102 protein-coding genes, 5 tRNA genes, 1 pseudogene and 1 riboswitch (1 of these 109 cut by a window edge) are annotated in these 111,088 nt (G+C 71.1%); of the genes and pseudogenes, 53 read left to right on the top strand and 55 right to left on the bottom strand.

The window, feature by feature from the left end:
* Positions 1–1,080 carry the 3' portion of an FAD-linked oxidase C-terminal domain-containing protein gene (locus AB0G17_RS15380; RefSeq protein WP_361381465.1) on the top strand. The gene continues 402 nt to the left of window position 1, outside the view, so 1,080 of the gene's 1,482 nt are visible here — the last part of the coding sequence; its start codon lies off the left edge, out of view; it ends in the stop codon at positions 1,078–1,080.
* Positions 1,081–1,123: 43 nt separating this feature from the next.
* Here AB0G17_RS15380 and AB0G17_RS15375 read toward each other — a convergent pair whose 3' ends face one another.
* Positions 1,124–1,627: an SsgA family sporulation/cell division regulator gene (locus tag AB0G17_RS15375; RefSeq protein WP_361381462.1), complete on the bottom strand. Its 504-nt coding sequence runs from the start codon at positions 1,625–1,627 to the stop codon at positions 1,124–1,126.
* Positions 1,628–1,981: 354 nt separating this feature from the next.
* Here AB0G17_RS15375 and AB0G17_RS15370 point away from each other — a divergent pair, with 354 nt between their 5' ends.
* Together AB0G17_RS15370 and AB0G17_RS15365 are read left to right on the top strand one after the other, a co-directional pair.
* Positions 1,982–3,526: an RDD family protein gene (locus AB0G17_RS15370; protein WP_361381458.1), complete on the top strand. Its 1,545-nt coding sequence runs from the start codon at positions 1,982–1,984 to the stop codon at positions 3,524–3,526.
* Between the two features lie 79 nt (positions 3,527–3,605).
* Positions 3,606–4,367 (top strand): RDD family protein, encoded by a 762-nt coding sequence (locus tag AB0G17_RS15365; protein WP_361381456.1) that lies wholly within the window; start codon positions 3,606–3,608, stop codon positions 4,365–4,367.
* Between the two features lie 33 nt (positions 4,368–4,400).
* Here the strand turns inward: AB0G17_RS15365 and AB0G17_RS15360 are convergent, their stop codons facing one another.
* A complete protein-coding gene (locus AB0G17_RS15360; RefSeq protein ID WP_361381453.1) occupies positions 4,401–4,664 on the bottom strand; it encodes a hypothetical protein in 264 nt (87 codons plus the stop codon).
* A gap of 401 nt (positions 4,665–5,065) precedes the next feature.
* On the opposite strand from AB0G17_RS15360, the gene AB0G17_RS15355 reads away from it, so the two are divergent.
* Together AB0G17_RS15355 and AB0G17_RS15350 are read left to right on the top strand one after the other, a co-directional pair.
* Positions 5,066–7,474: an immune inhibitor A domain-containing protein gene (locus tag AB0G17_RS15355; protein ID WP_361381450.1), complete on the top strand. Its 2,409-nt coding sequence runs from the start codon at positions 5,066–5,068 to the stop codon at positions 7,472–7,474.
* A gap of 122 nt (positions 7,475–7,596) precedes the next feature.
* Positions 7,597–7,902 carry a hypothetical protein gene (locus AB0G17_RS15350; RefSeq protein WP_361381739.1) on the top strand — a complete coding sequence of 102 codons (306 nt, stop codon included), beginning with the start codon at positions 7,597–7,599 and terminating at the stop codon, positions 7,900–7,902.
* Positions 7,903–7,914: 12 nt separating this feature from the next.
* Here AB0G17_RS15350 and AB0G17_RS15345 read toward each other — a convergent pair whose 3' ends face one another.
* Entirely contained in the window at positions 7,915–8,502 is a 588-nt protein-coding gene (locus AB0G17_RS15345; RefSeq protein ID WP_361381447.1) for an isochorismatase family protein, read from the bottom strand.
* A 100-nt stretch (positions 8,503–8,602) separates the two neighbouring features.
* Positions 8,603–9,931 (bottom strand): nicotinate phosphoribosyltransferase, encoded by a 1,329-nt coding sequence (locus AB0G17_RS15340; protein ID WP_361381444.1) that lies wholly within the window; start codon positions 9,929–9,931, stop codon positions 8,603–8,605.
* Between the two features lie 90 nt (positions 9,932–10,021).
* Here AB0G17_RS15340 and clpS point away from each other — a divergent pair, with 90 nt between their 5' ends.
* The 7 genes from clpS to AB0G17_RS15305 all read left to right on the top strand — a co-directional run bounded on the left by clpS (position 10,022) and on the right by AB0G17_RS15305 (position 14,775).
* A complete protein-coding gene (clpS, locus tag AB0G17_RS15335; RefSeq protein WP_067159503.1) occupies positions 10,022–10,327 on the top strand; it encodes an ATP-dependent Clp protease adapter ClpS in 306 nt (101 codons plus the stop codon).
* Positions 10,327–10,908: a DUF2017 domain-containing protein gene (locus tag AB0G17_RS15330; RefSeq protein ID WP_361381441.1), complete on the top strand. Its 582-nt coding sequence runs from the start codon at positions 10,327–10,329 to the stop codon at positions 10,906–10,908. Before clpS ends, AB0G17_RS15330 begins: the two co-directional genes overlap by 1 nt.
* A gap of 317 nt (positions 10,909–11,225) precedes the next feature.
* Entirely contained in the window at positions 11,226–12,680 is a 1,455-nt protein-coding gene (locus AB0G17_RS15325; RefSeq protein ID WP_361381438.1) for an amino acid permease, read from the top strand.
* A gap of 77 nt (positions 12,681–12,757) precedes the next feature.
* Positions 12,758–13,180, top strand: a complete 423-nt coding sequence (locus AB0G17_RS15320; protein ID WP_361381435.1) for a M67 family metallopeptidase — start codon at positions 12,758–12,760, stop codon at positions 13,178–13,180.
* Between the two features lie 112 nt (positions 13,181–13,292).
* Entirely contained in the window at positions 13,293–13,409 is a 117-nt protein-coding gene (locus tag AB0G17_RS15315; RefSeq protein WP_324616203.1) for a putative leader peptide, read from the top strand.
* A gap of 113 nt (positions 13,410–13,522) precedes the next feature.
* Positions 13,523–13,810, top strand: a complete 288-nt coding sequence (locus AB0G17_RS15310; RefSeq protein ID WP_361381432.1) for a MoaD/ThiS family protein — start codon at positions 13,523–13,525, stop codon at positions 13,808–13,810.
* Positions 13,811–13,824: 14 nt separating this feature from the next.
* Complete coding sequence (locus tag AB0G17_RS15305) at positions 13,825–14,775, top strand: cysteine synthase (protein ID WP_361381429.1); 951 nt, start codon at positions 13,825–13,827, stop codon at positions 14,773–14,775.
* Positions 14,776–15,156: 381 nt separating this feature from the next.
* Here the strand turns inward: AB0G17_RS15305 and AB0G17_RS15300 are convergent, their stop codons facing one another.
* Entirely contained in the window at positions 15,157–15,624 is a 468-nt protein-coding gene (locus AB0G17_RS15300) for a type II toxin-antitoxin system PemK/MazF family toxin (RefSeq protein ID WP_361381426.1), read from the bottom strand.
* Between the two features lie 200 nt (positions 15,625–15,824).
* Here AB0G17_RS15300 and AB0G17_RS15295 point away from each other — a divergent pair, with 200 nt between their 5' ends.
* Entirely contained in the window at positions 15,825–16,577 is a 753-nt protein-coding gene (locus AB0G17_RS15295; protein WP_361381423.1) for an MBL fold metallo-hydrolase, read from the top strand.
* Between the two features lie 97 nt (positions 16,578–16,674).
* On the opposite strand, the gene AB0G17_RS15290 is transcribed toward AB0G17_RS15295, so the two are convergent.
* Positions 16,675–17,937 carry a PTS transporter subunit EIIC gene (locus tag AB0G17_RS15290; protein WP_361381420.1) on the bottom strand — a complete coding sequence of 421 codons (1,263 nt, stop codon included), beginning with the start codon at positions 17,935–17,937 and terminating at the stop codon, positions 16,675–16,677.
* Between the two features lie 261 nt (positions 17,938–18,198).
* A complete protein-coding gene (locus tag AB0G17_RS15285) occupies positions 18,199–19,494 on the bottom strand; it encodes a PTS transporter subunit EIIC (protein WP_361381417.1) in 1,296 nt (431 codons plus the stop codon).
* A gap of 249 nt (positions 19,495–19,743) precedes the next feature.
* On the opposite strand from AB0G17_RS15285, the gene AB0G17_RS15280 reads away from it, so the two are divergent.
* From AB0G17_RS15280 to rdgB, 4 genes are all read left to right on the top strand, one after another.
* On the top strand, positions 19,744–19,977 hold the full coding sequence (locus tag AB0G17_RS15280; RefSeq protein ID WP_018517946.1) for a PTS glucose/sucrose transporter subunit IIB: 234 nt from the start codon (positions 19,744–19,746) through the stop codon (positions 19,975–19,977).
* A 389-nt stretch (positions 19,978–20,366) separates the two neighbouring features.
* Complete coding sequence (gene rph / locus AB0G17_RS15275) at positions 20,367–21,104, top strand: ribonuclease PH (RefSeq protein WP_361381413.1); 738 nt, start codon at positions 20,367–20,369, stop codon at positions 21,102–21,104.
* A 114-nt stretch (positions 21,105–21,218) separates the two neighbouring features.
* The gene (locus tag AB0G17_RS15270) at positions 21,219–21,608 is read left to right on the top strand and encodes a hypothetical protein (RefSeq protein ID WP_361381410.1); all 390 of its coding nucleotides are present in this window, start codon (positions 21,219–21,221) and stop codon (positions 21,606–21,608) included.
* A gap of 29 nt (positions 21,609–21,637) precedes the next feature.
* Positions 21,638–22,240, top strand: coding sequence for an RdgB/HAM1 family non-canonical purine NTP pyrophosphatase (gene rdgB, locus AB0G17_RS15265; protein ID WP_361381407.1), 603 nt, complete (start codon positions 21,638–21,640; stop codon positions 22,238–22,240).
* A gap of 56 nt (positions 22,241–22,296) precedes the next feature.
* Here rdgB and AB0G17_RS15260 read toward each other — a convergent pair.
* The 4 genes from AB0G17_RS15260 to bcp form a co-directional block, all read right to left on the bottom strand.
* A tRNA-Leu gene (locus AB0G17_RS15260) sits at positions 22,297–22,372 on the bottom strand.
* A 15-nt stretch (positions 22,373–22,387) separates the two neighbouring features.
* Positions 22,388–23,062, bottom strand: coding sequence for an HNH endonuclease signature motif containing protein (locus tag AB0G17_RS15255; protein ID WP_361381404.1), 675 nt, complete (start codon positions 23,060–23,062; stop codon positions 22,388–22,390).
* On the bottom strand, positions 23,059–23,706 hold the full coding sequence (locus AB0G17_RS15250; protein ID WP_361381401.1) for an HNH endonuclease: 648 nt from the start codon (positions 23,704–23,706) through the stop codon (positions 23,059–23,061). Before AB0G17_RS15250 ends, AB0G17_RS15255 begins: the two co-directional genes overlap by 4 nt.
* Positions 23,707–23,846: 140 nt before the next feature.
* A complete protein-coding gene (gene bcp, locus AB0G17_RS15245; RefSeq protein WP_266980039.1) occupies positions 23,847–24,314 on the bottom strand; it encodes a thioredoxin-dependent thiol peroxidase in 468 nt (155 codons plus the stop codon).
* Between the two features lie 149 nt (positions 24,315–24,463).
* On the opposite strand from bcp, the gene AB0G17_RS15240 reads away from it, so the two are divergent.
* From AB0G17_RS15240 to AB0G17_RS15230, 3 genes are all read left to right on the top strand, one after another.
* Complete coding sequence (locus AB0G17_RS15240; RefSeq protein WP_361381398.1) at positions 24,464–24,787, top strand: DUF3618 domain-containing protein; 324 nt, start codon at positions 24,464–24,466, stop codon at positions 24,785–24,787.
* 72 nt (positions 24,788–24,859) lie between these two features.
* Complete coding sequence (locus AB0G17_RS15235; protein WP_067159470.1) at positions 24,860–25,192, top strand: co-chaperone GroES; 333 nt, start codon at positions 24,860–24,862, stop codon at positions 25,190–25,192.
* 168 nt (positions 25,193–25,360) lie between these two features.
* Positions 25,361–25,425, top strand: a riboswitch (guanidine-III (ykkC-III) riboswitch).
* A 49-nt stretch (positions 25,426–25,474) separates the two neighbouring features.
* Positions 25,475–25,795, top strand: coding sequence for a multidrug efflux SMR transporter (locus AB0G17_RS15230; RefSeq protein WP_361381395.1), 321 nt, complete (start codon positions 25,475–25,477; stop codon positions 25,793–25,795).
* An 11-nt stretch (positions 25,796–25,806) separates the two neighbouring features.
* Here the strand turns inward: AB0G17_RS15230 and AB0G17_RS15225 are convergent, their stop codons facing one another.
* Positions 25,807–28,356, bottom strand: a complete 2,550-nt coding sequence (locus tag AB0G17_RS15225) for a transglycosylase domain-containing protein (RefSeq protein WP_361381392.1) — start codon at positions 28,354–28,356, stop codon at positions 25,807–25,809.
* 156 nt (positions 28,357–28,512) lie between these two features.
* Between AB0G17_RS15225 and AB0G17_RS15220 the strand changes: the two genes are divergently transcribed.
* From AB0G17_RS15220 to AB0G17_RS15200, 5 genes are all read left to right on the top strand, one after another.
* On the top strand, positions 28,513–29,313 hold the full coding sequence (locus tag AB0G17_RS15220; RefSeq protein ID WP_361381389.1) for an ABC-2 family transporter protein: 801 nt from the start codon (positions 28,513–28,515) through the stop codon (positions 29,311–29,313).
* An 88-nt stretch (positions 29,314–29,401) separates the two neighbouring features.
* A complete protein-coding gene (locus AB0G17_RS15215) occupies positions 29,402–30,214 on the top strand; it encodes an ABC transporter permease (protein ID WP_361381736.1) in 813 nt (270 codons plus the stop codon).
* Between the two features lie 17 nt (positions 30,215–30,231).
* The gene (locus AB0G17_RS15210) at positions 30,232–31,260 is read left to right on the top strand and encodes an ATP-binding cassette domain-containing protein (RefSeq protein WP_361381386.1); all 1,029 of its coding nucleotides are present in this window, start codon (positions 30,232–30,234) and stop codon (positions 31,258–31,260) included.
* A gap of 54 nt (positions 31,261–31,314) precedes the next feature.
* Positions 31,315–31,944 carry a DUF1707 domain-containing protein gene (locus AB0G17_RS15205; protein WP_361381733.1) on the top strand — a complete coding sequence of 210 codons (630 nt, stop codon included), beginning with the start codon at positions 31,315–31,317 and terminating at the stop codon, positions 31,942–31,944.
* Between the two features lie 285 nt (positions 31,945–32,229).
* On the top strand, positions 32,230–33,576 hold the full coding sequence (locus AB0G17_RS15200; RefSeq protein WP_361381383.1) for a DUF445 domain-containing protein: 1,347 nt from the start codon (positions 32,230–32,232) through the stop codon (positions 33,574–33,576).
* A gap of 448 nt (positions 33,577–34,024) precedes the next feature.
* On the opposite strand, the gene AB0G17_RS15195 is transcribed toward AB0G17_RS15200, so the two are convergent.
* Genes AB0G17_RS15195 through AB0G17_RS15185 form a run of 3 tightly spaced genes read right to left on the bottom strand, consistent with a single transcriptional unit; the run spans position 34,025 to position 35,429 of the window.
* Positions 34,025–34,327: a hypothetical protein gene (locus AB0G17_RS15195; protein WP_361381381.1), complete on the bottom strand. Its 303-nt coding sequence runs from the start codon at positions 34,325–34,327 to the stop codon at positions 34,025–34,027.
* 53 nt (positions 34,328–34,380) lie between these two features.
* Entirely contained in the window at positions 34,381–34,584 is a 204-nt protein-coding gene (locus AB0G17_RS15190) for a DUF397 domain-containing protein (protein WP_361381378.1), read from the bottom strand.
* On the bottom strand, positions 34,581–35,429 hold the full coding sequence (locus AB0G17_RS15185) for a helix-turn-helix transcriptional regulator (RefSeq protein ID WP_361381375.1): 849 nt from the start codon (positions 35,427–35,429) through the stop codon (positions 34,581–34,583). The genes AB0G17_RS15190 and AB0G17_RS15185 overlap by 4 nt, the downstream gene beginning before the upstream one ends.
* A 158-nt stretch (positions 35,430–35,587) precedes the next feature.
* Here AB0G17_RS15185 and AB0G17_RS15180 point away from each other — a divergent pair, with 158 nt between their 5' ends.
* The gene (locus AB0G17_RS15180; RefSeq protein WP_361381372.1) at positions 35,588–36,235 is read left to right on the top strand and encodes an ATP-binding protein; all 648 of its coding nucleotides are present in this window, start codon (positions 35,588–35,590) and stop codon (positions 36,233–36,235) included.
* Positions 36,236–36,245: 10 nt separating this feature from the next.
* Here AB0G17_RS15180 and AB0G17_RS15175 read toward each other — a convergent pair whose 3' ends face one another.
* The 4 genes from AB0G17_RS15175 to AB0G17_RS15160 form a co-directional block, all read right to left on the bottom strand.
* The gene (locus AB0G17_RS15175; RefSeq protein WP_361381369.1) at positions 36,246–36,866 is read right to left on the bottom strand and encodes a HEPN domain-containing protein; all 621 of its coding nucleotides are present in this window, start codon (positions 36,864–36,866) and stop codon (positions 36,246–36,248) included.
* A gap of 12 nt (positions 36,867–36,878) precedes the next feature.
* Positions 36,879–38,096 carry a DUF262 domain-containing protein gene (locus AB0G17_RS15170; protein WP_361381366.1) on the bottom strand — a complete coding sequence of 406 codons (1,218 nt, stop codon included), beginning with the start codon at positions 38,094–38,096 and terminating at the stop codon, positions 36,879–36,881.
* Positions 38,097–38,165: 69 nt separating this feature from the next.
* A complete protein-coding gene (locus AB0G17_RS15165; protein ID WP_361381363.1) occupies positions 38,166–41,312 on the bottom strand; it encodes a DUF3427 domain-containing protein in 3,147 nt (1,048 codons plus the stop codon).
* Positions 41,313–41,396: 84 nt separating this feature from the next.
* A complete protein-coding gene (locus AB0G17_RS15160; RefSeq protein WP_361381360.1) occupies positions 41,397–42,413 on the bottom strand; it encodes a tetratricopeptide repeat protein in 1,017 nt (338 codons plus the stop codon).
* A 260-nt stretch (positions 42,414–42,673) separates the two neighbouring features.
* On the opposite strand from AB0G17_RS15160, the gene AB0G17_RS15155 reads away from it, so the two are divergent.
* From AB0G17_RS15155 to AB0G17_RS15135, 5 genes are all read left to right on the top strand, one after another.
* Complete coding sequence (locus AB0G17_RS15155) at positions 42,674–43,501, top strand: class E sortase (RefSeq protein ID WP_361381357.1); 828 nt, start codon at positions 42,674–42,676, stop codon at positions 43,499–43,501.
* Between the two features lie 114 nt (positions 43,502–43,615).
* Positions 43,616–43,930, top strand: coding sequence for a DUF6412 domain-containing protein (locus tag AB0G17_RS15150; RefSeq protein WP_361381354.1), 315 nt, complete (start codon positions 43,616–43,618; stop codon positions 43,928–43,930).
* Positions 43,931–44,222: 292 nt separating this feature from the next.
* Entirely contained in the window at positions 44,223–44,996 is a 774-nt protein-coding gene (locus tag AB0G17_RS15145; RefSeq protein WP_361381351.1) for a YidC/Oxa1 family membrane protein insertase, read from the top strand.
* A 116-nt stretch (positions 44,997–45,112) separates the two neighbouring features.
* Positions 45,113–45,970, top strand: coding sequence for a fumarylacetoacetate hydrolase family protein (locus tag AB0G17_RS15140; protein ID WP_361381348.1), 858 nt, complete (start codon positions 45,113–45,115; stop codon positions 45,968–45,970).
* Positions 45,971–45,993: 23 nt separating this feature from the next.
* Positions 45,994–46,551 (top strand): Uma2 family endonuclease, encoded by a 558-nt coding sequence (locus AB0G17_RS15135; RefSeq protein WP_361381345.1) that lies wholly within the window; start codon positions 45,994–45,996, stop codon positions 46,549–46,551.
* A 15-nt stretch (positions 46,552–46,566) separates the two neighbouring features.
* On the opposite strand, the gene AB0G17_RS15130 is transcribed toward AB0G17_RS15135, so the two are convergent.
* Entirely contained in the window at positions 46,567–47,694 is a 1,128-nt protein-coding gene (locus tag AB0G17_RS15130; protein ID WP_361381342.1) for a Gfo/Idh/MocA family oxidoreductase, read from the bottom strand.
* Positions 47,695–47,749: 55 nt separating this feature from the next.
* Here AB0G17_RS15130 and AB0G17_RS15125 point away from each other — a divergent pair, with 55 nt between their 5' ends.
* From AB0G17_RS15125 to AB0G17_RS15100, 6 genes are all read left to right on the top strand, one after another.
* Positions 47,750–48,880, top strand: a complete 1,131-nt coding sequence (locus AB0G17_RS15125; RefSeq protein ID WP_361381339.1) for an ROK family transcriptional regulator — start codon at positions 47,750–47,752, stop codon at positions 48,878–48,880.
* Between the two features lie 177 nt (positions 48,881–49,057).
* Positions 49,058–49,849, top strand: coding sequence for a hypothetical protein (locus tag AB0G17_RS15120; protein WP_361381336.1), 792 nt, complete (start codon positions 49,058–49,060; stop codon positions 49,847–49,849).
* A gap of 270 nt (positions 49,850–50,119) precedes the next feature.
* The gene (locus AB0G17_RS15115) at positions 50,120–50,899 is read left to right on the top strand and encodes an HAD-IIA family hydrolase (protein ID WP_361381334.1); all 780 of its coding nucleotides are present in this window, start codon (positions 50,120–50,122) and stop codon (positions 50,897–50,899) included.
* 79 nt (positions 50,900–50,978) lie between these two features.
* The gene (locus AB0G17_RS15110) at positions 50,979–51,632 is read left to right on the top strand and encodes a hypothetical protein (RefSeq protein WP_361381331.1); all 654 of its coding nucleotides are present in this window, start codon (positions 50,979–50,981) and stop codon (positions 51,630–51,632) included.
* Between the two features lie 13 nt (positions 51,633–51,645).
* Positions 51,646–52,347: a class F sortase gene (locus AB0G17_RS15105; RefSeq protein WP_361381328.1), complete on the top strand. Its 702-nt coding sequence runs from the start codon at positions 51,646–51,648 to the stop codon at positions 52,345–52,347.
* 389 nt (positions 52,348–52,736) lie between these two features.
* Positions 52,737–53,744, top strand: a complete 1,008-nt coding sequence (locus AB0G17_RS15100) for a glycoside hydrolase family 6 protein (protein ID WP_361381325.1) — start codon at positions 52,737–52,739, stop codon at positions 53,742–53,744.
* Positions 53,745–53,828: 84 nt separating this feature from the next.
* On the opposite strand, the gene AB0G17_RS15095 is transcribed toward AB0G17_RS15100, so the two are convergent.
* The 3 genes from AB0G17_RS15095 to AB0G17_RS15085 all read right to left on the bottom strand — a co-directional run bounded on the left by AB0G17_RS15095 (position 53,829) and on the right by AB0G17_RS15085 (position 58,381).
* A complete protein-coding gene (locus AB0G17_RS15095; protein WP_361381322.1) occupies positions 53,829–55,769 on the bottom strand; it encodes a kelch motif-containing protein in 1,941 nt (646 codons plus the stop codon).
* Positions 55,766–57,805, bottom strand: a complete 2,040-nt coding sequence (locus AB0G17_RS15090; protein ID WP_361381319.1) for a cellulose synthase catalytic subunit — start codon at positions 57,803–57,805, stop codon at positions 55,766–55,768. Before AB0G17_RS15090 ends, AB0G17_RS15095 begins: the two co-directional genes overlap by 4 nt.
* 502 nt (positions 57,806–58,307) lie before the next feature.
* Positions 58,308–58,381 (bottom strand) — tRNA-Lys (locus tag AB0G17_RS15085).
* A gap of 208 nt (positions 58,382–58,589) precedes the next feature.
* On the opposite strand from AB0G17_RS15085, the gene AB0G17_RS15080 reads away from it, so the two are divergent.
* From AB0G17_RS15080 to AB0G17_RS15070, 3 genes and pseudogenes are all read left to right on the top strand, one after another.
* Positions 58,590–60,443, top strand: a complete 1,854-nt coding sequence (locus AB0G17_RS15080; protein WP_361381316.1) for a peptidoglycan-binding protein — start codon at positions 58,590–58,592, stop codon at positions 60,441–60,443.
* A 71-nt stretch (positions 60,444–60,514) separates the two neighbouring features.
* A pseudogene (locus tag AB0G17_RS15075) lies at positions 60,515–61,642 on the top strand (SPFH domain-containing protein); the annotation flags it as partial.
* A 211-nt stretch (positions 61,643–61,853) separates the two neighbouring features.
* Positions 61,854–62,450, top strand: a complete 597-nt coding sequence (locus AB0G17_RS15070; RefSeq protein ID WP_361381313.1) for a lytic polysaccharide monooxygenase auxiliary activity family 9 protein — start codon at positions 61,854–61,856, stop codon at positions 62,448–62,450.
* Between the two features lie 127 nt (positions 62,451–62,577).
* Here AB0G17_RS15070 and AB0G17_RS15065 read toward each other — a convergent pair whose 3' ends face one another.
* The 12 genes from AB0G17_RS15065 to AB0G17_RS15010 form a co-directional block, all read right to left on the bottom strand.
* The gene (locus AB0G17_RS15065; RefSeq protein ID WP_361381310.1) at positions 62,578–64,095 is read right to left on the bottom strand and encodes an MFS transporter; all 1,518 of its coding nucleotides are present in this window, start codon (positions 64,093–64,095) and stop codon (positions 62,578–62,580) included.
* Positions 64,096–64,288: 193 nt separating this feature from the next.
* On the bottom strand, positions 64,289–64,771 hold the full coding sequence (locus AB0G17_RS15060; protein ID WP_361381307.1) for a group II truncated hemoglobin: 483 nt from the start codon (positions 64,769–64,771) through the stop codon (positions 64,289–64,291).
* Entirely contained in the window at positions 64,768–65,319 is a 552-nt protein-coding gene (locus tag AB0G17_RS15055; RefSeq protein ID WP_361381304.1) for a hypothetical protein, read from the bottom strand. The genes AB0G17_RS15060 and AB0G17_RS15055 overlap by 4 nt, the downstream gene beginning before the upstream one ends.
* A gap of 214 nt (positions 65,320–65,533) precedes the next feature.
* Positions 65,534–67,957, bottom strand: a complete 2,424-nt coding sequence (locus tag AB0G17_RS15050; protein ID WP_361381301.1) for a non-reducing end alpha-L-arabinofuranosidase family hydrolase — start codon at positions 67,955–67,957, stop codon at positions 65,534–65,536.
* 478 nt (positions 67,958–68,435) lie between these two features.
* Positions 68,436–70,007, bottom strand: coding sequence for a sigma-70 family RNA polymerase sigma factor (locus AB0G17_RS15045; RefSeq protein ID WP_361381298.1), 1,572 nt, complete (start codon positions 70,005–70,007; stop codon positions 68,436–68,438).
* Positions 70,008–70,188: 181 nt separating this feature from the next.
* Positions 70,189–70,265 (bottom strand) — tRNA-Lys (locus tag AB0G17_RS15040).
* 72 nt (positions 70,266–70,337) lie between these two features.
* On the bottom strand, positions 70,338–71,096 hold the full coding sequence (locus AB0G17_RS15035) for an IclR family transcriptional regulator C-terminal domain-containing protein (protein WP_361381295.1): 759 nt from the start codon (positions 71,094–71,096) through the stop codon (positions 70,338–70,340).
* A gap of 177 nt (positions 71,097–71,273) precedes the next feature.
* Entirely contained in the window at positions 71,274–71,999 is a 726-nt protein-coding gene (ehuA, locus tag AB0G17_RS15030) for an ectoine/hydroxyectoine ABC transporter ATP-binding protein EhuA (RefSeq protein ID WP_361381730.1), read from the bottom strand.
* A gap of 58 nt (positions 72,000–72,057) precedes the next feature.
* A complete protein-coding gene (gene ehuD / locus AB0G17_RS15025) occupies positions 72,058–72,675 on the bottom strand; it encodes an ectoine/hydroxyectoine ABC transporter permease subunit EhuD (RefSeq protein WP_361381727.1) in 618 nt (205 codons plus the stop codon).
* A 56-nt stretch (positions 72,676–72,731) separates the two neighbouring features.
* Positions 72,732–73,391 (bottom strand): ectoine/hydroxyectoine ABC transporter permease subunit EhuC, encoded by a 660-nt coding sequence (ehuC, locus tag AB0G17_RS15020; RefSeq protein WP_361381292.1) that lies wholly within the window; start codon positions 73,389–73,391, stop codon positions 72,732–72,734.
* A complete protein-coding gene (ehuB, locus tag AB0G17_RS15015; RefSeq protein WP_361381289.1) occupies positions 73,388–74,242 on the bottom strand; it encodes an ectoine/hydroxyectoine ABC transporter substrate-binding protein EhuB in 855 nt (284 codons plus the stop codon). The genes ehuC and ehuB overlap by 4 nt, the downstream gene beginning before the upstream one ends.
* Positions 74,243–74,284: 42 nt before the next feature.
* The gene (locus AB0G17_RS15010) at positions 74,285–75,670 is read right to left on the bottom strand and encodes an amidase (RefSeq protein WP_361381286.1); all 1,386 of its coding nucleotides are present in this window, start codon (positions 75,668–75,670) and stop codon (positions 74,285–74,287) included.
* 166 nt (positions 75,671–75,836) lie between these two features.
* On the opposite strand from AB0G17_RS15010, the gene AB0G17_RS15005 reads away from it, so the two are divergent.
* Complete coding sequence (locus AB0G17_RS15005; RefSeq protein ID WP_361381282.1) at positions 75,837–76,937, top strand: LLM class flavin-dependent oxidoreductase; 1,101 nt, start codon at positions 75,837–75,839, stop codon at positions 76,935–76,937.
* Between the two features lie 395 nt (positions 76,938–77,332).
* A complete protein-coding gene (locus tag AB0G17_RS15000) occupies positions 77,333–79,036 on the top strand; it encodes a glycosyl hydrolase family 18 protein (protein ID WP_361381279.1) in 1,704 nt (567 codons plus the stop codon).
* Between the two features lie 858 nt (positions 79,037–79,894).
* Here the strand turns inward: AB0G17_RS15000 and AB0G17_RS14995 are convergent.
* The gene (locus tag AB0G17_RS14995) at positions 79,895–81,706 is read right to left on the bottom strand and encodes an EAL domain-containing protein (RefSeq protein WP_361381724.1); all 1,812 of its coding nucleotides are present in this window, start codon (positions 81,704–81,706) and stop codon (positions 79,895–79,897) included.
* Positions 81,707–82,078: 372 nt separating this feature from the next.
* Between AB0G17_RS14995 and AB0G17_RS14990 the strand changes: the two genes are divergently transcribed.
* Positions 82,079–83,347 (top strand): M6 family metalloprotease domain-containing protein, encoded by a 1,269-nt coding sequence (locus AB0G17_RS14990; protein ID WP_361381277.1) that lies wholly within the window; start codon positions 82,079–82,081, stop codon positions 83,345–83,347.
* 109 nt (positions 83,348–83,456) lie between these two features.
* On the opposite strand, the gene AB0G17_RS14985 is transcribed toward AB0G17_RS14990, so the two are convergent.
* The 7 genes from AB0G17_RS14985 to AB0G17_RS14955 form a co-directional block, all read right to left on the bottom strand.
* Positions 83,457–83,530, bottom strand: a tRNA-Lys gene (locus AB0G17_RS14985).
* On the bottom strand, positions 83,521–84,114 hold the full coding sequence (locus AB0G17_RS14980; RefSeq protein ID WP_361381274.1) for a bifunctional DNA primase/polymerase: 594 nt from the start codon (positions 84,112–84,114) through the stop codon (positions 83,521–83,523). The genes AB0G17_RS14985 and AB0G17_RS14980 overlap by 10 nt, the downstream gene beginning before the upstream one ends.
* Before the next feature lie 351 nt (positions 84,115–84,465).
* Positions 84,466–84,807 (bottom strand): hypothetical protein, encoded by a 342-nt coding sequence (locus tag AB0G17_RS14975; RefSeq protein WP_361381271.1) that lies wholly within the window; start codon positions 84,805–84,807, stop codon positions 84,466–84,468.
* Between the two features lie 126 nt (positions 84,808–84,933).
* Positions 84,934–86,274 (bottom strand): AAA domain-containing protein, encoded by a 1,341-nt coding sequence (locus AB0G17_RS14970; protein WP_361381721.1) that lies wholly within the window; start codon positions 86,272–86,274, stop codon positions 84,934–84,936.
* On the bottom strand, positions 86,274–87,860 hold the full coding sequence (locus AB0G17_RS14965; protein ID WP_361381268.1) for a hypothetical protein: 1,587 nt from the start codon (positions 87,858–87,860) through the stop codon (positions 86,274–86,276). Before AB0G17_RS14965 ends, AB0G17_RS14970 begins: the two co-directional genes overlap by 1 nt.
* Complete coding sequence (locus AB0G17_RS14960) at positions 87,851–89,101, bottom strand: hypothetical protein (protein ID WP_361381265.1); 1,251 nt, start codon at positions 89,099–89,101, stop codon at positions 87,851–87,853. Before AB0G17_RS14960 ends, AB0G17_RS14965 begins: the two co-directional genes overlap by 10 nt.
* Entirely contained in the window at positions 89,022–89,903 is an 882-nt protein-coding gene (locus AB0G17_RS14955) for a phosphatase PAP2 family protein (RefSeq protein ID WP_361381262.1), read from the bottom strand. Before AB0G17_RS14955 ends, AB0G17_RS14960 begins: the two co-directional genes overlap by 80 nt.
* A gap of 193 nt (positions 89,904–90,096) precedes the next feature.
* Between AB0G17_RS14955 and AB0G17_RS14950 the strand changes: the two genes are divergently transcribed.
* Positions 90,097–90,705, top strand: a complete 609-nt coding sequence (locus AB0G17_RS14950; protein ID WP_361381259.1) for a histidine phosphatase family protein — start codon at positions 90,097–90,099, stop codon at positions 90,703–90,705.
* A 257-nt stretch (positions 90,706–90,962) separates the two neighbouring features.
* Here the strand turns inward: AB0G17_RS14950 and AB0G17_RS14945 are convergent, their stop codons facing one another.
* Positions 90,963–92,396: a tetratricopeptide repeat protein gene (locus tag AB0G17_RS14945; RefSeq protein WP_361381256.1), complete on the bottom strand. Its 1,434-nt coding sequence runs from the start codon at positions 92,394–92,396 to the stop codon at positions 90,963–90,965.
* 230 nt (positions 92,397–92,626) lie between these two features.
* Here AB0G17_RS14945 and AB0G17_RS14940 point away from each other — a divergent pair, with 230 nt between their 5' ends.
* Both AB0G17_RS14940 and AB0G17_RS14935 read left to right on the top strand, forming a co-directional pair.
* The gene (locus tag AB0G17_RS14940; protein ID WP_361381253.1) at positions 92,627–93,079 is read left to right on the top strand and encodes a hypothetical protein; all 453 of its coding nucleotides are present in this window, start codon (positions 92,627–92,629) and stop codon (positions 93,077–93,079) included.
* Between the two features lie 7 nt (positions 93,080–93,086).
* On the top strand, positions 93,087–94,001 hold the full coding sequence (locus AB0G17_RS14935; protein ID WP_361381250.1) for a fused MFS/spermidine synthase: 915 nt from the start codon (positions 93,087–93,089) through the stop codon (positions 93,999–94,001).
* Positions 94,002–94,038: 37 nt separating this feature from the next.
* On the opposite strand, the gene AB0G17_RS14930 is transcribed toward AB0G17_RS14935, so the two are convergent.
* The gene (locus AB0G17_RS14930; protein WP_361381247.1) at positions 94,039–94,257 is read right to left on the bottom strand and encodes a hypothetical protein; all 219 of its coding nucleotides are present in this window, start codon (positions 94,255–94,257) and stop codon (positions 94,039–94,041) included.
* A 31-nt stretch (positions 94,258–94,288) separates the two neighbouring features.
* Between AB0G17_RS14930 and AB0G17_RS14925 the strand changes: the two genes are divergently transcribed.
* From AB0G17_RS14925 to AB0G17_RS14910, 4 genes are all read left to right on the top strand, one after another.
* A complete protein-coding gene (locus tag AB0G17_RS14925; RefSeq protein ID WP_361381244.1) occupies positions 94,289–94,567 on the top strand; it encodes a hypothetical protein in 279 nt (92 codons plus the stop codon).
* Between the two features lie 137 nt (positions 94,568–94,704).
* Positions 94,705–95,406, top strand: coding sequence for a response regulator transcription factor (locus tag AB0G17_RS14920; RefSeq protein ID WP_361381241.1), 702 nt, complete (start codon positions 94,705–94,707; stop codon positions 95,404–95,406).
* Positions 95,403–96,770 (top strand): HAMP domain-containing sensor histidine kinase, encoded by a 1,368-nt coding sequence (locus AB0G17_RS14915; protein ID WP_361381238.1) that lies wholly within the window; start codon positions 95,403–95,405, stop codon positions 96,768–96,770. The genes AB0G17_RS14920 and AB0G17_RS14915 overlap by 4 nt, the downstream gene beginning before the upstream one ends.
* A 732-nt stretch (positions 96,771–97,502) precedes the next feature.
* Positions 97,503–98,975 carry a cellulose binding domain-containing protein gene (locus AB0G17_RS14910; RefSeq protein WP_361381235.1) on the top strand — a complete coding sequence of 491 codons (1,473 nt, stop codon included), beginning with the start codon at positions 97,503–97,505 and terminating at the stop codon, positions 98,973–98,975.
* Between the two features lie 42 nt (positions 98,976–99,017).
* On the opposite strand, the gene AB0G17_RS14905 is transcribed toward AB0G17_RS14910, so the two are convergent.
* From AB0G17_RS14905 to AB0G17_RS14880, 6 genes are all read right to left on the bottom strand, one after another.
* The gene (locus AB0G17_RS14905; protein ID WP_361381232.1) at positions 99,018–99,209 is read right to left on the bottom strand and encodes a hypothetical protein; all 192 of its coding nucleotides are present in this window, start codon (positions 99,207–99,209) and stop codon (positions 99,018–99,020) included.
* Positions 99,206–99,976 (bottom strand): MerR family transcriptional regulator, encoded by a 771-nt coding sequence (locus AB0G17_RS14900; RefSeq protein ID WP_361381229.1) that lies wholly within the window; start codon positions 99,974–99,976, stop codon positions 99,206–99,208. The genes AB0G17_RS14905 and AB0G17_RS14900 overlap by 4 nt, the downstream gene beginning before the upstream one ends.
* A gap of 91 nt (positions 99,977–100,067) precedes the next feature.
* On the bottom strand, positions 100,068–101,588 hold the full coding sequence (locus AB0G17_RS14895; protein ID WP_361381226.1) for a beta-glucosidase: 1,521 nt from the start codon (positions 101,586–101,588) through the stop codon (positions 100,068–100,070).
* 52 nt (positions 101,589–101,640) lie between these two features.
* Entirely contained in the window at positions 101,641–102,429 is a 789-nt protein-coding gene (locus AB0G17_RS14890) for a carbohydrate ABC transporter permease (protein ID WP_361381718.1), read from the bottom strand.
* 71 nt (positions 102,430–102,500) lie between these two features.
* On the bottom strand, positions 102,501–103,463 hold the full coding sequence (locus tag AB0G17_RS14885) for a sugar ABC transporter permease (RefSeq protein WP_361381223.1): 963 nt from the start codon (positions 103,461–103,463) through the stop codon (positions 102,501–102,503).
* Positions 103,464–103,696: 233 nt separating this feature from the next.
* Positions 103,697–105,058: an extracellular solute-binding protein gene (locus AB0G17_RS14880; RefSeq protein WP_361381221.1), complete on the bottom strand. Its 1,362-nt coding sequence runs from the start codon at positions 105,056–105,058 to the stop codon at positions 103,697–103,699.
* A 236-nt stretch (positions 105,059–105,294) separates the two neighbouring features.
* Between AB0G17_RS14880 and AB0G17_RS14875 the strand changes: the two genes are divergently transcribed.
* On the top strand, positions 105,295–106,335 hold the full coding sequence (locus AB0G17_RS14875) for a LacI family DNA-binding transcriptional regulator (RefSeq protein ID WP_361381218.1): 1,041 nt from the start codon (positions 105,295–105,297) through the stop codon (positions 106,333–106,335).
* A 133-nt stretch (positions 106,336–106,468) separates the two neighbouring features.
* Here the strand turns inward: AB0G17_RS14875 and AB0G17_RS14870 are convergent.
* The 4 genes from AB0G17_RS14870 to AB0G17_RS14855 form a co-directional block, all read right to left on the bottom strand.
* Positions 106,469–106,541 (bottom strand) — tRNA-His (locus AB0G17_RS14870).
* 156 nt (positions 106,542–106,697) lie between these two features.
* Positions 106,698–107,300: an oligoribonuclease gene (gene orn / locus AB0G17_RS14865; RefSeq protein WP_361381215.1), complete on the bottom strand. Its 603-nt coding sequence runs from the start codon at positions 107,298–107,300 to the stop codon at positions 106,698–106,700.
* 5 nt (positions 107,301–107,305) lie between these two features.
* Positions 107,306–108,541, bottom strand: a complete 1,236-nt coding sequence (locus AB0G17_RS14860) for a helix-turn-helix domain-containing protein (protein ID WP_361381212.1) — start codon at positions 108,539–108,541, stop codon at positions 107,306–107,308.
* Between the two features lie 387 nt (positions 108,542–108,928).
* Positions 108,929–109,171, bottom strand: a complete 243-nt coding sequence (locus AB0G17_RS14855) for a hypothetical protein (protein ID WP_361381715.1) — start codon at positions 109,169–109,171, stop codon at positions 108,929–108,931.
* Between the two features lie 562 nt (positions 109,172–109,733).
* Here AB0G17_RS14855 and AB0G17_RS14850 point away from each other — a divergent pair.
* Positions 109,734–110,255, top strand: coding sequence for a universal stress protein (locus AB0G17_RS14850; RefSeq protein WP_358835471.1), 522 nt, complete (start codon positions 109,734–109,736; stop codon positions 110,253–110,255).
* Between the two features lie 173 nt (positions 110,256–110,428).
* Entirely contained in the window at positions 110,429–110,998 is a 570-nt protein-coding gene (locus AB0G17_RS14845; RefSeq protein ID WP_361381208.1) for an acetate uptake transporter, read from the top strand.
* The last annotated feature ends 90 nt before the right edge of the window (positions 110,999–111,088 follow it).

Raw genomic sequence — 111,088 nt, 5'->3', positions numbered from 1 at the left:
CTGGAGATCAGCCCGGTCGACCGGGTCGCGGTCGTCGAGCCCGGTGTCGTCAACGCCGTGCTCTCCCGCGAAGTCATGGAACACGGGCTCTACTACCCACCGGATCCGTCCAGTTGGGAGCAGTGCACCATCGGCGGGAACATCGGCACCGCGTCCGGCGGGCTGTGCTGTGTGAAGTACGGGGTGACCGCCGAGTACGTGCTGGGTCTCGACGTCGTGCTCGCCGACGGCCGCCTCCTGGAGACCGGCCGCCGCACCGCCAAGGGCGTCGCCGGATACGACCTGACCCGGCTCTTCGTCGGCTCCGAGGGCAGCCTCGGCATCGTGGTGAAGGCCGTGCTCGCGCTGCGGCCCGCGCCCCCCGAGCAGCTGGTGCTCGCCGCCGAGTTCCCCTCCGCGGCCGCCGCCTGCGACGCGGTCTGCGCGATCATGGAGCGCGGCCACACGCCGTCGCTGCTCGAACTCATGGACCGTACGACCGTACGGGCCGTCAACCGCATGGCGCACATGGGGCTGCCGGACAGCACCGAGGCGCTGCTGCTCTGCGCCTTCGACACCCCCGACCCCGCCGCCGACCTGGCCGCCGTGGGCGAGCTGTGCACCGCGGCGGGAGCCGTCCAGGTGGTCCCGGCGGAGTCGGCCGCCGAGTCCGAACTGCTGCTCCAGGCACGGCGGTTGTCGCTGACGGCTCTGGAGACCATCAAGTCGGCCACGATGATCGACGACGTCTGCGTGCCGCGCTCCCGGCTCGCCGCGATGCTGGAGGGGACCTCCGCGATCGCCGCCAAGTACGACCTGACCATCGGCGTCTGCGCGCACGCCGGGGACGGCAACACCCACCCGGTCGTCTGCTTCGACGCCGCCGACGAGGACGAGTCGCGGAGGGCCCGCGAGTCCTTCGACGAGATCATGGCGCTCGGCCTGGAGCTGGGCGGCACGATCACCGGTGAGCACGGCGTGGGCGTACTGAAGAAGGAGTGGCTCGCCCGCGAACTCGGCCCGGTGGGCGTGGAGATGCAGCGCGCGCTCAAGCACACCTTCGACCCGCTGGGCCTGCTGAACCCCGGCAAGCTGTTCTGAACAACCGTTACGCCTGTGACCTCCGTGCCTGTGATCCCTCCCGTCACGCACCGTCCTCCGGCCGCGACTCGTCCGAGGGCCACGGGTCGTTGAGGTACAGCTCCTCGGCGCGGCTGCGGCCGGTCGCGCGGCCGGTCGTCGGCGCGAGCAGCTCGGCGAGTCCGTCGTCGACGCCGAGCTGCTCGGTCTCAGAACCCGGAGGGACCACCCGCAGCGTCCGCTCCAGCCACGCCGACACCTGGGCGGACGGCGCCTCCAGGAGCGCGTCGCCGTCCGGCGAGCTGAGCGCCATCAGGATCACACTGCTCCCGTCCACCTTGGTGGGCCAGATCCGGACGTCGCCGTGGCCGCACGGCCGGAACACCCCCTCGACGAGCAGCTCACGGGCGAACGTCCAGTTCACGGGGTGGTCGGTGCCGATGTGGAAGGTGATGTGCACGGCGTACGGGTCGTCCGTGCGATAGGTCAGCCTGGCCGGGACCGGGATGCTGCGCTCGGGCGACAGCACGAGTTTGAGCTCCAGCTCGCGTTCCACCACGGTGTGCATGACAGTGCCTTTCCTCTCCGCGTACGAGCCCTGGATCGGGCTTCACCAGGTGAGAGCGGGGTGCGGCGCTGCTATGACGCGACTTCCGGAAGATTTTTCCGACGGCCGGGGGAGGGGCCGGGCAGGGGCGGGGAAGCGGCAGGGGAGCGGGCCGGAGAGGGCCGGGAAGAGGCCGGGAAGGGGCTGGGGGAGGGCTCGGACGGGGCTTTCGGACCGTGTTCCCGGGCGGGTGGGGCGCCCCTCCACGTTGACCGGATAGTGGTCGGTAGCGACGGACCCGCCCGGTGGCGGCCGCCCGTCTGGTAGATGTGGACCCTTGTATTGACGAGGCACACGAGCAGATACGGGACCGTGATGAGCGCCCCCACCCCGGCAACCGGTGACGGCACGCCCGCCCCTGGGTTCTATCCAGATCCGTCCATCCCCGGATATGTCCGGTACTGGAACGGCGCCGCCTGGGTGCCCGGTACGAGCCGGCCCGCCCCGGCGGAGGGCGAGGCCATGCCCGTGCCGCCGGCCGGTGCGGCCCCGGCCGCGCCCGCCCTCGCCTCGGCCCCGCCGGCGCCGATGCCCGCGCCCGCGCCCGCCGTGGAGGAGACGGGCCCCGTCTTCCTCGACGAGCCCGAGCCCGCCCCCCTCCACGGCAGCCGCCCCGACCCGGCCCCCGCGTGGCACGCGGACGCCTCGCACCAGTCGGGCTTCGGCGACGACGCGGCGCGGCGGGTCTCGTGGGGGCAGCCGGGGGATCCGGCGCCAGGGCGGACCGGGCAGACCGGGCAGACCGGGCAGACCGGGCAGACCGGCCGGCCGGGACAGGCGCCCCAGCCCTTCCCCGGGCAGCCGCTTCCCGTACAACCCCTTCCCGTGCAGCCCGAGGCCGGGCGGCCGCAGCCGCTTCCGCTGCCCGCCGGGTCGGCGTCCGAGCGCGGTGGGGCGGCTGTGCCGTTGCCCGCCGACCCGGCTCCCGTCCCGCCGAACCAGGGGAGCGGCCAGGGCCCGTCGGCCGCGCCTGTCCCGGTGCAGTCGTTGCCCGCGCAGCCGTTGCCGGGCAGGCAGCGGCCCGGTGACCCGCGCGTCGGGGACGACCCGCGCGTGGCCGACCCGCGCCGGGGCGAGCCGCAGGGGCCCCCGGCCGCCGTGCGCCCCGCGCCCGCCCGGGCCGCGCTGCCCTCGGCGCCGGTCGCCCCGCAGCAGCCCGCGCCCGTACAGCCCCAGCAGCCCGCCCCCGTACAGCAGCAGGCCCCCGTGGTCTCCTCGCCCGTCACCACCGGGTCTGGCGGGGGTTCCGCGTCCTGGGCGCAGCAGGTGCACCAACTGGCGCGACCCGAGGAGCGGTCGGGGCCCGGGGAGCCCGTGGTGCCGTGGAAGCCGCCCGTGGAGGACCCGTTCCTGCGGGCCGCGCGGGCGCAGGCCGCCGCCCGGCCCGCCGGTCTCGGGCGGCGCCTGGCCGCCCGGCTCGTGGACACCGTGGTGCTCGGCGTAGCCGTCGCCGGGCTCGCCATACCGCTCTGGATCAAGGGCGCGGACCACATCCAGGAGAAGATCGACGCCGCGAAGCTGTCCGGCGAGACGGTGACGGTCTACCTCCTGGACGCCACCACCGCCGGCTATCTCGCGATCGTGCTCGGCGCCTTCCTGCTCCTGGGCCTGCTCTACGAGGCGCTGCCCACCGCCAAGTGGGGCCGCACGCTGGGCAAGCGGCTGCTGCGGGTCCAGGTGCGCGACATCGAGTCGCACGAGCCGCCCGCCTTCGGCGCTGCGCTGCGCCGCTGGCTGGTCTACGGCGTCCTGGGCGTGCTGGCCGTCGGCGTGCTCAACGTCGTGTGGTGCCTGTTCGACCGCCCGTGGCGCCAATGCTGGCACGACAAGGCGGCCCGTACGTTCGTCGCGGGCACCTGACGCCGGGTCGCGCGTCGGCCGTACCCCGAACGGGCCCCGTGTCATTGCGGGGCCCCACCCCGCGCGATGCACTGCGGACATGACCACCGAACCGCCGCCCGGCCAGCCACCCGAGGACGACCCGTTCCTCAAGAGGCCCCAGGAGCCCGCCCCGCCCCCCGACGGGAGCCAGGGCCCGCCCCCCGGAGGCGGCTCACCTCCGGGCAGCGGCGCCCCTCCCCCCGGCGGCGGTCCGTACGGGAGCCCTCCCCCCGGAAGCCCCTACGGCTCGCCGCCCCCCGGCTCGCCCTATGGCGCCGCCCCGCCGCCGTACGACGCGTACGGCGGGGGAAACCAGTACGGCGGTCCCGACCCGCTCAGCGGGATGCCGCCGCTCGCCGACTTCGGCCGGCGGCTGCTCGCCCGCATCATCGACGCCCTGCTGATCGCGATCCCGCTCGGCCTGCTGGAGTGGGCGAGCTCGGACCGCTGGGTGTACCAGACGAGGAGCGGCGAGGACACCTCCGACGTCATCAGCCGGGCGTACAGCGGCAGCGGTCTCGCCTGGAACCTCATCGGCATCGTGGCGTACCTCGCGTACGACACGATCATGCTGAGGCGGGACGGTCAGACGGTCGGCAAGAAGCTGCTGAACCTGCGGGTCGCGATGCTCAACGACGGCAGTGTGCCCACCACCAGCGCCGCGCTGGCCCGCACGGCCGTGCTCTGGCTGCCCGCCCTGCTGTGCTGTCCGTGTCTGTGGCAGATCATCCTCATCATCACGATCCTCACGGACAAGCCCTACAAACAGGGCCTGCACGACAAGGCCGGGAAGACGGTGGTCGTTTCGACCGCTCCCTGACCCCTGCCCGACTCCGGTGAACCGGGCGGAGCGTCAGCTCCGTACCGAATCGGCCGGTACGCGCACTCCGGGCTCGGCGCTCTCGCCGACGGCGGCGGCGCGGTTCGTACGAACCGTGCGCGCCGCTTTCGGCATGGGGACCGTCACGGCGACCAGCAGTCCGAGCAGGAGCGCGGCGAGCACTATCACTCCCACCCCGACACCCGAGTCGGTCTGGGAGAGCAGAATCATGGCTACGGTCGAGAAGACGACGGTGGCCGAACCGTAGGCGAGCTGTGCTGCAGTCGGACGCGGCATGGCGGTATCCGTCCTCGGGGGCAGGCATCGGATGGGGCGGGTCTCTCGACCGGGCAACCGGATCGCACTGTCAAGCGACTCTACGACGGTGCTTGCCCTGGCGGAACCGTTGGTAAGCGTGACCTAACCCACGGTGCCGGAGCACGGGGGGCGCACGGAGTCATTCGGCGTTCCGACAGGCGAGACAGGCGCACCCGATGTCCGGGTTGGGTAGCACATCGGAGGCGTTCGGATACCGGAACTATCGCTCTGCATAGTGTAATTGGCCGACCCAAGTCAAGATCTGTCTTTTCTTTGGCAACTCCGGTCCAATGTCGTCACTTGAGACGCGTGCCGCGCACCGGAGACCAGACCCCTCACCCCCGGTCCGTGCCTGCGGCCGCGGGGGAGGACATCATCAAGTGACCAGCAACAGACGAGCGGTCAGAGCTGCCGCCATACTCGTGGCCCTGGCCACGACCGGCGCGATAGGCTCCGCGTTCGCCACCGCCCAGGCCGACGGCAGGGCCCCGGCCCCCGTCGAGCGGCGGGACCCGGGCGCGGGCTCGGCCAAGCACATCGACGACCTTCCGGGCCCGTTCACCAAGCAGCGGGAGCAGCAGCGCCAGGCGGCGCTGCAGCAGGTCATCTCGGGCGACAAGAAGGTGCAGCAGCGCGGCGCCTCCAAGGTCGTCCAGCTCGACGACAAGAAGTACGTCGAGCTCGGCCGGGAGAAGACCGACAAGATCTTCACGGTCCTGGTGGACTTCGGCGACCAGGTCGACAGCACGACCATGTTCGACCCGGACGGCCCGAACGGCCCCAAGCCGCCGGTCGTCAAGTACGGCGGTACGCCCGGCCCGGCGCACAACACGATCAAGCAGCCGGACCGCACCAAGGACAACTCCACCGCCTGGCAGCAGGACTACAGCCAGCAGCACTTCCAGGACCTGTACTTCGGGACCGGCAAGAACGCCGACGGCACCCAGAAGCACTCCCTGAAGACGTACTACGAGAAGACCTCCTCGGGCCGCTACTCGGTCGACGGCACGGTCACGGACTGGGTCCGCGTCCCCGCCAACGAGGCCCGCTACGGCTCGAACTACTGCGGCGCCACCAACTGCTCCAACGTGATGGACCTGGTCCGCGACGGCGTCAACGCCTGGGCCGCGGACCAGAAGGCCAAGGGCCAGACCACCGAGCAGATCAAGGCGACCCTGGCGCAGTACGACCAGTGGGACCGCAACGACTTCGACAACGACGGCAACTTCAACGAGCCCGACGGCTACATCGACCACTTCCAGATCGTCCACGCGGGCGAGGACGAGTCGGCCGGCGGCGGCGCGCAGAAGACCGACGCCCTGTGGGCCCACCGCTCGTACGCCTACGGCACGGACGCGGGCAAGACCGGCCCGTCCAACAACAAGGCCGGCGGCACGCAGATCGGTGACACCGGCCTGTGGGTCGGCGACTACACGATGCAGCCGGAGAACGGCGGCCTCGGCGTCTTCGCCCACGAGTACGGCCACGACCTCGGTCTGCCGGACCTCTACGACACCACCAACACCGCCGAGAACTCGGTCGGCTTCTGGTCCCTGATGTCGGCCGGCTCCTGGCTGGGCACCGGCAAGGACTCGATCGGTGACATGCCGGGCGACATGACCGCCTGGGACAAGCTCCAGCTGGGCTGGCTCAACTACGCCACGGCCAAGGCCGCGACGCACTCGACCGCCAAGCTCGGTGTCTCGGAGTACAACACCAACGACAAGCAGGCGCTCGTCGTCGAGCTGCCGAAGAAGCCCGTCACCACCACGGTCGTGAAGCCCGCCGAGGGCTCCAAGCAGTGGTGGAGCGGCATGGGTGACAACCTCAACAACACCCTGACCCGTTCGGTCGACCTGACCGGCAAGTCCAAGGCCTCCCTGGACCTGCAGGGCTGGTGGGACATCGAGCTGGACTACGACTTCCTGTACGCCGAGGCCTCCACGGACGGCGGCGCCACCTGGACCGCGCTCGGCGGCACCGCCGACGGCACGGCCATCCCGAACGACCCCAGCGGCAAGCCGGCGCTGACCGACGTGTCGGGCGCGTACAAGAAGCTCTCGTACAACCTGGACGCCTTCGCGGGCAAGAAGATCGACCTCCGCTTCCGCTACGCCACGGACGGCGGCGCGGGCGGCAAGGGCTTCACCGCCGACGCGATCACCGTGAACGCCGACGGCGCCGCGCTCTTCACCGACGGTGCCGAGGGCGACGACAACGGCTGGACCTCGAAGAACTTCTCCCGGATCGGCGAGTCGTTCACCAAGGACTACCCGCAGTACTACATCGCGGAGAACCGCCAGTACGTGTCGTACGACGAGACCCTCAAGGTCGGCCCGTACAACTTCGGCTTCGCCAAGACCCGCCCGTCCTGGGTGGAGCACTACGCGTACCAGCCCGGTCTGATGATCTGGCTCTGGGACCTGTCCCAGAAGGACAACAACGTCTCGGTCCACCCGGGCCACGGCCAGATCCTGCCGGTCGACGCCCACGCCAAGCCGCTGAAGTGGGCGGACGGCACGCTGATGCGCAACAAGATCACGCCGTTCGACGCCGCCTTCAGCTGGTACCCGACGGGCGCGCTCACCCTGCACAAGGCCGACGTGGCGACCACGGTCCGCTCGCAGCCGGGCGTGCCGATGTTCGACGACCACCGGGGCACCTACTGGTACCAGGAGAACCCCACGGGAAGCGTGCAGGTTCCTGACACCAACACCCGGATCACCATCGTCCAGCAGCCCAAGGACGGCTCGACGATCACCGTAAAGGTTGGTCCGTCGACCAAGTAGTTCTAAAAACCGCAGGTCAAACCATGATCGGCCGTCGCCCTCTAGCGGGCGGCGGCCGATCGTGTTTAGGTGCGTCCTACGAGTCCTTATTGACACGACGTCTCACGGGGGAGCGGTACGCCATGCCTGGCGGAGGATTTAGCAAGCTGCCGAACGGCAGCGTCGTCGTCGCGCTCACCTTGCCGAGCCCGGCCGCCGAGGGCCGCAAGGTGCGCGTCCTGGTGCACGCGGCCAACCGGGCCCGCGCCCTGACCAGGCTGCGGAACCTGGGGCTGCGCGCGGTCTATCTGCGCGGCAACACGGAGCCGCCCACGCCCGACGAGATCACGGCGGTCCTGCACCACCCGGACGGCCTCCTGTGGCGCACCGCGCCCCAGCCGGCGGCCGAGGAGCTCTGGCACCCGATACGGGCGCTGCTGCGGCCCTAGGGCCTGTCCGGCTCAGACCACCGGCTTGCCGGACAGCTCGGCGCCGGCACCGCGCAGCTCCTCGATCGCCCGAGCGGTCGTCTCCTCGGAGACGCCGGCCGTCAGATCGAGCAGTACGTGCGTGGCGAAGCCCGCCCGCAGCGCGTCCAGCGCCGTCGCCCGAACGCAGTGGTCCGTGGCGATGCCGACCACGTCGACCTCGGTGACGTCCCGGGCGCGCAGCCACTCCGCCAGCCCCACGCCGTTCTCGTCCCGCCCCTCGAAGCCGCTGTACGCGGCCGCGTGGGCGCCCTTGTCGAAGACCGCGTCTATGGCGCCGCAGGCGACCGCCGGCGCGAAGTTCGGGTGGAAGCCCACGCCCTCCGTCCCGGCCACGCAGTGCACCGGCCAGGAGTGCTCGAAGTCGGGGTGCGCCGAGAAGTGGTCGCCCGGGTCGACGTGGTGGTCGCGGGTGGCCACCACATGGCGGTACACGGACCCGGCGGCCTGGCCGATCAGGTCGGTGATGGCAGCGGCGACGTCGGAGCCACCCGTGACCGCGAGGCTGCCGCCCTCGCAGAAGTCGTTCTGAACGTCTACGACGATCAACGCGCGGTGCATGTCGGGTGTCCTTCGGTCAGGGGGCTGTTCAACGAGCGTAGAGACTCCAACCCCGGTGCGGCAGGGGGCAATTGGGGTGCAAAGACCCGGACGTACGGCATCAGGCGTACTCCGTGGGCAGTACCGGTTCCCCCCGCGACAGCTGGATCGCGGACATGGGCAGCGCGCCGCGCGCCGCGATGTGCCGCTCGCGGGCGGCGTCCAGCGGCTCGCGGGCCACCACCACGCCCCCCTTGACCAGCTCGGCGAGCAGCTCCCGGCCGGCCAGCTCGGCCGGGACCGGCCCGGTGCCGACGACCTCGGCCTCCGCGATCCCCTCCGCGTCGGTGCGCCGGGCCGCCCACTTGCGGCCGCCGATCGACGTCTTGCCGCCCATCGACTTCTTCGCCACCGGCACCAGCGGCGCCTTCGGGTCCGCGCTCTGCGCCCGGGCGACCAGCTTGTAGACCATGGAGCAGGTGGGGTGCCCGCTGCCGGTGACCAGCTGGGTGCCGACGCCGTACGCGTCCACGGGCGCGGCCGCCAGCGAGGCGATGGCGTACTCGTCCAGGTCGGACGTCACCACGATCCTCGTCTTCGTCGCGCCCAGCTCGTCGAGCTGCTGGCGCACCCGGTGGGCGACCAGGAGCAGGTCCCCGGAGTCGATCCGGACCGCGCCGAGCTCGGGACCGGCGATCTCCACGGCGGTACGGACCGCCTCGGCCACGTCGTAGGTGTCCACCAGAAGGGTGGTGCCCCGGCCCAGCGAGTCGACCTGGGCACGGAAGGCGTCCCGCTCGCTGTCGTGCAGCAGGGTGAAGGCGTGCGCACTGGTGCCGACGGTGGGGATGCCGTAGCGGAATCCGGCCGCCAGGTCCGAGGTGGTGGTGAAGCCGCCCACGTACGCGGCCCGGGCCGCGGCCACAGCGGCCAGCTCGTGGGTGCGCCGGGCGCCCATCTCGATCAGCGCCCGGCCGCCCGCGGCCGCGGACATCCGGGACGCGGCGGCGGCGATCGCCGAGTCGTGGTTGAGGATCGACAGGATCACGGTCTCCAGGAGCACGCACTCCGCGAAGGAGCCCTCGACCCGCAGGACGGGGGAGCCCGGGAAGTAGACCTCGCCCTCGGGGTAGCCCCAGATGTCGCCCGAGAAGCGGTACGAGGCCAGCCACTCCAGCGTCGGCTCGTCCACGATCCTGCGCTCGCGCAGGAACCCGAGGACGCCCGGGTCGAAGCGGAAGTTCTCCACGGCGTCCAGGACCCGGCCGGTACCGGCCACCACGCCGTAGCGGCGTCCCTCCGGCAGCCGCCGGGTGAAGACCTCGAAGACCGACCGCCGGTCGGCCGTCCCGGCGCGCAGCGCCGCCTGGAGCATGGTCAGCTCGTACTGGTCCGTGAAGAGCGCGGTCGACGGCACGTCCACCGGCAGCCCAAGGTCCGCAGGGTTCATGACACCGGATGCTACTCCTCTTCGCGTCAGACTGACGATTTCGGGGCCCCGTTTGTGCGACCGGGGTTCCGAGGTGGCAGCATGGACTAAGTGAGTGTGGCTCCTGTAGAGATCGAACGGCCCGAGTCGGCGGAGGAGACCTTCGCCGTCCCCGAACCCGATGTGCCGTGGGTGACGCTCGTCCACAACGACCCCGTCAACCTCATGAGCTACGTCCAGTACGTCTTCCAGAGCTACTTCGGCTACCCCAAGGACAAGGCCCGCAAGCTGATGCTCGACGTGCACCACAAGGGCCGGGCGGTGGTCTCCAGCGGCAGCCGCGAGGAGATGGAGCGCGACGTGCAGGCGATGCACGGGTACGGGCTGTGGGCCACGCTCACCCAGGACCGCGGCTGATGGCCGGCTACTTCGAGGCGCTGCCCGGCGGCGGCGCCGCCGTCGCGCTCGACGAGGTCGAGATCGCCATCCTGCGCTCCCTGTCCGTCCAGCTCCTGGAGCTGATCGGCCCGGGCGACGAGCCGATGGAGGGCGAGGACCCGCTGGCCGCGCTCTTCGCCGAGGGCCCCAGCGAGCCGCCCGCCGACCCGGCGCTCGCCCGGCTCTTCCCCGACGCGTACGACAGCGGCGAGAGCGACGAACTGGCCGCCTCGGCCGCCGAGTTCCGGCGCTTCACCGAGAAGGACCTGCGCGCCCGCAAGCGCGAGGACGCGCTCGCCGTGGTGCGTACCCTCGACTCGCTCACCCCGCAGGGCGACGGCGGCGCGGTCCTCAAGCTCTCCGCCGACGACTCCCGGCGCTGGCTGGGTGCGCTCAACGACCTCCGGCTGACCATCGGCACCCGCCTGGAGGTCACCGACGAGGACGAGAGCGGCGAGCTGTACCGGCTGCCGGACGAGGACCCGCGCAAGCCGATGGTGATGGCCTACCTCTGGCTCGGCGGGCTCCAGGAGACGCTCGTCGAGACCTTGATGGCCTGAGACCGCTGTTTTCCTTCTGTTCGCTCAGCGGACGCTCAAATCCGCATAACGATCCGATTACCGCATCGGTATGGTTTGCGGTTTCATGCGTGCTTTGTCCGGTTCTCTTTGTGGTGCGCGCCACAGTCACCCCAGTGGATCACCCGTAAAGACGTGATAAATCTTCACGACCACCCGGGGACGCCACCCATGTCCCCGGGGGCGCTTCGGCCGGCTGACCGCCGGTGGCACTCCATCCACATCCGGGGGGATCAGGACCTGATCCGCGGCTTCGACCATCGAAGCGGGCGGGTCAGCATGGAGAAAGGCGCACCACCATGACCTCAGCGCAGGTCGACACGCAGGACGACCGCTCCGGCAATGAGGCCGTGGGGACCGCCCACGGAGCAGCCGAGGGCGAGGGATACCAGCGGGGCCTCGGCGCCCGCCAGATCCAGATGATCGCGATCGGCGGAGCCATCGGTACCGGGCTCTTCCTCGGCGCGGGCAAGGCCATCTCGAAGGCCGGCCCCAGCCTCATCCTGGCCTATGCCATCGCGGGCCTGGTCATCTTCTTCATCATGCGGGCGCTGGGCGAGCTGCTCATGTACCGCCCGGTCTCGGGCTCCTTCTCGGAGTACGCCCGCGAGTTCGTCGGCCCGTTCTGGGGCTTCGTCACCGGCTGGACGTACTGGCTCTTCTGGGTCGTCACCGGCATCACCGAGGTGACGGCCGCCGCCCAGTACATGGCCTTCTGGACGCACAGCGACGTCCCGCAATGGCTGTACGCGCTGGTCTTCACGCTCATCCTGTACGCGGTGAACCTGATCTCGGTGAAGCTCTTCGGTGAGCTGGAGTTCTGGTTCTCCATGGTCAAGGTGACGGCCATCGTCGGCATGATCCTGATCTGCGCCGGCATCCTCACCGTCGGCTTCTCGGACGCGGCCGACACCGCCACCGTCGCCAACCTCTGGAACGACCGCGGCTTCTTCCCCAAGGGCATCGGCGGCACGCTGATGACCCTGCAGATCGTGATGTTCGCCTTCCTCGCCGTCGAGCTGGTCGGCGTCACCGCGGGCGAGTCCAAGGACCCCGAGAAGACGCTCCCCAAGGCCATCAACACCGTGCCGTGGCGCATCGCCGTCTTCTACATCGGCGCCCTGATCATGATCCTCTCGGTCGTGCCGTGGCACGAGTTCCAGCCGGGCGTGAGCCCCTTCGTCGCGGCCTTCGAGAAGATGGGCCTCGGCGTCGGCGCCGCGATCGTCAACTTCGTGGTCCTGACGGCCGCGCTGTCCTCCTGCAACTCGGGCATGTACTCCACCGGCCGCATGCTGCGCGACCTCGCGCTCAACGGCCAGGGCCCGAAGCTCTTCACCAAGCTGACCAAGAGCGGCACCCCGCTGATCGGCACCACGGTCTCGGCCGCGCTGATGCTGGTGGGCGTCTGGATCAACTACAAGGCGCCGGGCAAGGCGTTCGATTACGTCGTCTCCTTCGCCACCATCTCCGGCATGTGGGCCTGGATCATGATCCTGGTCTGCCAGATCCGCTACCGCGCCAAGGCCGACCGCGGCCAGCTGCCCCAGTCCACCTTCCGGGCCCCGGGCGCCCCGTACACCAGCTGGTTCGCGCTGCTGTTCATCATCATGGTGATCGTGATGATGGGCATCGACAAGGACTCGCGGGTCTCCCTGTACTGCGCCCCGCTGTGGGGCCTGATCCTGGGCGTCTCGTACCTGGTGCTCAAGGCGCGCAACCCGGAGAACAAGGCGTTCGCCAAGCGCTCGTAGCCGGTTGTTTCTCACCATTCGGGCCGTCCCGTACCACTCCTCGGTACGGGACGGCCCGTCTGTTTATCCTTGCGGTCATGCTGACCCTGACCCAGGCCCTGTACGACCAGATCGTCGCGCACGCCCGCGCCGACCACCCCGACGAGGCGTGCGGCGTGGTCGCCGGCCCGGCCGGCTCCGGCCGCCCCGAGCGGTACATCCCGATGCTGAACGCGGCCCGCTCGCCCACGTTCTACGAGTTCGACTCGCAGGACCTGCTGAAGCTGTACCGCGAGATGGACGACCGGGACGAGGAGCCGGTGATCGTCTACCACTCGCACACGGCGACCGAGGCCTACCCCTCGCGCACCGACGTGACCTACGCGAACGAGCCCGGCGCCCACTACGTCCTGGTCTCGACGGCCGACACGGACGGGCTCGGAGACTTCCAGTTCCGCTCGTACCGGATCGTCGGCGGCGAGATCGAGGAGGAAGAGGTCAAGGTCGTGGAGGCGTACTGAGCCGTACGCGAGCCCGGCGGGCGGGGCGCCTTCGCCCGCATCCTGAGCGGAATGCGTCCGCCATCCGAGATCACATTCCGGGAAGCGGACCGGGAATCGATACGATGACCGCATGGTTCCCCACGACGTGAGCGAAGAGAAGCCGAGCAGCCCGCTGCTCGTGGCGCGCCTGCACGTCGACCTGTGCCGCCTGGCGAGCGCGATGTGTCCGCGCCCCACCGCCGTCTGAGCCGCGGCCGCACGCGCACCACCTTGTACGTCCGTCCTTCCGCAGCACCCGCGCTCGCGCCGAGGCCGCGCGCCCTTGCCTTCCCCTCCCGACTCCCGACAGGAGCCCACGCCATGGCCATCGAGGTCCGCATCCCGACCATCCTCCGCACCTACACCGACGGCGCCAAGGCCGTCCAGGGCAGCGGTGCGACCATCGACGAGCTCTTCAAGGACCTGGAGACCCGCCACCCCGGCATCCGCGAGCGCCTGGTCGACGAGGCCGCCGGCGGCGAGCTGCGCCGCTTCGTGAACGTCTACCTCAACGACGAGGACGTCCGCTTCCTCGCGGGCATCACCACCGAGCTGTCCGACGACGACAGCGTGACGATCCTGCCGGCCGTGGCCGGCGGCATGGTCTGAGGCTGATCGCCGTCATGCGCTACGACTCCGCGCTGGCCGCCGTCGGCAACACCCCGCTGGTCCGCCTCCCCCGGCTGTCGCCGTCGGACGACGTCCGCATCTGGGCGAAGCTGGAGGACCGCAATCCGACCGGCTCGGTCAAGGACCGCCCCGCGCTCCACATGATCGAACAGGCCGAGAAGGCGGGCCGGTTGACGCCCGGCTGCACCATCCTGGAGCCGACCAGCGGCAACACCGGCATCTCGCTGGCGATGGCGGCGAAGCTCAAGGGCTACCGCATCGTCTGCGTGATGCCCGAGAACACCTCCCAGGAGCGCCGCGACCTGCTGAAGATGTGGGGTGCGGAGATCGTTCCGTCCCCGGCGGCGGGCGGCTCCAACACGGCGGTACGGGTGGCGAAGGAACTGGCCGCCCAGAACCCGTCCTGGGTGATGCTGTACCAGTACGGCAACCCCGACAACCCGGGCGCGCACTACGCGACGACGGGCCCGGAGATCCTCGCCGACCTCCCCTCCATCACCCACTTCGTGGCGGGCCTGGGCACCACGGGCACGCTGATGGGCGTCGGCCGCTACCTGCGCGAGCGGGTGCCGGGGGTCCAGATCGTGGCGGCGGAACCGCGCTACGACGACCTGGTCTACGGCCTGCGCAACCTGGACGAGGGCTTCGTCCCCGAGCTCTACGACGCGTCGGTCCTGACCAGCCGCTTCTCGGTCGGCTCGGCGGACGCGGTGACCCGTACCCGCGAACTCCTGCGCGAGGAGGGCATCTTCGCGGGCGTCTCCACGGGCGCGGCCCTGCACGCGGCGATCGGCGTGGGCAAGAAGGCCGTGAAGGCGGGCACCCCCGCCGACATCGCCTTCGTGGTCGCGGACGGCGGCTGGAAGTACCTGTCGACGGGCGTGTACACGGCGGAGACGACGGAGGAAGCGATCAAAACACTCCAGGGCCAACTCTGGGCGTAGCCCGTCTGCGGCTACACCTGCGCCTGTGGCCCGGCCCCTGGGGGCCGTGTTTCGCCTGCGGCCCGGTGGGGGTTGGTCGCGCAGTTCCCCGCGCCCCTTTTCGGCCGGGTTTTCGTCTGCGGACCGTGCTGGGCTGAGCGCGCAGTTCCCCGCGCCCCTTAAATGCCGCTGCGCGGCCTCCCCTGGGCGCCCCGGAGGGGCGTATTCAGGGGCGCGGGGAACTGCGCGACCAGCCCCCACCGGTCCGCAGACAAACGGAGCGGGGTGCAGGGGCCGCAGGCCCCGCAAGCGGGGTCCGGGGGCGCAGCCCCCGGGAGAGCCACCTCAGCCACCCACCCCCGGAGGGTTTAGGGAAGGGGCGGGGTGGGGCCAAATCCCCGGTCAACCCGCCAGGTACCGCACCTGATCCCAAACCGTAGGATCCACCACCCCCACCCGCCGCCGGAACTCCCACACCCCCACATCCCGCAGCTCATCCGTCTCCAGAAAGCTCGGCCGCCCCTGCGCGTCCCCGACCGTCCCCGGCGGCAACGGGATCACCCCCGCCTGCTCCTCGTGGAACTTGCTGGTGATCTTCGCGACCAGCACGCTGTCCCCCCGTACCGACAGCACCAGACAGGGCCGGTCCTTCGACCCCGGCCCGTCCTCGTACGGCACCTCGGCCCACCAGATCTCACCCGGCTGAGGCCGCCGCTTGGGCGCCCGGCGCGGACCGGCAGGTCGCCCGGGCGGCCGTACGCGCCCCCCGGGGCGAGCCGGGCGCGGCCCGCGCCCCCGGCCGTCGACCACCGCGGCCCCCAGCGCGACCACCACCACGGCGATCACCGCGAGCCACCAGGACGTGTCCATACCGCAGACGTTACCCGGCGGCCCGCCCCCCGCGCGCGCTCCGCCCGCACTCCGCCCGAACCGGTGACAGCGCAGGTGAGTTCCCCCACAACGGCCCGCCACTGAGGAGCGACCGGCAGTGTGGCGCCTTACGCTCGACGGACCGCACGACCTCCCGCCGCCCTCCCCGTTCCCTTGCCGCTCCCGGAGGTTCACGCTCCATGAAGCTCACCGTCGTCGGCTGCTCCGGGTCGTTCCCGTCCGCGGAATCGGCCTGTTCGAGCTACCTCGTCGAGGCCGACGGCTTCCGGCTGCTCCTCGACATGGGCAACGGCGCCCTGGGCGAGCTGCAGCGCCACATCGGTCTCTACGACCTCGACGCGATCTTCCTCAGCCATCTGCACGCCGACCACTGCATCGACATGTGCGGCTACTTCGTGGCCCGGTACTACCGGCACGAGGGCGGACGCTGCGCCCCCCTGCCGGTGTACGCGCCGGAGGGCGCCGAGCAGCGCCTCACCACGGCGTACGCGGACACGCCCTCCAGCTCCTCGATGAGCGAGGTGTTCGACTTCCACACCCTGAAGTCCGGCTCGTTCGACATCGGCCCCTTCGCGGTCCGCACCGAGCGGGTCTGCCACCCCGTCGAGGCGTACGGCATCCGCATCGAGCACGGCGGCGCGTCCCTCACGTACTCGGGCGACACCGGCGTCTGCGAGGCCCTGCACAAGCTGGCCGAGGGCACGGACCTGTTCCTGTGCGAGGCGTCCTTCACGCATGGCAAGGAGGACATCCCGGCTCTCCACCTCAACGGCCGCGAGGCCGGCGAACACGCCGCCCGCGCCGGCGCCGGCCGCCTGGTCCTGACCCACATCCCGCCGTGGACGGACGGCGAAGTCAACCTGAGGGACGCCCGTGGGGCGTACACGGGCCCGGTGGAACTGGCGGTGCCGGGGGCGGTCTACGAGATCTGAGCCCCGTACCCGTTCACGCGAAAGGGCCCCCGGCACCGAGTGGTGCGGGGGCCCTTCGTACAACCCGTGAGGCTTACGCCTCGTACAACCGTGAGGCTTACGCCTTCGTCAGGTCCTCGATCTCCTCCTCGGGCTCACGGCCCGGGGTGGTGAGGTTGAACTTCGTGATCGCGAAGCGGAAGACGAAGTAGTAGATCGCGGCGAAGACGAGGCCGATCGGGATGATCATCCACGGCTTGGTCGCGAGGTTCCAGTTCAGTATGTAGTCGATCGCACCGGCGGAGAAGCTGAAGCCGTGGTGCACGCCCAGCGCCCAGGTGACGGCCATCGAGACGGCGGTCAGGACGGCGTGGATCACGTACAGGACCGGCGCGATGAACATGAACGCGAACTCGATCGGCTCGGTGATGCCGGTGACGAACGAGGTCAGCGCGAGCGAGATCATCATGCCGCCGACGGCCTTGCGGCGCTCGGGGCGGGCGCAGTGCGTGATCGCCAGGGCGGCGGCCGGCAGCGCGAACATCATGATCGGGAAGAAGCCGGACATGAACTGGCCGGCGGTCGGGTCACCGTGGAAGAAGCGCGGCAGGTCGCCGTGCCACATGGTGCCGGTGGAGTCCTTGAAGTCGCCGATCTCCTGCCAGGCGACCGTGTTCACGAACTGGTGCATGCCGATGGGCAGCAGCGCGCGGTTGACGACACCGAAGATGCCCGCGCCGACGGCGCCGAGGCCGGTCATCCACTCACCGAAGTTGGTGATGACGTCACCGATCGGCTCCCAGACCAGACCGAAGAAGACACCCATGAGCAGGCCGACGAAGGCCATGATGATCGGGACCAGACGGCGGCCGTTGAAGAAGCCGAGCCAGTCCACCAGCTTGGTGCGGTGGAACCGCTGCCAGATCACGGCGGACAGCAGACCCATGATGATGCCGCCGAAGACCTTGGGGTCGTTGTACGTCGCGGCGACGTCGACCCCCTTGTTGGCGGTGGTGTTGACCACGGCGTCGGTCACCGGGAACGCGGTGAGCACGTTCTTGTAGACCAGGAAACCGACGAGCGCGGCGAGCGCGGTGGAGCCGTCGGCCTTCTTGGCGAAACCGATCGCGATGCCGACGCAGAACAGCAGCGGCAGGTTACCGAACACGGCGTCACCGGCGGTCGAGAAGACCGTGGCGACCTTGCCCCAGCCGAGACCTTCCTTGCCGAAGACATCGGGTGCGCCGAGGCGGAGCAGAATGCCCGCGGCCGGCAGTACGGCGATCGGCAGCTGCAAGCTGCGACCGACCTTCTGCAGACCCTGGAACAGGCCGGCACCCCGCTTCTTCGCGGGCGCCGCCGTAGCGGTGGCCGTACTCATCAACTTCCTCCAGTTGGCAAGGCGCCGCCCGGGGACATGGAAAAGTACGGGGGGACGGCGGCGTCTCTAAGGGGGGAACGCGGTTGAGCCCGCGTGGTCTACACCATTGAGTGGTGTAGACCAGTTGTAGCACGGTGAGGGTTAGATAAGGAACCTGCAATTTCTGTGTGCTGAGCCATACATTCCGGCATGACGGACAAAGGCCCCGGACCCTGGGGTCCGAGGCCTCTGCCGTACCACCGCTTGGTTATCCCGCCGTTATTACTTCGTGTTCTCCCGCTCGATCTCCTCTTCCAGCTCCTCCGGTTCGCGCCCGGGAGTCGGCAGGTCGAACTTGGTGATCGCGAACCGGAAGATCACGTAGTAGACGACCGCGAAGCAGAGGCCGATCGGAATGATCAGCCACGGCTTCGCCGCCAGGTTCCAGTTGATGACGTAGTCGATCAGTCCGGCCGAGAAGCTGAAGCCGTCCTTGACGCCGAGCCCCCAGCTCACCGCCATCGACACACCGGTCAGCACCGCGTGGATCGCGTACAGCAGCGGCGCGATGAAGAGGAACGAGTACTCGATCGGCTCGGTGATGCCGGTGACGAGCGACGTCAGGCCGACCGACAGCATCAGGCCGCCCACCTGCTTGCGGCGGTGCGGCTTGGCGCAGTGGGTGATCGCGAGCGCGGCCGCGGGCAGCGCGAACATCATGATGGGGAAGAAGCCGGTGGTGAACTGGCCCGCGTCCTTGTCGCCCGCCAGGAACATGCTGATGTCGCCGTGTACGACGGTCCCGTCCGGCTTGGTGAAGCTGCCGAACTGGAACCAGATGGGCACGTTGAGGAACTGGTGCAGACCGATGACGAGCAGCGCGCGGTTGGCGACGCCGAAGATGCCCGCGCCCCAGGCGCCGAGCCCCACCAGCCAGTCGCTGAAGTTCTCCAGACCGTCGCCGATCGGTGGCCAGACCCACAGACAGATCGCGGCGAAGGCGATGGCGACGAACGACATGACGATGGGGACGAGCCGGCGGCCGTTGAAGAAGCCGAGCCAGTCGACGAGCTTGACCCGGTGGTAGCGCTGCCAGAACCAGGCGGCGAGCAGGCCCATGACGATGCCGCCGAAGACGCCCGGGTTCTGGTACGTGAACGGGGCGACCGTGCCGTCGTTGGCCTGGCAGCCCGCCGCGATCACCTTCGCCCCGGCGAGGCAGTCCTTGGGGAACTGGTGCAACACGTTGTAGTAGACGAGGAATCCGGCCACGGCCGCGAGGGCCGTCGAGCCGTCCGCCTTCTTGGCCATGCCGATGGCGACGCCGATGCAGAACAGCAGCGGAAGGCCGATGTTGGCGTCGAGCAGTGCGCCGCCCGCACCGGCCATGACCTTGGCGACGTCGGTCCAGCCGAGGCCGCCCTTGCCGAAGACGTCAGGCTGGCCGAGGCGGTTGAGGATGCCGGCGGCGGGCAGGACGGCGATGGGCAGCTGAAGGCTGCGGCCCATCTTCTGAAGGTTCTGGAACGCACCGTTCCACCACTTCGGCTGGTCCACTGCCGCGCTGTCAGCGCTCATCCGCACCTCTCCGTCCCACCGGAACAAGCCAGTTCCGGGATGCGTTGCACACTGGTGTAGACCAGTTGCGGTATCGTCCGGAGCCTGGCCGTACGGGCGCGGTACCGGTGATCGTCATCCTTGGCCAGCGCGCGGAGGCCCGCTCGCGTAACTGCGCCAAACGTGCGTTACGGTGACAAAGCGGAACTGCGGTCGGCAGGACCTGCGGTGAGCCGCCACAGCGTTCTTTGAAAGAACAGGGAGACAGACATGGCCAGCAAGGCTGAGAAGATCGTCGCCGGGCTCGGCGGTATCGAGAACATCGAAGAGGTCGAGGGCTGCATCACCCGCCTCCGCACCGAGGTCATTGACCCGAGCAAGGTCGACGAGGCCGCGCTGAAGGCCGCCGGCGCCCACGGCGTCGTCAAGATGGGCACCGCGATCCAGGTAGTCATCGGCACGGACGCGGACCCGATCGCGGCGGACATCGAAGACATGATGTGAGCGACGCGAGTCGCTGAGAGGGGCCCTTCCCGGGACGGGAGGGGCCCTTTTCGTCTGCGGCCCGGCGGATGGCTGGTCGCGCAGTTCCCCGCGCCCCTCAGGCAGTAGGCCGCAGCCGGAGAACCCAGCTCATCCACAGTCCTTCAGGGGCGCGGGGCTGTGACATTGTGCGGCTCCGCCGCGTGCGCGCGAGCAACCCACCACAACCCGCAGACGAACACCGGCCCGATAAGGGCCGCGGCGAACTGCGCGGCCAGCCCCCCACGGTCCGCAGACGAAAGAGGGTTTCCAGGGCGAAGCCCGGAACGGGGGCCGGGGGCGAAGCCCCGAAAAGGGGGGCCGGGGGGCACGCCCCCAGGAGCGAGACGCCCACGAGCTACGCTCGGAGCATGTCTCGTATCGACGGCCGCACCCCCGACCAGCTCCGCCCCGTCACCATCGAACGCGGATGGAGCAAGCACGCCGAGGGCTCCGTCCTCATCTCCTTCGGTGACACCAAAGTCTTCTGCACCGCCTCCGTCACCGAAGGCGTCCCCCGCTGGCGCAAGGGCAGCGGCGAGGGCTGGGTGACCGCGGAGTACTCGATGCTGCCCCGCTCCACCAACACCCGCGGCGACCGCGAATCCGTCCGCGGCAAGATCGGCGGACGCACACACGAGATCAGCCGCCTGATCGGCCGCAGCCTCCGCGCCGTCATCGACTACAAGGCGCTCGGCGAGAACACGATCGTCCTCGACTGCGACGTCCTCCAGGCCGACGGCGGCACCCGCACCGCCGCCATCACCGGCGCGTACGTCGCGCTCGCCGACGCCGTCAGCTGGGCCCAGACCAAGAAGCTGGTCAAGGCCAACCGCCAGCCGCTCACCGGCACCGTCGCCGCCGTCTCCGTCGGCATCGTCGACGGCACCCCGCTCCTCGACCTCTGCTACGAGGAAGACGTCCGCGCCGAGACCGACATGAACGTCGTCTGCACCGGCGACGGCCGCTTCGTCGAGGTCCAGGGCACGGCCGAGGCCGAGCCGTTCGACCGCAAGGAGCTCAACGCCCTGCTCGACCTCGCCACCGGCGGCTGCGCCGACCTCGCGGCGCTCCAGGTCGAGGCGCTGGGCCGCACGCTCAGCGCGTAACGCCGAGGCCAACGAGTAAAGAGGCAACCAAGAGGGCCGCTCCCCGCGTCCCTACCAACACGGGCGTACGGGCCGAACCGTACGCCCGTCCGTACATCCGGGGAGGACCCGCCCATGCGCCGCAGCCGCCGCCGCGCCCTCGCACTCACCGCCGTCACCGCGACCCTCGCCCTGCCCGCCGCCGTCGGGTGCAGCGCGGTCAGCAAGGCGCTCGACTGCGTCCAGACGGCCGACGCGATCGCCTCCAACGTCGACGACCTCGGCCGCGCGGTGTCCAACGCCACCGACAACCCCGCCCAGGCGGACCAGGCGCTGAACGACATCGACAACAACCTGTCGTCCCTGAAGAACAAGACGGACAACGCCGACCTCTCCAAGGCGGTCGACAACCTCAACAAGGCGGTCGGCAACGTCCGTTCGGCGATCAAGAACGGCGACAACACACCGGACATCAGCCCCGTCAAGGACGCGGCGAAGGAAGTCGGCAAGGTCTGCACACCGTGACGCCGGGCGCTCCCGGCGATACTGGGGGCATGACCCGCCTGATCCTCGCCACCCGTAACGCCGGCAAAATCACCGAACTCCGCGCGATCCTCGCGGACGCCGGACTGCCCCACGAACTGGTCGGCGCCGACGCGTACCCCGAGATCCCCGACGTCAAGGAAACCGGCGTCACCTTCGCCGAAAACGCACTCCTGAAGGCCCACGCCCTGGCGCAGGCCACCGGCCTGCCCGCCGTCGCCGACGACTCGGGCCTGTGCGTGGACGTACTGAACGGCGCCCCCGGCATCTTCTCCGCCCGCTGGTCCGGCACCCACGGCGACGACAAGGCCAACCTGAACCTGCTCCTGGCCCAGCTCGGCGACATCGCCGAGCCCCACCGCGGCGCCCACTTCGCCTGCGCGGCGGCCCTGGCGCTCCCCGACGGCACCGAGCGCGTGGTCGAGGGCCGCCTCCTGGGCACCCTGCGCCACGAGCCCGCGGGCACGAACGGCTTCGGCTACGACCCGATCCTCCAGCCCGAGGGTGAAACCCGCACGTGCGCGGAGCTGACGGCCGAGGAGAAGAACGCGATCAGCCACCGGGGGAAGGCGTTCCGGGCGCTGGTGCCGGTGGTGCGGGAGTTGTTGGGCTAAGCCAACAGAGAGGCCCCATCACCTTTGAATCCAAGGCGCGGGGCCTGTCTCTCCTGTGGGCCCGGTGGGACTCGAACCCACGACACACCGGACCTAAACCGGCGCCCTCTTGGCCAGCTGGGGTACGGGCCCTCAGCCGTGCCTACTCTACTGGGCGCCGTGTGCTGTTCGCCGCCGCCCTCCTCGACACCAGGTACTGGTGATCGCGTGGCAATTCGGGCACAACAGCCGTAGGTTCTCTCGCCGGTTGTCCCGCCAGTCCCCGTTGATGTGGTCGACCTCCAGTGTCATCGGTCTGCCTTGCCACACGGGCCCGGTCCCACACTCCTGACACAGTTCGGGAACGCCGATCTCGTGCAGGGCCCGGCGCAGGTGCGTCGTCTTGGTGCGGTGCTCGCGCTTGTGTCGTGTCAGTACGTCCTCGGCCGTCTTCCGAGGCGTTGTCCCTGCCTTGCCGCGTTGGTGTGCCTGTCCCAGAAAGTGGGCTGTGGAGAGCTGGTCGTCGGCTATCCACTTCTTCAGGGCAGTCCGCTGACTTGTGTTGTCGGGCCTGCCGAGCTGGCGGAACACCTCGGCGAGTGAGAGGGAGGAGTCCACCGCCTCGCGCAGGTCGGCCTGCGACGGCCGGGGATCGCCTCTTCTGTATCCGCGTCGCCAGAAGTGTGAAATGTCGATGCCGTAGTGCGCGAAGCGCTTGAGCAGATACCGAGGCAGATTCCCGTACGGACGGGTGCCGAAGAAGGCGATGACCTCCTCGACGTCTGCGCAGCTCTGGGCTGCTTCCTCCAGTCGCTCACGTGTGTAGCGCGCGGTTGAGCTCATCGCACGCCCGTCTTCCTGCCCTTGCTCCGGCCGCGGTAGGTGTCCGTGGTGGAGTGGCAGTTGGGACAGAGGAGTCGGAGGTTCTCGATTCTGTTGTTCCGCCAGTCGCCGTCGATGTGATCGACCTCAAGGGGGAGCGGGTGCCTTCGCCAGGTGGGCTCGGTGCCGCACAGAGCGCAACGCTCGCCGACGCCCAGGGCCGTCATCGCTTGCTTGAGGCGCTCGCTGGGAATGCGTCGCGCCCGGTCTGGTTCCTGTTCGACGAGCAGCGCCTCGGGAGTGCGCGGCTTAGGCACTCCCTTACGGGATGGTGCTCTGAAGTGCGACGTGTCGATCCCGTACGCCTCGATCCGGCGGCTGATGTGCGTGTGGTGGCCCCCGACCACCTCGATCCCCAGCCGTCGCAGCACTTCATTCACGCTCGTGGACTCCGCCACCACCGGCGCCAGCACTTCCCGCGTCCAGCGCACGCCTTCGCGCGCGAAGTGGTCAGTGGCTACCCCTAACTTCTTCATCCGTCGATGGATGTATCCACGTGTCGAACTCTTCGGATCGACCCCCAGCCTCGTCAACGCCTCCGACAGCGTCCCCGAAGCCCCGGCCGCCGCCGCGAGCCGCTCGCGCGTATACGGGCTCGTGCCCATGAAGATCCCCTCCGCCCCGGCCACGCGTTCGCAGCCTCGTACGGACTAACGACCCGCTCATCGGACAGTCACGTCCGAAATGCGGAACGGCCCGCACCGCTTACCGCGCGGTGCGGGCCGTTACGGGCTCGGGTGTCGGATCAGATCCCCAGATCCTTGATGATCTTCGCGACATGCCCCGTCGCCTTCACGTTGTACAGCGCCCGCTCGACCTTGCCCTCCTCGTCCACGATCACCGTGGAGCGGATGACGCCGGTCACCGTCTTGCCGTAGAGCTTCTTCTCGCCGTACGCCCCGTACGCCTCCAGGACCTCCTTCGACGGGTCGCCGACGAGGGTGACCTTGAGGGACTCCTTCTCGCGGAACTTCGCGAGCTTCTCCGGCTTGTCGGGGGAGACGCCGATCACGTCGTAGCCGGCGGAGGCCAGGACGGAGAGGTTGTCCGTGAAGTCGCAGGCCTGCTTGGTGCAGCCGGGGGTGAGGGCGGCCGGGTAGAAGTACACGATGACCTTGCGGCCCTTGTGGTCCGCGAGCGAGACCTCGTTGCCGTCCGCGTCGGGCAGGGTGAAGGCGGGGGCGGTGTCGCCGGGGACGAGTCGCTCGCTCATGGGATCTTCCTCCGGAAGATGACGGGGGGTGTGGCGTACTCCGGCAGAGCCTAATGGGGGCCTGTGACAGTGCATCGGCGGCGGAGCTGACAGACTGTCGATGACGGATCACATCTCCATACCCCAAGCACACAGACGGAGGCGGCGCAGTGTCGGAAGCCAGGACCCCTGCGCAGATCGAGGCGGACATCAGGCACCGCCGGGATCAGCTCGCGGTGACGCTCGACGAGATCGGTGTGCGGCTGCATCCGTCGACGATCGTCGGCGACGCGAAGGCGAAGGTCGCCTCCGCCGTGGACCGGACCGCGGGCCGGGCCTTCGTCGCGGTGAACCGGACCGTTTCGAACGTGAAGGCCCAGTTCGTGAGCGAGGACGGCGCGCCCCGCGTCGAGCGCATCGTGCCGGTCGCGGTCCTCGCCGTCGGCGTCGTCGGGCTGCTCGCCATGTCGTCGGCGAGGAAGCGGCGCGGCTGACCGCTCACCTCTTCCTGTTTCTGCCCGGCCCTTCGGCATACGCCGGGGGCCGGGGCAGGTAGGTTCGGGTCCGTGAGCGAGAACACCCACGACAAGCTGCCCATCCGGATGCTCCACGACCGCGTGCTGGTCCGGTCCGACACACCCGAGGGCGAACGGCGCTCCGGCGGCGGCATCCTCATCCCGGCGACCGCCGCCGTCGGCAAGCGGCTGGCCTGGGCCGAGGTGGTCGCGGTCGGGCAGAACGTCCGTACCGTCGAGCCGGGCGACCGGGTGCTGTACGACCCCGAGGACCGTGCCGAGGTCGAGGTGCGCGGCATCGCCTACGTACTGATGCGGGAGCGCGATCTGCACGCCGTCGCCTCGGAGCGGGTCTCCGAGGATTCGACGGGGCTGTATCTCTGAGCCGCTGAACGAGCCGCTGAACGAGCCGCTGAACGAGCCGCTGAACGAGCGGCCGAAGAGCCGCCGAACGAGCGGCCGAAGAGCCGCCGGAACGAGCCGCAACGCCGGAATGTCGCAACAAGGGCTGGTGGCCCTCGTCACCAGCCCTTTTCGCTGCCCTCCCGGGCCCCTTTGCTACCGTGGAGGCACCCCGACGAGACGCGTCGTACCGGGTTACGACAAGACGACGCACCCCGCGCGCGCGGACGTACGCGCGCGTCACGTCTCTCGGAGGTGCCTGTCATGGCCTGGGTCCTGCTGCTCGTCGCCGGTCTGCTCGAAGTCGGCTGGTCGATCGGGATGAAGTACACCGACGGATTCACCCGGCTGTGGCCCAGTCTGCTCACCGGCGCCGGGATCGTCGCCTCGATGACGCTGCTCTCGCAGGCCGCCAAGACCCTGCCCATCGGGACGGCGTACGGCGTGTGGGTGGGCATCGGCGCGGCCGGTGCGGCGGTGCTCGGCATGGTGGCGCTGGGTGAGCCCGCCACCGCCGCCCGGATCTTCTTCGTCTGTCTGCTCCTGGTGGCTGTGGTCGGCCTCAAGGCCACCTCCGGCCACTGACCGGATCGCTCCTAGGTACGCGGCGGGCGGCGCGGGCGGTTCGCGCCCCCGGCCGTCGTCCCCGTCGTCGTGCCGCCCATGGTCGGGTTGCCGCCGTCCGTGGCCGCCGTCGTGCCGCCCGTGGTGGGCCCGCCGTCCGTGGTTCCTCCGGTGGTGCCGCCGTCGGTGGTGCCGCCCATGGTGGTGCCTCCGTTGGTCGGGCCGCCGGTGGTGCCGCCGGTCGTGGTGCCCGCGTCGGTCGTGGCTGCGGTGGTGCCCCCGGTCGTTCCGCCGTTCGTCGGTCCGCCCGTGGCCGTGCCGCCGTCCGTGGTCCCGCCCTCCGTCTGGCCCTCGGTCCGTCCTTCGGTCTGGCCCTGGTCCTGGCCTTCGGTCTGGCCCGGCTGGTTCGGGTTGGTCGGGTTGGGTGCCTGCGTCTCGACCGGCGGCGGTACGGACGCGCCCTCCTGGAGCTGGAGGTCGAAGTCCTGCGGCTCGGCGCTCTTGAGCGCGGCCGCCGTGTACTGTGCCCACGCCTGCGCGGGCGGCCCGCCGCCGTTCATCCGGGGCAGGCCCAGAGCGCCGTACAGCGGCTTCTGCGCTGCCGTGTCGGGGTCCTGGCCCATCACGGCGACCACGGTGGCCAGATCGGGCGTGTAGCCCGCGAACCAGGCCGCCTTGTCGTCCTCGGCCGTGCCGGTCTTGCCCGCCGCCGTGCGCCCCGAGGCCTGCGCGGCCGTACCGGTGCCGCCCTCCACCACGCTCTGCAGGATCGAGGTGGTGGTGTCGGCGGCCTCGCGCGGGACGGCCTGCTTGTCGTCCTGGGCCGGCAGGTCCACCTTCTCGCCGTCCTTGGTGACGGACTCGACCATCGTGTACGTGCCGTGCTTGCCGTGGTTGGCGAGCGTCGCGTACGCCTGGGTCATGTCCAGGACGGAGGCGGTCGCGGTGCCGAGTGCGATGGAGGGCCCGTTGGGCATGTCGGGCGTGCTGGAGGGGATGCCCAGGTCGATGGCGGTCTGGCGGACGCTTTTGGGGCCGACGTCCACGGCCATCTGCGCGTACACCGCGTTCACCGAGAGGTCGGTGGCGGACCGGACGGTGATCGGCCCGTACGACTTGTCGTCCTCGTTGGCGGGGTTGTACGGGGTGCCCGACCAGCCCTGGACGAAGCGCTTGTTGGTGCCGTCGTAGATGGTGTTGGGGGTGATCACGCGCGCGTCCTGCGTCTTGGAGTCGTTCTCGACGGCCGAGGTGAAGACGAAGGGCTTGAAGGTCGAGCCGACCTGGTAGTCGCGCCGGGTCGCGTTGTTGACGTACTGCTTGGTGTAGTCGATCCCGCCATACATCGCGAGCACCTTGCCGCTGTCCGGGTCGATGGAGGCGCCGCCGACGCGGACGTTGCGGTCGACCTTGCGGTCGGCACTGACCCGGGACATCACCTTGTCCTGGACGGCGGCGGCGAACGCGTCCTGCTTGGCCTTCTGGAGCGTGGTGGTGATCCGGTAGCCGCCCATGGCGAGGGTGTTCTCGTCGATGATCTTGTTGTTGGTCAGATAGTCCTTGACGGCCTCGACGACATAGCCGCGCTGCCCGGCCATCCCGGCCGCGGGCCGCGCCTTGGCCGGCGCCGGGAACGTGGCGGCGGCCCGTTCGGCGGGGGTCATCCACTTCTTCTTGACCATGCCGTCGAGCACGTAGTTCCAGCGCGCCACGGCCTTCGCCTTGTTCTCCGGGTGCGCCACCACGTCGTACGCGCTGGGGGCGTTGAGCAGCGAGGCCAGATAGGCGCCCTCGGCGGTGGTGGCCTTCTCGATGTCCTTGCCGTAGTAGGCCTGGGAGGCGGCCTGGATGCCGTAGGCGTTGCGGCCGAAGTAGCTGGTGTTGAGGTAGCCCTCCAGGATGTCCGCCTTGCTGACCTCGCGGTTCAGCTTGATCGCGATGAAGAACTCCTTCACCTTGCGGCTGATCGTCTGCTCCTGGCCCAGGTAGTAGTTCTTCACGTACTGCTGGGTGATCGTGGAGCCGGACTGCTTGCCCTTGCCGGTGAGGGTGTTCCAGGCGGCGCGGACCATCGCCTTGGGGTCGACCGCCCGTTCGGAGTAGAAGTCGCGGTCCTCGGCGGCGAGGACGGTGTGCTGGACGTTGAGGGGGATCTGCGCGAGCCGGACGTTCTCGCGGTTGATCTCGCCGTCCCGGGCGAGCTGGCTGCCGTCCGCGTACAGGAAGACGTTGGACTGGGCGGTCGCGGTGGCGTTGGCGGGCGGGATGTGGACGAGCGTGTAGCCGGCGATGAAGCCGCCGATGAGCAGCAGGGCGACGACGAGGGCGGCGCCGAGGACCATCCGCCAGGTGGGGACGGCGCGCCGCCAGCCGGTCCGCTTGGGTCGCTTCTTCTTGCCGTCGCCGTTGCCCTTGCCCTGGCCCTGGCCGTTGCCCTCATCCGTGCCGGGCTCCTCGCCCCGGCCTCCGCCCGGTCCTCGTGCCCCGCCTCCTGGCGCGGCGGAGAGGGTCGGGCCGGTGGCGCTGAGGTCCCGAGGGGCCCACCCCTGAGGGCGGCGGGGTGGCTGCTCGTCGTCGCTCATGTCTCTCTCGCGCCTGCGCTGTATCGGGTGATTCGCGTTGTACGCCCATATTGCACGCCCGGCCGGGAAAAGCCGTCGCGGTGGACCGCCGGACCGCACTAGGGTCGGACGCTTTGCACACGGATTCATACACAGCCCGGGCGCGGAGGTGGTGTAGTGCGGCTCTACGTGGTCGTTGCCGCAGGTGGGTTCCGGCGCCATACGACGTACCGGATCGCCACCGCCGCAGGCCTGTTCACCAACACCGTCTTCGGCGCGATCATGGCCTACACCTATATGGCCTTGTGGGACGCCCGCCCGCGTCTGGGCGGCTACGACCAGCCCGAAGCACTGACCTATGTGTGGCTGGGCCAGGCCCTGATCATGACGGTCGCCATGATGGGCGGCGGCTTCGAGGACGAGCTCATCGAACGTATCCGTACGGGTGACATCGCGATCGACCTTTACCGCCCCGCCGACCTCCAACTGTGGTGGCTGACGGGCGACGTGGGCCGGGCGGCCTTCCACTTCCTGGGGCGCGGTCTGGTGCCGCTGGCGTTCGGCGCGCTCGCCTTCGACCTGGCGCTGCCGGCCGAGCCGTGGACCTGGCTGGCGTTCCTGCTCGCCGTCTTCCTCGGCGTCCTGGTCAGCTTCTCGATCCGCTACCTGGTGGCGCTCTCCGCGTTCTGGCTGCTCGACGGGGCGGGCATGGCGCAGATGGCCTGGCTCGGCGGCGTCTTCTTCTCCGGGATGCTGCTGCCGCTCAACGTCTTCCCCGGCGCCCTCGGCGAGGTGGCGCGGGCGCTGCCCTGGTCGGCGCTGCTCCAGATCCCGGCCGACGTCCTGCTCGGCCGCCACACGGGCTGGGGCCTGGCGCGGGCGTACGGGTTCCAGCTCGGCTGGGCGGCGCTGCTGCTCGGCACCGGGCGCCTGCTCCAGGCCGCGGCGACACGGAGGGTGGTGGTGCAGGGTGGCTGAGACGGCGGCCGTCGTCCGGGAGGACGGGCAGGACGGGGAGGGCGGGCAGGACGCCGGGGAGGCCTGGGCCGAGCCGCGGGCCGGGCGGCTGCGCACGGCCGCCGAGGGCGTCCGCGCGTACCGCCTGATCGCGGGAATGTGGATCCGCTCCACCCTCGCCTACCGGGCGTCCTTCCTGATGACGGCGCTGGGCAACCTCGCGGCGACCGGGCTCGACTTCGTGGCGATCCTGCTGATGTTCGCGCACATCGACGCGCTGGGCGGCTACACGCTGCCCGAAGTGGCGTTCCTGTACGGGGCTTCGGGCGCCGCGTTCGGGCTCGCGGACCTGGCGATGGGGTCCATGGACCGGCTCGGCCGCCGGGTGCGCGACGGCACGCTCGACACGCTGCTGGTGCGCCCGGTGCCGGTGCTCGCGCAGGTCGCGGCGGACCGGTTCGCGCTGCGGCGCCTGGGCCGGATCACCCAGGGGCTCCTCGTCCTCGGCTACGCGCTGCTGACGCTCGACGTCCACTGGACGCCGCTGCGGGCCCTGTTGATCCCGCTGATGCTGCTGAGCGGCGCCGCGATCTTCGCCTCGGTGTTCGTGGCGGGCGGCGCGTTCCAGTTCGTCGCCCAGGACGCCTCCGAGGTGCAGAACTCCTTCACGTACGGCGGGAACCAGATGCTTCAGTACCCGCCGACGGTCTTCGCCAAGGACATGGTGCGCGGCGTCACCTTCGTGGTCCCGCTGGCTTTCGTGAACTGGCTGCCCGCGCTGTACGTCCTCGGCCGGCCGTACCCGCTGGACCTGCCGGGATGGCTGGCGTTCACACCGCCGCTGGTGGCGGCGGGCTGCTGCCTGCTGGCGGGGGCCGCGTGGCGGGCGGGCCTGCGGGCGTACCGGAGCACGGGAAGCTGACGAGAGGCGTTGCGACGATGAGCGATGTGATCCGGCTCGACGGCGTCGAGAAGGTCTTCGAGGTCCGCCGGAAGAACGGGAAGCGGCTGCGGCGCGAGCGCACGCGGGTCAGGGCGGTCGACGGGATCACCTTCTCGGTGCCGCGCGGCGAGATGGTCGGCTACATCGGCCCCAACGGCGCCGGGAAGTCCACCACCATCAAGATGCTCACCGGCATCCTGACCCCGAGCGGCGGCCGGGTCAGGGTGGCGGGCCTGGACCCCGCGCGCGAGCGCACCCGCCTGGCCCGCCGCATCGGCGTGGTCTTCGGCCAGCGCACCACGCTCTGGTGGGACCTGCCGCTGTATGACTCGTACCGCCTGGCCCACCGCATGTACCGGATTCCCGACGACCGCTTCCGCGAGAACCTGGCCCGCTGCGTCGAACTGCTCGACCTGGGCGAGCTGTTGGACGTGCCCGTACGCCAGCTCTCGCTGGGCCAGCGGATGCGCGGCGACATCGCGGCGGCCCTGCTGCACGACCCCGAGGTGCTCTACCTGGACGAGCCGACCATCGGCCTGGACGTGGTGAGCAAGGCGAAAGTACGCACCTTCCTACGGGAGTTGAACGCCGAACGCGGCACGACCGTCCTCCTGACCACCCACGACCTCACCGACATCGAGCAGCTCTGCGAGCGCGTGATGGTGATCGACCACGGCCGGCTGGTGTACGACGGGGCGCTGGCCGGGCTGCACGAGGTCGGGGGCAGCGAGCGCACCCTGGTGGTCGATCTGGAGCGCGAACTGGCGCCGATCGACGTCGGGGACGTCATGGATGCCGGGGACGGCACGGATGTCGGGGACGGCACGGATGCCGGGGGCGCCGTCCACGCGCGCGTGGTGAAGGTCGAGGGCCCGCGGCAGTGGATCGCGTTCCCGGCCACGGCGTCGGCCGCCCCGCTGGTGGCGAGGATCGCCGAGCGGTATCCGCTGGTGGACCTGTCGGTGCGGGAGCCGGACATCGAGTCGGTGATCGCCCGGATGTACGCCGACCGGGGCCTTCATTAGGCTGGCCGTATGACGAGTGAACCTTCGGGGGCTTCGGGGGCGGGTCTCCCCGAGATGCGGGCATCGGACGCGGAGCGCGAGCGGGTGGCCGAGGCGCTGCGGGACGCGGTGGCCGAGGGGCGGCTCGACATGGAGGAGTTCGAGGAGCGCCTGGAGGCGGCGTACAAGGCGCGTACGCACGGGGAGTTGGCGCCGCTGGTACGGGATCTGCCCACGCCGGCCGTGCGCCCCCCGTCACCTCCGGCATCTGCTTCGTCCGGGGAGGTCGACTGGCCGTCGAGGATCGGCGGCGCGGCCACCTCGCGCGGCGCCTTCGCCTTCTGGGGCGGATTCGGCCGCAAGGGTACGTGGACGGTCGGCCGGACGTTCACCGCGTTCGCGATGTGGGGCGGCGGCGAGATCGACCTGCGCGAGGCGCGTTTCGAGTCCGCCGAGACGGTGATCCGCTGCTTCACGATCATGGGCGGCATGGGTGTGACGGTCCCGCCCGAGCTGACGGTGAGGGTCCGCGGCTTCGGCCTGATGGGCGGCTTCGGCGACAGGGCGACGGGCGAGGGCACACCGGGCTCGCCGCGGGTGACGGTGACGGGATTCGCCCTGATGGGCGGCATCGGGGTGGAGCGCAAGCTGCGGAAGGCGGCGAAGCGGGGGCTGGGCGGGTCGCCCCGCAAGGAACTGGGCTGAGGGCAGGCGCTGCGGGCAAGCGCCGAGGGCTGGCGTTGAGAGCAGACGGCTGCGGGCAGGCGTTGAGGGCAGGCGTGGAGAGCAGACGGCTGCGGGCAGACGCTGAGAGGGCAAGGCGTTTGAGAGCAGACGGCTGACTGCGGGCAGACGCTGAGGGCAGGCGTTGAGAGCGGGCCGAGACGGGTTCACTCTTCCCGCGGGAACTCCACGTGCGCCCCGGGAGTCCCTCATGTAGGGACAATTGCGTACGGGGCGGTGCGTGCGGCGCGTGGACGGGCGGAGCGAATGGAACGTACTGATGCGGGCGGGCCGGGGGAGCCGGGCCCCGGCGGGCGGGGGGGCTCTCGCGGCCCCGGCGGCCTGACGTCCGCGTTCTCGTACACGGCGGCGGACGAGGAGAAGCGCCGGGGCGTGCGCCGGATGAAGGCCACGGCGACGGGCCTGCTGCTCCTGGTGGCGCTGGTCTTCGCCCTGGCGACCTGGGCGGACCGCTCCGGCGCGGGCTCCTGGGCGGCGTACGTCGCGGCGGCGGCGGAGGCGGGGATGGTGGGCGCGCTGGCGGACTGGTTCGCGGTGACGGCCCTGTTCCGCCACCCGCTGGGCGTCCCGATCCCGCACACGGCGATCATCCCGAACAAGAAGGACCAGCTCGGCGAGTCACTGGGCTCGTTCGTGGGGGAGAACTTCCTCTCCCCGGAGGTGGTACGTACGCGACTGGGCGCCCTGGGAATCGGCGCCCGGGTGGGCACCTGGCTGGCGGACCCGTCGCACGCGGACCGGGTGACGTCAGAACTGGCGACGGCGCTGAGAGGCGCGCTCACGGTCCTGCGGGACTCGGACGTCCAGGCGGTGGTGGGCGAGGCGATCACGCGCCGGGCGGACGCGGCGGAGATCGCCCCCGGCATCGGCAAGACCCTGGAGAAGGTCGTCGCGGACGGCGGCCACCGCCGGGTGGTGGACCTGGTGTGCGCGCGGGCGCACGACTGGCTGGTGCTGCACGGGGACTCGGTGATGGAGGCGGTGCAGGGAGGCGCCCCCGGCTGGACCCCCCGCTTCGTGGACAAGAAGGTCGGGGAGAGGGTCTACAAAGAACTGCTCCGCTTCGTGACGGAGATGCGGGACATGCCGGCGCACCCGGCCCGGGGCGCGCTGGACCGCTTCCTGACGGACTTCGCGGCGGACCTCCAGTCGGACACGGAGACGCGCGCGAAGGTGGAGCGCCTGAAGTCGGATGTCCTGTCCCGCCCCGAGGTCCAGGACGTCATCGCGTCGGCGTGGTCGTCCGTCCGCGCGATGATCATCGCGGCGGCGGAGGACGAGCGCAGCGAGCTGCGCCTGCGGGCGAGGGCGTCCCTCCTCTCCCTGGGCGCCCGCCTGTCGACGGACACCCGCCTCCAGTCGAAGGTGGACGGCTGGGTCCAGGACGCGGCGGCGTACGTGGTCTCCACGTACCGCGCGGAGATCACGTCCCTGATCACGGACACGGTCCGCTCCTGGGACGCGGCCGACACATCAAAGAAGATCGAGGCCCACATCGGCCGCGACCTCCAGTTCATCCGCATCAACGGGACGGTGGTGGGGGCGCTGGCGGGCGTGGTGATCTTTGCGGTGGCGCGGGGGGTTGGGGGGTAGGGGGCGTCTTGTGGGGCGGGGCCGGGGGGCGTGGTGCGGGGGTCTGACGACGCGGTGCTGGGCGCGTGCGGCGGTGCGGCGCGAGCCACCCGGCCGGCAACCCTGGGCTCTCCCTGCTGGGCGCGTGCGGTGGTGCGAGCGCGGGCCACCCGGCCGGCATCCCTGGGCTCTCCCTGCTGGGCGCGTGCGGTGGTGCGAGCGCGAGCCGCCCGGCCGGCATGTGCCTACGCGTCCCCGGTCTCTCCCCTGCTGGGCGTGTGGTGCGCGCGGCCACCTGGCCGGCACCCCCTGGGCATCCCTGCCCTCTCCCCTGCTGGGCGCGCGGCCGCAGTCCTGTCCCTGCTCTGCCTGGCCACGCACCCAGCCGGTCCATCCTGCGGGGAGTCGCAGTGTTCGGTGTTACGTACGTACGAGTCGCCCAGGACGTTCAAATGGTTCCCGGGTCGGGCTAGGCATTTTTCCTGGTGACGGCCCAGGAGGCGACCGCGACCCCACCCGCCACGGCGAACACGGACGGCCAGGCGCCGACCTTCTTGGCCAGAGGGTGCGACCCGGCGAACGCGGCGACGTAGGCCACCGTGAGCCCGACGGCCGCCTTGGTCCCGGCCGCCTGCTTCCACTCCCGCGCGGCCACGGCCCCGGCGGCGGCCAGCGCCACCCCACCGAGCGGCCGCTTCTTGGTCCACCGAGCGGTGGCATACCCACCCACGAGCCCACCCGCGGCGATAGCCGCTGCCGGAACCTTGGCCATGCTGTGCCTCCTGCGCCTCTATGGTCTGTCCACTCCGAGGCTAATGCTCCCCGTCAGGCATCCGGCATCCGGTCCGCCCGGACGGCGTCGACGAAGGCCTCCCAGCTGGGGTCGGCGAAGCTGAGACGGGGTCCTTGGGGCCGCTTGGAGTCGCGGACGGCCATGCCGGGGCCAAGCACGGCCGCCTCGACGCACTCCCCGCCCGATCCGTTGCTGTAGCTGCTCTTGAACCATCCGCCCCTGGCCGTGGTGCTCATCGGGAGTGCTCCTCCATCACGCGCCTGATCAACGCCGTCGACTGCGAGGGGCTCGACGCGAGTGCCCGAAGATTGTCGAAGGCCTTGGTGTACTGACCTACATCATGCTGCGTCTCCAGATACGTGGCATCGGTCAACCCGTCTCGGTAGACCAGATCGGGATCCTCCTGTTCAGGGAACCCGAGGATGGTGAAGGCACCGGTCGCGGGGTAACTGCCGGCGGTGAACGGCAGAACTTGCAACGTCACATTGCCCAACCCGCCCACAGCGAGCATCCGTTCGAGCTGGTCGCGCATTAGCTTTCGATCGCCGACGACGTGACGCAACACGCTCTCGTGCACAATGAACCAGGCGTCGGGTGCCGATACTTTGGTAAGAAGGCTTTGCCGCTCCGTACGGACCCTTACCGCTCGTGCGAGGTCCGTCGCGGGCATCTGGTTCGATGCAAGATGCAACTCGGCTGCGTACTCCGGTGTTTGCATCAGGCCAGGGACGAACTCGCACTGGTACTGGCGCAGGCTCGATGCGGCCTGCTCGAAGCCGACGTATCCGGCGAACCAGCGCGGGACTCCCGTGCCGTGAGCCTGCCACCAGCCGCGCACTTTCGAATCCTTGGCGAGCCCCATGAGGAGCTCACGTAGCTCATCGTCGGTGCCGTAGAAGCGACACAAGGCGTCGATGTCCGAGGGCTGAACGCGGCCACTCCCTGTCTCCAGCCGGTTGACCTTGGAACCACTCCAGCTCAGCTCCTCTCCGACTTGATTGCAGGTCAGCTGGCTGATCTCGCGCAGCTTCTTCAGCTCAATGGCCAGACGGCGGCGACGAGCGGTAGGGGACTCGGCCACATCAACTCCAGGTGCTGTAGCGGAGGTTCAGTCTCTGTGGAAGTGGGGCGTGCTGCCAATCGCTCGATCGTGGGAATCCCTGCGTGCAAATTGCATGACGGGATGCGCGTGCTGCCATGCTCGCACCATGTCGATGCGGCGACCGAGAGGGTGATGGCGTGGCTGGATGCAGGTTCAAGGTCCGTAGGAAGCCGTGGGACCTCCCCTTCTTGGCGGAGCCCGAGGAGTTGGCCGGGCTCCGGCGCGTGATCGGATTACACCTCGGCCTCTGGGGCCTGCCGGATCTGATCGACTCAGCCCAGCTGTGTGTGACCGAGCTGGTCACCAACGTCATTACGCACGTCGGCCACGGAACGCCGACGACTCTCACCGTGTCGATGAACGGGCAGTTCCTGCGCCTCGCAGTGACGGACCCGGATGTGCGCGCCCTTCCCACCCTCCTCGCGGCGAGAGGCGAGGAGGAGTCGGGAAGAGGCATGGCGCTGGTTGACTCGGTGGCTACCCGCTGGGGTGTGATTCTCAGGGCGGATACGAAGGTCACCTGGTGTGAGATGGACACGGGGCTCCGTGCGGCTGATGACCACGTTGGCGATCCGCAAGTTGAAGCGGCAGAGGCGCTGTTGGTTCTGTGCTGCCTGGATCCCAGCCGCGCCGTGGGCCCGTTGAGCGCAGAAGTGGGAGTACAGACGACCGTCAGAGTGATCACTGATCTCCTCTACTGGCTACGAATGCATGGGTGCGACCCAGATAAGGTGCTCGACCGCGCGAAGCTAAACTTTGATATTGCGGCGGAGGGCGTGAGCTGAAGCAAGAAAGCTACTTGTCCTCTAGGATTCCATCGATGAGTTTGAAACCATCCAAGACGTTCTTGACAGTCGAGAGTTCCACCCGCGGATCTACCTGAATCTGCATCTTGGCGGAGGTGTGCGCCACTTCACCGCGAGCAGTAGCCCATACCTCCGTATCATTTAGCCATTCGGTGTCTATTTCTTCCTTCGTGACACCTAGGGGAAGCAGAAGCAGGAGCAAGTTCCTCTCCTTGATCCCATTGTTATTCGTTCGCACATATGTACTGTATTGCCGCTTTGCTGCCTCCACTCGACTTTTCAGGGTCGGGTATTTTGCCCCGTTTCTGTCCCTTAGTTCGGTTAGAGAATCTGGTATATCGAGACGCGAATCGCGATGTGACATCAGGGCGAGAAGGCAGGGGCGGATTGTCCCATCTCTATTCCATTCAAGATGGGCCCTGTGGACGACCTCGATAACCCTGTCTTCTATGTACGCTTCAAACTCTGCATGGGCGAGGACGCGAAAAGCCCGAGTCCTTTCGTGTACTCTGTCTGAGTATAGCCCTGTGGAGTTAAAATTGGCGGGCAGTAGATTTCGACGGAGCTCCGAAACTCTTCGGGAGAGTGTTCTGTAGCGCGTTGAAGGCACAGTCGAGACCCCTCATGAAGAGATTCGATTATTTTCGAATCGAGGGACCCTTACCGGTGTTTGGATCGCTTCCTCTAGTGCCGCCCCCCAAAGTGCAAGCCGTCGATGCGTGGCTAGTGGCGTCTTCGTGGTTGTTTGAATGGACTCGACAAAACGAGGGTCGTCGTCACAGAGGCGCCTAAAGGCGTGTTCGACATCCGATCGCATCGAAGTGGCGAGCTCGGCAACCTCGATATCGGTGAAATAGTACGTCATGATATCGAATACCGCACGATTGAATCGGCCCTCATAGTCGCCGTCGGACCAGCGGTAGAACGAATTTTCGCCGAAGATTTCGAATGTTGCGCGGATTGCCCTTTCGCACCCTCTTCCGGTTTCCCTGATTTTATCTTCGTTTTCGGGCCAAGCCTCGTTCAACTGGTTCACGGTACTGTCGAGGAACCCCTTGAGGTTTCCACTGTACGAATCGAGGCGATAGCGGAACGCGAAGTATCGAAGCATTATTTCAACGTCACGCATCCGGAAATCGGGCTTCTTGATGCGCAATGCGCGCTGCAGCCATGCACTCTCAGATGCGGCGTCGTCCAGATAGTTCGTGAATTCTCCAGGATGGAGAGCCTGACGCAGCTCCTGGGGAGACAATCGCACGCTGCCAGTATTCAATCGGAGGAAGACCAGGTTCAGGAAATCCTCGTTGGGCCAGCGGCGCACGACGACAGTGCGAATGGTTTCGTTGAGGAAGGCGTTCAAGTCGTCGACGAGATCGCTGTCATTCTCCATCTTTGCGAGGGTTTGAAGTCTCAAGTCGCCCCGTACGTCAAGGTTCGTAAGGCTGAGGCCTTTGAATTCTCGTTCGTTATCTGAGACGGCCAGAGAAGATCCTGCAGCGAACTGACGTAGTGCTAGTAGCCGTTGCTTACCGTCGAGGACGATGAATTTACCCCGCCTGCTTTTATCTTCGGCAAGCACGATTTGGGGGATCGGGAGGCCGAGGATCAGGGACTCGATGAACTTGCTCTTCCTCGCCTTGTCCCAAGCGTCGCGCCTCTGGAATTTTGGGTTGAGCTGGATGTTCCCTCGACGCAACTGACTGAGGATCGTCTCTGTGGTCCAATCGGTATCCGTCACGACTGCCCGAGTGACATCACTGCGTGACACATCAGACGGTTCGTTCTCCTCCCCGTCGATGTCGTCGTACGTGTCGTTGCCATTGTCGATTATGCGAGCCACGGATGCCTTCTCTCGTAGATTTGCTCGAATGTTGGGCTAGTGCGAGTGGCCTGGAGGTGATGGCCACCTCTATCCGGCAACGATGTGCGCATACGTCCACACGTCCGCCGGCAAGTCGTTGTGCAGGCGCCAGGTTATGGCCATCGGCTTGCTCCCCCGGTGATTTACATACGTCGCCGGGCCCAGCAACATCCACGGCTGGGACTTTCCGATGTCGGTGTCCTTGTAGCGGCGCATGAAGAGTAGGACGTGGCTGCCTTCTTCGGCGTGGTTGCGGTAGCGCCGACCGGTCGGGGACTCGGCTGACGTGGTGCTCTGGGACTCCCAGTGGAAGAGCGAGGGGCTCTGGGCGAAATCCCTATAACGCACGGTCGGGGAGAAGTCCTTCTCGTTCTTCTCCAATGTGATCAACAGTGCGTCCGTCTTGAGGTCGTCCACCCACGCCACACCCTGGGCGAACGAGCCGGGCATTTGGCCGCCCAGTCGGGCGACACCGAGCGCGGCCAGGATTTCCGACCGGTTGTACGAGCTGTGGATCTTCAGGGGAAGCTCGTGATGCGGCGGATCCATGGACACTGGGAGATGGTCCGTACGATCATGGACGTGCGCCAGTACCTGGCGGAGTTCGCTTCGCAGCGCATGCTGTTCGCGGAGCGAGTCGAGCCCCTCCTGATAGCTGGAGAACCCGCCCGCCGTGTCCCACAGATTGAAGAAGAGCATGCGAGCGTAGCCCTGCTGCTTGGCGTCCAGATCGGCGTACGCAGGCGCGTTGTCCTGCAGCAGCCGGGTGTACGCCTCGACGCGCTCGCGGTCATCGGCGTGCAGGAACGCGTGGACCCGCTTGAGGAGCTGGTCCTCGCCGGGTGGCGCCTCGTCCGGGGCGAGCTTGGCGTAACGTAGAGTCCGCGTCCAGGAATTCGAGCCCTTGTAAAGCTCCTTGATCTCCCGGCGGCTCTCGGTCAGGTACTCGGAGAGGCCCGGTGTGGCGTACGCCTTCACCTCGGAAGCCAGGGCCCGTACGTCTGCCTTCAGCTGGGTACGGACGTTGTTCAGGACGAGGTCCTTGGCCACGCCCTCCAGGACGATCTGGCAGCCGGAGGGGAGCTGCGGGAAGTCGCGCTCCAGGTTGTCGACCAGCCGGTTGCGGGAGAGGTTCGTCAGGGCGCGGAACTGCTCCTCGAAGCGGAACTCGGCGCGGTGCTCGCCGATGAAGTCGAGGACCGTCAGAACCGGCTTGTCCGGGGTGCGGCGCAGTCCGCGGCCCAGCTGCTGAAGGAAGACCGTGGCGCTGTTCGTCGGACGTAGGAGTAGCAGGGTGTCGACATCGGGTATATCGAGTCCCTCATTGAAGAGGTCGACGGAGAAGATCACTTGGAGCTCGCCGTTACGCAGCGCCCTCAGAGCGCCTTCGCGTTCAACGGGATTCGAGTCACTGTCGAGTGCGCGAGCCTGAAAGCCTGCTTGGCGGAAGAAGTCAGCCATGAAGTGGGCATGGGCCTTCGTCACGCAGAACCCAAGGGCTCGCATGGCACCCGGCTGGGAGATCTTCTCCTGGATGGCCTTCACGACCAGACGCGCGCGGTGGCGGTTGTCTGTGTAGAAGCTGCCGAGCTCACCGACGTCGTACGAGCCATGCTGCCAGGTCAGTGCCTTCAGGTCGGTGCCGTCGGGGATGCCGAAGTAGTGGAATGGGCACAGCAGGTCATTGTCCAGCGCCTCCCACAAGCGCATTTCAGCGGCGATGCGGCCGTCGAAGAACTCGTCCTGAACGTTGAACCCATCCATCCGCTCGGGGGTGGCCGTCAGGCCCAGTAGTTCGGCGGGCTGGAAGTGGGAGATCACCCGTCGATAGGTGCTCGCCGTCGCGTGGTGGAACTCGTCGATGACGATGATGTCGAAGTGGTCTGCGTCCAGAGGCGTCAGGCGCTGTTCCGTGAGTGATTGCACGCTGGCGAAGACGTGCTTCCATTCGCGTGGCTCTTCGCCGTTGTAGAGCAGCTCCCCGAAGGAGGCGTCGTCCAGTACCTCGCGGTAGGTGCGCAGCGACTGTCTCAGGATTTCCTTGCGGTGCGCGACGAAGAGGAGCCGCAGATCCTTGCCCCGGCGCTGGAGCAGATCACGGTAGTCCAGTGCGGCCATGACGGTTTTACCGGTGCCTGTCGCCGCGACCAGCAGGTTGTGATGGCGGTCGTGCACCTCACGCTCGACGTTGAGACGCTCCAACATGTCGCGCTGGTGAGGGAAGGCACGGACTTCGAGCCCGGAGAGGCTGATCTTCGCCTCACCCGAGGTGCGGGTGCCGCCTGCCAGTCCGAGGGCTTCGTCCAGGCGCTCCGCATGGGTGTCCGGGTCGTACAGCTCGAACGCGTTGTCACTCCAGTACGCATCGAAGGTCGACTCGAACTTGTCGAGGACGGTTGGAGTGGCCACCGATGACAGCCTGACATTCCACTCCAGGCCATCGAGAAGCGCAGCCCTGGAGAGGTTGGAACTGCCGACATATGCGGTGTCGAACCCCGTGTTGCGCCGGAACAGCCACGCCTTGGCATGCAGCCGGGTGGACCGGATCTCGTAGTTGACTCGTACTTTGGCGCCGAATTCTCGCACCAGTCGGTCGAGGGCGTGCCGATCGGTGGCGCCCGTATACGTGGTCGTAATGACCCGGATGGGTACGCCTCGCTCCTTCGCGGCGCGCAGCGAGTCCTCCAGTACGCGAAGGCCGTACCACTTCACGAAGGCGCAGAGCAGGTCGATTCGGTCGGCGGTGGCCAGCTCCGCCCGTAGCTCGCTGCCTAAGCTGGGGTCGTCCGGAGCGTTGGTGATCAGAGCCGATTCGGAGAGCGGAGTGAGTGGACGCATGGCGTACACCCCCGGCGCTTCCTGCTCCGCGAGAGCCAGCAACTGCCGGGGGCCGTCGACGATGAGGTCAGTGGAATCCCTGCTCGCCGAGGACGCGTCCGAGTCTTCAGCGAAGGCCGCCAAGATGCGATTGGCTGCGGCTACTTGCTTGTCCTGCGGAAGCTGACGCAGCTGGCGCTGCACGGCCGCAGCGACATGTCGGGCGAGTACGTTGGGCGAGGACTCGTGGCTGACCTCGGTCTCGACCACCTTCCACCCGCTGGCGCCCAGGTTGTCGATCTGGTCCTGCACCTGCTGCGTGATCAGTTTCTCGTACACGCCGGTGATCGGTTGAGTGAGATCCCCCGAGTCCGCCACGGCCTCTCCCTGGGTCGCTGGGTTTTCTGATTCCGTTGCGACTCAGTTCTAACAAAGGCCACTGACACCGCAGCCGGCGGCCGGTCACACCGCCCCGTGGCACTCCGAATACCCCACCCCCGACCCACACCAACACCCCTCCCCCCGCCGAGGCGGCCAAGCCACCGCTCGGCCTCGGGCTGCCAGGGTCGTGGCGTACTGGGGGAGGAGGTCCGCGTTTGAGGGGGACGAGGACTCGGAGGCTGCGAAGGCCTCGTAGGACGGGACCGTGCCCGTGACGATGCCCAGGTTCGCCGTGCCCGTCGCCGACAGTTCGCGCAGGGACGCCTCGATGTCCAGGAGGTGGGCCGCGTGAGTGGGGTACTCCGTGGCCAGGGAGGGGTAGGCCGCGAGGAGCTCGTCCAGTTCGGGGGCCGGCCAGTGCAGGACCGCCACCGGGAACGGGCGCGAGAGGGCCGCTCGGTACGTGCCCAACTCCGAGCGCAGGCGCGCCAGTTCCGCCTTCAGCTCCGCCGGGTCGTCCGAGCCCAGGGACCACAGGCGCTTGGGGTCGTGGAGTTCGTCCAGGGTGATCTCGGCGCGGTGGAGGCGGTCCGCGAGTTCGTCCCAGGCGTCGTGGTCCAGGGCGAGCAGGCGGCGTACGCGGTGGCGGGCCGTGAGCAAGGACTGGGTGGGGTACGGGATGTCCGCCGTCGGGTCGTCGGCGGGGAGCAGGAGCGTGAGCGCCGTCGTCAGGGTCGCGTGCGCCGCGTCGAGCTCGTCGTGCGTCTCCAGCGTCTCCGCCACGATCTCCCACGGCGCCGGGTCCCGGGGCGCCGAGGCGCGGACGCCATCGATGATCGCCCGCGCCTCCGCCTCGTGCCCGTACTCCCAGAGGTTCGCGGCCTTGAAGGCCTTGATCAGGGCCGGGTGCTCGGGCTCCGCGGCGAGGAGGCGGTCGTAGAGCGTCGTGGCTCGCTCGCGGTCGCCGGCCAGCTCCAAGTGGGCCGCTGCCTGCAGGAGGAGCGGCTCGTGGTCCTCGGGATACTGCGTCGCGGTGCGCAGCAGACGCTCGGCTTCGGCGGCGTGATCCGTGTGATCGGCAGGCGTGTCGGGGCGCATGAGGGACACCGTACTGCTGTGCGGGGCCCAAGCGGAGGGGTGTTCCGGCCCTGGTGAGTTGACGGGGCAGCCCTTATGGTGCGCGCGTGCGGATACCGGTGGTGGTGCAGGGGCGCTCTCGGGGGCGGGTGATCCTGGCGCGCGCCGCCCGGGGGCGGGTGATCCTTGCGCCCGCCGCCCGCCGGTTCGTACGCGGAGCAGTACGGGGACCAATAGGGGGACCAGTACGGGGAGGAGTTCGGGGACCAGTACGGGGCGTCGTGCAGGGAGGTCCTCATGGCCGGCCCGCCCTGCGGCCCCTCGGCCGCGCCCTCTGGAGCGGCGCCGAAGCCGTCGTCACCCTCGGGCTCGTCCTCCTCCTGCTCGTCGCCCATCAGCTGTGGTGGACCAACCGCGAGGCCCGGCACGAGGCCCGGCAGACCGTACGGACGCTGGAGCGGGAGTGGGGCGGCCGGGGGGAGGGGAAGCGCGCGGAGGGGAAGCGCGCGGAGGGGAAGCGCGCGGAGGGGAAGCGCGCGGAGGCCGCGCCCGTCGGGGCTGCCGCCGGGCCTGCCACCACCCCGCACGCCCCGGCGCCCTCGGCGGCTCCCTCCGCAGAGCCTGCCCGCGAGAGCGACCCCGGTCCCGATCCCCGCCCCGACCTCGCCTACGCCGTCCTCCGCCTCCCCTCTCTCGGCGTCACCGCCCCCGTCGCCGAGGGGATCAGCAAGCACGGCGTCCTCGACAAGGGGTACGTCGGGCACTACGCCGGGACCGCGCAGCCCGGGCAGGCCGGGAACTTCGCTCTCGCCGGGCACCGCAACACCCATGGCGAGCCCTTCCGTCACCTCGACCGGCTGCGGGCCGGGGACCGGATCGTCGTCGAGACGCGGGACGCCGTTTTCACCTATCTGGTGGACAAGACTCTCCCCGAGACCTCCGCCCGGGACGGCGGAGTGATCGCACCCGTACCGCGCAGTGCCGTCCGTACGACGTACGGATACGGCGAGCGCGGGTACTACGTCACCCTCACCACCTGCACCCCCGAGTTCACCTCCCGGTACCGGCTCGTCGTGTGGGGCAGGCTCGCCTCGATGCGGCCGCGCTGAGCGGCAGGACGTGCGGCAGGACGTGCTGCGGGGCTCTCCCCGGCCGATTGTCCGAGCCGTCGTGTATAACGTCAGAAGAGTCAGGAGTCGGACACGCGTTTGGTGGGGGGAAGCATGATCGGCAACCGCACGGCGTCGGTGCGCTGCTCCTTCGGCCTGCTCCTCTTCCTCCTCGCCGAGCTGCTGCTCGTCAACGGCGGCACGCTCTCCGGCGCCGTCGCCCTGGCCGCCACCGCCGCGGCCGGCTCCGCCCTCGCCGTCTGCGCGCTGCTCGCCTCCCGCGCGGTGCCCAAGGTGCCGCGTACGCGCATACGCACCGCGATACGGGACCGTGAGCGGCGCACCGCGTTCCTGCCGCAGCGCGATCCCGATGCTTCCGGGCGCCCCAGGCCCCGAGCTCCCGGCCGCCTCGCCATGACGGCCGCGTAGGGCGGCAGCTCTTCCTGCCCGGGGCTTCATCTCGGGGGTTCCTTCTTGGATCTCCTTCTCGGATCTCCTTCCCGGGTCTCATTCCGGGGCCCCTTTCCGGGCTCCTGCGGGCTGCACCTCTTTCTCTCCGCCCTCCGCCGGGCCGTCACGCCGCTCTGTCCCGCGCGCGTACGCACCTCTGCCCTGCGCCCTGCGCCCTGCGCCTTGAGAGCCCTGTGCCCTGTGCCCTGTGCCCTGCGCCTTGAGCGCAGCCGCGTCCGCGCGCCCCCAGACGTGACTCCGGAGGCTTTCCATGTCCGTATTCGATGTGTTCCATGTGTTCGATGCATTCGCCGGTCTGGTCGAGCGCCTCGCCGACCTGGTCCAGCCGCTCTTCCACGACTCCGCGACCGCCGCCGCGATCGTGCTGTTCACCATGCTCGTACGGCTCGCCGTGCACCCCTTGTCCCGGCAGGCGGCCCGGGGGCAGCAGGCCCGCGCCAAGCTCCAGCCGCAGCTGGCCGAGCTGCGCAAGAAGCACGGCAAGGACCCCGAGCGGCTGCGCAAGGCGGTCGCGGAGCTGCACGCCGCGGAGAAGGTGTCGCCGTTCTCCGGGTGCCTGCCGAGCCTGTTCCAGCTGCCCGCCTTCTTCCTCCTCTACCAGCTGTTCTCGAACTCCGGCTTCGGTGGCGGGCACACGGCCCTGCTCGACCACACCCTGCTCTCCGCCCCGCTGCGCGGCCGCTGGGCGGACGCGCTCGGCGACGGCGGGCTCATAGGCGGCCAGGGCCTGGTCTACCTGGGCCTCTTCGTCTTCGTCGCCGCGGTCGCCACCTTCAACTACGGGCGTACGAAGCGTCAGCTCGCCACGCAGCCGCTGGTCCCGGCCGATCAGCAGGAGGGGGTGCCGGGGCTCGGCGCGATGACGAAGTTCATGCCGCTGATGTCGTTCGGCACGCTGATCACGGTGGCGGTGGTGCCGCTGGCGGCCGCGCTGTACGTGGTGACGAGCACGACGTGGTCGGCCCTGGAGCGTGCGTACCTGTACCGGGAGGCGGCTCAGGCGCCCGTGGTTACTACCGCGTAGCGGTCCGGTGTGTGAACAGGGTCTTGCAGAGTGGACATCGACCTTGGAGGATCGAACGATCCTTCCGATGGCCGCCACCCATCGGCCGGGCCAGGCTCGACCTAGGGAGACAGACCATGAAGCTGCTGCGCACAGGCACGGCGGGCAACGAGCGTCCCGCGCTGCTCGCCGCCGACGGGACCTTGCGGGATCTGTCCGGGCTCGTGGCGGACATCGACGGTGACCTGCTCGCCGACGAGTTCGCCCTGGACCGGATACGGGCGGCGGCCGACACCGGCGTGCTGCCCGCGCTGGACGCGGCCGGGGAGCGCGTCGGCCCGCCGGTCGCCCGGATCGGCAAGGTCGTCTGCATCGGGCTGAACTACCACGACCACGCCGCCGAGACCGGCGCGGCGATCCCCGCCGAGCCGGTCGTCTTCTTCAAGGCGGCGGACACGGTCGTCGGCCCGAACGACACGGTCCTGGTGCCCCGCAGGTCGGTGAAGACCGACTGGGAGGTCGAGCTCGCGATCGTCATCGGGCGCACGGCCCGCTATGTGGCCGACGACGAGGACCCGCTGGCGTACGTGGCGGGGTACGCGGTGTCGCACGACGTGTCCGAGCGTGAGTTCCAGATCGAGCGCGGCGGCACCTGGGACAAGGGCAAGAACTGCGAGACGTTCAACCCGCTGGGCCCCTGGCTGGTCACCCGCGACGAGATCCCGGACCCGCAGGCGCTGTCGCTGCGCCTGTGGGTCAACGGCGAGCTGAAGCAGAACGGCTCCACCGCGGACCAGATCTTCCCGGTCGCGGAGGTCGTCCGCTACGTGAGCCAGTTCATGACGCTGTACCCCGGCGACATCATCAACACCGGGACCCCGGCGGGCGTCGCGATGGGGCACCCGGAGCCGAAGCCGTATCTGCGGGCGGGGGATGTTGTAGAACTGGAGATCGAGGGGTTGGGGAGGCAGCGCCAAGCCCTCAAAGACGCTTAGGCTGGAGCCCCAGGGAGGGCACGATGACCGTTGCGCAGTCCGAAGTGGCGCTTGAGGAGTTCGAAGCGTTCGACGCTGCGGCGCCGGAGGGCTTCCACGTCGAGCTGATCAACGGGAGGGTGCTGGTGACTCCGGCTCCGGACGGTGACCACGACGAAAATGTCGTGTCCATCGGGCGCCAGATTCAGGCGCGTGAGCCCGCACTGCACATGTACCAGGGACGCGGTCTGGCCGTGCCCGCCTATAAGGCTGGTCGGGCACGCGTCGACGGCGCGGTCGCCCCGGTCGGGTACTTCCGGGGCCAGCCGTCCTGGTCGGACCCCTCGGGCGTCCTCCTCGTCGTCGAGGTCACGTCCGGGCGTGAGCCGGACGCCGAGGTCGACCGTGTCGATAAGCGTGACGCCTATGCTCAGGCCGGGTTCCCGGTGTATCTGCTGGTCGATCGCCATCGTGGCGAGGTCGTGGTGCACTGGGATCCTGAGGGCGGCAACTACCGGCACACGTCGACGGCCGCCTTCGGCGCGAAGCTCGCCCTGCCCGCGCCGTTCGGCTTCGACCTCGACACCTCCGAGCTCGCCTGACGGCTCAGTCCGCCGTCACAGTGCCACCTCCACCGTCACACCCTCGCGCGCCGACCTGCGTGCCGCCTCCAGGACGTCCAGCGCGGCCGCGGCCTCGTGTGCGGTGACCGGCGGCTCGCCGCCCTCGCGCAGGGCGGCGGCGATCGCCGTGTAGTACGCGGGGTAGTCGCCCGGCAGGGTCGGGGTCGGGCGGCCGCCGCCGGTCAGGGGGGACTCGCCGCAGCCGACGCGGCCCCACATCCCCTCCGGCTCCACGCCCCACGGCTCCCCCCGGGTGGGACGGTGGCCCTCGCGCAGGGCGGACTCCTGGGGGTCGAGGCCGTACTTCACGTAGCCCGCCGAGGAGCCCAGCACCCGGAAGCGGGGGCCGAGTTGGGCCGTCGTCGCGCTCACGTACAGATGCGAGCGCACACCGCCCGCGTGGGTGATCGCGATGAAGGTGTCGTCGTCGGCCTGGGCGCCCGGACGGCGTACGTCGGCCTCCGCGTACACCCGCAGCGCCGGGCCGAACAGGACCAGGGCCTGGTCGACGAGGTGGCTGCCGAGGTCGTACAGCAGGCCGCCGATCTCAGCCGGGTCCCCCGACTCGCGCCAGCCGCCCTTGGGGTGCGGGCGCCAGCGCTCGAAGCGGGACTCGAAGCGCTGGATCTCGCCGAGCTCGCCGGACGCCAGCAGCGCGCGCAGGGTCAGGAAGTCGTTGTCCCAGCGGCGGTTCTGGAAGACCGAGAGCAGCAGGCCGCGCTCCTCGGCGAGGGCGGCGAGGCCGCGCGCCTCGGCGGCCGTGCCCGCGAGCGGCTTGTCGACGACGACCGGGATCCCGGCCTTCAGGGCGTCGGTGGCGATCGGCACGTGCGTCTTGTTCGGGGAGGCGATGACGACGAGGTCGAGGCCGGCGTCGAAGAGCTCGTCCGGGGAGGCGGCGAACCGCAGCCCGTCGCCGTGCTCGGCACGGGCCTGCTCGCGGCGCTCGGGGCTGGACGTGACGACCGTGTCGAGGGTGAGCCCCTCGGTCGCGGCGATCAGCGGGGCGTGGAAGACGGACCCCGCCAGGCCGTAGCCCACGAGTCCGACGCGAAGGTCAGATCCGGCGCGGAGGTCCGATCCGACGCGGAAGCCAGTGTCCGTGTCCGTACGAGCGTTCATAGGCCCACTTAAGCAACGCTGTTGCCAAAGTGCAAGCGCAGGAGACAATGGGAGCGTGAACAGGAGTAACTCGGGAGCCAACCTGCCGGCCCTGCGCAGCCACAACGCCGCGCTGGTGCTCGATCTGCTGCGTACGGCCGGGGACGCCGGGATCAGCAGACTGGAGCTCGCCGAGCGGACCGGGCTCACCCCGCAAGCCGTCAGCAAGATCACCGCGCGGCTGCGGGCGGAGGGGACGGCGACCGAGGCGGGCCGTCGCGCCTCGACCGGCGGCAAGCCGCGCACGGTGCTCAAGCTGGTGCCGTCCGCCATGCACGCGATAGGGCTGCACCTCGACCGCGACGAGCTCACCGCGGTCCTGGTCGACCTGGCGGGCACGCTGGTCGGCGTGCGTACCGTGCCGCTCGACCTCGGCGCGGACCACGACACGGTGGTGCAGGCGGCGGCCGGGCAGGCCGAGGCGCTGATCGGGGGGCGCTCGATACTCGGCGTCGGCGTGGCCAGCCCCGGCCCGCTCGACCACCACACCGGGGTGCTCCACCGGGTCACCGGCTTCCCGCAGTGGAACGGCTTCCCGCTGCGCGACGCGCTCGCCGCCCGCCTGGGCCTGCCGGTCGTCCTCGACAAGGACACCAACGCCGCCGCCCTCGGCCTCGCCCTGCGCGGCCCGGCCGACTCCTTCGCCTACCTCCACCTCGGTACGGGCCTGGGCGCCGGCCTCGTCCTGGGCGGCACGCTGCTGCGCGGCTCGCGGACCGGCGCGGGCGAGTTCGGCCACCAGACGATCCTGCTCGGCGGCCCCGCCTGCGGCTGCGGCGCGCGCGGCTGCATCGAGGCGCTGTGCCTGTCGTCGGTGGCTCGCGGCGACATCGCGGCCGCCGCCCGCTTCCTGGGCGTCGGCGCCGCGAACCTCGTCGGCCTGCTGGACATCGACCGCGTCCTGCTCGGCGGCCGTACGGTCATGGGCGCGCCGCACGGTTTCGTACGGGGCGTACGCGCGGTCCTGGAGGAGCGGGCCCGCCGGGGCGGCGACGCGCGGGCGATCCCGGTCTCGGTGGCCCCGGGCGGCCCGCACGTGGTGGCGGAAGGGGCCGCGCGGCTGATCCTGGGGCCGGTGTTCGGGCATGGGGGTGCGGGCCTGGAGCGCGGGTACGGGGGTGGCTCTCTGGATGCTGCGGCCCGTTGACTGTTGACCCGTTGCCCCGTTGCCCCGTTGCCCCGTCCATCCGGTGGTCCGATATTGGGCTGATCGGGCGGACTTCCGGGGCCGTCGCGGTGGGGGCGGGCGTGGCAGGGGCGTGGCGTGGGTGTGGCCGTGGCAGGGTCCCGGAGCACGTACGCCCGCGAGCAGCAAAGGTCCCTCATGCGACTGCGCAACGCCCTCGCCATCTCAGTGACCGCGGCCACGGCGCTGGCCGGGACGTCAGCCGCGTCGGTCGCGTCGGCCGACGAGAGCGAGCCGCGCGGGGGGCGGCACGGGCACGCGTTGTTGTCCGCCGCGAACCAGCCCGTCTGCGGGGACCGGGCCGGTGCGGACTTCCCCGTGGACACGCGGATCCACGGCGGGCCCGCCGAGTACCACCCCGGCGGCGGGGCCCAGCTCTGGTACGTCGACCTCACCAACACCACCGCGCACACCTGCCGCAACATCCACCCCGTGGTCGTCCTCGTCGACCGGGACCGGACGCTCAAGGACTCCCAGGCCAAGATGGAGTTCTTCGACGCGGCGGCGGGGCGGCCGCACCCCGTCCCCTTCGAACGGACCGACGCGGACGAGCACATCGGGGTGTTCGACGACGGGTTTCCGGGGTTCGTGATCGGCGCGGGGGAGACCGTGACCGTGAAGGTCCGGCTCGGGTTCACCGCCGACACACGGCCGAACGAGGTCACGGCGAGTGCGGCGGTGGTGCAGCGGCGGGGGGACGACGGGCAGTGGGTCGGGGAGTCGGGGGGGTACCGGTTCGGGATCGGGCCGGAGGTGGTGGCGCCGCAGCTCGCGGGGTCGCCGGAGCTCGCGGGGTCGCCGGAGCCGGCGGGGGCGCCGGCGCTGGCGGATACGGGGCCGGGCTCGCCGTTCTCCCCGGCTGCCGGCGGCGCGGCGGTTCTTGGGGGTGCGGCGCTGGTCGTGGGGGCGCGACGGTTGCGGCGGCGGTGACGGTTCCCGTGGGGTGGGCGGGGTGCGCGGGTCGGCGGGACGGGTGCGGGGGTCGGCGGGGCGGGGCGCGGGCAGGGGGTTGCGCACGAACCCGCCGTCGCACGTGGACGCCTGGAAGGCGGCGACCGGCAGCTGAGCCACACTGCGGGTGATCGACCAGGTCAAGTTCCCGGCTTCCTGACTAGGCTGGGGGCGCCGGAGACGCACAGCGCGGTGCCCCGGCGCGCCCCCAGCAGTCGTCGCAGTGCACACCGCAGGAGAGTCCGCCCCATGGCAGAGCGCAAGCCGATCGAATCCTGGCTCACCGACATGGACGGTGTCCTCATTCACGAGGGCACGCCGATCCCGGGTGCGGACGCCTTCCTCACGGGGCTCAAGGAGTCGGGCAAGCCGTTCCTGGTCCTCACCAACAACTCCATCTACACCCCCCGCGACCTCCAGGCCCGCCTCGCCCGCATGGGCCTGCACGTGCCGGTCGAGAACATCTGGACGTCGGCGCTCGCCACCGCCAAGTTCCTGGACGACCAGCGGCCGGGCGGTACGGCGTACGTGATCGGGGAGGCGGGGCTGACCACCGCGCTGCACGACATCGGTTACGTCCTGACCGACCACGAGCCGGACTACGTGGTCCTGGGCGAGACCCGTACGTACAGCTTCGAGGCGCTCACCAAGGCGATCCGACTGATCAACGGCGGGGCGCGGTTCATCTGCACCAACCCGGACGAGACCGGGCCGTCCACCGAGGGCCCGCTGCCCGCGACCGGCGCGGTCGCCGCGCTGATCACCAAGGCGACCGGCAAGAAGCCGTACTTCGCGGGCAAGCCCAACCCGCTGATGATGCGGACCGGCCTGAACGCGATCGGCGCGCACTCGGAGACCAGCGCCATGATCGGCGACCGGATGGACACGGACGTCCTCGCGGGGCTCGAGGCGGGCATGCAGACGTTCCTGGTGCTGACCGGACTGACGCGGCCCGACGACGTCGAGAACTTCCCGTTCCGGCCGTCGAAGACCGTCGACTCGATCGCGGACCTGGTGAAGCTGATCTGAGCCGTACGGGTCAGTGCGCGCGGCCCCCGGGATGCGAAAACGCCCGGGGCGGGTGAATCTTCGTTACAGGAGGTTCACGATGCGTTTTCGACAGGTCACGCTCTGTGCGGCCGTTGCGGCCGCCACCGCCCTGATGCCCGTGTCCGCCGCCTTGGCGGAGTCCGAGCCGCACGGCTCACTGACGGTGACGCCGTCCACCATCGCTCCCGGCGGTGAGGTGGACCTGCGGGTCAGCGTGTGCGGCGGTCGGCAGGCCGTCGGGACCTCGGAGGCCTTCGTCTCGCAGGCGCAGTTCGCGCCGGCGGCGGACGGGGGCCTCTTCGCGCAGGCCCGCATCCGCTCGGACGCCCAGGCGCGCAGCTACGACATCTGGGTGAACTGCAAGGACAGCTCGGGCCAGGCCTCCGGCCGCGTCACGGTCGTCCACGGCGGCTCCGGCCACCATGACGGAAACCATGACGGAAACCATGACGGCAATCACGACGGAAACCATGACGGCCATCACGACGGCAATCACGACGGCAACCACCATCCGGACGAGCATCCCGACCACCACGCCACCCCGCACGCCCCCGTCCACGCGGGCGGCGGCGGTGCCGCCCAGCTCGCGGACCGGCAGGCCACCGAGCAGGGCCCGGGCACCCGGCACGCGGTGATCGGCCTGGCCCTGGCGGCGGTGGCGGCGGTCGCGGTGGCGGGCCGCAGCGTGCGGCGCCGGCGCCGCAGCGACTGAGAAGACCAGCGCGATGTCCTCCGAGCACACATCCGGCACCGGACGACTGCTGACCGGGGTGGCGTGGGCCGTCCTGCTGCTCGGCCTGTGGCTGTGGGGCCGCGAGGCCACCGACGGCCCCGGCAGCAGTTCGGCGCCCACCACGGGTGACGTGGCGGCCGTGGGGCGCCCGCTGGGCGTACCCCTGCCGCCCGCGCACGCCCCGGTGGCGGCGGCGGCGCCCCAGCGCGTCGAGATCCCTTCCATAGGCGTGGCCGCGCCCGTCGTGCCGCGCGGCCTCGACACCTCGGGCGCGGTCGACCCGCCGCCGTACGACCGGCCGGGCACGGTCGGCTGGTTCAGCACCGGGACCCAGCCCGGCGGCCCGGGCGCGGCGCTGTTCGTCGGCCACGTCGACACCGAGAGCAAGCCCGCCGTCTTCTACGGCCTCAGCGCCACCCGCCCCGGCCAGAAGGTACGGGTGACCAGGACCGACGGGTCGGTCGCCGAGTTCACCATCGACGACGTGCAGGTCTTCGGGCGGGACCGGTTCGACGCGCACAAGGTGTACGGGGCGCGCGAGGCGGGACGCGCGGAGCTGCGGCTGATCACCTGCGGGGGCACCTACGACCGCAAGGCGCGGACGTACACGGCGAACGTGGTGGTGTCGGCGTATCTGACGGATGTACGTCCGGGGGCCGTGGCCGTACGTCAGCCGGCAGAGCCCAAGTCCTGAGCGGGCGGCGGGCCATGAGTGGGCGGCGGGCCGTGGGCGGGTGGTCGTGGGCGGGCGGGAGCACCGCGGGGGCGCTCCCGTAACCTGGCCCGGCCGATGGCCCGCTCCCCCCGGAGCCGCCGGCCGGGCCGGTCCTCGACCGTGGGCGCACGGGCTGCGGGAGAAGCCCGGCACCTCCACGGGAGGTTCGATGGGGCCCGCGTCGAATTGCGGCCGGAACTGGGGCCGATGCGACCACTGTAGAACCGGTGTGCGCTTTCGGCCTAGGGCTGGATAACGCCAAGTCGCCTTCCGTGCGCGCTCGGTGGGGACGCGATCGTGGGAGGGGGCGCGGGTGTGCCACGATTGATCGGGGGAAGCGTCCGGGAAAGCGTGGTTGAGGGGGTCGGATGTTCCGGAGTGGTGCGCGGTCGGGCGCGGTCGGTGTGGCGCTGGCCGCAGTGGGGGCGGCGCTGCTGCTGACGTCCTGCTCGTCGTCGGACGGGGACGGGAAGCCGCAGGTGGCGCAGCAGCCCAAGGCGGCCGACCCGTTCTGGGTCAACCCGGACGGCAACGCGGCGCGCCAGGCCGCCGCGTACCGCAAGAGCGGTGACGACGACAAGGCGGCGCTCGTCGGCCGGATCGCCGAGCAACCGGTCGGGGAGTGGATCGGCCCGGAGAACCCGGAGTCGGAGGCGAAGGGCTTCACCGAGGCGGCGAAGAAGGCGGACCGCACGGCGCTGCTCGTGCTCTACAACATCCCGCACCGCGACTGCGGCCAGTTCTCCAAGGGCGGCGCGGCGGACGGCGACGCGTACCGGGCGTGGGTGGACAAGGTGGCGCGGGGCATCGGGGACCGGGGCGCCACGGTGGTCCTGGAGCCGGACGCGGTGCTGCACCTGGTGGACGGCTGCACCCCGGCGCGGTTCGCGGAGGAGCGGTACGACCTGCTGAAGAAGGCGGTCGAGCGGCTGAAGCGGCAGCCCGGCGTGAAGGTGTACATCGACGCGGGCAACGCGGGGTGGCAGCAGCCGGACGCGCTGGACGAGCCGCTGCGGCGGGCCGGCGCGGACCTCGCCGACGGCTTCGCCGTCAACGTCTCCAACTTCCAGACGACGGCGGCCAGTGCGGACTTCGGCCGCAAGCTCTCCGCGAAGCTCTCCGGCAAACACTTCGTGATCGACACGAGCCGCAACGGGAACGGCCCCTACGCGGGCGGCGACCCGAAGGAGACCTGGTGCAACCCGCCGGGCCGGGCGCTGGGCGAACGCCCGACGACGAAGACGGGTGACGCGCTGGTGGACGCGTATCTGTGGGTGAAGCGGCCCGGGGAGTCGGACGGGGGCTGCAAGGGGGGCCCGAAGGCGGGGGAGTGGTGGGCGGAGTACGCGCTGGGGCTGGCGCGCAACACGAAGTAGCCCCTCCCCGCCCCTTCCCGAAAGCCCTGGGCGCCCGCGCGCTTTCAGGGAACCGGAGTCGGGGGCGGGGAGGCCCGGACCGCCCTACGGGATCTCCACCCACACCCCCCGCGACGGCACACCCTCCCCGTCCGTCACGAACAGCATGTACCACCCCGGCGGGACCAGGTTGCGGCTCTTGGGGACCGTGACCCGGACCCCGTCCGCCGTCCTCGTCACGTCCAGCGCGATCGAGCGCTGGTCGATGTCCGTGACGTGCGTCGTCGCGCTCGGGCGGATCAGCCGGGCCGTCTTCACGGCCGCCGCGTCCTTGGACCTGAAGACCCCGCTCCCGCCCAGGGGAAGGGACTTGGGCCCCTCCCCGAGCTCCGGCCGCTTGCCGTCGCCCTTGTAGAGGTACGGCGGCGTGTAGATCTCGATGCGCTGCTCGAACACACCCGGCTTCGTGTCGTCCTTGTCCGCGAACAGCGAGTCCCCGCCGAACGTCACGACCCGCCCGTCGGGCAGCAGGATCGACCCGGAGTGGTAGTTGCGCCCGACCTCCGGATCCGCGACCCGCCGCATCGTGCCCGTCTTCGCGTCGTAGATCCGCGCCTGGTGGAGGTTGGAGCCGCCCCGGCCCCGGTAGTCCTTGGAGCCGCCGCTGATCAGCATCGTGTCGTCGGGCAGCACCGAGGTCTCCGGGTAGCGCGTCCCGTCCGACAGCGAAGGGCCGTCCTTGAAGGCCGGGTTGGGGTCCTTGAGATCCACGATCCGGGTCTTCTTGGAGGACTTGGCCGACTCGCCGACCCCGCCCCCGCCGATCACCATGTACTTCTCGTCCTGCGCCGGCGGCAGCAGCACCGTCCCGGACGTCTCCATCTCGCCCGGGTCGCTCAGCCCCGGGATCTTGGTGAACTTGTTCGTGGCGAAGTCCCAGATGCCCGGGTCACGGCCGACGTTGTCCGGCCCGTACCCCGCGTTCGACCCCGAGTAGAACAGCTTGCCGTTCTGGAGCAGGAACACCGCCGGGTAGGTCGGGAACTGCATGATCCCCTTGGTGTACGTCCACTTCTTCGTCTTCGGGTCGTACACCTCGTTCTTGCCCGGCACCAGCTGCCCGATGTCGTCCAGCCCCGACAGGGCCAGCACCTTGCCGTCGGAGAGCGTCGTCAGCGTCGGATACCAGCGGGCCTCGTTCATCGGGTCGACGGTGATGTACCGCTCGGCCACCGGGTCGAACTCGTACGCGTCCCTGATCCCCTGGAAGTCCTTCTTGTCCAGGGCGAGCTTCTGCGCGATGCCGTAGACGTTACGGGCGTCGGAGCCGGTGAGGCCCTGGACGCGGTAGTTGTCCTCGGTGCCGGTCTCGTGCTCGGTGCCGGACTCCTCCGCCTCGACGTAGATCCGCCCCAGCCCGGCCTCGGTGCGCAGGAACCTGCCGGTCTTCTTGTCGAAGACCTTCTTGGCGCGCTGGACCAGCACCGGGTCCTTGGAGACGAACGTCTTGCCGTTGGACTTGCCGGTGAACCGGGTGCCCGCGGGCAGCGTGATCGGCTTGTCCGGGTCCTCGTTGTGGACGATCAGCAGGCCGCCGGCCTTGGTGACGTCGCCCTTGAGCTTCTCGTACCGCTTGGTGCCGCCCGCGATCAGCAGATTGCCGTCGGCCAGCTGGGTGTGGCCGGTGCAGAACAGGTCGTTGGGCGTGGGGATCTTCTTGAAGGTGTTCTTCTCCGGGTCCCACAGCACCGTGTCGAACTTCTTCGCGTCGAAGTTCTTGGCGTTGTTGCCCGACCCGGCGACCAGCAGGACCTTGCCGGTGTGCAGCAGCGCCGCGTGGATCGTGTTGAGCCGGAACTCCTTGGGCATGGAGACCAGGTCCCAGTGGCCGTTCTCCGCCTTGTACCCCGCCTGGTTGATCTTGTAGTCGTGGTACTGGTCCGAGGAGAACCGGTACAGCCAGGGCCCGTTGGCGCCCGCGAGCGCGACGACCACCGCCGTACCGATCGCCCAGCGGCGGGTACGGCGGGTCGGACGGTATCTCATGGCTTACGTCCCCCAAGGGCGATCTGCACGGTCTGGTCGGCGGGCTCGCCGCTCTCGTCGGCGCCGCTCTCGTCGGCGGCGGGCCGCGCGGAAGGGGGCTGCGCGGGAGCGGGCGGCACGGCACCGGGCTGTCGTGGCCCGGTCTGCGGCGCCTCCGGCGTCCACTGCGGCCGCTCCTGCTGGTGCGGGCCGGACGGCGGGCCCGCCGGCGGGCCCGAGGGCGCGCCCGAGCGCCGGCGCTTGCCCCGCTCCTTCTTCTCCGCCCGTACGGTCCACTGCCAGCCGATGATCGGCGCGGCCGTGATCAGCAGGGCCAGGGCGGCCCAGGTGATCATCGCGGGGTGGCTGTGGCCGTTGAAGAACGACGAGACCAGCGAGCCGCCGAACAGGGCGATGAAGAAGAGGTGGATGCGGAAGGTGCCGAAGAGGGTGTCCGGGCTGGACGAGTCGCCCTTGGGGGTCACCACGAAGGAGCTCTTGCGGCGCAGTACGGCGTCCATCAGCGAGCGCGCGTAGATGGGCGCGGAGAGCGCCGACATCACCATGCCGGCCACTCCGCCGGAGCCCTCCGGCTCGTGCGGCGAGACGTTGTGGCGCCGGTTCCAGATGTAGAGCCCGACCTGGAGAGCCGAGGCGTTGCCGTACAGCATCATCCACACGACCGGGTCGATCTGCACACCGGAGGCGCCGAGCCCGAGGAACAGGGCGCAGCTGAGCGCCGCCAGGATCCAGTTGAGGGCCGACATCGGGTAGAAGATGATCATCATTGTGTAGTTGAAGAGCTTGCCGAAGGGCAGGGTGCCGAAGCCCTTCCAGTACTGCTTGAGGATCGTCTCGTACGTGCCTCTGGACCAGCGCAGCTGCTGGGTGAAGAAGTCGGTCCAGGCGGTCGGGCCCTCGCCGACGGCGAGCACGTCCGGGGTGTAGACCGAGCGCCATTTGTTGCCCGTCGCCGGGTTGGCGTGGCGGTGCATCTCGAAGCCGGTCGCCATGTCCTCGGTGATCGAGTCGTACAGACCGCCGATCTGCTTCAGGGCGCTGATGCGCACGGCGTTGGAGGTGCCGACGAACATGGGCGCGCCGTACCTGTTGCCGGCCCGCTGGATCAGCGCGTGGAAGAGGAACTGCTGGGACTCGGCTGCCTTGGTGACGAAGGTGTCGTAGTTGCCGTAGACCTGCGGGCCGATGACGAAGCCGACGTCCGGGTCGCGGAAGTAACCGAGCATCCGCTCCAGGTAGTTGGGCAGCGGCACGTGGTCGGTGTCGACGGAGGCGAAGAAGTCGTAGTCGCCGCCGTGCGCCTCCAGCCAGGCGTTGTAGTTGCCGTGCTTGGTCTTGGCGCGGTGCGGGCCCTTGGGCTGGTTCCAGCGCGCGACGCCCTTGCGGGAGAAGTGGTGCACGCCCAGGCGCGCGCACACCTCCTTGACCGCCGGGTCGTCGCCCTCGTCGAGCAGCCAGACGTGCATCAGGCCGCGGTGGCGGATGCGGACCGCGGCCTCCAGGGTCTTGGTCACCATCTCCAGCGGCTCCTTGCCGGGCACGAAGGAGGTGAGGAAGGCGACCTTGGTGCCGGTCTCGGGCACCACGGGGACGGGGTCGCGCGCGACCAGCGTGGCGTGCGCGTTGGACAGCACGTTCATCGTCCGGAAGAGCTCGATCAGACCGATCGAGACCAGCATGACGATGTCCAGGACCAGCAGGGACTGTGAGGCGTGGTCGCGCTTGGTCCAGTGCTCGGGCTGCATCAGCCAGGCGAACAGGCCGAGCGAGACCAGCGGGGCCGCGCAGAGCAGCAGGGCCGCGCGTATCCGGTGCGGCTCCTGCGAGAGGAGCGAGCGGTAGGCCACGCGGTACGGCTTGGACGGGTCGGGCTGGGTGAGCGGGCCGGCCAGTCTGCTGTAGTGCTCGTAGTCGTAGCGCGGCAGCGACTTCTTCAGCCGCTGCCGGGCCCCGGGCCGCAGATGCGGCGGGATCCGGAGCTGAGTGGTCTGGGACGGGTCGTCGTGGTGCCGGGCGCCGGTCGGCGTCGACGTCATGAGTCATCCCCCCGCACGCAAAGGTCGGCTTGCGTGTGTCGTTGTTCCGTCGTCCGCGTCGGTCCCCCTCGACCCCGCGGACGTACTGATGGTCGGTCAAGGGGTGGGCCACACCCCTTGATCCAGACATGGGAGGAGGCCCTTCCGGTTGCATGATGCCTCCATCGGCACCGGTTCATGAACGGGGCCCCCACCCCGCGGTCGGCGCAACCGGGACATTCCCCTCCGAACCGCACGCGCGGCCTCCAACTCATGGAGCCGCACACCCCCTTGGGACCGATGGTCCCCAGCCAGGTTTCTACGCCCGGCGGCTTGATCGCAAGGGTGAAACGAGGTGTTTACCGGTCATAGGCGGGCTTTACGGGGCGCTTGTGCAGGGCGTGCGGATTTTGGGCGGGGCTCCCGTGGAAGTGTTGCGCGCCGTACGGCGCGGGAGGCGCTGGCGCACGCCCCGGAACGACCACAGTCCCCTCACCGATGGTGAGGGGACTGTGGCTGTCTGTGCGCCGCCAGGGACTCGAACCCCGGACCCGCTGATTAAGAGTCAGCTGCTCTAACCAACTGAGCTAGCGGCGCCTGCTGACACCGAGAACTCTACCGGACTCGGAAGGGTGGTTCTGACCAGCGGCACGCGGTGAGATGTTCGTTTCATCCGTTTTGATCCGTCACAATGCGATATGGGTGGACGGTTGGAAAGCTGTGGCCCGTGCAGAAGCGCAGAAAAGATCTTCAACGACCACAAGACCGACGGCTACGAGACCACCGAGAGCGGCAGGTGACGCCCATGACGGTGCCGGTGTTCGAGGAGTACGAGCCGGCGGGCGCGTGCGGGTGCGCCGGGTGCGCGGACCGGCGGCGGACGGCCGCCCTGCCGCTGCGCGCCGGGGGCCACCCGGCCGCCCACGGTGCCCGCCGCGCGCTGGTGCTCGCGACCGCGGCGAGCGTGGTCCTCGGCGCCGGAACCGCGGCCGCGACCGCGAAGCCGCCGGCACCGGGCACCGGGCACGACCGGGTCGCCGGAGGAGGCGACGGCGTCGGCCTGGACACCGGGCCCGTCACCGAGCAGGGGGTCGTCGGCGGGCTGCACGGGAGCGGCCCCCTGCCCCCCGAGGGGCTGGCGCCGCGCAAGCTCCAGCCGATGACCCGGGCCGACATCATCAACCGGGCCAAGAAGTGGGTGACCGCACAGGTCCCGTACAGCATGGAGAAGTACTGGTCGGACGGGTACCGGCAGGACTGCTCCGGGTTCGTCTCGATGGCCTGGAACCTCGGCACCAACGAGTGGACCGGCAGCCTGGGCAGCTTCTCGGTGCGGATCACCAAGGAGGAGCTCCAGCCCGGCGACATCCTGCTCTTTCACAACCCCGCCAACCCGACCCGCGGCTCGCACGTGGTGCTCTTCGGCGGCTGGACGGACTACACGCACACCTATTACGTCGCGTACGAGCAGACGCCCCCGCTCGCCCGGAAGCAGCCCACGCCGTACGCGTACTGGAGCAACTCCGCGCGCTATCTGCCCTACCGGTACAAGGGCGTCAGCCCCGGCGCCGACGGCCTCGTCGTCGAGCCGCCCGTCCAGGCGGCGGCCGCCGTGCAGTTCCCGGGCGTGGGCGCGTTCGGGCCGGGCGCCAACAACGCGTACGTCACCCGCCTCGGCCAGATGCTGGTGGCGCGCGGCGGCAAGCGCTTCTACACCCAGGGCCCCGGCCCGCGCTGGAGCGAGGCGGACCGCAGGGCGACCGAGGCCTTCCAGCGCGCCCAGGGCTGGACCGGCAGCGGCGCCAAGGGCCTGCCGGACGTCCAGACCTGGAGCCTGCTGGTGCGGGGCGCGGGCAAGGACATCCCGCCCGCGGCCGGGGTGACGGGGGGTCTGACGGCGGCAGTGGCAACCACCCCGCCCCAGCCGCAGCCCCAGCCCGCGGTGGCTCAGGTGCCGGCGGCCCAGGCCCCGGTGGCTCAGGTGCCTGCGGCTGCGACCTCGACGGTGGTTCCGGCCGTGACGGCCCCGGTCCCGACGGCCCCGGCCGTGACGGCCTCGGTCCCGACGGCCCCGATTCCCACGGCCCCGACCCCCACCGCGCCGACTCCCGCCGCGCCGGTCCCGGTGGCTCAGCCCCCCGTGGTCCAGGTGCCTACGGCCTCGACTCCCACGCCTCCGACCTCGGCGGTTCAGCCCTCTGCACCTCAAGCCCCTGTGCCCCAGGCCCCCGTGCCCCAGCCCCCGGCGTCCCCGCCCCTCGCGCCCTCCGTGCAAGGCGCGCCCGGGCCCTTGGGTGTTCCCAGTGGGCCGACCGCCGCCGGTCAGGCGGGGTGGGGGCGGGTGCCCGGCTATCCCGGCAGGGCGTACTTCCGGCCCGGCCAGTCCAGTGCGTACGTGACCGAGCTCGGGCGGGCGCTCCTGCGGAAGGGGTTCGGGCGGTACTACACCTCCGGGCCCGGCCCGCGCTGGAGCGAGGCCGACCGGCGCAACGTCGAGGCGTTCCAGCGCGCCCAGGGTTGGCGCGGTGGCGCGGCCGACGGCTACCCCGGCCCCGAGACCTGGCGGCGGCTCTTCCCCGAGCTCCCTCCCCCAAGCTCTCGACTTCGTTCGGGCAGGGAGGGACCCCCACCGTTCGAGCAGGGAAGACCCCGATCATGACGGAGGCATGGATGCAGACGACAGCGGATCCCGCGCCCACCCCGGAGGAGGGCGTTCCGCGCCCCGGCGGGGGACGCCGGATCGCGGTGATCAGGGGCGAGTCCACCGCCGAGATCCCGGTGCACCTGCTGTTCCGGGACGACACCCGGCCCACTCCCGTGGTGGCGCAGCCGGGTCCGCAGCCGGGTCCGAAGCCGGGTCCGAAGCCGGGCCCCGCCGCCCCGGCCAGCCGCCCGGCACGGCCGGTGCCGGTGCCGGTGCCCGTACGGCCCGCCACGCCCGGCGACCCCGCGCTCGTGGAGCGGCCCGGGGCCGTGGTGCCGGGGGCGGTGGCCGTCGCGGCCGGGCTGGCCGCGCTCGCGGGGTGCGCGGCCTTGGTCTGGTCGGCCGGGCTGCTCCCGGCGGCGGTGACGGACGCGCTGCGGCTGCCCTCGTACCCGTACACCGGTGGGCACGGCGCCATGAGCCCGGCGCGCTGGGCGCTGCTCCTGCTCGGCATGGCCCTCGCGGTCGTCTGCTTCGGCGGGCTCGGGCGCGGCCGCGTCGGGTGCGCCTGGGTGCTCTCGCTCTGCGGCGAGTACCGGGGGAGCGTACGGCGCACGGGGCTGGTGTGGATGAGCCCGCTGCTGCTGCGCCGCCGCGTCGACGTACGGCTGCGGCACTGGCGCAGTGAGCCGATGCCCGCGGTCGACGCGGACGGCACGGCGCTGCGGGCCGTGGTGCTCGTGGTGTGGCGGATCAAGGACACCGCGCGGGCGGTCCTGGCCGTCGAGGACCACGTGGTCTATCTGCGCGACCAGGTGGAGGCGGCGACGGCCCGGGTGCTCTCGCAGCTCCCGGCCGACGCCTTCCACGAGGACACGCCGACCCTGCGCGACGCGGAGGCCGTCGGGGACGCGCTGACCCGGCTGCTGAAGGCGGAGGCGGAGCCGGTGGGGATCGAGGTGTACGCGGCCCAGCCCGTCCGGATCGAGTACGCGCCCGAGGTGGCGGCGGCGATGCGGCGGCGGCGGGTGGCCGCGCTCGACGCCCGGCACCGGGACGCGGTGCTGAGCTCGGTGGTGGACGCGGTCGACGACACGGTCGCCCGGCTCACCTCGCGCGGCCTGGTGGAGCTGGACGACTACGAGCGCAGGGTGCTGGTGAAGGACCTGACGGTGGCGTTCTACACGGGCAGGGGCGGGGCGGAGGGCGTCTGAACGTCAGGGAGTTGGCGGGGCCCAAGCCGTTGGAGGTCAGGGAGCGGTGGAGCCCGGGCCGCTGAACGTACGGGAGTGGCGGGGCGCAGGCCGCGTTGCGATTGGTCTGGACATGCTCAACTGGCGGGAATAGCCTGTGAGTTGGTCCAGACCAGATGGCACGCGTGCGCCACGGCCCCAGAACTCCCCCACGTTCTCCAGGAGCGTCAGCATGCGAAAGAAGAAGCTGGGCGCGGCCGTGGTCGCGCTCGCGGCCGCGGGCACCTCCCTGCTCGCCACCTCCAGCGCGAGCAGTCACGGCTACACCGACCAGCCCCTCAGCCGCCAGAAGGTGTGCGCCAACGGCACGGTCCAGAACTGCGGCGAGATCATCTGGGAGCCGCAGTCGGTCGAGGGGCCCAAGGGCTTCCCGGCCGCGGGCCCTGCCGACGGAACGCTCTGCGCGGGCGGCAACAGCCGGTTCGCCCAGCTGGACGACCCGCGCGGCGGCACCGGCTGGCCCACGACCAAGCTGACGGCAGGTCAGACGTACACCTTCCGCTGGCAGTTCACGGCCCGGCACGCCACCACGGACTTCCGGTACTACCTCACCAAGCAGGGCTGGAACCCAGCCCAGAAGCTCACCCGGGCCGCGCTGGACCCGCAGCCCTTCCTGACCGTCCCCTTCTACGGCAAGCAGCCGCCGCCCACGCTCTCCCACGACGGCACCATCCCCACGGGCAGAACCGGCCACCACCTGATCCTCGCGGTGTGGACGGTCGCGGACACGGGCAACGCGTTCTACGCGTGCTCGGACGTGCAGTTCTAGTCCGCTGGTCCTCTGACCCTCTGGTCCTCTGGTCCGCGACCGGCCCCCACCGGCGCGCGGACGACACACGAACGACCGCAGGGCGGGCTCACTCGGAGCCCGCCCTGCGGTCGCGTCCCACCGTGGCTCACGCCACCAGCTCGCCCTCCGGCTCGGGCGCCGGGGCCGGGGCCTGCGCCTTGGTGTTGCGCAGCAGAGCCACCGTCACGCCCGCCGTGACCAGGAGCAGCGCCGTCCCGCCGACCGCCGCGTACTGCATGCCGTGCACGAAGGCCTCCCGGGCCGTCGCCACCAGCGCGTGGTCGGCGCTCGCGACGGCCGCGCCGAGGGTCTCCCGGGCGGCCGGCGGGGCCGAGTCGGGCATGTCGGAGCGGTAGACCGCGGTGCCGACCGAGCCCAGGACCGCCATGCCGAGAGCGCCGCCGAACTCCTGCCCGGTCTCCAGGAGCGAGGCCGCCGAGCTGGCCTTCTCGGCCGGGGCCGACGCCAGGGCCATGTCCGACACCAGCGCCATCACCGCGACGATGCCGCTGGCGCTCACCGCGGCGCCGGTCAGCAGGAGCCAGAGGGAGTCGGTGCCGGTGCAGGCGAGGATGCCGTAGCCCACCGCGCCGATCACGAAGCCGGACGCGATGACCGGGCCCTTGCCGACCTTGGCGGCGATCGCGGTGGACGTCGGCGCCGCGATGCCCACCGCGAGCGAGGGGGCCATCGACCACAGGGCCGCCTCCATCGTGCCCATGCCGAGCACCGACTGGAGGTACTGCGTGGTGAAGTACGCCGAGCCCATCGTCGCGAAGGCGGCGACCGCGTTGAGCGAGATCCCGGCGCCGAAGACGCGGTCGCGGAAGAGCTCACGGCTGATCATCGCGTCCTTCTTGGTGCGCTGGCGGCGGACGAAGACCCAGCCGACCGCGAGGCCGCCGGCGACGAAGGCCAGCCGCGCCACGCTGAAGCCCTCGGCGGCGAACTCCTTGAGCCCGTAGACCACCGGCAGCACCGCGCCCATCGACAGCGGCACGCTCAGCAGGTCGAACTTCCCGGGCGCCGGGTCCTTGAACTCGGGGACCAGGAGCGGGACCAGGACGAGCAGCAGCAGCATCGCCGGCACGTTGATCAGGAAGACCGAGCCCCACCAGAAGTGCTCCAGCATCACACCGCTCATCACCGAGCCGAGCGCGATGCCGCCCGCCATGGCGCCGGACCAGATGCCGATGGCCTGGCCGCGCTGCTTGTCGTCGCGGAACATGCTGCGGACCAGGCCCATGGTGGAGGGCATCAGGGTCGCGCCGCCGACGCCGAGCAGGGCGCGGGCCGCGATGAGCATCTCGGCGCTGGTCGCGTACGCCGCCGTCACCGAGGCGAGGCCGAAGGCTGCCGCTCCGATAAGGAGCAGCTTGCGGCGCCCGATCCGGTCACCGAGCGAGCCCATCGTGATCAGCAGTCCGGCCAGCGCGAAGGCGTAGATGTCGAAGATCCACAGCTGCTGCGTGGCGCTCGGGTCCAGCTCGCGGGTGATGGAGGGGATCGCGAAGTAGAGGACGGAGACGTCCATCGAGACCAGGAGGAGCGGCAGTAGGAGGACGGCGAAGGCGGTCCACTCCTTGCGCCCGGCGCGGAGGTTCGTGCTCGGTGAGTGCGTCATGACAGGAACTGTACGGCTGTTTAATACGCCTGTCTAGAACGAATGTATAAGACATGCGTACGGCCCCTCCGGAGGGTCCGGAGGGGCCGTAACGCGCCCATGGGGGCACGGGGTTGTGACCGTGTGCGGCTCCGCCACGCGGGCCGGGCCGGCCGGAGCCGGCCCCGCGCCGCGTCACGTCACCGCCGGGCGCTCACGCCTTCGGCTGCCACGGCGGGGTCTGGTTCCAGCCCCACTTCGGCACCCTCGCGCCCGTCCCCACCACCGGCGGCGGGTTCGGGCCCGAGTAGACGAGCGCCATCCGCGTGCCCCACTCGATGTAGTACGCGAACACCGCCCGGAACTCCGGGTCGTCGGGCAGCCCCACCTCGTCCGCCGCGTCCATCAGCAGCGCGATCCAGCGCCGCCGCTGCTCCTCGGTGATGCCCCGGCCGAGGTGGCGCCCGGCCATGTGGTCGTGGCCGCCGTGGGCCGCGGTGTAGTCGGCGGGGCCGCCGAAGACCTCGGCCAGCCAGATCGCCACGTGGTGGGCGTGCTCGGCCGGGGCGGCCGCGAACACCGGTGCCAGGACGGGGTCCTTGTGCACATGTCCGTAGAAGACCTCGGTCAGGCGGTCCAGGGCCTCCTGGCCGCCCATCCACTCGTAGACGCTGGGGATCCCCGGAGCGTCGCTCATGCGTTTTCCTCCTCGGCCGGCCCCGACGCGCGGTCGGGGCCCTGGGCGCGGACTTCCCTTACTCGCTCCAGGGAGTCGCGCAGCTCCCCGAGCCAGTCGTCGGTGTGACTCTGTACGAGGCGTACGCACCAGGCAAGGGCGTCGCTGCGACTGCGGGCGACCCCGCCGGCCACCAGGGTGTCCAGGACCTGGCGTTCGGGCTGCCGCAGGCGGGTCATGACGGGGGCCGCGACCTGCGTGAACATCGCGCGCCGGCCGCCGCACTCGGCGCCCCACGACACCTTGCGCCCGTAGCGGTGCTCGGCCTCGCGGGCCACGGCGATGCGCTCGTCGCGGGTGCGCTCGCGGAATTCCTGGATGCGGCCGTCGAGGGCGGCGGTGCGCTCGGCGGGGGAGGCGTCGTCCGCGAGCTTCGGCTCGGGGACGAGCCCGATGACGGTGATCTCCTCGCGGTCGACCACCACCTCGACCAGACGCTCATAGAGACCGTCCGGGATGCGGCCGGAGAACCAGCCGCGAAGCTGCTCGTGCTGTTCGGCTGTAATCATGTAATCAGCATTACGCGGGCAAGGCGGGGTGCCAAGCGTGTTCGCCGTGGGCCGGAAACATGTACGGGCAACGCAAGAAGCCCCTCGCTGCCGCGAAGGGCTTCTTCGAAGGGCTTCTTCCGTCTGTGCGGCGCCGGGGACCCGGACCCCGGGAGGGGGGAACCCCGGCCGACGCGCGGCCGGGGTTCCCCGATGAGGCGGTGGATCGGGCAGGTCAGCGCTGCAGGGTGAGGACACCCGGGCGGTACGGCAGCTTGTCGTAGGGGCCGCTCGCGGTGGGGGACTTGCCCTGGTAGAGGAGCTGCAGGTTGCAGGGGTCGATGGTCATGGTCTGGTCGGGGTTGGTGCGGACCAGGTCACCGTGGCTGATGTCGTTGGTCCAGGTGGCTCCGCTGTTGGCCTTGCCCGCGAAGGGGTTGCTCTCGCTGGCGGCCTGCGGGGTCCACGGACCGTTCAGGCTGGAGGCCGTGAACGAGCGGAAGTAGCGCTGCTCAGTGGCGCCCCGAGCCTCGACGATCATGAGGTACTGGTTCTGACCCTGGACCTTGTAGACCTGCGGCGCCTCGAACAGGTTCTTCACCGAGTCGCTCATGACCGTCGTGTACGACGAGCCGAAGTTGCCCGGGAAGTTCCCGATCGGCATGCTAGCCCGGTAGATCTTGCCGTTGTCACCGGCGAAGAACAGGTACATGTTCTTGTCGTCGGCGATCAGGGTCTGGTCGATCGGGGCGCCGCCCGGGATGCCACCGGTGAACAGCGGCTGCGGGGCGGACCAGCCGTTGGGGTTGGTGGGGTCGCTCGACGTGCGGTAGTTGAAGGGCCAGCCGCCGCTCCACTGGGACGCCAGCACCCAGATCTTCTTGGGCGCGAAGTAGAACAGCGTGGGCGCCACCGCGGACTGGCTCATCCCGGTCTGGCCGGCCGACGCCATGTCCGACCAGTTGGTGAAGGGCTTGAACGCCATCGAGCCGTACGACGATCCCGCCACGTTCGACCCGTAGACCAGGTGCTTGCCGTTGTACACCACGCTGGTGAAGTCCTTCAGCGAGAGCCACCCGTTGGCCGGCTGTGCCAGCGCACCCGTCGACTTCCACCGGTACGTCGACGGAAGGGCACAGCTGCCGCCCGTCGGCGTGGGCGTGGTCGGGGTCGACGACCCGGACGGGCCGGTCCACTTCTGGTTGCCGCCGGACCAGCAGGAGTACAGCTGGATCTTGGTGCCGTTGGCGGTGCCCGCGCCGACGGCGTCGAGGCACAGCCCGGACTGGACGCCGGCGATCGTGCCGTTGGTGTTGATGTTCCACTGCTGGCCGGCGCTGCCGTTGCAGTCCCAGATGACCACCGCGGTGCTGTTGCCGGTGCCCTTGGCGTCCAGGCACTTGTCGCCGTAGATCTTCAGCTGCTTGCTGGAGGTGTGGGTCCAGCGCTGGTTGGTCTGGCCGTTGCAGTCCCACAGCTGCGCCTGGGTGCCGTTGACGGTGGTGAAGCCGTTGATGTCGATACAACGCCCCGACGGGACGCCCTTGATCTCCCCCGAACCGGAACCGGAACCGGAACCGGTACCGGTGCCGCCGGTCGGCCCGCCCGTGGGCGTGGGCCCGCCGGTGGTACCGGGGGCGGGGGCGCCCTTGAGGGCGTTGATGACGGCGGTGTACGCGGCCTTGGGATTGCCGTTGTTGTCGAACAGCAGGGGGCTCTCGCCACTGCGCCAGGAGTCGCGGTCACGGACGCCCCATACCGTGATGCCGGTGCACCGGGCCACGGACAGGCAGGAGTTGACCGCGTTGGCGTAGTTGGTGGCCGACGCCTGGGCGATGTCCAGTTCGGTGATCTGGACGTCGACGCCCAGGGCGGCGAAGTTGGACAGCGTGGTCCGGAAGCTGGCGGGCGGCCCGCCGGCGCCGAAGTGGCTCTGGAACCCTACGCAGTCGATCGGCACGCCACGGGACTTGAAGTCCCTGACCATGCTGTAGACGCCCTGGGTCTTGGCGTCCGTCCAGTTCTCGATGTTGTAGTCGTTGTAGCAGAGCTTGGCCGAGGAGTCGGCCGCCCGGGCGGTGCGGAACGCCTCCTCGATGAAGCCGTTGCCCAGCACGTTCTGGAACACAGAGCTGCGGTGCTGGCCGCTGCCGCCGTCGGCGAACGCCTCGTTGACCACGTCCCAGGCGTAGATCTTGCCCTTGTAGTGGGTCATCTCGGTGGTGATGTGGTTCTTCATCACGCTGCGCAGCGTGTTCGCGTCGCGGATGGAGCTGACCCAGGACGGGAGCTGCGAGTGCCAGACCGTGGTGTGGCCGCGCATGCGCTGGCCGTGTGCCATGGCATGGCTGACGATCTGGTCGGCGGGACCGAAGTTGAAGTTGCCGCGGGACGGCTCGATGGCGTCCCACTTCATCTCGTTCTCCGGGGTGATCATGTTGAACTCCCGGTCCGCGATCGCGGCGTACGCCGAGTCACCGAGTCTGCCGGCGGCGACAGCGGTGCCGAAGTACCTGCCCGAGGGGGCCGCCTGCGTACCCAGGCTCGCGGCTCCGGCGGAGTTGGGCAGGAGCGTCACGACGCCGGCCACCACCGCCCCGGCCGACAGCCCAATCGTCAGTGTTCGGCGACGCCGGCCGAGCCGGTGCAGGCCCTTCATGATTTTCCTCGGGGGTCGCGGGTGTGTCGCGTCATTGGAGGGACTTTCTTCAGGGGATACGTCTACGGGGGAAGTCGGGAAACCCTGCCCCGCCGGCACGCCATGGCGAGCGGCGGGAAGGGCACCCCACGAATGGGAGGCCCCCCAACTCGCGCTCTCGTAACGGAAAAGTCGCGCTGCCCGGACGATTGCTCGGTGATGCATCTCGCAGGCAGAAAGCGTTACGCGGAGCCCTGCGGCGTGGTCGTCCCTGGGGAGAGGGCGGTGATCGGCCTTCGGGCCGGTGATCAGCTTTCGGGCCGGTGATCAGCCTTGAGGCCGGGCAGGGCGAGCTTCAGGCCGGGGACACGGCGAGCTTCAAGTCGGGCAGGGCGAGCTTCAGGCCGGGCAGGGCGAGCTTCAGGCCGGGCAGGGCGAGCTTCAAGCCGGGCAGGGCGAGGCAGCCGTCGATGAATCCGAAACGCTCAAGGAGCGGTTCTCAGGCCCAGGCCTTGCGCACAATGAACGAAGCCTGGCCGGCGAAGGCCCGAGTGCCGTCGGAGCCGTCGAGCCAGATGCCGCCGTCGCGATGGCGGAGGACCGATCCCGGATAGTTGTGCGCGTGCAGGGTCACCGACCCGGCGACCGCTCCGGGGCGCGGACAGAAGGTGGCGTCTTCACGGAACAGTTCGCTGCCGTCGTTGGTGCTCAGCCGTAGCCGCAGGTCCCGATGGCGCAGAAAGCGGCCGTCGGCGGCGCGGAAGGTGACGCACCGGGTGTCGGCCAGCCCCCGGACGACCGTGAAGGTGACCCGCTGCCGTGTCTGCGCGCTGCTGGAGGCGGAGACCGGGCCGAGCGCCGCGAAGTCACCGGCGTACGTGAGGTACAGGGCGGGGTCGTCCACGGACTCCAGCGACTGGGCGCCCAGCGCGACAGTGCCCGCGGCCGGGGATGGACTCGCCGGGGACGGACTCACCGGGGACGGACTCGCCGGGGACGGTGCGGGCGAGGTGGTGGTGCGCGACGGGATCGGCGTGGGATGGCCGGCCGTGGGAGCGGCGGTGACGCCGGGCGCCCGATGCTCGGGTTCGGGCCAGGCCACGTAGGTGGCGGTCCCGGCGATGAGCACCGCGCCGGTGGTGAGGCCCACCAGCGGCTGAGTGGTCACCGCGTAGATCTTGCCGATCAGCGAGGTGTGCAGAGCGCCTCCCGCCGACGCGGTGCCGACGGCGGCGTGTGCCGTGGCCAGCCCGGCGGCGCTCGTGGCCGTACCCGACAGCAGGCCCTTGGCGGCCAGCGCGGCGACGAGTCCGGCCGGGACGGCCAGCGGCGCGAGGCTGAGGAGCAGTAGTTCGGCCGGAACCCGTTCTGCCGTCGTCGCCATGCAGACCGGGCAGTTGCGGGTGTGCCGCGCGATCCGCTTGCGCCACACCGACGCGGGGACACCGTCCCAGTCGCCGAGGGTCGCGTCGAGATGCGGACAGCGCGGGTCGGCCGCCAGCGCGGCGACGATCGTCCGGCTCAGATCGAGTTGCTCGCGCATGCGTTGCACACGTACTCCGACGTGGGCGACAGTGAGCCCCATCGCGGCGGCGATGTCGTCACGGCTCAGCGAGCCGGCGCGCTCCTGCCACCACAGCGACAGCAGCACCCGATGGTCCGGGTCGAGCCACCGGCCGGCTTCGACGACTTGACGGCGCTCGTCCGACATACGCAGACGCAGGATCGTTACGTCCTCGGGTTCGGCGCCGACGTCCGGTATCTCGCGCGCCTCGTCGATGACCGTGGTCCGCCCGGCGAAGGTTTTCTGCCGGTGCCAGTGGGTGTTGATCTGCCGGAGCGTGATCGACACCAGCCAGGACCGGAAGCTCTCCGGGGCACGCAGGGCGGGCAGGTCGCGCACCACGCGCAGCAGGGTTTCCTGGACGACGTCGTCGACGTCGGCATGGCCTCGCAGCGCTCGCCCGACGATGTTGTAGAGCAACGGCAGATACGCGGCGATCAGCTCCTCACGCGCCCGACGGTCACCGGCCTGCGCCGCGACGACCAGCCCCGCGTGGTCCCGATCCATGAGCCCCATCCCCACCCCCACCTCCCTCAGGGGAGCGATCCGCCGAGTACGGCGCCACACCCTAGCGTCGGCGGAGGGATGCGGCCAAAGCCCGTGCTCCGACGATCCCGGAGGGAGACAGCCCAGACCCCGAAAACGACCAAGGGCGTCCTCTCCGAAGAGAGAACGCCCAGGTCGCAGATGGTGCGCCGCCAGGGACTCGAACCCCGGACCCGCTGATTAAGAGTCAGCTGCTCTAACCAACTGAGCTAGCGGCGCCTGCTGACAGAGAAAATACTACCTGGTCCGACGGGGTGCTCCTGACGCCCGCGGATTACGGAAACGAAACGCCTAGATCGCCAGCGACAGCACCACCGGGGCCGCCCGCCGGTTCAGCGTGTCCGCCGCCGAGCGCAGCCGGTGGGCGTGCTCGATCGGCAGCGAGAGCGCCAGGCAGCCGACCGCCGCGCCCGCCGTGAGCGGGACGGCCGCGCAGACCGTGCCCACCGCGTACTCCTGGAGGTCGAGGACCGGGACCGTCGCGGGCTGGCTGTCCAGCTTGCTGAAGAGCACGCGCTCGTTGGTGATCGTCCGCGAGGTGAGCCGGGCGATCCTGTGGCGGGAGAGGTGGTCGCGCCGCCCGTTCTGGTCGAGCTGGGTGAGCAGGCACTTGCCCACCGCGCTGGCGTGGGCCGCCGAGCGGAAGTCCACCCACTCGTTCACCTTCGGCGCGCGGGGTCCGTCCGCGTACTGCGTGATCTTCACTTCGCCGTCGATGTACCGGCTGATGTAGACCGCCGCGCCCACCGAGTCGCGCAGTTCGGTGAGCGTGCTCTGGAGCTTGGCCTCAAGGGCCTGCTGGCGCACCACGCCGGAGCCCAGCAGGACGGTGGAGTCGCCGATGACGTACGCCCCGTCGGTGACCTGCTCCACATAGCCCTCGCAGCGGAGCATGAGCAGGAGGGAGGCGAGGTGCGCGGTCGGCAGACCGGTCTCTCGTGCGATCTGGACGTCCGTCACTCCGCCCGCGTGCTTGGAGATCGTCTCCAGGACGCGGAAGGCGTACTGCACCGAATGGAACGGCGCGGTCGGCTCGGGCTTCAGCGCCACGGTTTCCCCCTAGCAGGTCGAGGCTGCGAAGGTGGACAGCTTCACCGTTCCAAGATAGCCGCCAAGGCCCCTTTGCGGTGGGGGTGTTGACGAGATTGATGATGCGCCCCGGCCCGTACGCAGGGGCGCATCCTCCTGGCATATGCCACAGGCACGCTCTCTGGCCGAAAGGTGAGGTCAGAGCACCGCGCCCAGGAACTCGCGCGTGCGTTCGTGCTCGGGTCCGCCGAAGATTTTCTCCGGCGGTCCCGACTCGATCACCTTCCCGGAATCGAACATCATGACCTCGTCGGAGATGTCGCGCGCGAAGTTCATCTCGTGGGTGACGCAGAGCATGGTGATGTCCGTCGTGGTCGCGATGTCACGCAGTACGTCGAGGACCCCGGCCACCAGCTCCGGGTCGAGCGCGGAGGTCACCTCGTCGAGAAGCAGCACCTGGGGCCGCATGGCGAGGGCCCGCGCGATCGCCACCCGCTGCTGCTGGCCGCCCGAGAGCTGCGACGGCTTGGCCCCGCAGCGGTCGGCCAGACCCACCAGGTCGAGCAGCTCCTTCGCCCGCGCCTCGGCCTCGTCGGGCGAGAGCCCGAGCACCCGGACCGGCGCCTCGGTGATGTTCCGCAGCACGGTCATGTTGGGGAAGAGGTTGAACTGCTGGAAGACCATCCCGATCTTCTTCCGGGCCTCCCGGCGCTCTCTCTCGGCAGCCGGAAACAGCCGGTCCCCATTGACCTGAATCGTCCCGGAGTCGGGCTTCTCCAGGGTCATCAGCAGCCGCAGGATCGTGGTCTTGCCGGAGCCGGACGGCCCGATCAGCGTGACGTGCCGGCCCGGCCGCACCGAGAAGCAGAGGTCGTCCAGGACGGTCGTGGAGCCGAAGCGCTTGGTGACGTTGTCGAAGGTGATGAGCGGGCCGTCGGAGGAAGGGGAGACGGACGGCGCGGTGGTGGGCTTGGGGGAGAGATCAGCGGGCAAGGCGGCGCTCCAGGGCTCGTACGAGAAGGGAAGCCGGATAGGCGATGAGGATGAAGGCGACGCCGACCACGGTCAGCGGCTCGGTGTACTGGAAGGTCGACGCGCCCTCCAGACGCGACTGCTGGAGGAGTTCGAGGACGCTGATCCCGGCGAGCAGCGGGGTGTCCTTGAGCATCGAGATGACGTAGTTGCCGAGCGCGGGCGCGATGCGGCGGACCGCCTGCGGCAGGATCACCGCCAGCCAGGTCCGGTGCGCGGGCAGGCTGAGCGCGGTGGCCGCCTCCCACTGCCCTTTGGGGACGGCGTCGATGCCGGCCCGGTAGACCTGCGCGGTGTACGTCGAGTAGTGCAGCCCGATGGCGAGGACGCCGGTGGTCAGGGCGGAGAACTTCACGCCCCACTCGGGCAGCACGAAGAACAGGAAGAACAGCTGCACCAGCAGCGGGGTGGTGCGGATGAACTCGGTGACGGCGGTCACCGGCCAGCGCACGAGCCGGGACGGCGCGCGCAGGCCGAGCGCCCACACCAGACCCAGCGAGAACGAGATGAGCGAGCCGAGCGCCAGGACCTGGAGGGTGACGAGCACCCCGTCCCAGAAGCGCGGCATGAAGTCCCAGACGGCGGACCAGTCCCAGGAGGACTGCGCCGCCCCAGCCGAGTGCGTCACTTGACCGTCACCCCCAGATTGGCCTTGGTGCGGCGCTCCAGCGCCTTCATGCCCCGGGTGATCCCGAAGGCGAGGACGAAGTAGACGACGAGGGTGACGCTGTAGATCTGGGCGCTGTCCTGGGTGGCGAGCCGGACCAGGTACGCGGCGAACGACACGTCACCGACGCCGAGCAGCGAGACCAGTGCGGTGCCCTTGAGCAGCTCGACCAGCAGGTTGCAGAACGGCGGGATCATCTCCGGCACCGCCTGCGGCAGCAGTACGAGCCGCATCCGCTGCCCCGGCGTGAGGCTCAGCGCGATCCCCGCCTCGCGCTGGGCGTTCGGGACCGCCTTCAGCGCGCCCCGGACGATCTCCGCGCCGTACGCGCCGTAGGAGAGGCCGAGCGCCAGCACGGCCGCCCACATCGGCACCAGCTGCCAGCCGACCAGCGGCGGCAGCACGAAGAACAGCCAGAACATCAGGACCAGGGCGGACGTGCCCCGGAAGACCTCGGTGTAGAAACCGGCCAGGAACCGGACGAACCGGGAGCGGTGCGTCCGCGCCATGCCGACGCCGAAGGCGACGGCGGCGGCCAGCGCCGCGCTGTACACGGTCAGCTGGACGGTGATCCAGATTCCCGGCAGCACCCAGTGCTGCCACAGTCCGGCCGTCATCGGCACAGCTCCTTGGCGGTGAGGGTGGTCATCTCGGCCTGGGTGAAGCCGAACGGCCGCAGGATCCGGAAGAGCTCGCCGCTGGAGCGCATCTTGTGGAGCTCGGCGTTGAACGCGTCGCGCAGGGTGGTGTCGGTGGGCCGGAAGGCGAAGCCGCCGCCGTCGACCTTCTTCTTGCCGTCGACGACGGCGGCGAAGGGGGCGGTGGCCTCGGCGCGGCTGCTCTTGCTCACCACGGCGCGGGTGGTGAGCGCGGTCCCGGCGAACACGTCGACGCGGCCGGACTCCACCGCGTTCAACCCGGCGACCTGGTCCTGGAGGATCACGATGTCCTTCTCGGGGATCCCGGCGGCCACCGCGTACTTGATCTCCGAGTAGCCGGTCCCGGTGGCGAAGCGGGCACGGGTGCGCACCACGTCCTCGTACGAGTGCAGCCCCTTGGGGTTGCCCTTGCGCACGATGAACGCGTCGAGCATCTGGTACTCGGGGTCGGCGAAGAGCACCTGCGCGCAGCGCTCCTTGTTGATGTACATCCCGGCCGAGACGACGTCGAACTGCTGGGAGTTGAGGCCGGGGATGAGGGAGGAGAAGTCGGTGGCGACCGGCTGGACGCGGTCTATGCCCAGCCGTTTGAAGATCACTTTGGCGAGTTCCGGCGCCTCGCCGGTGAACCGGCCGTCCTCGTCGACATAGCCGTACGGAACCTCTCCGGCGATCCCCAGCCGTACTGTGCCCTGCGATCTGAGGCGCCCGAGCGCGTCGCCTTCGGGCACCCGGGAACAGCCGGCGACGGCGAGGGCCGCGCCGACGCCTCCGGCGAGAAATGTTCGTCGTGCAGTTGCTCGAACCATGGCGGCGCCGCTACCCGCGTTCGGCGCCGCCATGCGTCCTGGTCAGCTCTCCAGTGCGTACGCCGCCCTCAGCACGAGGTCGTCGCGGTGGCGCGCGGCGACCAGCTGGAGCCCGATGGGCAGGCCCGCCGCGTCCGTGCCGACCGGGACGGTGAGTGCCGGCTGGCAGGTCATGTTGAAGGGGTACGTGAACGGGGTCCAGCCCGTCCATCGGCGCAGGCCGGAGCCCGTCGGGACCTCCGCGCCCGCCTCGAACGCGGTGATCGGCAGGGTGGGCGTGACCAGCAGGTCGTAGCTGCGGTGGAAGCGGGCCATGCGGTGGCCCAGCGCCGCGCGGACGTCGAGCGCGGCGAGGTAGTCGAGCGCCTTGTACCGCGCGCCCTGCTCCGCGATCTCCCGCAGTCCCGGCTCCAGGGCCGCCCGCCGCTCCGACGGGAGCATGCCGGCCACCCGCGCCGCGCCCGTGAACCACAGCGTGTGGAAGGCCGCCACCGGGTCCGCGAAGTCCGGATCCGCCTCCTCCACGTACGCGCCGAGCCCGGCGAGCCGGGTCACCCCCGCCCGTACCGCCGCCGCGACCTCGGGGCGCACGGCCACCTGGCCGCCGAAGGAGGGCGAGTACGCGACCCGCAGGCCCTTGACGCCCTCGGCGAGGCGGGGCGAGACCGGCTGGGTGCCCTCGTCCGCCGACCAGTCGCGCCAGTCGGCCCCGCTGATCACGTCGAGCAGCAGCGCCGTGTCTGCCGCGTCCCGCGCCAGCGGCCCGAGGTGCGCGAGCGAGCCGAAGGGGCTGGGCGGGAAGAGCGGGACCCGCCCGTACGTCGGCTTCAGCCCGACCACCCCGCAGAACGAGGCGGGGATGCGCACCGAGCCGCCGCCGTCGGTGCCGAGCGAGAGCGGCGCCGCCCCGGCCGCCACCGCCGCCGCGCTGCCACCGCTGGAGCCGCCCGCCGTGCGCGCGGGGTCGTGTGGGTTGCGGGTGATCCCCGAGAGCGCCGAGTCGGTGACCGCTTTCCACCCGAACTCGGGCATCGTGGTCTTCCCCACGAACACCGCCCCGTGCTCGCGCAGCCGTGCCACGGCGGGCGCGTCCACGTCCCAGGGCCCCAGTCCCGGCGGAGCCGTGGAGCCGCGCAGGGTCGGGCCGCCGGCCACCGGGATGGCGTCCTTGACGGACACCGGCACCCCGTCGAGCAGCCCCAGCGGCTCCCCGGCCCGCCACCGGGCGGTGGACGCCTCGGCCTGGGCGAGCGCCGCCTCGGTGTCGATCCGGACGAACGCGTTGATCCGGGGCTGCACGGCGGCGGCCCGGTCGAGCACGGCCCGGACCGCCTCGGCCGGGGAGAAGTCGCCTTTGCCGTATCCGGCAAGAAGTTGACGGGCAGTCAGGTCTGCGAGCGAGGTGAGGCCTGTCGTCGGATCGGTCATGCCCGGGTTCGTACCCGTGTTTGTTGATCGACAGCGGGCGGGGCGGGTGGCGGGCGCGCCGGGAATGACGGGAATAAACGGAGACAGCCTCCCGTTAGCTCTCTCGTATCCGTACGGAACGAACTGGAGGCGCGGACCGGTGGGCGACGTGGGTGACGTGGGTGACGTGGACGACATTCGAGGGACGGCGTTCGGCAGCGCGCCCGTGCCCCTGTCCGTGCTGGACCTGGTGACCGTCGGCAGCGGCTACACCGCGAACACGGCCCTGCGGACCAGTGTGGAGATCGCCAAGCTGGCCGAGCGGCGCGGCTTCACCCGCCACTGGGTCGCCGAGCACCACTCGATGCCCGGCGTCGCCTCCTCGTCCCCGGCCGTCATCCTGGCCCACCTCGCCGCCCACACCGACCGCATCCGGCTCGGCTCGGGCGGCGTGATGCTGCCCAACCACGCGCCGCTGGTGATCGCGGAGCAGTTCGGCACCCTGGAGGCGCTGGCGCCGGGGCGGATCGACCTGGGCCTGGGGCGCGCGCCCGGCACCGACGGCGCGACGGCGGCGGCCCTGCGCCGCACGGACCCTCTCAACGAGGGCGCAATGGGGTCTCCCCTGCTCGAGCGAAGCCGAGAGCCTGGGGAAGAATTCCCGCAGCAGCTGGCGGAGTTGACGCGGTTCCTCGACGACGACTTCCCGGACGGGCACCCGTACGCGAAGATCCACGCCGTGCCCGGCCCGGTGCAGGGCCCCACGGGGCGCCCGCCGATCTGGCTGCTCGGCTCCTCCGGCTTCAGCGCCCGCCTGGCCGGGGTCCTCGGCCTGCCGTTCGCGTTCGCGCACCACTTCTCGGCCGCGAACACGGTGCCCGCGCTGGACCTCTACCGCGAGTCGTTCCGGCCGTCGGCGGTGCTGGACACGCCGTACGCGCTGATCGGGGTCTCGGCGCTGGCCGCCGACACCGAGGAGGAGGCGCGCCGCCAGACGCTCACCAACGCCCTGTCGATGGTGCGGCTGCGCACCGGCCGCCCGGGCCTGGTGCCGACCCCGGAGGAGGCGGCGGCGTACTCCTTCAGCCCGCTGGAGCGGGAGTTCGTCGACGGCTGGCTCGCCAACGTGGTCTCCGGGACCGCCGAGCAGGTACGCGACGGGCTCGACGCGCTGCAGAAGCGCACGGGCGCGGACGAGCTGATGCTGACCGCGAACGCGCACGGGCCGCAGGCGCGGCTGCGCTCGTACGAGCTGATCGCGGATGCGTACGGGGCGCGGGGGGCGTGATTGCTGGGGGCGGGGCGGCAGGGTGATCACCCGACCCGGCTGGTGATCGCCGGAGGCCCGGCCGGGGGTCGCCAGGGGCCCGACCGCTGCGATCCCAGGGCCTGGCCGGGTGATCGCCGAGGGCTCGGCCGGTGATCCCCGGTAGGTGAATCATGAAGGTTCCAGGCTCGGTGGTCCACCGCGTCCACTGACCGATCCAAGATCCATAAGGGACCCTTAAAACCGCTCGTCACGGATGGTGGCGGGCGGTTCGTGCGTCCGGCGCACCCTCTCTGACAAGCGGTTTCGCGTCCAAATTGGTCTAGTCCTCAATTTGGTTCAGACCATTGACGCGGGCATGGCGGGATCGCTATCACTGCTCCAACCGCCGTTCCGCTCACCCCCGGAGGCCGACCGTGCCCGTCCGCAGACCTCTAGCCGCAGCCCTCACGACCGCGACGCTCGCCGCCGGCGTGCTGGCCGCCTTCGCGGGCCTCGGCCCGGCCGGTACCGCCTCCGCCGCGGACGCCCGGACCGTCGCCGCGTCCACCGGGGGCGTGAAGATCGCGTACTACGACCAGTGGAGTGTGTACGGGAACGCCTTCTACCCCAAGCACCTCGACACCCGGGGCATCGCGGGCAAGTTGGACGTCATCAACTACTCGTTCGGCAACATCCACCCCACCGACCTCACCTGTTTCGAGGCCAACAAGGCGGCGGGCGACGACAACAACGCGAGCGCCGGGGACGGCGCCGGCGACTCGTACGCCGACTACCAGAAGTCCTTCAGCGCGGCGGACAGCGTCAGCGGTGAGGGCGACAAGTGGGACCAGCCCATCGTCGGTGTCTTCAACCAGTTCAAGGAGCTCAAGGCCAAGTACCCCAAGCTGAAGATCAACATCTCGATCGGCGGCTGGAGTTACTCCAAGTACTTCTCAGACGCGGCGAAGACCGACGCCAGCCGCAAGAAGTTCGTGGCGTCCTGCGTCAAGCAGTACATCCAGGGCGACCTGCCGGTCGACGGCGGCTTCGGCGGCGTCGGCTCGGCCGCCGGGATCTTCGACGGCATCGACATCGACTGGGAGTACCCCGGCTCGCCCGACGGCCACCTCGGCAACCACTACGCGGCCGAGGACAAGCAGAACTACACCCTGCTGCTGGCCGAGTTCCGCAAGCAGCTCGACGCGTACGGGGCGGCGCACGGCGGCAAGAAGTACCTGCTGACGGCGGCGATGCCGGCCGGCCAGGACAAGATCAAGAACATCGAGACGGACAAGGTCGGGCAGTACCTCGACTACGCGAACGTCATGACGTACGACATGCACGGCGCGTGGGACGGCGACGGGCCGACGTACCACCAGTCGCCGCTGTACTCGGGTGCGAACGACCCGACCGACGTCATCAAGCCGGGCACCCAGAAGTACTCGATCGCCAACGCGGTCGACGCCTGGCTGGACGGGAACGCGGCGTACGGCATCGCGGGCGGCTTCCCGGCGAACAAGCTCACCCTCGGGTACGAGTTCTACTACCGCGGCTGGAAGGGCGTCCCGGCGGGGACCGCGAACGGCCTGGCCCAGGCGGCGACCGGCCCGTCCGGTGCGCGGCCGCTGAGCCAGCAGCCGGGCATCGCCCACTACAAGGAGCTCGGCGGGATCGTCGACAACCCGGCGACGACGTTCTGGGACGACCAGGCGAAGGCGTCCTACTTCTACAAGGACGGCGAGTTCTTCACGGGCCTGAACCAGAAGTCGATCCAGGCGCGGGCGGATTACGCGCATGCCCGTGGGCTGGCCGGCGCGATGATGTACTCGCTGCTGGGGCTGGACGACAAGGCGACGCTGCTGGGCCAGATCGCGACGGCGGTCGGGTCGTCCCCGTCCTCGACGCCGGACCCGACGACGCCGCCGACCACTCCGCCGACGACGCCGCCGACCACTCCGCCCACGACGCCTCCGACGACCGGGTGCACGGCTGCGGCCTGGGATGCGGCGGGCACGTACACCGGCGGTACGCAGGTCTCCTACAAGGGCCACAACTGGAAGGCCAAGTGGTGGACGAAGGGCGAGGAGCCCGGCACGACGGGGGAGTGGGGCGTGTGGCAGGACCTCGGCGCGTGCTGATGTGAGCCCCCTGCGGGGGGAGACCGCCCCACCCCGTGCCGGGGGTGGGGCGGTTCTCCTTTCCCCCACCCCGCCCGTTCCCTTAACCCTCCGGGGGCGGGGGGTGGGCTGAGGTTGGTCTCCCGGTGGCTACGCCCCCGGGCCCCCTGGCGGGGCCTACGGCCCCTGCACCCCGCTTCGGGGCTGCGCCCCCGGGCCCCCGCCTCGGGGTTGCGCCCGGACCTCCGTTGCGGGGCCTGCGGACCCTGCGCCCCCGCATCGGGGCTGTGCCCCGGCCCCCCGCTGCGGGGCCTGCGGCCCCCGCACCCCGGCCCGTTCGTCTGCGGGTTGTCTGTGGCTGATCGCGCAGTTCCCCGCGCCCCTGAAGGGGCGGGAGCTCCGCTCCCTGCCCCGCCGCTCCTCGAACGCCGGAGGGGCTGAATGTGCCGGGCCCCGTTCTGCCCGAAGGGGCGCGGGGAACTGCGCGACGAGCCCAGGACGGCCCGCACCCGACCAACGACGAGGCTTTAGGGGCGCGGGGAACTGCGCGACAAACCCGGGACGGCCCGCACTGGACCAACGACGAGGCTTTAGGGGCGCGGGGAACTGCGCGACCAGCCCAAGCCGACCGGCACCCGAACGACGCTCAGACCCCGGCGGGGCCTTACGTCACCGCAGCACCCCACCCCCCAGGGGCGCGGGGAACTGCGCGACCGGCCCCCGCCGGCCCGCAGGTGAACACCGGGCCAAATAGGGGCGCGGGGAACTGCGCGACCGGCCCCCGCCGGCCCGCAGGTGAACACTGGGCCGGATAGGGGCGCGGGGAACTGCGCGACCCGCCCCCGCCGGCCCGCAGGCGAACACCCGGCCCAAACCCCGTTACGCCCGGCAGCGTTCGCCCAGCATGGACGCGATCAGCTCCGGGTGGACCGCCCGCGAGTACAACCACCCCTGCCCCGTGTCGCACCCGATCCGCCGCAACCGCCCCGCCTGGTGGGACGTCTCGACGCACTCGGCCGTCACCTTCAGGCCCAGCCGGTGGGCGAGCTGGACGAGGGCCTCGACGATCGTCTCGTCGGCGGGGTTGGGGTGCGTGCCGCCCTCGTCGTACTGGAAGCCGCGGACGAAGGAGCCGTCGAGCTTCAGGACCGAGACCGGGAGGCGGGAGAGGTACGCCAGGTTGGAGTACCCCGTGCCGAAGTCGTCGATCGCGATCCGTACGCCCATGTCCGACAGCGCCTGGAGCGCCTGGAGCGGGCGGCCCGCCGAGCCCATGACCGCCGACTCCGTCAGCTCCAGTTGCAGCAGATGCGGCGCCAGGCCCGTCTCGGCCAGGATCTCCGCCACGTCCGCGACCAGGTCGGAGTCCCAGACCTGGCGCACGGCGACGTTCACGCTCACGAAGATCGGCGGCACTCCGGGGTGCTCGATCTGCCAGCGGCGCGCCTGCCGGCAGGCCGTGCGCAGCACCCAGCGGCCGAGCTGGACGATCGAGCCGTCCTCTTCCGCAATTCCGATGAACCGATTCGGCGCAAGTGTGCCGAACTGAGGATGGTTCCATCGGACAAGCGCCTCGACGCCCTCCACGGCCCCGTCCGCCATGCCCACCAACGGCTGGTACTCCAGCGTGAACTCGCCCCGCTCCACGGCCGGCCGCAGCGTCGAGGAGAGCGCCTGACGGGTCATCCGGTGCGCGTTGCGCTCCGGGTCGAAGAGCGTCCAGCGGGCCTTCCCGTCGGCCTTGGCCCAGTACAGGGTCGTGTCGGCGTCCTGCATCAGGCCCGTCGCCGTCGTCCCCGCCACCGCCCGCTCCACCACGCCGATCGACGCGGAGACCGACAGCCGCTGCCCGGCCAGGTCGAACGGCTGCTGGAGCGCGGCCAGTACGGACTTCGCCAGGTCCGCCAGCTGCTCGGTCCCCGTCGAGTCCTCGACCAGGACCGCGAACTCGTCGCCGCCGAGCCGCGCCACCAGGTGCCCGCCGCTGCGCGCGTAGCCGCTCTGGTCGGCGCAGTGGGTGAGGCGGGCCGCGACCGCCGACAGGAGCCGGTCGCCGATGCGGTGGCCCAGGGTGTCGTTGACGGCCTTGAAGCCGTCGAGGTCGAGGTAGCAGATCCCGATCCGGCCGGTGCCGCCGCGCCCGTATGTGGAGGCCTCCATCGCGCCCGCGAGCCGCTCGAAGAAGAGCGTGCGGTTGGGCAGCCGGGTCACCGGGTCGTGCATCTGGAGGTGGCGCAGCCGCGCCTGGAGCTCGCGGCGGTCGCTGATGTCGGTGATGGAGAGCAGCGCGCCGGGGCTGTCGCGCACCGGCGAGACGGTGACCTCGGCCCAGAGGGAGTGCCCGTCGGGGTGCTTGAGGCGGCGCGTACAGCGGAAGCGGGAGCGGCTGCCGCTCAGCACCTCCTGGTAGATGTGCCAGGTGCGGGCGTCGGCGGCGAGGTCCACGAGGTCGGCGGCGGCCTGCCCGCACAGCGCGGCGGGCTCCGAGCCGAGCAGCTCGGCCAGCGCGTCGTTGACGGCGGCCACCGTGCCGTCCCGGTCGACGAGCGCCATCGCCAGATGAGCCGCGTTGAAGGCCGCGCGGTAGTCGCGCGGCTCAGAAGCGGTGCGCCCGACCGCGTGACGTTCGGGCGGCCGGCCGACGGGCCGCTCGGGCCCCTCCAGATGACGCTCTGTGACCGGCGGCCGCATGGTCCCGGGGGCTGCTCCCGGTCCTTCGGGGGTTCCGCTCACCGCTCGCTCCCGCTGTGCATTCGAGTCGTACAGAGATGTGGTCGGGGCCGTCGGCCGGGTGGAGGACAGCCGCCCGGGGCTGAATCCACGCAGGAAAGTGTGCCGATCATAGAGGCAGGCGCAAGAGCCGATCCAGCTCCACGGCCGTGATCATGCGCACCCGGGAGCCGAGGCTGATCGTTTCTGCACGTGCCTGGCCAGCGGCGATCCTCATGTGACCGATTGTGACTTTCTGTAAGGCGTCGGGGTGTCGGGCTGGTGTCGGGCTCCTCACCCACCTGGGGCAGCGGAACAGGGCGAAATCACACAAACCACCACAAGGTGGGTGGGGTGTCCCGCATTCCGTACCCGGAGGTCGACGTGGAGCGTCAGCTGACACCGGGGGGAGTGGAGCGTGCCCGGCTGCGCAGTGCCGCCGCCGCGCTCACCTCCCTGACGGCGGTCGCCGCCACCACCCTCGTGGCGGGCCCCGCCGTGGCCGCCAGATCCGCGATGCCCTGCGCCCTGCCCCGTACCGCCGCACACCACTCGCTCGGAGTGGACACCTGGAACACCGCCTATCCGCGCCCGGTGCGCACGCTCAACGCGGTGATGGTCTTCCTCTCCTTCCCGGACTCGTCGCCCGTCGCCGCCCCGAAGGACCTCGCCACCGACTACTTTCCCGCTACCAGCGACTTCTTCACCCGTGCCTCGTACGGGAAGTTCCGGCTCAAGGCCGATCCGCAGCCGAACTGGGTGAAGATGCCGAAGCCGTCGACGGCCTACCGGATACAGCGCGACTGGGACCCGGAGCGGCGCACGGAGTATCTGCGCGACGCCGTCACGGCGGCCGACCCCACGGTCGACTTCTCCGCGTACGACATCGTCTACCTGGTCGCGGACCCGGACGCGCCGGGTGTCGACTCGGACGCCACGAAGGTCGTCAACTTCGACCAGCCGCTGCGGGTCGACGGCACGGACCTCAAGCGGGTCGTCACGGTCTTCGAGCAGCACCCGCCGGACCGCAATGTGCTGGCCCACGAGACCGGGCACGTCTTCGACCTGCCCGACCTCTACCACCGCCCGATGGACGGCAAGGGCGACTGGGACACGTACGTCGGCGACTGGGACGTGATGGGCAGCCAGTTCGGGATGGCGCCGGACCTGTTCGGCTGGCACAAGTGGAAGCTGGGGTGGCTGGACCGGCGCCAGGTGGCGTGCGTGGCGACGCGCGGCTCCTCCCGGCTGACCCTGGTGCCGCTCTCGGAGTCGCCCGAGCGGGTGGGGCCGAGCGGGGTCCGGCTCGCGGTGGTACGGACCTCGGAGGGCAGCGCGGTCGCGATCGAGGCGCGGGACCCGGCGGGCAACGACCGTACGACCTGTACGTCGGGGCTGCTGATCTACCGGGTCCGCAGCGAGACGGCGTCGGGGACCGGCCCCGTCGAGGTCCTGGACACCCACCCGGACACGGGGGCGTGCTGGGAGCACTCGGTCTACCCGGCGCTCGCGGACGCGCCGCTGAACGTGGGCGAGACGTTCACCGTGCCGGGGGAGGGGATCCGGATCGAGGCGACGGGGCGGACGCGGTCGGGGGGGTGGACGGTGCGGGTCACGCCGTAGGCGTGGTGTTCGTGGCAGTGCACGAAAAGGCCCCCGGGAGCGCACGAAAAGCCCCCCCGGGGGGGGCACGAAAAGGCCCCCCGCTCGCGCGAGGGGCCTTTTCCGTCTGTGCGCCGCCAGGGACTCGAACCCCGGACCCGCTGATTAAGAGTCAGCTGCTCTAACCAACTGAGCTAGCGGCGCCTGCTGACGTCGTAGACCTTAGCATCCTGATCGGCGGGAGGAAAAATCGATAAGCGCCGGTCGGCGGGGGCGGCGTCCCGGGCGGCCCGGACGCACGCCCAGAGCAGTACGTCGGGCCCCGGGAGCCAGGGCCGGCGGGTGTCGGGGGCGACCAGCCAGCGGGGGGCGGCGGGGTGCTCGGGGCGCGCGAGGCCGGGCACGGTGACGGCGTCGCCGGTGCCGTGGCAGAGGAACGGCGGCACCCCGGCCCACTCCTCCCAGTCGAGCAGCGCGGGCAGCCGGTGGGCGGTGCCGGGGGTGGCGAAGAGCAGCATCCGGCCCCGGTGGTGGGCGACCGGTCCGGAGCCCGCCCCCTCCCCCCACAGCCGGTCGAGCATCCGGCGCCCGAAGACGGCGGGCACGTTGACCACGTCGAACGCCGAGCCGCAGGGGAGGACGACGGGGGCGCCCGGCCGGGCCTCCCACAGCGCGAGGGTGCTGCGCGGGTACGGCGCCGCCGACGCGAGCCAGGCGGCGCCCTCGGGGGTCACCTCCCCGGCGCCGTCGCGGGGGAGCAGGGCTTCGTCGCGCTGCATGGTGCTCATGCGTACTACTTCTACGGGGCCCGGCGCCCCCGTCTCGGCGGAATAACGGAAACCGGGACAGGGTGGGGCGTGGAGGAGTATCTTGCGCGGCCGGTGGCATATGCGCCCTTGTTGTGCCCGGGGTTCGTCTACGGGCCGCCCGTGGCTGGTGGCGCGGTTCCCCACGCCCCTGAACCCGTGGTCGAGCTCAGCCATGGGCTCTCAGGGGCGGGGCCGTGACGTGTGCGGCTCCGCCGTGATGGGGGTCCCGGTCCCCCTGTTCGAGCGAAGCCGAGAGCCAGAACTTGGGGGATCGACCAGCCCCCACCGGCCCGCAGGCGAACCCCCGGCCAGCCCCCTAGCCCCGGCCCCCTAGCCCCGGTCCGCCCCCCGGGACAGATCCCGCCCGAACTCCACCATCTTCTTCGCGTAGTCCTCGGTCCACTGCGCCCGCTGCGCGATGTCCGCCGCCGTGAGGCGGTCGAAGCGGCGCGGGTCGGCCAGCTGGGCCGCCGCGATCGCCTGGAACTCCACCGCCCGGTCCGCCGCCGCGCGGAACGCCAGCGCCAGCTCCGTCGAGCGCGACAGCAGCTCCCGGGGGTCCTCGATCGACTCCAGGTCGAAGAAGTGCTCCGGGTCGGCGGCGGCCTCGGCCGGCTCGAACAGCAACGGCGCCGGCCTCAGCCGCTGCTCTTTCCGCTCGGGCTCCGCCATCGGGTCTCCTCCTGCCGCAGTTCAACGGCCCGGTGTTCGCCCCGGGCCACCCTCCATTGTCCCGCGCCCCGCAAGTAGGCCTCGGCCACCCCGCACGCCCCCCACCGCGCCCCCGCCCCCGGGGGGCTAGGGCCGCCACACCACCCGGTGCTCCCCCAGATGCGTCAGCACCGCGTGGTTCGCCTCCCAGCCGTCCGGGAACTTCACCGTCACGCCCAGTTGGACCGGCTCGGTCGAGGGGTGTTCGTCGAGCAGGTCCGCCACGCCGGCGCGGCACACCACGATGCAGGCGTGGCGGTGCCGGGAGGTCAGGACGCACAGGCGGCCCGTTTCCAGGTGGAACGCCGTCGCGTCGGGGCGCCCGGACAGCGGGTGCAGTACCACCGTCACGTCGAACTCGCGGCCCTGGAGCCGGTTCGCCGTGTCCACCGCGACCCCCGTCACCCCGAGCTCCGCGAGTGCCGCCCGCACTGCCGCCGCCTGGTCGCGGTGGGCCGTGCCGACCGCGATCCGGGACGCCGTGAGCGGCACGGGGTCCGGGGCGCGCTCGCTGGTCGCCGCGCCGCCCCGGTCCAGGAGCCTGCGGACCACCTGGGCCACCGCCCGTACCGCCTCCGGGTCGGTGCGCGGGGTGTGGCGGGCCGGCAGTTCGAGCAGGGCCCAGCCCGACTCGGCCGCCTCGTCCAGCGCGCGGTCCGGCGCCGAGCCGTCGGACGGGACGCCGAAGGAGAGCCGCCGGTCGCCGTGGTCCGTACCGCTGCGGAACGGCGTGTACGGGTAGAACGCGTCCGAGACCAGCGGCGCGGCCGACGCGGGCAGCCGCCAGGAGACCGGCAGCCGGTGCTGCGGCAGCTCGGGGTTGTGGGCGAGCAGCGTCGTCACCGCGCTCGCCGACGGGTCGTAGGAGAGCCCCGCCCACTGCTCGGAGTCCGCGATCGCGAACGGGTCCAGCTGGCCCGGGTCGCCCACGAACAGTGCCCGCTGGAAGAGCCCGGCCACGGCGAGCAGCGCGTCCGAGCGCATCTGGTACGCCTCGTCCACGATCGCGTGCGCCCACGGCTCCACGTCCTTGACGTGCGCCCACTTCGCCGCCGTCGACAGCACCACGTCCAGCCCCGCCAGATCGCCCGCCTTCGACGACTTGCGTACGTTCGCCAGGTCGTCCAGCGCCTTGTCGTACGGGTCGGCGTCGCTGCTGTGCAGCCGGCCCACCGGCAGGTCGGGCTCCTTCTCGGCCAGCCGTACGACGAGGTCGTCGACCTGGGCGTTGGTCTGCGCCACCACCATCAACGGGCGCCCCGCGGCGGCCAGTTCGAGCGCCGCGCGCACCACGAGCGTCGACTTCCCGGCGCCCGGCGGCGAGTCCACGACCACGCCCCGGGCCTCGGAGTGGAGGGTGTCGCGCAGGATCGCCCCGGTGGCCTCGGCCGCCGCCGCGCCCGGGTCGAAGCCGCGCTCGGCACGGATCACAGCAGGTCCTCCGGGGTGAGGGGGTCGGGGTGTTCCGCGTCCGTGCCCGGCGGGCCGCCGTGGGTCCACGGGGTGGCCTCCGGATCGGGCAGCTTGGGGCCGCCGCGCTGGTCGTGCTCGAAGAGCGTCCAGCACAGCCGGTCGCCCTTCTCCGGCACCGAACCGGGCGCCGGGTCCTTGCTCCGGCCCATCTTGTCGAGCAGCCGCAGGACGAGCGCGCCGTCCGCCTCGTACCCCACGAACTCCGCCGACTGGGGCTTGCCGTCCAGCGAGCGGAACACCTTCGCCCGCTCGGCCAGGTGCGGCGCGTCGTCGGTGCGGACGGTGACCAGCGGGCGCGGGCTCGGCCGCTTCGACTCCGACCAGGCCATCACCACATCGGTGACCTCGCCCGCGAACGCCTCCCCGGCGAGCCGCCGCCCGGCCATCACCAGCGGGTCGTCCAGCGCTTCCTGCGCCTCCAGCTGCGCCTGCGCGGTCTCGCGCGAGGCGAGCTTGGCCGCCGCCGTCACCGCGTCGTCGCGGCGCGGCTGTGGCGGCTCACCGGCCCGCACCCGGTCGCGGTGCGCGGTGAACGACCAGCGGTCGCGGGTCCAGCGGTCCGCCGCGCGCGGCGCCGCGGGCAGCTCCCGCAGCAGGTCCAGGGAGCGCCACACCGCCTCCCAGGTGGGCCGCAGCTGGTCGCCGACCAGCCGGCGGATCTCCTGCTCGGCCCGGCTCAGCTCGCCCAGGCGCGCGTCGGCCGCCTCGCCGTCCTGCGCCGCGTACAGCGCCTGGCGGGCGCGGTCGTAGCGGTCGATCGCCGGGGCGAGCAGCTTGTTGTCGAAGGCCGGGTCGGTGGCCGGGCCCGCGGGCGGGCACAGCAGCTGGCCGTCCCGGTCCCGGGCCAGCTCGGCCCGCAGGGCCGCCTCGGCGCCCGTGGCGCCCTCGGGCGGGTCGATCCAGGCGAGCAGCGCGCCCAGGTGCTGGTCCTCCAGGCTGGACTGGCCGGTCGCCCAGTGCCTGCCCAGGAGGTCCGTGGCGGCGAGCAGCAGCGCCGAGCCGGGGACGCGGGCGCGCTCCCCGTAGTGCGTCAGCCAGCGGCCGAGCAGCGGCACGCGCGGCGGCGCGGGGTGCGGGGTGTCCGGGTCCTGCTCGGCGGTCCGGCGAAAGCGCATGGACCGGCCCAGCAGCCGGACGAAGTCGATCGCGGCCCGGCCCGGCACGACGATCTGCGGCGCGTCGGCGCACAGCTCGACCTCGACCTTGACCTTCTTGCCGGTCTCCGGGTCGGTCTCGTTGCGCTCGGCGGCCTCCACCTCGTCCGCGTACGCGTCCAGGTGCGGCAGTACGGCGTCGGCCAGCTCGGCGAGGAACGCGAACCGCAGCTCGCGGTCGCGCGGCTGCCCCACGACGAGCAGGCGGGGCGCCTCGCGGTCGGTCCCGACGAGCGCCCCGAGCGGCGCCCCGGCCTCTCCGGAGGTGGTCAGCGGTACGAGGACGAGCGGGCGCCCGGACAGGTGCCGGTGGCACACCGTGGCCAGCGGCGCGGCCCGTCCGGCCTCGACGGCCTCAAGCCGGGCGAGGGTGGCGATCAGCGACATACGGCGCCTCCCATGGCTCCCGCGGCTGCGGTGGCTCCCACGGCTCCGGTGGCTCCCACGCCTCCCCCGGGTCCCACGCCTCCCCCGGCTCCCGCGCCCGCCAGCGCCTCCGCCCGCAGGGCCGCCGCCCTGCGCAGCGCCGCCACCGCCGGGTCGGACGCGTCGCCCGTGTGGCCGCGCGCGGCGTCCAGGACCGCGCCGACGCTCGTCAGACCGCCCAGCTCGGCCCGCAGACCCCGGCCCAGGGCCGTCACCGCGTCCACCGCGCGGGCCCGGTCGCGGCAGTGGAAGGCCAGCTCGCAGGCGGCCAGGCACTCCGGCGCGTACGACGCGGGGACCGCCTCGACCGTGCCGGTCAGCTCCTCGCACGGGCGCTCCGGATCGAAGGTGGCGCCCGGCGGCAGGCCGTCGGCGATCTCCTCGATCCGGGTGAGCCGGGCCAGCTGGCGGCGGGTCACCGACAACTGTTTGCGTACGTCGACGAGCGAGGCGGTCGGCAGGTTGGAGAAGTCCTTGGGGCAGACGAGGAGCACCGAGTGCGCGACGCGGTCGGCGGGTGCGAGCGCGCCGCCCACCAGGCCCGCGACCCGCTCGAGCGCCAGTACGTACACCGCCGCCTGGCGGGCCGCCGCGCCGACCTTGGACGGGTCGGCGGCCGCGTCGATCATGGGGAAGGACTTGATCTCGACGACCGTCCAGCGGCCGTCGGGGGCGACCACCACCGCGTCCGGCTCCAGATAGGCGGGGGAGCCCGCTACCTCCAGGGCCAGCATCGGGTGGTCCAGGAGCGTCCAGCCGCCCGACGCCGTTGCCTCCCGCAGGGCGAGCGCGGTCCGGGCGGCCCGGCCCTCGGGACCGGCCGCGGCCAAGTCGGGGACGGCCGCGCCCTCGGGGGCCTGGCCGCCGGTGTGCTCGTGGAGCAGGCGCAGCAGTTCCGTACCGCCGTCGGACTTCACGCGGGCCTCGAACGTGTTGCCGCGCGCGATGGCGAACTGGGACTGGCCGAACGCCGCCGACGGGGAGCCCAGCGCCTCGGCCAGCGCGCCCTTGTCGACGCCCGCCCCGTCGAGCAGCGCGCGCCGGCGGCAGCCCGGGTTGGCGGCGAGGGCCGCCAGCGCCCGGGCGTCCAGCGGGCGTGGCACGGCGGTGGGTCCGCGCAGCTCAGCGAGCCGCTGACGGATGGCTGTCGTCCGCTCCCGCGGTGGAGTCGTCGGACGTGCGCTGCCCTGGGATTCGCTCACCCGTGGAAGTCTTGCATCCGGCACTGACAATCGGGGCCGGAGTGCCGAACGAGCCGGGTGCGACGCGGGCGCGCACCCCCTCCGCGAGCCGCAGCGCCGGCCGGGCGAGCAGCAGCCCGAGCCCCATCACGACCGCCCCGGCGACCGCGTCGAGCAGATAGTGGTTGGCGGTGCCCATCACCACGAACGTGATGGTCAGCGGGTACGCGACGCCCAGGACGCGGGTCCAGCGGCGGCCGCCGAAGCGCCACAGCATCACACCGCACCACAGCGCCCAGCCCACGTGCAGGCTCGGCATCGCCGCGTACTGGTTGGTCATGCCGCCCATTCCGCGCGGCGCGCTGGCGTCGCCGCCCCACCAGCCGTACGAGCTGTACTGCGCCATCGTGTCGACGAACCCGTGCGAGGGGTCGAGCAGGCGCGGCGGGCAGGTCGGCAGCAGCGAGAAGCCGACCAGGCCCATGAGGGTGGAGAGCATCAGCCAGGTGCGCGCGGCGCGGTACTGCACCGGGCGGCGGCGGAACAGCCACACCAGGATCGCGGGCGTCACCAGGTAGTGCAGCGACGCGTAGGCGAAGTCAGCGGGTATGCCGAGCGACGGGGTGCGGGTGAAGAGCCGGTTGAGCGGGTGCTCGGCGTTGATGTGCAGGTACTTCTCGATGCGCAGGATCGCCAGGCCGTGGTCCACGGCCTGCGACTCGCTGCCGCTCACCAGAAGGCGGCCCGCCGAATAGGCGGCATAGACGATGGCGATGAGCGGCAGCTCGGTCCACCAGCGGGGCCGAGGCGCGGGGTGCTGCATCTCCGGACCCTCTCCATCTCTTCTTCAGGGCCCCGTCGGGGCCCGTTCAAGTGTTCAACCGTACGGTGGTCGTGAGTGCGCGTGTGCACCCACCCCCGAAGGACGCGGGAGAGGGCCGCGAGGGTGCGCGATGATGGAGATGAACCTCCGCCGAACCCTCGGCATTCTGCACGCGCCCCGGGAGTGACCTGACATGCCAGCCGCCGCCGCACCGCGCATCCTGCTCGCCCGGCACGGGCAGACCGAGTGGTCGCTCGCCGGCAAGCACACCGGCCGGACCGACATCCCGCTGCTCGAAGAGGGCCGCCGGGGCGCCAAACTGCTCGGCGAGCGGCTGCACCGGGCGCCGTGGGACGGCCTGGCGGACGTCGAGGTCCGCACGAGTCCGCTGGTACGCGCGCGTGAGACGTGCGACCTGGCGGGCTTCGGGGAGCGGGCGACCGACTGGGACGCGCTGATGGAGTTCGACTACGGGGCGTACGAGGGGCTCACCCCGCCCGAGATCAAGGCGGGCCGGCCCGACTGGTTCATCTGGCGCGACGGGGTCGAGGGCGGCGAGACGCTGGCGCAGGTGTCGGACCGGGCGGACGAGGTCGTGGCGTGGGCGCGGTCGGCCTCGCGTGACGTGCTGGTCTTCGCGCACGGGCACATCCTCCGGTCGATCGCCGCGCGCTGGCTCGGCGAGCCGATCGGGTTCGCGGCCCGCATCAAGCTCGACCCGACGTCGCTGTCGGTCCTGGGGTGGGCGTACGGGGCGCCGGCGGTGGAGCGGTGGAACGATACGGGCCATCTGGAGTTGTAAGCCCCCTTCACCGGGGCTCTGCCCCGGACCCTGTTCGTCTGCGGGCCGTATGTGGCTGGTCGCGCAGTTCCCCGCGCCCCTGAAAGTGCCGCTGCGCGGCAATCCCCTGGGCGCCCGAAAGGGCGCATCTCAGGGGCGCGGGACTGTGACATGTGCGGCTCCGCCGCGATGGGGGTCCCCCCTGTTCGAGCGAAGCCGAGAACTTGGGGGGAGCGACCAGCCCTCACCGGCCCGCGGACAAACACCGGGCCGCGAAGCTACACCGTCACCCGCCTCTCCAGAAACGTCGCCACCTCCGGGCAGTTGGCGTGTGGGGCCAGGATGCGGGCCGTGTCGGACAGCATCGCCTGGATGCGGGTGGACTGGACCTCCGGGAGCAGGTCGAGGACCTGGTGGCCGGCCGCCGCCGACTCCGTGGGGGCGCCCGCGCGGGCCAGGTCGTCGGCGAGTTCAGCGCGGTACAGGGCCAGGTTGCGGGCGAAGTGCGGGTCCTGGAGGCGGGCCGCGCGGTCGGCGTGGCGGGCCGCGCGCGGCCAGTCGCCCAGCGCCGACCAGCACTGCGCCTCCAGCATCTCCAGCTCGGCCTCGACGAAGAACGTCATCCACTCCGGGTCCCGCTCGGCCGGGCCGCGCCCGAACAGCGCGTGCGCCCGGGCGAGCGACTGCTCGCACGCCCCCCGGTCCCCGAGCCCGGCCCAGCCGCCCGCCTCCCGCAGGCTCAGCAGCGCGAGCAGCCGGGGCGAGCCGAGCCGGCGCGCCGCCCGCCCGCCCGCCTGCGCGGCCCGCAGCGCCTCGCGCGGCCGCCCCGCGTCCCTGGCCAGGAACGACATATTGCAGAACGCGTGCGCCTCCAGGGCCGGGTCGCCCGCGAGCCGGGCGGTGGCGAGCGCCTCCGCGTAGTGCGAGCGGGCCTCCTCGTAGTGGCCCGAGTCATGGGCGAGCCAGCCCACCGAGATGGCGAGCTCCCCCGCGCCGGCGTGCAGCCGGTCGGCCGTGGAGCGGCGCGCGGTGCCCGCGTCGAGCAGCGCGTACGCGGTGCGCAGCGGCTGGGCGGCCCTGCGGTAGAGCCCGTTCGCGCCGTGCCGGTCGTCGAGCAGCCGGATCCGCCGCACCGCCTCCTCGACCGCGTTCACCTCGGCCTCGCCGACCCGCCGTACCGGCTGCGGTACGCACTCCTGGGGCGCGGCCGCCGCGTACTCGGGGAGCAGCCCGAGGGAGACGGCCGCCAGGGTGGCGGAGCCGCCGGTCATGAATGCGCGACGCAGCACGTCGCTCTCCTCGTCGTCACGTTCTTCTTCGTGGTCGGTGGTGCCGCTGTGCTGTTCCGGATGCGTCGCGTACGGCGGGGTCGCACCACACCCCGCACGCGCCCCCCTGCCCCGTACCGCCTCACGGGCCGAGAACCCCATGTCCGCCATGGTCAAACCCGGGAACATGTGTCGGAAGACGCGCTCGTACGCGTAGTTGGGGCACCGGATCTCGCCGGCCTCCACGCGTCCGACGTAGCGCGCGTCGCAGGCCACCTGCTCACCGATCTCGCGCGCCGCCCTGCGTACCGCCGCCGCGAACTCACCGGGCGAGCGCTGCCCCCGCAGCTCCCGGAAGGCGGTGTTGGGGCCCTTGGCGGGGCCCCGCTCGGGGGCCCGTGCGGGGGAGCTCGCTCCGGCACGGGGGTCCGTTGACGTCGCCATGGCTCAACAGCTCTCTTTGGCGGGGTGGTGCGGAGGAAGAACGTACCGGCAACATCAGCTCCAGCAACCGAAGTTTAGCTACAAAAGGGATATCTCACCCGCGATCTGCTATGAACTGCCATCCTTTGCGGCGGTGTAGCGCCGTAGCCGTTGACACGGACCCGCGTTGAACCATGCGGATACCGCCAACCCGCAAAAACCACGTGGGGGTTGCCTTGTTGGAGGCCGGCATGGACATCAATGGCACCGGGACGACCACGACGACCGCGCGGCACCGGCCCACCCGGGACGCCGGCGGACCGCCGGGCGGCGAGGAGCCCTGCGACCTCGTCACCGTGCCCGCCCGCCAGGGCCTGGAGGCGGTGGACATCCTCCGCCGCGCGGTCGCACCGGCGGCCGTCGGCCCGGTGGTGCACGACGGCGCCTGCGACACCCTGGGCTTCCTGGTGCCGTCCGGCACCGCGGCCGCCTGGGACGTGCCGGGCAGCGCCTGTACCGAGACCAGCGGGCGGGGCCTGCGCATCCCCGGGCTGCCCGCCGAGCCGCCGGTCTCCGGCGGCGGCTGGCTGCTGCCGCCGGACGCGGTGGCGGTCACCGACCCCGCCGTGCTGCGCCTCGCGCTCGGTGAGGCGGCCCGGCTCATCGAGGCCGCGGACGGCATCACCGAGGCGGGCGGCAGATAATGGTCGGATGGCGGCACGAGGCGGTACGAAAAGCGGGGCGAAGGGCGGGGCGAAGGCCGCGCCGGGCGGGCGGCGCGGTCGTCCGGCCGCCCCGGAGGCTGTCGTGGAGGCGGTCGACGGCGGCCTCGCCGAGCTGATACCGGACCGGGACCGGCCGCGCGGCTGGACCCTGCTCCTGGACGGCGCCCCCCAGTCCCACGTCGACCTGGACGCGCCGGAACGGCTCACCTTCGAGTACCAGCGCCGCCTCGGCCACGCCATCGACCTCGCCGCCGAGCCGGGCCGCCCCCTCCAGGTGCTGCACCTGGGCGGCGGCGCCTTCACCCTCGCCCGCTACACGGCGGCCACCCGCCCCCGCTCCACCCAGCAGGTCGTCGAGGTGGACGCGGCGCTGGTGGGGCTGGTCCGCCGCGAGCTGCCGCTCGATCCGCAGGCCCGGATACGGGTGCGCTCCCTGGACGCGCGCGAAGGGCTCGCCAAGCTCCCGGACGGCTGGGCCGACCTGGTCGTCGCCGACGTCTTCAGCGGCGCCCGCACCCCCGCCCATCTGACCAGCACCGAGTTCCTGGGCGAGGTGCGCCGGGTGCTGCGGCCCGGCGGGATCTACGCGGCCAACCTCGCCGACGGCCCTCCGCTGGCGCATCTGCGCGGCCAGATAGCCACCGCCGCCCAGCTCTTCCCCGAGCTGGCGCTCGCCGCCGACCCGACCGTGCTGCGCGGCAAGCGCTTCGGCAACGCGGTGCTGCTCGCCTCGGACGTGCCGCTGCCGGTGGCCGAGTTCACCCGCCGCATCGCGGGCGACCCGCACCCGGGGCGCGTCGAACACGGCCGCGCGCTGGCCGACTTCACGGGCGGGGCGGCCCCGGTGACGGACGCGACCGCCAAGCCGTCGCCGGTACCGCCGCCGTCGGCGTTCCGGTAGAAACCCTTGCTCGGCCCCCGTCGTTCATCGCCCTTGCTCAGCCGCGGTCGTCGAGCTCCACGGTCGGTGCATGCTGGTACCAGGTGCAGAAGACCGACACCTCGCGCGTGCCCTTGCTGAAGGTGACCCGGATCCAGGTCGGCTGCTTCCACACCTGCATCCGCCAGCCCGAGTCCGGCGTCGCCGTCACCAACTCGGCGGAGGCGGTGCCGATGTCGAAGACGACACGGCCGCCGGCGACGTCGTAACCCTTCACGTCTCCCGAAGAACGGGAGGACGGGGGTGACTTGGGCGGCTCGGTGGGGGAGCGGCTCCCGGACGGCTTCCCGTCCCCCGGCTTCGACGGCGTACTGGAGGGGCTGTCCGATGCGGACGGCGACGGCGAGCCCTGCGGCCGCCGCGTCGAGGAGGCCGGCGGCCGCACCGCGCCCTGGGTGGTGTGCCCGTCGCCGGTGAGCGGAACCGCGCGCGGAGGGTCGTACGCCGTCCCGGCCATCACCGTGTGGACGCCCCACCAGGAGAGCGTGACCGCAGCCCCGGTGGCGAGCGACCAGGCGCAGACGTGAACGATTCCTCGGTGCATGGGGGTCATAACGGGGGCCATACTGCACCACGCGCCCCACACGTGTCCCCTCTCACCCGGGCTCGCCCGCTCCCTTCCCGGCCGGGACCGGTGTACTCCGAATGGCGTACGGTGCCGCCCATGGCAAGTGTGCTCGTGGTCGAGGACGACCAGTTCGTTCGCTCCGCCCTCATCCGCCACCTCACCGAGGCCTCCCACACCGTACGGAGCGTCGGCACGGCCCTGGAGGCGCTGCGCGAGGTGGCCCATTTCCGGTTCGACGTGGTCGTCCTCGACCTCGGACTGCCCGATCTCGACGGCGCCGAGGCGCTGAAGATGCTGCGCGGCATCACCGACGTACCGGTGATCATCGCGACCGCGCGGGACGACGAGACGGAGATCGTCCGGCTGCTCAACGACGGCGCGGACGACTACCTGGTCAAGCCCTTCTCGGTGGAGCACCTGTCCGCCCGCATGACGGCCGTGCTGCGCCGGGCGCGGGCCGCCGGGGCCGAGCCGCCGCCGACGCTGATCCGGGTCGGCGGCCTCTCCATCGACCCGCTGCGCCGCCAGGCCGAACTGGACGGGCTGCAGCTGGACCTCACCCGCCGCGAGTTCGACCTGCTGGCGTTCCTCGCCGGGCGCCCCGGTGTGGTCGTCCCGCGCAAGGAGTTGCTGGCCGAGGTGTGGCAGCAGTCCTACGGCGACGACCAGACCATCGACGTCCATCTGTCCTGGCTGCGCCGGAAACTGGGCGAGACGGCCGCGCGGCCCCGCTATCTGCACACCCTGCGCGGGGTGGGTGTGAAGCTCGAACCACCGCGGGCGGAGCCCGGCCGATGAGGTGGGCGCTGGTGAAGGTCGCGGTCGCCGTCACGCTGATGGTGGTGCTCGCCTTCGCCGTACCGCTGGGCCTGGTCATCAAGGAGATGGCGCGCGACCGCGCCTTCTCCAACGCCGAGCGCCAGGCCGCCGCGATCGGCCCGACCCTGTCGATCACCTCCGACCGCGACGCGCTGGAGCGGGCCGTCGCCTCCACCCAGGCGGGCGCGGCGGGCCGGATGGCCGTGCACATCCCGGCGGCGCCGGGCGGCGCGCCCGTCGAGATCGGTCACCGGCGGGCGGCGCGGAAGGACCTGGACGCGACCCGGAAGGTGGTCCGCGCGTACATCTCCGGCGTCCCCGGCGGCTCCACGCTCCTCCAGCCGACCGCGCTGAGCTCCGGCGAGATCGCGATCGTCGAGGTGTACGTGCCCGAGGCCGAGGTCACCAACGGCGTGGCCACGGCGTGGCTGGTCCTCGCGGGCGTGGGCATCGCGCTGGTCATCGGCTCGGTCGCGGTGGCGGACCGCCTGGGCGTACGGATGGTGCGCCCCGCACAGCGGCTGGCCGGGGCGGCGCACGACCTGGGGGAGGGGAAACTGGGGGCGAGGGTGCCGGAAGAGGGGCCGGCGGAACTGCGTTCAGCAGCGGTGGCGTTCAACTCGATGGCGGACCAGGTGGTGCAACTCCTGGCGAACGAGCGGGAGTTGGCGGCAGACCTGTCGCACCGGCTGCGTACCCCCCTGACGGTCCTGCGCCTCAACGCCGCCTCCCTGGGGCAGGGCCCGGCCGCCGATCAGACGCGGGCGGCCGTCGAGCAGCTGGAGCGCGAGGTCGACACGATCATCCGTACGGCGCGGGAGGCCAAGCCGCAGACCCAGCCGGCCGGGGCGGGCGCCGGGTGCGACGCGTCCGAGGTCATCCGGGACCGGATGGCGTTCTGGTCGGCGCTGGCGGAGGACGAGGGCCGGGAGGTACGGCTCGCGGGCGTCGACCGCCCGGTCCGCATCCCGGTCGCGCGGCCCGAACTGGCCGCCGCGCTCGACGCGATGCTCGGCAACGTCTTCCGGCACACGCCGGAGGGGACGGCGTTCTCGGTGGACGTCCACAACGGCGAGGACGCGGTGATCGTGCTGGTCTCGGACGCGGGTCCCGGCATCGCCGATCCCCGGGCGGCGCTGGCCCGTGGCTCCAGCGGCGGCGGCTCGACGGGCCTGGGCCTGGACATCGTGCGGCGGATCGCGGAGTCGACGGGGGGTGACGTGCGGTTGGGGCGGTCGGTGCTGGGCGGGACGGAGGTGCGGGTCTGGATCGGTCTGGGGGTGCCGTCGCCCACGTCCCGGATCCGGGGGAGACGCCGTGGCCGCCGCCCGTCTCCGGCGTGAGTTTCCCCCACAGGGCGGGTGGGGGGTGAAGGCGATCTCCCGGGGGCTACGCCCCCGGACCCCGGGCGGGGCGGCCCCTGCACCCCGCTTCGACCTCCTGTTTGTCTGCGGGCCGGTGGCGGGTTGCTCGCGCAGTTCCCCGCGCCCCTAAAGGGGCACGGCACCTCCAGCCCCTCCGGCGTTCGACGAGCGGAGCTCCCCCAAGGTGCGCGGGGAACGGCACGCCCAGCCACAGGCAGGTCGGGGCGCAGCCCCGCTCTTCAGGGGCGCGGGGAACGGGATGCCCAGCCACAGAGAGGTCGGGGCGGAGCCCCGTTCTTCAGGTGCGCGGGGAACGGCATGCCCAGCCACAGAGAGGTCGGGGCGGAGCCCCGTTCTTCAGGGGCGCGGGGAACGGCATGCCCAGCCACAGAGAGGTCGGGGCGGAGCCCCGTTCTTCAGGGGCGCGGGGAACTGCGCGACCAGCCCCCGCTCACCCGCAGACGAACACGGGGCCCGGGGGTGGAGCCCCAGGGAGAACCGCCTCAGCCACCCCCACCCCCGGAGGGTTTGGGGAAGGGGCGGGGTGGGGGCTCCCCTCCCGGGGATTAACCCCGGCGCATGCGCCCCTTAAGCGGACCCTAAAAGATCCAACCCCCGCCCCCCGCACCCCATTTGCCCGTTTCCAACGGGCTAGCGTGCTGCCCGCACCCCACCCCCCGACCCCCCAACCCCAAAGGCAGGCGCACCCACATGACCCGCACTCACCGCCGCCGAGCCGGCGGCAAGACGAAGGCCATCGGCGCCGTGGTCGCCGCGGCCGTCATCGGCGGCACGGCCCTCGCGCTCACCGGCACCGCCCAGGCCGCCTCCGTCGGCGCCGCGTACACCAAGACCAGCGGCTGGGGCGGTGGTTACACCGGCCAGTACGTCATCACCAACGACAGCGGCAAGGCCCTCACCGACTGGACCCTGGAGTTCGACCTCCCGGCCGGCACCAAGCTCTCCTCCCTCTGGAACGGCGAGCAGACCGTCAAGGGGCAGCACGTCACGGTGAAGCCCGCCGCCTGGGACAAGAACGGACTCGCCCCCGGCGCATCCGTCACCGTCGGCTTCGTCACCGACTCCACCGGCACCGCCGGCGACCCGACCGGCTGTCTCATCAACCAGGAGAAGTGCTCGGTCGACACGGGCGCGACCCCCACCCCGACCGGCCGCCCGACCACCAAGCCGACCCCCACCACCAAGCCGACCCCCACCTCAAAGCCCACCCCCACCGGGACCACCCCCACCCAGACCGCCGCCCCCCAGCCCCCCACTCCCCCCACCGGCACCACCACCCGCTTCGCCCCCTACATAGACACCTCCCTCTACCCCGCGTACGACCTCGTCGACACCGCCACCAAGACCGGCGTGAAGGAGTTCCACCTCGCCTTCATCACTTCCGGCGGCGGCTGCACCCCCCTCTGGGGCGGGGTGAGCGACCTCAACAGCGACGCCGTCGCCGCGCAGATCGGCGCCCTGCGCGCCAAGGGCGGCGACGTCCGCGTCTCGTTCGGCGGCGCGGCCGGCTCCGAACTCGGCCTCGCCTGCAAGAGCACGTCCGAGCTCGCGGCCGCGTACGGCAAGGTCATCGACGCGTACAAGCTCACCAAGGTCGACTTCGACATCGAGGGCGCCGCCCTGCCGGACACAGCCGCCAACGCCCGCCGCGCGCAGGCCATCGCGCAGCTCCAGAAGTCGCACCCCGGCCTCGACGTGTCGTTCACGCTGCCCGTGATGCCGGAGGGCCTCACCCAGCCCGGCGTCGACCTCGTCGCCGACGCCAAGAAGAACGGCGTCGCCGTGTCGGCCGTCAACATCATGGCGATGGACTACGGCCCGGCGTACAGCGGCGACATGGGCACGTACGCCATCCAGGCCGCCACCGCCACCCAGGCCCAGATCAAGGGCGTCCTCGGGCTCTCCGACGCGGCCGCCTGGAAGGCCGTGGCCGTCACCCCGATGATCGGCGTCAACGACGTCAACACCGAGACGTTCAAGGTCGACGACGCCGCCCAGCTGGTGGACTTCGCCAAGTCCAAGGGCCTGGGCAGGCTCGCCATGTGGTCCGGCGCCCGGGACAAGCAGTGCGCGGGCGGCGCGAAGAACTCCGCCGACCCGACCTGCTCCTCGATCGTCCAGGAGCCGCTGGCCTTCACGAAGGCCTTCGCAGCCTTCAAGTAGCCCGGCCCCGCCGGCCCCAACCCCCGCGCGCGTCCCGCCGGTTCACCCCCCATCCGGCCGGGGCGCGCGCCCCTTCCGTACCAGTACGGGTACCAGTGCCCGTACGAGTACGAGCACGCCCAGCGCGAGCGCCACCCCCGCCACCGCGCCCCACGGCACCCACCCCACCACTGCCAGCACGCACAGCAACGGCAGCCCCAACAACGCCACCGGCAACACCGAGTACACGCTCATTCGCCCGTCCTCCCCCTCGCCGCGTCCAGATAGCCGGACAGGTCGTCCCACTGGCCCGGCCGGGCCGACGCGTCGCCGCTCAGGGCCGCCGGGTCCGCGCGCCAGGCCTCCCGTACGCCCTCGGAGATCGTCCGGTCCCCGCCGCTGAACAGGGCGCTCAGCTCGTCCATGCGCGCCACCAGCTTCCTCACCGCGGCGGCGGTCGGCGGCGTCCCGGCTGTGCGCAGCGCCTCGGCCCGCCGGTACAGCTCGGGCCACTCGACCTCCAGGAGGTAGTGCGCGCTCGGGCCGAGCGCGGCGGCGCGGGCGCCGAGGCCGCGCACCTGGTCGTCGTCCAGATGCCGCCGCAGCGCCTGCTCGGCCGCCGGGCCCGCCGCCCCGGTCGCGCGGAGCGCGGCCAGCACCGCCTCGGTTGTCGGCGCCCGCCCCTCGGCGACCTGCTCCTCGATGTGGAGCAGCCGCTGCCGCAGCGCGCCGAGGGCCGCCAGCGCCTCCTCGACACTCGCGCGGTGATCGCGCAGCACCCGGCTCGGGTCGACGCCGGAGTCGAGGCAGACGGCGATGGTCTCCAGGCCGAGACCCAGGCCGCGCAGGGCGAGCACCTGGTAGAGGCGGACGACGTCGTCCTCGGTGTACTCCCGGTGCCCGCCCGGCGTGCGGCGGGACGGTGAGAGCAGCCCGATGGTGTCCCAGTGGTGCAGGGTACGGACGGTCAGCCCGCTGGCCTCGGCCAGCGGGCCCACCTTCCAGGTCGTGAAAGCGGTCATGACTCAACGATGCATCCTCACGTGGCGTGAGGTTCAAGCCCGGGGCCCGTCCCATGCCGCCCCGGCCGCCCCAGGCCGCACCGGGAGCGCGCTACGGCTCGCGCGGCACCTCCGGCAGCGCCCCCGTGCGAGCCAGCTCCCGGTACCAGCGGGCGCTGGACTTGGGCGTACGGGTCTGCGTCTCGTAGTCGACGTACACCGCCCCGAACCGCTTGCCATAGCCGTACGCCCACTCGAAGTTGTCGAGCAGCGACCAGAGGAAGTAGCCGCGTACGTCCGCCCCGTCGCGCATCGCGCGGCGCACCGCCGAGAGGTGGCCGTGCAGATAGCGGATGCGGTCCGGGTCGTGGACCGAGCCGTCCGCGGCGGGCTTGTCGTCGTACGCGGCGCCGTTCTCCGTGATCATCAGCGGTACGCCCGGCGCCTCCCGCGTGTAGCGCATCAGCAGGTCGTACATGCCGGTCGGGTCGATCGACCAGTTCATCGCCGTCAGCTCGCCCGGCGGCTGGTGGAACAGGACGGAACCGGCGCCGGGCCACGGCGAGTACGCGCTCTCGCCGTGCCCGTCGGGTCGAGGTCCGCGCAGGTCAGGGCCACTGTCGGGGCCATTGTCAGTGGCGGCGGATACAACTGAGGGTGCGTAGTAGTTGATGCCCAGCAGATCGAGGGGGTGCTTGATGGTGCTCAGATCGCCGTCGTGGACGAACGACCAGTCGGTGAGCCGCGTGGTGTCCCGCAGCAGATCCTCGTCGTACGCGCCCTTGAACATCGGCCCCGTGAACACCCGGTTGGCGAGCGCGTCGATGCGCCGGCACGCGTCCAGGTCGGCGGGCGACTGGGTGCGGGCCCTGACCGCGCTCGGATTGAGGCTGATCGCCAGCCTGGCCGCCTTCGGCAGCGTGGCGCGCAGGGCCCGGGCGGCGAGCCCGTGGCCCAGGCTGAGGTGGTGCGCGGCCCGCAGCGCGGCCACCGGATCGGTGCGCCCGGGCGCGTGGACGCCCGAACCGTACCCGAGAAAGGCGCTGCACCAGGGCTCGTTGAGGGTGGTCCACATATCCACCCGGTCGCCGAGCGCCTCGGCGACGAGCCCCGCGTAGTCCGCGAACCGGTGGGCGGTGTCCCGCTCCGGCCAGCCGCCCGCGTTCTCCAACTCCTGGGGCAGGTCCCAGTGGTAGAGCGTGAGGGAGGGCCGGATGCCCTGCTCCAGGAGCTTGTCCACCAGCGCCCGGTAGAAGTCGAGCCCGCGCTGGACGGCGGGGCCGCGCCCGGTCGGCTGCACCCGCGACCAGGACACGGAGAAGCGGTACGCGTTGAGGTTCAGGTCCGCCATCAGCCGGATGTCGTCCCGCCAGCGGTGGTAGTGGTCGACGGCGACGTCCCCGCTGTCCCCGCCGGACACCTTCCCGGGCGTACGGCAGAAGGTGTCCCAGATGGACGGCGTACGGCCGCCCTCGGCGACCGCGCCCTCGATCTGGTACGCGGAGGTGGCGGCGCCCCAGAGGAAGTCGGGCGGGAAGTCGGACGGGCCGTCGGGCGAGACGTCGGACGGGCCGTCGGGCGAGACGTCGGACGGGCCGTCGGGCACGTGGTTCTCGGGTGCGGACTCGGACATGGAAGCGCTCCCATCGAGAGTGTTACGGAAGAGAGAGGAGGTGGTCCGCCGGTCAGCCCTTCACCGCGCCCTGCATGATCCCGCCCACGATCTGCCGCCCGAACAGCACGAACGCCAGCAGCAGGGGCAGGGTGCCGAGCAGGGCGCCGGCCATGATGACCGACTGGTCGGGGATGTAGCCGCGGCCGAGGCCGGTGAGCGCCACCTGGACCGTGGGGCTGCCGTTCTGGGTCAGCGCGATGATCGGCCAGAAGAAGTCGTTCCAGGCCATCACGAAGGTGAGCATGCCCAGAACGGCCATCGCGGGCCGGGCGGCCGGGAAGACCACGTGCCACACCACCCGCCAGCTGCTCGCGCCGTCGACCCGGGCGGCCTCGATCAGCTCGGTGGGCAGGGCCTCGACGAGGAACTGCCGCATGAAGAACACCCCGAAGGCGCTGACCAGGGTAGGGAGGATGACCGCCTGGAGCTGATCGGTCCAGGACAGCTTGGCCACCATCATGTAGAGCGGGACCACGCTGAGCTGCGGCGGGATCATCATCGTGCCGATCACCAGCAGGAGCAGCACGTTCTTGAAGCGGAACCGCAGCTTGGCGAAGGCGAATCCGGCGAGCGTGGAGAAGAAGACCGTGCCGAGCGCGATCGAGCCCGCCACGATCGTGGTGTTGAGCAGGGCCGTGCCCATGTTGGCGTCGGTCCAGGCGATCTTCAGGTTCTTGAAGAGGTTCCCGCCGAACCAGAAGGGAGGAGGAGTCTGGGCGAGCCGCTCGTTGCTGCGGGAGGCGGCTATCGCCGTCCACACCAGGGGGAAGAGCGAGCCCGCGGTGAAGAGGATCAGCATCGCGTACGTCAGCCGCCCGCCGTGCAGTTGGCGCCCGGCGCGGCTCTTCGTGCGGGTCACCCGGGTCACCGTCACTGCGTCGTCCCCTTCCGTAGGGCGCGGGAGACCAGCCAGTTCACCGCGCCGATCAGCAGCAGGATCAGGAACATCGTCCAGGCGATCGCGGAGGCCCGGCCGAGGTGGAGGTTCACCCAGCCCTGCTCGTACAGATAGAGGCCGAGGGTCTGGAACTGGTGGTCGGAGCCTCCGGTGGCCCCGGCGCCGCCGTTGAACAGCAGCGGTTCGCCGAACAGCTGGGTCGCGCCGATCGTCGACACGACGCAGGTGAACAGGATCGTCGGCCGCAGCGAGGGCACGGTGACGTGCACGAACTGCTGCCAGCGCGAGGCGCCGTCGAGCGCTGCGGACTCGTACAGATCGGGCGGGATGGCCTGCATTGCGGCCAGATAGATCAGCGCGTTGTAGCCCGTCCAGCGCCACACCACGATCGTGGAGACGGCGAACTGCGAGGTCCAGGTGCCGTTCTGCCAGTCGACCGGTCCCCAGCCGGCCTGCCCGAGCGCCCAGTTGACCATGCCGTAGTCGCGCCCGAAGAGGAGGACGAAGACCAGGGTCGCGGCGGCCACGCTGGTGGCGTACGGGGTCAGGACCGCGACCCGGAAGAACATCGAGCCGCGCAGCTTGTAGTTGAGCAGATGGGCGATGCCGAGGGCGATCAGGAGTTGGGGGACGGTGGAGATGATGCCGATGGTGAACGTGTTGCGCAGTGCGTTCCAGAAGAACTCGTCCGAGAACAGGCGCGAGAAGTTGCGCAGCCCGACCCAGTGCATCTCGTTCGGCGCGGTCAGCTCGACCTGGTGCAGCGAGGCCCAGCCCGTGTAGAGGAGCGGGAAGAGCCCGAACACGGCGAAGAAGAGGAAGAAGGGTGCGACGAAGGCGTACGGGCTCCAGCGCACGTCGCGCCGGTAGCGCCGACTGCGCCGCTCCCGCCGCCGCGCCTCGACGGCGTGGCCCGGCGGGGCGGCGGCGCCCACCGCCGTCCCACCCCCACCCCCGGACCCGCCCACTGCCGCCGGGCCACCCCCGGCCCCGCCCGGGGCCGCGCCCTCCGGGGCGAGCCCGGGCCCGCCCGGCCCACCGGCCCCGCCCGGCCCACCGGCCCCGCCCGGCCCGCCGGCCCCGGTCCCGGGCGCGGTCGCCGGGCGCCGGTCATCCGCCGCGCCCGGCGCCCCCGCGCCCCCGGTGCCCGCGGCCTCCGGCCGCCTCGTCACTGGTCCAGAGCGTTGTCGATGGCCTTCACCGCGGCTTCCCAGCCCGCCTGCGGGGAGCGGCCCTTCTGGTCGACCTGGAGCATGCCGACGTCGGCCAGGTTCTGCGCGATGATCAGGTCCTTCGGCCCCAGGGGCTGCACCGGGGTGCCCTCGGCGGCCTTGGCGAAGATCTGCCCGATCGGGGCGCCGCCGAAGTAGTCGTGGTGGGCGCCGGAGACGGCGGGCAGGGGGTACGCGGCCCGGGCGCTCGGGAAGCTGCCGCGCTTCTCGAAGAACGTCGCCTGCTGGGCCGGGGCGGTGAGCCAGGCCGCTAGCTCGGCGGCCTGGGCGCGGTGCTTGCCCGCCGAGGGGACGACGAGGAACGCGCCGCCCCAGTTGGACGGCTTGGGCGCGGCCGCCACGTCCCACTTGCCCTTGCCCGCGGCGCCCGCCTTGTCCTGGATGTAGCCGAGCATCCAGGCGGGGCAGGAGACGGTGGCGAAGGTGCCGTTGGCGAATCCCTGGTCCCAGCTGGGCTGGAACTGCTGCAACTTGGCGGTCAGCCCGTGCGTGGCGAACGAGGCAGCCGTGTCCCAGGCCGCCTTCACGGCCGGGTTGGACTTGTAGACGACCTTGCCGTCCGCGTCGTAGTAGCGGGTGGCGCCGGAGCCGGTGACGGCGTTCAGGACGCCGGAGGCGGAGTCGACGAAGGCCGTCCCCTTGGGCGCCTTGGCCTTGTACTGCTCACCCGCCGCCAGGTACTTCTGCCAGTCGCCCGCCCACAGCTTCCCCACGGCCTCCCGGTCGGTGGGCAGCCCGGCGGCGGCGAACAGGTCCTTGCGGTAGCAGATGCCCTGCGGCCCGATGTCGGTGCCGAGGCCGACGGTCTTGCCGTCCTTGGTGGTGGCCTGCCCCCACTTCCAGGGCAGGAAGGCGTCCTTCTCGACGCCCTTCACCTTCCCGAGGTCCTCCAGGTGGGCCGCCTGGGTGGCGGTGACCTCGGCGATGTTGTTGACCTCGACGGCTTGGATGTCGGCGAGCCCGCTCCCGGAGCCGAGGTGGGTGAGCAGCTGCGGGTAGTAGTTCTCGTTCCGCTCGATCGACGTCTGCTTGATCTCGATGTCCGGGTGGAGCTTCATGTACGCGTCGTAGAGCCCGGCCTCCTTGAGGCCGAAGGCGCCGAAGACCCCGACGGTGAGCGTCGTCTTCGCCCCGCCGCCCCCGCTGCCGCCGGAGGAGGAGCCGGAGCCGGACGAGTCCTTGCTGTCGCCGTCGTCGGCGCAGCCCGCGAGCAGCCCGGCGCCCAGCACCGAGACGACGGCGAGCGCCGCGATCCGCCGGGGCGCGCCCCTTCTCGGCGCGCTTGTTCTCGTACGCATGGTGATCCTCCAACTTGCTTGCCGTGCGGGATGATTGACGGTCAGTCGTGCAGTGGGGGAAGGTGCGGAAGGTGTACGGGCGCGTGGGGGTGGGAGCGCTCCCAGTCGTGATGTGTTGAAGGGTGGCGACTGTCCGGGAGGGTGTCAAGGGAGCGGACAAAGGCGGTCCGCAGACGGAGCCGGGCTGTTAGTTTTCACCCGAGTTCCGCGATGGGCGGCGAGACGGGGAGGCAGGCATGACAGCAGCTCGCACGGTCCGGGGCCGTGGGGCCGGGCGGCCCACCCTTGAAGAGGTGGCGGCACGTGCCGGGGTCGGCCGGGGCACGGTGTCGCGGGTGATCAACGGGTCGCCCCGGGTCAGCGACCGTACCCGCGCGGCCGTCGAGGCGGCGGTGGCCGAGCTCGGCTACGTCCCCAACCGCGCGGCCCGCGCCCTGGCCGCCAACCGTACGGACGCGATCGCCCTGGTCGTCCCCGAGACCGAGACGCGCTTCTTCGCGGAGCCGTACTTCTCGGAGGTCGTCCGGGGCGTCGGCCAGGCGCTGGCGGAGACCGAGATGCAGCTCCTGCTCACCCTGGTGGGCAGCGACCGGGAGCGCCGCCGGCTCGCCCAGTATCTGACGGGCCATCGGGTCGACGGCGTCCTGCTGGTGGGCGTGCACGCCGACGACCCGCTGCCCGAGCTCCTGGAGCAGCTGGACATGCCGGTGGTGATCAGCGGCCCGCGCTCCGAGGACGAGCCGCTGGCCTCGGTGGACTCGGACAACTTCGCGGGCGCGCGGGCGGCCGTGGCCCATCTCGTGGCGCGCGGCCGCCGCTCGGTGGCCACGATCACCGGGCCCCTGGACGTGTACGGGGCGCGCCGCCGCCTGGACGGCTACCGGGCGGCCCTCGCCGAGGCCGGGCTGCCCGTCGCCCCGCAGCTGGTATCCCCGGGGGACTTCACCGAGGAGGGCGGGCGCCGGGCGATGGCCGATCTGCTGGACCGGGCCCCGGAGGTGGACGCGGTCTTCGCCGCCTCGGACGTGATGGCGTCGGGCGCCCGGCAGGTGCTGCGCGAGCGCGGCCGCCGGGTCCCCGAGGACGTCTCCCTGGTCGGCTTCGACGACTCGGCGATCGCCCGCCACATGGAGCCGCCGCTCACCAGCGTGCGCCAGCCGATCGAGGAGATGGGCCGGGCGATGACGGAGCTGCTGCTGGCTCAGATCGCGGCGGGCGAACCGTCCCGCCCGCGCCTGGTCCTGCCGACGGAGTTGGTGGTCCGCTCGTCGACCTGAGCCGGGAAGCCCTGGTCCGGAAGTCCTGGTTCGGAAGCCCTGCGGGGCGACGAGAAGGCCCGGGGCAACGAGAAAGGCCCGGGGCAACGAGAAAGGCCCGGTCCGCTTCCGCGGACCGGGCCTTCCCGATCAGGGTGAGTAACGGGACTCGAACCCGCGACATCCTGGACCACAACCAGGTGCTCTACCAGCTGAGCTATACCCACCATGCGTGGCCGGACTGTTGTGGTCTGGGAAAGTCCCTGGGGGCTTTCCGTACCGGCCGAGAAAAAGTGTACAGGGTCCGGGAGGGTGCTCGCGCACATGTTTCGCGGCGCCCTCCCGGGGTGCCCTTCGTGCTCGCCCGGAGTCCCCCCGAAGGGTTACTCCGCAGGCAGGACGTGCTTCGCCGCGATCGCCTTCGCCGTGTCCGAGTCCGGGCCCGGCTGCGGGACGAAGATCGCCTCGCGGTAGTAGCGGAGCTCCGCGATGGATTCACGGATGTCCGCGAGCGCGCGGTGGTTGCCGTTCTTGTCCGGACTGTTGAAGTACGCCCTCGGGTACCAGCGGCGGGCGAGCTCCTTCACCGAGGAGACGTCCACGATCCGGTAGTGGAGGTACTCCTCCAGGGCCGCCATGTCGCGCGACAGGAAGCCGCGGTCGGTGCCGACCGAGTTTCCGCACAGCGGGGCCTTGCCCGGCTCCTTCACGTGCTCGCGGACGTACGCCAGGACCTGCGCCTCGGCGTCGGCCAGCGTGGTGCCGCCGGCCAGCTCGTCGAGGAGCCCGGAGGCGGTGTGCATGGCGCGCACCACCTCCGGCATGGTCTCCAGCGCGGCGTCCGGGGGACGGATCACGATGTCCACCCCTTCACCGAGCACGTTCAGCTCCGAGTCGGTGACCAGTGCGGCCACCTCGATAAGTGCGTCGTCCGCCAGCGAGAGCCCGGTCATCTCGCAGTCGATCCACACCATGCGGTCGTTCATGTGTCTCAGCCTACGGGGCCGCTCCGCTGGCCCGGCAGACTCGGACGCATGTAACCGGTGGCGTACATCTCGGCGACGGACTTCCCCGGATGGTCCGGCGGCGCCGCGTGCGAGATCGCCGCCGGTCCGACCATGGCGCTCGCCGCCGCCGTGCGCCGGGCCGGTGGCATGGCCTGCGGCGGTACGGTCTCCAGCGTCGGCGCACCCCCGGACGGCTCCGCCTGCGGCCGGCGCGCCCGGTACGCCGCCCGGTAGGACGCCGGGGACGAGCCGAGCTGGCGGCGGAAGTGCCCGCGCAGCGCGACCGGCGAGCGGAAGCCGCAGCGGCCCGCGACCTCGTCGACCGAGTAGTCCGACGTCTCCAGGAGACGCTGGGCCTGGAGCACCCGCTGGGTGATCAGCCACTGGAGCGGGGCCGATCCGGTCAGCGAGCGGAACCGCCGGTCGAACGTACGGCGTGACATGTACGCGCGAGCGGCGAGGGTCTCCACGTCGAACTGCTCGTGGAGGTGCTCCAGCGCCCAGGACACGACCTCGGCCAGCGGGTCGGACCCGATCTCTTCAGGTAAAGACCTGTCGAGATAGCGCTCCTGACCGCCACTGCGCCGCGGCGGGACGACGAGCCGGCGCGCGAGGGCTCCGGCGGCGTCGCTGCCGTGGTCGGTCCGCACGATGTGCAGACAGAGATCGATTCCGGCCGCCGTGCCCGCCGACGTGAGGACGTCCCCGTCGTCGACGAACAGCTCCCGCGGGTCCACGTGGACCGACGGATAGCGCTTGGCGAGCGTCGGCGCGTACATCCAGTGCGTCGTCGCCGGGCGGCCGTCGAGCAGCCCGGCGGCGGCGAGGACGAACGCCCCGGTGCAGAGGCCCACGATGCGGGCCCCTTCCTCGTGCGCCCGGCGCAGTGCGTCGAGCGCGGCCGCCGGTGGCGGTGAGGTGATGGATCGCCAGGCCGGCACCACCACGGTGCCGGCCCGGTTGATGGCTTCCAGCCCATAGGGCGCGGTCAGTTCGAGCCCGCCTGTGGTCCGCAGGGGGCCCTCCTCTCCGGCACAGACCAGCAGGCGGTAGCGGGGTACGCCCGCGTCCTGCCTGTCGATCCCGAACACGGAGAGCGGAATGGAGCTCTCGAAGATGGGGCCGCCACTGAACAGCAGCACGGCAACTACTTCCCGGCGGCGACGGCCGGCGAGCTTCCTTGTGGCCTCCGGTGATGCGGCAGCGGAGGCCTGGCTCATTTTGCTAAGCCCCCCTCGGTGTTCGCGGCTCCCCGTTCTTGTCGGGCTTGTCGCTCCTGCACTTTTCCCCTTGGTTTTGCACGAGTCCCCCAGCCTTCGATACGCATGATCGAATCTACTGCGTTCCGTGGCGTCGGCGTGACAAGTCCGGTACTCAGCGCTATGTCGACTTGGCAACTTGGCGCGAAGCGTTCGACCACGAAGGGTTTCACTCAAGGCGCCCGCAGGGAAGTGGGCGTCGCATGCATGGCCCGTACCCGTATGGCCAAACCCGCCACCGCTGCCCGTTTTCCGCTGGTGGCAAGGGGGTTGGCAGGCCATTTCGGGCAAGGGAGAGGGGGGAGGGGAAGTTGGCTGAAAACATACGGGTCCGTGTGTGCGAACGCGTCAGTCCAACGGCGAACTTGCGCCGTTCGCCCTGGGGGCCCGGTGTCTGCCGGGTCCCGGTCGGTCGGCCGTGCGCGCCTGTCGCGCCGCCCGCGCCGCGCGCTCTGACTGTCTCAGCAACAGCCGGCAGACCGCGGTGACGGCCGCGAGCCCGAGCGCCGAGCCGGCCGCCCCGGCGAACGAGGAACCGTAGACCACGAGCACCACCGGCACCAGGACGCAGCTGAACGCCGCCCAGCGCACGACCTCGCCCGCGCAGTCCTCGGCCCCCGTGACGGGCGTCCGCGCGCCGTGCGCGCCTCCCTCCGCGCCTCCCTCGCCGCGCGGCGGCCCTCCGGCGGGCGCGGGCGCGCCGGGCCCGAGGGGGGCGTACGCGACCCGGCGCGAGCCGCCGGGCGGAGTGGGCGGGCCGGCGTCCTCGGCGAGCGGCGGGGCGGACACGGGCATGGGCTCCCTGGCGGTCTCGGAATCAGCGTCGCAACGGCCGCGTGTCTAACGGGCGGGCACGCGTTCCGGTCACTGCGCGTACACGGCCGGGCCACAGCCGACGGACAGCCGGGACGTCACCCGAAGTGGATCGAACGTGCACAGAATGTTGAAGAAGGGACCTCTGTACCGGCCAACTGCCATTGCCATCCGGGGCGGGCTCGTGCATGCTCCGGGGAACGCCGTGCAGCATCGGCGGCTCTGGGCAGGAGAGGAGTGTCGCCGTACCCTTGGGGGTATGGGCTTGGGAAGATGATTCCCGGACACAGCTCCGCCGCCACCTGTCGCCCTCCATGAGGATCCAAACGCCGAGACACCCATGGCCGGTCAAGAATTTTCCGAACCCGCGGACCGCAAGCAGGTAGCCGACCCGACGTCGGACCTCCAGGCGGCAGAAGAGCCACGTCTGTCCTGTGACCCCGCCTTCCGTCACGGAGTGGTGGTCGGCTTCGACGGCTCCACGTCGAGCGAGCGCGCCCTCGCGTACGCCATCGGCATGGCCAGACGCTCCGGCTCTGGTCTGATCATCGTGCACGTCGCCAACCGGCTGCCCACCACCGTGTGGGCGGGCTGCGAGCCGCCGGTCTTCGTGGACGTGCCGGACCACCGTACGGAAGTGCTCGGCCTGGAGCTCGCCTGCGCGGACTACCTCACCGAGGTCTCCTGGATCCTGGTCGAGCGCGGCGGGGACATCTGCCACGAGCTTGAAGAGGTCGGGCGGGAGTACGCGGCGGACGCGATCGTCGTCGGCTCCACCCACGGCATCGTCGGCCGGATCTTCGGCTCGGTCGCCGGCCGCCTCGCCCGCCGCGCCCAGCGCCCCGTGGTCGTCATCCCGTAACGCAGCCGTCCCGCAGCGCCGCCGTCGTCCCAGCTGAGACGGCGTCAACTCCCTTGGTTCCAGGGCGAATCTACCCTCCGGTAGGGGGTGGATTGTGCCCTTGTGAAGGGTACATAAAGGTCGCTGGGAAGCAGCACGACCTGCAGCACAACCGCACATGAAGGGAGCCCGTCGTGGACCACGAAGCCCCTGCGGGAAGCATCACTTCCACTCTCGGCCACCTCGCACTCGGACTCACCCTGCTCGCCTTCGGCCTCGGCACCACCAAGGTCATCGACGGTGTCACCGTGGCGGACGCCGTGTCGATCGCGACCTACGTCGGCGGGATCGCCCTCTTCGTCCTCGGCATCGTCGCGTTCCGTGACCAGGACGCCTTCACCGGCACCGCGTTCGCGGGCCTGGGCGCCTTCTGGTTCACCTGGGCCAGTGGCGCGGACTCCACGTTCTCGACCAACGCGGCAGGCCTGTTCCTGCTCCTGTTCGGGCTCCTCGCGCTGAGCCTGGCGGTGGGCTCGGCGGGCTACGGGCCGATCCGGCAGGGCTCGTTCGGGCTGCTGTTCGTCTCCCTGGTGCTCCTCGCGATCGCCGACTTCGCCACCAACGACGGCCTCGCGAAGGCCGGCGGCTGGGTGGCGGCGGTCGCGGGCGCCGTCTCCTGGTACGGGGCCACGGCGGGCCTGGCCAACTGGCCGACCGCGATTCCGCGACGCGCTGCCGGCCGGGGGGTGACGGCCGCCGGCTAGTGACCTGGTTTGGAGATCCTGTCGCAGTAGCGGCAGATGCGGTCGAGGATCTGGTCGGCGGTCTTGGTCCATTTGAAGGGCCGGGCTTGG

This window comes from Streptomyces sp. NPDC023838, from assembly GCF_040639555.1.
Taxonomy (GTDB): Bacteria; Actinomycetota; Actinomycetes; order Streptomycetales; family Streptomycetaceae; genus Streptomyces.
Note: the sequence above shows the minus strand (reverse complement) of the source record. Positions and strands in the feature narration are given on the sequence as shown.

What these genes read in the sequence shown, in the direction of transcription:
- AB0G17_RS15370 (WP_361381458.1), top strand. Translation starts at nt 1,982, where the DNA reads ATGAGCGCCCCCACCCCGGCAACCGGTGACGGCACGCCCGCCCCTGGG.
- AB0G17_RS15160 (WP_361381360.1), bottom strand. Translation starts at nt 42,413, where the DNA reads ATGCGCCCCGACACGCCTGCCGATCACACGGATCACGCCGCCGAAGCC.
- AB0G17_RS14905 (WP_361381232.1), bottom strand. Translation starts at nt 99,209, where the DNA reads ATGAGCGTGTACTCGGTGTTGCCGGTGGCGTTGTTGGGGCTGCCGTTG.
- AB0G17_RS15055 (WP_361381304.1), bottom strand. Translation starts at nt 65,319, where the DNA reads ATGATTACAGCCGAACAGCACGAGCAGCTTCGCGGCTGGTTCTCCGGC.
- AB0G17_RS15140 (WP_361381348.1), top strand. Translation starts at nt 45,113, where the DNA reads ATGAAGCTGCTGCGCACAGGCACGGCGGGCAACGAGCGTCCCGCGCTG.
- AB0G17_RS15285 (WP_361381417.1), bottom strand. Translation starts at nt 19,494, where the DNA reads ATGAGCGCTGACAGCGCGGCAGTGGACCAGCCGAAGTGGTGGAACGGT.
- AB0G17_RS15340 (WP_361381444.1), bottom strand. Translation starts at nt 9,931, where the DNA reads ATGAACCCTGCGGACCTTGGGCTGCCGGTGGACGTGCCGTCGACCGCG.
- ehuD (WP_361381727.1), bottom strand. Translation starts at nt 72,675, where the DNA reads ATGCCGCGCTTCTGGGACGGGGTGCTCGTCACCCTCCAGGTCCTGGCG.
- AB0G17_RS15195 (WP_361381381.1), bottom strand. Translation starts at nt 34,327, where the DNA reads ATGGCCAAGGTTCCGGCAGCGGCTATCGCCGCGGGTGGGCTCGTGGGT.
- AB0G17_RS15120 (WP_361381336.1), top strand. Translation starts at nt 49,058, where the DNA reads ATGCGACTGCGCAACGCCCTCGCCATCTCAGTGACCGCGGCCACGGCG.
- AB0G17_RS14965 (WP_361381268.1), bottom strand. Translation starts at nt 87,860, where the DNA reads ATGTCGCTGATCGCCACCCTCGCCCGGCTTGAGGCCGTCGAGGCCGGA.
- AB0G17_RS15325 (WP_361381438.1), top strand. Translation starts at nt 11,226, where the DNA reads ATGACCTCAGCGCAGGTCGACACGCAGGACGACCGCTCCGGCAATGAG.
- AB0G17_RS15255 (WP_361381404.1), bottom strand. Translation starts at nt 23,062, where the DNA reads ATGAGCTCAACCGCGCGCTACACACGTGAGCGACTGGAGGAAGCAGCC.
- AB0G17_RS15205 (WP_361381733.1), top strand. Translation starts at nt 31,315, where the DNA reads ATGCGGGCATCGGACGCGGAGCGCGAGCGGGTGGCCGAGGCGCTGCGG.
- AB0G17_RS14850 (WP_358835471.1), top strand. Translation starts at nt 109,734, where the DNA reads ATGGCCGGTCAAGAATTTTCCGAACCCGCGGACCGCAAGCAGGTAGCC.
- AB0G17_RS15225 (WP_361381392.1), bottom strand. Translation starts at nt 28,356, where the DNA reads ATGAGCGACGACGAGCAGCCACCCCGCCGCCCTCAGGGGTGGGCCCCT.
- AB0G17_RS14975 (WP_361381271.1), bottom strand. Translation starts at nt 84,807, where the DNA reads ATGGCGGAGCCCGAGCGGAAAGAGCAGCGGCTGAGGCCGGCGCCGTTG.
- AB0G17_RS15250 (WP_361381401.1), bottom strand. Translation starts at nt 23,706, where the DNA reads ATGGGCACGAGCCCGTATACGCGCGAGCGGCTCGCGGCGGCGGCCGGG.
- AB0G17_RS14900 (WP_361381229.1), bottom strand. Translation starts at nt 99,976, where the DNA reads ATGACCGCTTTCACGACCTGGAAGGTGGGCCCGCTGGCCGAGGCCAGC.
- rdgB (WP_361381407.1), top strand. Translation starts at nt 21,638, where the DNA reads ATGACCCGCCTGATCCTCGCCACCCGTAACGCCGGCAAAATCACCGAA.
- AB0G17_RS15150 (WP_361381354.1), top strand. Translation starts at nt 43,616, where the DNA reads ATGATCGGCAACCGCACGGCGTCGGTGCGCTGCTCCTTCGGCCTGCTC.
- AB0G17_RS15280 (WP_018517946.1), top strand. Translation starts at nt 19,744, where the DNA reads ATGGCCAGCAAGGCTGAGAAGATCGTCGCCGGGCTCGGCGGTATCGAG.
- AB0G17_RS14910 (WP_361381235.1), top strand. Translation starts at nt 97,503, where the DNA reads ATGACCCGCACTCACCGCCGCCGAGCCGGCGGCAAGACGAAGGCCATC.
- AB0G17_RS15100 (WP_361381325.1), top strand. Translation starts at nt 52,737, where the DNA reads ATGTTCCGGAGTGGTGCGCGGTCGGGCGCGGTCGGTGTGGCGCTGGCC.
- AB0G17_RS15270 (WP_361381410.1), top strand. Translation starts at nt 21,219, where the DNA reads ATGCGCCGCAGCCGCCGCCGCGCCCTCGCACTCACCGCCGTCACCGCG.
- AB0G17_RS15305 (WP_361381429.1), top strand. Translation starts at nt 13,825, where the DNA reads ATGCGCTACGACTCCGCGCTGGCCGCCGTCGGCAACACCCCGCTGGTC.
- rph (WP_361381413.1), top strand. Translation starts at nt 20,367, where the DNA reads ATGTCTCGTATCGACGGCCGCACCCCCGACCAGCTCCGCCCCGTCACC.
- AB0G17_RS14935 (WP_361381250.1), top strand. Translation starts at nt 93,087, where the DNA reads ATGGCGGCACGAGGCGGTACGAAAAGCGGGGCGAAGGGCGGGGCGAAG.
- AB0G17_RS15135 (WP_361381345.1), top strand. Translation starts at nt 45,994, where the DNA reads ATGACCGTTGCGCAGTCCGAAGTGGCGCTTGAGGAGTTCGAAGCGTTC.
- AB0G17_RS15375 (WP_361381462.1), bottom strand. Translation starts at nt 1,627, where the DNA reads ATGCACACCGTGGTGGAACGCGAGCTGGAGCTCAAACTCGTGCTGTCG.
- ehuC (WP_361381292.1), bottom strand. Translation starts at nt 73,391, where the DNA reads ATGACGGCCGGACTGTGGCAGCACTGGGTGCTGCCGGGAATCTGGATC.
- AB0G17_RS14955 (WP_361381262.1), bottom strand. Translation starts at nt 89,903, where the DNA reads ATGCAGCACCCCGCGCCTCGGCCCCGCTGGTGGACCGAGCTGCCGCTC.
- AB0G17_RS14920 (WP_361381241.1), top strand. Translation starts at nt 94,705, where the DNA reads ATGGCAAGTGTGCTCGTGGTCGAGGACGACCAGTTCGTTCGCTCCGCC.
- AB0G17_RS15290 (WP_361381420.1), bottom strand. Translation starts at nt 17,937, where the DNA reads ATGAGTACGGCCACCGCTACGGCGGCGCCCGCGAAGAAGCGGGGTGCC.
- AB0G17_RS15300 (WP_361381426.1), bottom strand. Translation starts at nt 15,624, where the DNA reads ATGGACACGTCCTGGTGGCTCGCGGTGATCGCCGTGGTGGTGGTCGCG.
- AB0G17_RS15105 (WP_361381328.1), top strand. Translation starts at nt 51,646, where the DNA reads ATGTCCTCCGAGCACACATCCGGCACCGGACGACTGCTGACCGGGGTG.
- AB0G17_RS14875 (WP_361381218.1), top strand. Translation starts at nt 105,295, where the DNA reads ATGACAGCAGCTCGCACGGTCCGGGGCCGTGGGGCCGGGCGGCCCACC.
- AB0G17_RS15045 (WP_361381298.1), bottom strand. Translation starts at nt 70,007, where the DNA reads ATGGATCGGGACCACGCGGGGCTGGTCGTCGCGGCGCAGGCCGGTGAC.
- AB0G17_RS15230 (WP_361381395.1), top strand. Translation starts at nt 25,475, where the DNA reads ATGGCCTGGGTCCTGCTGCTCGTCGCCGGTCTGCTCGAAGTCGGCTGG.
- AB0G17_RS14950 (WP_361381259.1), top strand. Translation starts at nt 90,097, where the DNA reads ATGCCAGCCGCCGCCGCACCGCGCATCCTGCTCGCCCGGCACGGGCAG.
- AB0G17_RS15190 (WP_361381378.1), bottom strand. Translation starts at nt 34,584, where the DNA reads ATGAGCACCACGGCCAGGGGCGGATGGTTCAAGAGCAGCTACAGCAAC.
- AB0G17_RS15350 (WP_361381739.1), top strand. Translation starts at nt 7,597, where the DNA reads ATGCCTGGCGGAGGATTTAGCAAGCTGCCGAACGGCAGCGTCGTCGTC.
- orn (WP_361381215.1), bottom strand. Translation starts at nt 107,300, where the DNA reads ATGAACGACCGCATGGTGTGGATCGACTGCGAGATGACCGGGCTCTCG.
- AB0G17_RS14915 (WP_361381238.1), top strand. Translation starts at nt 95,403, where the DNA reads ATGAGGTGGGCGCTGGTGAAGGTCGCGGTCGCCGTCACGCTGATGGTG.
- AB0G17_RS15310 (WP_361381432.1), top strand. Translation starts at nt 13,523, where the DNA reads ATGGCCATCGAGGTCCGCATCCCGACCATCCTCCGCACCTACACCGAC.
- AB0G17_RS15295 (WP_361381423.1), top strand. Translation starts at nt 15,825, where the DNA reads ATGAAGCTCACCGTCGTCGGCTGCTCCGGGTCGTTCCCGTCCGCGGAA.
- AB0G17_RS15070 (WP_361381313.1), top strand. Translation starts at nt 61,854, where the DNA reads ATGCGAAAGAAGAAGCTGGGCGCGGCCGTGGTCGCGCTCGCGGCCGCG.
- AB0G17_RS15210 (WP_361381386.1), top strand. Translation starts at nt 30,232, where the DNA reads ATGAGCGATGTGATCCGGCTCGACGGCGTCGAGAAGGTCTTCGAGGTC.
- AB0G17_RS15060 (WP_361381307.1), bottom strand. Translation starts at nt 64,771, where the DNA reads ATGAGCGACGCTCCGGGGATCCCCAGCGTCTACGAGTGGATGGGCGGC.
- AB0G17_RS15065 (WP_361381310.1), bottom strand. Translation starts at nt 64,095, where the DNA reads ATGACGCACTCACCGAGCACGAACCTCCGCGCCGGGCGCAAGGAGTGG.
- AB0G17_RS14860 (WP_361381212.1), bottom strand. Translation starts at nt 108,541, where the DNA reads ATGAGCCAGGCCTCCGCTGCCGCATCACCGGAGGCCACAAGGAAGCTC.
- AB0G17_RS15145 (WP_361381351.1), top strand. Translation starts at nt 44,223, where the DNA reads ATGTCCGTATTCGATGTGTTCCATGTGTTCGATGCATTCGCCGGTCTG.
- AB0G17_RS15330 (WP_361381441.1), top strand. Translation starts at nt 10,327, where the DNA reads ATGGCCGGCTACTTCGAGGCGCTGCCCGGCGGCGGCGCCGCCGTCGCG.
- bcp (WP_266980039.1), bottom strand. Translation starts at nt 24,314, where the DNA reads ATGAGCGAGCGACTCGTCCCCGGCGACACCGCCCCCGCCTTCACCCTG.
- AB0G17_RS14895 (WP_361381226.1), bottom strand. Translation starts at nt 101,588, where the DNA reads ATGTCCGAGTCCGCACCCGAGAACCACGTGCCCGACGGCCCGTCCGAC.
- AB0G17_RS14880 (WP_361381221.1), bottom strand. Translation starts at nt 105,058, where the DNA reads ATGCGTACGAGAACAAGCGCGCCGAGAAGGGGCGCGCCCCGGCGGATC.
- AB0G17_RS14945 (WP_361381256.1), bottom strand. Translation starts at nt 92,396, where the DNA reads ATGGCGACGTCAACGGACCCCCGTGCCGGAGCGAGCTCCCCCGCACGG.
- AB0G17_RS15090 (WP_361381319.1), bottom strand. Translation starts at nt 57,805, where the DNA reads ATGACGTCGACGCCGACCGGCGCCCGGCACCACGACGACCCGTCCCAG.
- AB0G17_RS15110 (WP_361381331.1), top strand. Translation starts at nt 50,979, where the DNA reads ATGCGTTTTCGACAGGTCACGCTCTGTGCGGCCGTTGCGGCCGCCACC.
- AB0G17_RS15365 (WP_361381456.1), top strand. Translation starts at nt 3,606, where the DNA reads ATGACCACCGAACCGCCGCCCGGCCAGCCACCCGAGGACGACCCGTTC.
- AB0G17_RS15320 (WP_361381435.1), top strand. Translation starts at nt 12,758, where the DNA reads ATGCTGACCCTGACCCAGGCCCTGTACGACCAGATCGTCGCGCACGCC.
- AB0G17_RS15360 (WP_361381453.1), bottom strand. Translation starts at nt 4,664, where the DNA reads ATGCCGCGTCCGACTGCAGCACAGCTCGCCTACGGTTCGGCCACCGTC.
- AB0G17_RS14940 (WP_361381253.1), top strand. Translation starts at nt 92,627, where the DNA reads ATGGACATCAATGGCACCGGGACGACCACGACGACCGCGCGGCACCGG.
- AB0G17_RS15130 (WP_361381342.1), bottom strand. Translation starts at nt 47,694, where the DNA reads ATGAACGCTCGTACGGACACGGACACTGGCTTCCGCGTCGGATCGGAC.
- AB0G17_RS14890 (WP_361381718.1), bottom strand. Translation starts at nt 102,429, where the DNA reads ATGCTGATCCTCTTCACCGCGGGCTCGCTCTTCCCCCTGGTGTGGACG.
- AB0G17_RS14980 (WP_361381274.1), bottom strand. Translation starts at nt 84,114, where the DNA reads ATGAGCACCATGCAGCGCGACGAAGCCCTGCTCCCCCGCGACGGCGCC.
- AB0G17_RS15095 (WP_361381322.1), bottom strand. Translation starts at nt 55,769, where the DNA reads ATGAGATACCGTCCGACCCGCCGTACCCGCCGCTGGGCGATCGGTACG.
- AB0G17_RS15010 (WP_361381286.1), bottom strand. Translation starts at nt 75,670, where the DNA reads ATGACCGATCCGACGACAGGCCTCACCTCGCTCGCAGACCTGACTGCC.
- AB0G17_RS14995 (WP_361381724.1), bottom strand. Translation starts at nt 81,706, where the DNA reads ATGCGGCCGCCGGTCACAGAGCGTCATCTGGAGGGGCCCGAGCGGCCC.
- AB0G17_RS15345 (WP_361381447.1), bottom strand. Translation starts at nt 8,502, where the DNA reads ATGCACCGCGCGTTGATCGTCGTAGACGTTCAGAACGACTTCTGCGAG.
- AB0G17_RS15050 (WP_361381301.1), bottom strand. Translation starts at nt 67,957, where the DNA reads ATGAAGGGCCTGCACCGGCTCGGCCGGCGTCGCCGAACACTGACGATT.
- AB0G17_RS15080 (WP_361381316.1), top strand. Translation starts at nt 58,590, where the DNA reads ATGACGGTGCCGGTGTTCGAGGAGTACGAGCCGGCGGGCGCGTGCGGG.
- AB0G17_RS15315 (WP_324616203.1), top strand. Translation starts at nt 13,293, where the DNA reads ATGGTTCCCCACGACGTGAGCGAAGAGAAGCCGAGCAGCCCGCTGCTC.
- ehuB (WP_361381289.1), bottom strand. Translation starts at nt 74,242, where the DNA reads ATGGTTCGAGCAACTGCACGACGAACATTTCTCGCCGGAGGCGTCGGC.
- AB0G17_RS15115 (WP_361381334.1), top strand. Translation starts at nt 50,120, where the DNA reads ATGGCAGAGCGCAAGCCGATCGAATCCTGGCTCACCGACATGGACGGT.
- AB0G17_RS15200 (WP_361381383.1), top strand. Translation starts at nt 32,230, where the DNA reads ATGGAACGTACTGATGCGGGCGGGCCGGGGGAGCCGGGCCCCGGCGGG.